This is a genomic window from Advenella sp. S44 (genome assembly GCF_002810445.1).
Taxonomy (GTDB): Bacteria; Pseudomonadota; Gammaproteobacteria; order Burkholderiales; family Burkholderiaceae_B; genus Advenella.
Genome location: NZ_NEXS01000011.1, coordinates 115038 through 230380, shown reverse-complemented (window position 1 = coordinate 230380; position 115343 = coordinate 115038). Strand labels below are relative to the sequence as shown.

Annotated in this window: 104 protein-coding genes and 2 pseudogenes (2 of these 106 cut by a window edge); 66 read left to right on the top strand and 40 right to left on the bottom strand. The window is 54.2% G+C overall.

What is annotated here, in order from left to right; genetic code table 11:
• The 6 genes from CAP48_RS18840 to CAP48_RS18815 form a co-directional block, all read left to right on the top strand.
• On the top strand, positions 1-292 hold the 3' end of the coding sequence (locus CAP48_RS18840) for a taurine ABC transporter ATP-binding protein (protein WP_100699408.1). 524 nt of this gene lie to the left of the window's left edge; only the last 292 of its 816 coding nucleotides appear in the window; its start codon lies beyond the left edge, outside the window; its stop codon occupies positions 290-292.
• The gene (locus CAP48_RS18835; protein ID WP_100699407.1) at positions 282-1109 is read left to right on the top strand and encodes an ABC transporter permease subunit; all 828 of its coding nucleotides are present in this window, start codon (positions 282-284) and stop codon (positions 1107-1109) included. The genes CAP48_RS18840 and CAP48_RS18835 overlap by 11 nt, the downstream gene beginning before the upstream one ends.
• Positions 1110-1329: 220 nt before the next feature.
• Positions 1330-2850, top strand: coding sequence for a PLP-dependent aminotransferase family protein (locus tag CAP48_RS18830; protein ID WP_100699406.1), 1521 nt, complete (start codon positions 1330-1332; stop codon positions 2848-2850).
• Positions 2851-2918: 68 nt separating this feature from the next.
• On the top strand, positions 2919-3719 hold the full coding sequence (locus tag CAP48_RS18825) for an IclR family transcriptional regulator (protein ID WP_100699405.1): 801 nt from the start codon (positions 2919-2921) through the stop codon (positions 3717-3719).
• A gap of 53 nt (positions 3720-3772) precedes the next feature.
• On the top strand, positions 3773-4753 hold the full coding sequence (locus CAP48_RS18820) for an AAA family ATPase (RefSeq protein ID WP_100699404.1): 981 nt from the start codon (positions 3773-3775) through the stop codon (positions 4751-4753).
• Entirely contained in the window at positions 4750-6459 is a 1710-nt protein-coding gene (locus tag CAP48_RS18815) for a cobalt chelatase (RefSeq protein ID WP_100699403.1), read from the top strand. Before CAP48_RS18820 ends, CAP48_RS18815 begins: the two co-directional genes overlap by 4 nt.
• On the opposite strand, the gene pta is transcribed toward CAP48_RS18815, so the two are convergent.
• Both pta and xsc read right to left on the bottom strand, forming a co-directional pair.
• Positions 6433-7479: a phosphate acetyltransferase gene (pta, locus tag CAP48_RS18810; protein ID WP_100699402.1), complete on the bottom strand. Its 1047-nt coding sequence runs from the start codon at positions 7477-7479 to the stop codon at positions 6433-6435. The genes CAP48_RS18815 and pta overlap by 27 nt on opposite strands.
• Positions 7480-7507: 28 nt before the next feature.
• A complete protein-coding gene (xsc, locus tag CAP48_RS18805) occupies positions 7508-9319 on the bottom strand; it encodes a sulfoacetaldehyde acetyltransferase (protein WP_242444562.1) in 1812 nt (603 codons plus the stop codon).
• 191 nt (positions 9320-9510) lie between these two features.
• Here xsc and CAP48_RS18800 point away from each other — a divergent pair, with 191 nt between their 5' ends.
• Together CAP48_RS18800 and CAP48_RS18795 are read left to right on the top strand one after the other, a co-directional pair.
• A complete protein-coding gene (locus CAP48_RS18800; protein WP_100699401.1) occupies positions 9511-11190 on the top strand; it encodes an amidohydrolase in 1680 nt (559 codons plus the stop codon).
• Positions 11187-12155 carry a GTP-binding protein gene (locus CAP48_RS18795; RefSeq protein WP_100699400.1) on the top strand — a complete coding sequence of 323 codons (969 nt, stop codon included), beginning with the start codon at positions 11187-11189 and terminating at the stop codon, positions 12153-12155. The genes CAP48_RS18800 and CAP48_RS18795 overlap by 4 nt, the downstream gene beginning before the upstream one ends.
• A 129-nt stretch (positions 12156-12284) precedes the next feature.
• Here the strand turns inward: CAP48_RS18795 and CAP48_RS18790 are convergent, their stop codons facing one another.
• Positions 12285-13259, bottom strand: a complete 975-nt coding sequence (locus tag CAP48_RS18790) for a tripartite tricarboxylate transporter substrate binding protein (RefSeq protein WP_100699399.1) — start codon at positions 13257-13259, stop codon at positions 12285-12287.
• Positions 13260-13402: 143 nt separating this feature from the next.
• Positions 13403-14221, bottom strand: coding sequence for an IclR family transcriptional regulator (locus CAP48_RS18785; RefSeq protein ID WP_100699398.1), 819 nt, complete (start codon positions 14219-14221; stop codon positions 13403-13405).
• A gap of 201 nt (positions 14222-14422) precedes the next feature.
• On the opposite strand from CAP48_RS18785, the gene CAP48_RS18780 reads away from it, so the two are divergent.
• From CAP48_RS18780 to CAP48_RS18760, 6 genes are all read left to right on the top strand, one after another.
• Positions 14423-16126, top strand: a complete 1704-nt coding sequence (locus CAP48_RS18780; protein WP_100699397.1) for a GMC family oxidoreductase — start codon at positions 14423-14425, stop codon at positions 16124-16126.
• Between the two features lie 92 nt (positions 16127-16218).
• On the top strand, positions 16219-17538 hold the full coding sequence (locus CAP48_RS18775) for an MFS transporter (RefSeq protein WP_100699396.1): 1320 nt from the start codon (positions 16219-16221) through the stop codon (positions 17536-17538).
• A 387-nt stretch (positions 17539-17925) separates the two neighbouring features.
• Positions 17926-19767 (top strand): phosphoenolpyruvate carboxykinase (GTP), encoded by a 1842-nt coding sequence (locus CAP48_RS18770; protein ID WP_100699395.1) that lies wholly within the window; start codon positions 17926-17928, stop codon positions 19765-19767.
• A gap of 26 nt (positions 19768-19793) precedes the next feature.
• Positions 19794-19916 (top strand): hypothetical protein, encoded by a 123-nt coding sequence (locus tag CAP48_RS20570; RefSeq protein WP_255411723.1) that lies wholly within the window; start codon positions 19794-19796, stop codon positions 19914-19916.
• Positions 19917-20144: 228 nt separating this feature from the next.
• Positions 20145-20597 carry a MarR family winged helix-turn-helix transcriptional regulator gene (locus tag CAP48_RS18765; protein ID WP_100699394.1) on the top strand — a complete coding sequence of 151 codons (453 nt, stop codon included), beginning with the start codon at positions 20145-20147 and terminating at the stop codon, positions 20595-20597.
• 141 nt (positions 20598-20738) lie between these two features.
• Positions 20739-22055 (top strand): MFS transporter, encoded by a 1317-nt coding sequence (locus CAP48_RS18760; RefSeq protein ID WP_100699393.1) that lies wholly within the window; start codon positions 20739-20741, stop codon positions 22053-22055.
• Here CAP48_RS18760 and CAP48_RS18755 read toward each other — a convergent pair.
• A complete protein-coding gene (locus tag CAP48_RS18755; RefSeq protein ID WP_100699392.1) occupies positions 22043-22546 on the bottom strand; it encodes a DUF2938 family protein in 504 nt (167 codons plus the stop codon). The genes CAP48_RS18760 and CAP48_RS18755 overlap by 13 nt on opposite strands.
• 161 nt (positions 22547-22707) lie before the next feature.
• On the bottom strand, positions 22708-23562 hold the full coding sequence (locus CAP48_RS18750) for an META domain-containing protein (RefSeq protein WP_100699391.1): 855 nt from the start codon (positions 23560-23562) through the stop codon (positions 22708-22710).
• Between the two features lie 426 nt (positions 23563-23988).
• Between CAP48_RS18750 and CAP48_RS18745 the strand changes: the two genes are divergently transcribed.
• On the top strand, positions 23989-24525 hold the full coding sequence (locus CAP48_RS18745) for a HugZ family protein (RefSeq protein ID WP_100699390.1): 537 nt from the start codon (positions 23989-23991) through the stop codon (positions 24523-24525).
• 103 nt (positions 24526-24628) lie between these two features.
• Here CAP48_RS18745 and CAP48_RS18740 read toward each other — a convergent pair whose 3' ends face one another.
• Complete coding sequence (locus CAP48_RS18740) at positions 24629-25081, bottom strand: acetyltransferase (RefSeq protein WP_100699389.1); 453 nt, start codon at positions 25079-25081, stop codon at positions 24629-24631.
• A gap of 131 nt (positions 25082-25212) precedes the next feature.
• A complete protein-coding gene (locus CAP48_RS18735) occupies positions 25213-26574 on the bottom strand; it encodes a sodium:alanine symporter family protein (RefSeq protein ID WP_100699388.1) in 1362 nt (453 codons plus the stop codon).
• 282 nt (positions 26575-26856) lie between these two features.
• Between CAP48_RS18735 and CAP48_RS18730 the strand changes: the two genes are divergently transcribed.
• Together CAP48_RS18730 and CAP48_RS18725 are read left to right on the top strand one after the other, a co-directional pair.
• Positions 26857-27852, top strand: a complete 996-nt coding sequence (locus tag CAP48_RS18730; protein ID WP_242444561.1) for a metal ABC transporter solute-binding protein, Zn/Mn family — start codon at positions 26857-26859, stop codon at positions 27850-27852.
• Positions 27853-27964: 112 nt separating this feature from the next.
• Positions 27965-28426 (top strand): single-stranded DNA-binding protein, encoded by a 462-nt coding sequence (locus tag CAP48_RS18725; protein ID WP_100699386.1) that lies wholly within the window; start codon positions 27965-27967, stop codon positions 28424-28426.
• A gap of 73 nt (positions 28427-28499) precedes the next feature.
• Here CAP48_RS18725 and CAP48_RS18720 read toward each other — a convergent pair whose 3' ends face one another.
• The 3 genes from CAP48_RS18720 to hmpA form a co-directional block, all read right to left on the bottom strand.
• Positions 28500-29918, bottom strand: a complete 1419-nt coding sequence (locus tag CAP48_RS18720; protein WP_100699385.1) for an amino acid permease — start codon at positions 29916-29918, stop codon at positions 28500-28502.
• 234 nt (positions 29919-30152) lie between these two features.
• On the bottom strand, positions 30153-30773 hold the full coding sequence (locus CAP48_RS18715; protein WP_100699384.1) for a trimeric intracellular cation channel family protein: 621 nt from the start codon (positions 30771-30773) through the stop codon (positions 30153-30155).
• Positions 30774-30950: 177 nt separating this feature from the next.
• On the bottom strand, positions 30951-32174 hold the full coding sequence (gene hmpA / locus CAP48_RS18710; RefSeq protein WP_100699527.1) for an NO-inducible flavohemoprotein: 1224 nt from the start codon (positions 32172-32174) through the stop codon (positions 30951-30953).
• A gap of 149 nt (positions 32175-32323) precedes the next feature.
• Here hmpA and CAP48_RS18705 point away from each other — a divergent pair, with 149 nt between their 5' ends.
• From CAP48_RS18705 to CAP48_RS18690, 4 genes are all read left to right on the top strand, one after another.
• A complete protein-coding gene (locus CAP48_RS18705; RefSeq protein ID WP_100699526.1) occupies positions 32324-32788 on the top strand; it encodes an Rrf2 family transcriptional regulator in 465 nt (154 codons plus the stop codon).
• A 190-nt stretch (positions 32789-32978) separates the two neighbouring features.
• The gene (locus tag CAP48_RS18700) at positions 32979-33950 is read left to right on the top strand and encodes a tripartite tricarboxylate transporter substrate-binding protein (RefSeq protein ID WP_100699383.1); all 972 of its coding nucleotides are present in this window, start codon (positions 32979-32981) and stop codon (positions 33948-33950) included.
• Positions 33951-33956: 6 nt separating this feature from the next.
• Positions 33957-35519 carry an alkaline phosphatase family protein gene (locus CAP48_RS18695; protein ID WP_100699382.1) on the top strand — a complete coding sequence of 521 codons (1563 nt, stop codon included), beginning with the start codon at positions 33957-33959 and terminating at the stop codon, positions 35517-35519.
• Between the two features lie 116 nt (positions 35520-35635).
• A complete protein-coding gene (locus tag CAP48_RS18690; RefSeq protein ID WP_100699381.1) occupies positions 35636-36229 on the top strand; it encodes a thermonuclease family protein in 594 nt (197 codons plus the stop codon).
• Between the two features lie 5 nt (positions 36230-36234).
• Here the strand turns inward: CAP48_RS18690 and CAP48_RS18685 are convergent, their stop codons facing one another.
• The gene (locus CAP48_RS18685; RefSeq protein WP_100699380.1) at positions 36235-37383 is read right to left on the bottom strand and encodes a glycosyltransferase family 4 protein; all 1149 of its coding nucleotides are present in this window, start codon (positions 37381-37383) and stop codon (positions 36235-36237) included.
• A 509-nt stretch (positions 37384-37892) separates the two neighbouring features.
• On the opposite strand from CAP48_RS18685, the gene CAP48_RS18680 reads away from it, so the two are divergent.
• Positions 37893-38582, top strand: coding sequence for a type 1 glutamine amidotransferase domain-containing protein (locus tag CAP48_RS18680; RefSeq protein WP_100699379.1), 690 nt, complete (start codon positions 37893-37895; stop codon positions 38580-38582).
• Between the two features lie 184 nt (positions 38583-38766).
• The gene (locus CAP48_RS18675) at positions 38767-40065 is read left to right on the top strand and encodes a M20/M25/M40 family metallo-hydrolase (RefSeq protein WP_100699378.1); all 1299 of its coding nucleotides are present in this window, start codon (positions 38767-38769) and stop codon (positions 40063-40065) included.
• A gap of 212 nt (positions 40066-40277) precedes the next feature.
• Here the strand turns inward: CAP48_RS18675 and CAP48_RS18670 are convergent, their stop codons facing one another.
• Positions 40278-40775 carry a methylated-DNA--[protein]-cysteine S-methyltransferase gene (locus tag CAP48_RS18670; RefSeq protein ID WP_100699525.1) on the bottom strand — a complete coding sequence of 166 codons (498 nt, stop codon included), beginning with the start codon at positions 40773-40775 and terminating at the stop codon, positions 40278-40280.
• Between the two features lie 300 nt (positions 40776-41075).
• Between CAP48_RS18670 and hmgA the strand changes: the two genes are divergently transcribed.
• From hmgA to CAP48_RS18650, 4 genes are all read left to right on the top strand, one after another.
• Positions 41076-42431: a homogentisate 1,2-dioxygenase gene (hmgA, locus tag CAP48_RS18665; protein WP_100699377.1), complete on the top strand. Its 1356-nt coding sequence runs from the start codon at positions 41076-41078 to the stop codon at positions 42429-42431.
• 109 nt (positions 42432-42540) lie between these two features.
• On the top strand, positions 42541-42975 hold the full coding sequence (phaP, locus tag CAP48_RS18660; RefSeq protein ID WP_100699376.1) for a phasin family protein: 435 nt from the start codon (positions 42541-42543) through the stop codon (positions 42973-42975).
• A 113-nt stretch (positions 42976-43088) separates the two neighbouring features.
• Positions 43089-44360 carry an MASE1 domain-containing protein gene (locus tag CAP48_RS18655; protein ID WP_100699375.1) on the top strand — a complete coding sequence of 424 codons (1272 nt, stop codon included), beginning with the start codon at positions 43089-43091 and terminating at the stop codon, positions 44358-44360.
• Between the two features lie 43 nt (positions 44361-44403).
• On the top strand, positions 44404-45738 hold the full coding sequence (locus tag CAP48_RS18650; RefSeq protein ID WP_100699374.1) for an HdeD family acid-resistance protein: 1335 nt from the start codon (positions 44404-44406) through the stop codon (positions 45736-45738).
• A gap of 15 nt (positions 45739-45753) precedes the next feature.
• Here the strand turns inward: CAP48_RS18650 and CAP48_RS18645 are convergent, their stop codons facing one another.
• The 7 genes from CAP48_RS18645 to CAP48_RS18615 form a co-directional block, all read right to left on the bottom strand.
• Complete coding sequence (locus CAP48_RS18645) at positions 45754-46740, bottom strand: DUF4105 domain-containing protein (RefSeq protein WP_100699373.1); 987 nt, start codon at positions 46738-46740, stop codon at positions 45754-45756.
• Between the two features lie 345 nt (positions 46741-47085).
• On the bottom strand, positions 47086-47574 hold the full coding sequence (locus CAP48_RS18640; RefSeq protein ID WP_100699372.1) for an EF-hand domain-containing protein: 489 nt from the start codon (positions 47572-47574) through the stop codon (positions 47086-47088).
• Positions 47575-47845: 271 nt separating this feature from the next.
• Positions 47846-49306 carry a sodium:alanine symporter family protein gene (locus tag CAP48_RS18635; RefSeq protein ID WP_100699371.1) on the bottom strand — a complete coding sequence of 487 codons (1461 nt, stop codon included), beginning with the start codon at positions 49304-49306 and terminating at the stop codon, positions 47846-47848.
• Between the two features lie 116 nt (positions 49307-49422).
• Positions 49423-50904, bottom strand: a complete 1482-nt coding sequence (locus CAP48_RS18630) for an aldehyde dehydrogenase (protein ID WP_100699370.1) — start codon at positions 50902-50904, stop codon at positions 49423-49425.
• A 12-nt stretch (positions 50905-50916) separates the two neighbouring features.
• A complete protein-coding gene (gene dapA, locus CAP48_RS18625; RefSeq protein WP_100699369.1) occupies positions 50917-51780 on the bottom strand; it encodes a 4-hydroxy-tetrahydrodipicolinate synthase in 864 nt (287 codons plus the stop codon).
• Positions 51781-51805: 25 nt separating this feature from the next.
• Positions 51806-53059 carry an FAD-binding oxidoreductase gene (locus tag CAP48_RS18620; protein ID WP_100699368.1) on the bottom strand — a complete coding sequence of 418 codons (1254 nt, stop codon included), beginning with the start codon at positions 53057-53059 and terminating at the stop codon, positions 51806-51808.
• A 55-nt stretch (positions 53060-53114) separates the two neighbouring features.
• Positions 53115-54068: a 4-hydroxyproline epimerase gene (locus tag CAP48_RS18615; protein ID WP_100699524.1), complete on the bottom strand. Its 954-nt coding sequence runs from the start codon at positions 54066-54068 to the stop codon at positions 53115-53117.
• Positions 54069-54298: 230 nt separating this feature from the next.
• Between CAP48_RS18615 and CAP48_RS18610 the strand changes: the two genes are divergently transcribed.
• On the top strand, positions 54299-55147 hold the full coding sequence (locus tag CAP48_RS18610; protein WP_100699367.1) for an AraC family transcriptional regulator: 849 nt from the start codon (positions 54299-54301) through the stop codon (positions 55145-55147).
• 21 nt (positions 55148-55168) lie between these two features.
• Here the strand turns inward: CAP48_RS18610 and queC are convergent, their stop codons facing one another.
• Positions 55169-55876, bottom strand: coding sequence for a 7-cyano-7-deazaguanine synthase QueC (queC, locus tag CAP48_RS18605; RefSeq protein WP_100699366.1), 708 nt, complete (start codon positions 55874-55876; stop codon positions 55169-55171).
• A gap of 152 nt (positions 55877-56028) precedes the next feature.
• Positions 56029-56934, bottom strand: coding sequence for a LysR family transcriptional regulator (locus tag CAP48_RS18600; protein ID WP_100699365.1), 906 nt, complete (start codon positions 56932-56934; stop codon positions 56029-56031).
• Between the two features lie 105 nt (positions 56935-57039).
• Here CAP48_RS18600 and CAP48_RS18595 point away from each other — a divergent pair, with 105 nt between their 5' ends.
• Together CAP48_RS18595 and ycaC are read left to right on the top strand one after the other, a co-directional pair.
• Positions 57040-57918 carry a pirin family protein gene (locus tag CAP48_RS18595; RefSeq protein ID WP_100699364.1) on the top strand — a complete coding sequence of 293 codons (879 nt, stop codon included), beginning with the start codon at positions 57040-57042 and terminating at the stop codon, positions 57916-57918.
• 87 nt (positions 57919-58005) lie between these two features.
• Positions 58006-58653: an isochorismate family cysteine hydrolase YcaC gene (gene ycaC, locus CAP48_RS18590; RefSeq protein WP_100699363.1), complete on the top strand. Its 648-nt coding sequence runs from the start codon at positions 58006-58008 to the stop codon at positions 58651-58653.
• 107 nt (positions 58654-58760) lie between these two features.
• On the opposite strand, the gene CAP48_RS18585 is transcribed toward ycaC, so the two are convergent.
• A complete protein-coding gene (locus CAP48_RS18585) occupies positions 58761-59147 on the bottom strand; it encodes a DUF2784 domain-containing protein (protein ID WP_100699362.1) in 387 nt (128 codons plus the stop codon).
• A 228-nt stretch (positions 59148-59375) separates the two neighbouring features.
• Positions 59376-60269, bottom strand: coding sequence for a LysR family transcriptional regulator (locus CAP48_RS18580; RefSeq protein ID WP_100699361.1), 894 nt, complete (start codon positions 60267-60269; stop codon positions 59376-59378).
• A gap of 135 nt (positions 60270-60404) precedes the next feature.
• Here CAP48_RS18580 and trpB point away from each other — a divergent pair, with 135 nt between their 5' ends.
• Both trpB and trpA read left to right on the top strand, forming a co-directional pair.
• Positions 60405-61616 (top strand): tryptophan synthase subunit beta, encoded by a 1212-nt coding sequence (trpB, locus tag CAP48_RS18575; protein WP_100699360.1) that lies wholly within the window; start codon positions 60405-60407, stop codon positions 61614-61616.
• The gene (trpA, locus tag CAP48_RS18570) at positions 61613-62422 is read left to right on the top strand and encodes a tryptophan synthase subunit alpha (protein WP_100699359.1); all 810 of its coding nucleotides are present in this window, start codon (positions 61613-61615) and stop codon (positions 62420-62422) included. The genes trpB and trpA overlap by 4 nt, the downstream gene beginning before the upstream one ends.
• A 256-nt stretch (positions 62423-62678) precedes the next feature.
• Here the strand turns inward: trpA and CAP48_RS18565 are convergent, their stop codons facing one another.
• From CAP48_RS18565 to CAP48_RS18555, 3 genes are all read right to left on the bottom strand, one after another.
• Positions 62679-63284, bottom strand: coding sequence for a cysteine dioxygenase (locus tag CAP48_RS18565; RefSeq protein WP_100699358.1), 606 nt, complete (start codon positions 63282-63284; stop codon positions 62679-62681).
• A gap of 115 nt (positions 63285-63399) precedes the next feature.
• Positions 63400-63999 carry an NAD(P)H:quinone oxidoreductase gene (gene wrbA, locus CAP48_RS18560; protein ID WP_100699357.1) on the bottom strand — a complete coding sequence of 200 codons (600 nt, stop codon included), beginning with the start codon at positions 63997-63999 and terminating at the stop codon, positions 63400-63402.
• 187 nt (positions 64000-64186) lie between these two features.
• Positions 64187-64786 (bottom strand): TetR/AcrR family transcriptional regulator, encoded by a 600-nt coding sequence (locus CAP48_RS18555; RefSeq protein WP_100699356.1) that lies wholly within the window; start codon positions 64784-64786, stop codon positions 64187-64189.
• A 132-nt stretch (positions 64787-64918) separates the two neighbouring features.
• Between CAP48_RS18555 and soxC the strand changes: the two genes are divergently transcribed.
• On the top strand, positions 64919-66262 hold the full coding sequence (gene soxC, locus CAP48_RS18550) for a sulfite dehydrogenase (protein ID WP_100699355.1): 1344 nt from the start codon (positions 64919-64921) through the stop codon (positions 66260-66262).
• Positions 66249-66824 (top strand): c-type cytochrome, encoded by a 576-nt coding sequence (locus tag CAP48_RS18545; RefSeq protein ID WP_100699354.1) that lies wholly within the window; start codon positions 66249-66251, stop codon positions 66822-66824. Before soxC ends, CAP48_RS18545 begins: the two co-directional genes overlap by 14 nt.
• Before the next feature lie 308 nt (positions 66825-67132).
• On the opposite strand, the gene CAP48_RS18540 is transcribed toward CAP48_RS18545, so the two are convergent.
• From CAP48_RS18540 to CAP48_RS18520, 5 genes and pseudogenes are all read right to left on the bottom strand, one after another.
• On the bottom strand, positions 67133-68197 hold the full coding sequence (locus CAP48_RS18540) for a type I restriction endonuclease (RefSeq protein WP_242444560.1): 1065 nt from the start codon (positions 68195-68197) through the stop codon (positions 67133-67135).
• Between the two features lie 58 nt (positions 68198-68255).
• Positions 68256-69333 (bottom strand): annotated as a pseudogene (locus tag CAP48_RS18535) (IS3 family transposase).
• A gap of 253 nt (positions 69334-69586) precedes the next feature.
• Positions 69587-70087, bottom strand: a complete 501-nt coding sequence (locus CAP48_RS18530) for a hypothetical protein (RefSeq protein ID WP_100699352.1) — start codon at positions 70085-70087, stop codon at positions 69587-69589.
• A 36-nt stretch (positions 70088-70123) separates the two neighbouring features.
• Positions 70124-70630 carry a hypothetical protein gene (locus CAP48_RS18525; RefSeq protein ID WP_100699351.1) on the bottom strand — a complete coding sequence of 169 codons (507 nt, stop codon included), beginning with the start codon at positions 70628-70630 and terminating at the stop codon, positions 70124-70126.
• 12 nt (positions 70631-70642) lie between these two features.
• A complete protein-coding gene (locus CAP48_RS18520) occupies positions 70643-72643 on the bottom strand; it encodes a type VI secretion system Vgr family protein (RefSeq protein ID WP_100699350.1) in 2001 nt (666 codons plus the stop codon).
• Positions 72644-73054: 411 nt separating this feature from the next.
• On the opposite strand from CAP48_RS18520, the gene CAP48_RS18515 reads away from it, so the two are divergent.
• The 9 genes from CAP48_RS18515 (at position 73055) to CAP48_RS18475 (ending at position 81884) form a co-directional block, all read left to right on the top strand.
• Entirely contained in the window at positions 73055-74332 is a 1278-nt protein-coding gene (locus CAP48_RS18515) for a 3-isopropylmalate dehydratase large subunit (protein WP_100699523.1), read from the top strand.
• On the top strand, positions 74329-74847 hold the full coding sequence (locus tag CAP48_RS18510) for a 3-isopropylmalate dehydratase (RefSeq protein WP_100699349.1): 519 nt from the start codon (positions 74329-74331) through the stop codon (positions 74845-74847). The genes CAP48_RS18515 and CAP48_RS18510 overlap by 4 nt, the downstream gene beginning before the upstream one ends.
• Positions 74848-75033: 186 nt before the next feature.
• Positions 75034-75897 (top strand): oxaloacetate decarboxylase, encoded by an 864-nt coding sequence (locus CAP48_RS18505; RefSeq protein WP_192871363.1) that lies wholly within the window; start codon positions 75034-75036, stop codon positions 75895-75897.
• A gap of 371 nt (positions 75898-76268) precedes the next feature.
• On the top strand, positions 76269-76772 hold the full coding sequence (locus CAP48_RS18500) for an MBG domain-containing protein (protein WP_100699348.1): 504 nt from the start codon (positions 76269-76271) through the stop codon (positions 76770-76772).
• A gap of 18 nt (positions 76773-76790) precedes the next feature.
• Positions 76791-77294 (top strand): hypothetical protein, encoded by a 504-nt coding sequence (locus CAP48_RS18495; protein ID WP_100699347.1) that lies wholly within the window; start codon positions 76791-76793, stop codon positions 77292-77294.
• Positions 77295-77300: 6 nt separating this feature from the next.
• A complete protein-coding gene (locus CAP48_RS18490) occupies positions 77301-77795 on the top strand; it encodes a hypothetical protein (protein ID WP_100699346.1) in 495 nt (164 codons plus the stop codon).
• A 4-nt stretch (positions 77796-77799) separates the two neighbouring features.
• On the top strand, positions 77800-80424 hold the full coding sequence (locus tag CAP48_RS18485) for a DUF2169 domain-containing protein (protein ID WP_100699345.1): 2625 nt from the start codon (positions 77800-77802) through the stop codon (positions 80422-80424).
• Complete coding sequence (locus CAP48_RS18480) at positions 80417-81475, top strand: pentapeptide repeat-containing protein (RefSeq protein WP_100699344.1); 1059 nt, start codon at positions 80417-80419, stop codon at positions 81473-81475. Before CAP48_RS18485 ends, CAP48_RS18480 begins: the two co-directional genes overlap by 8 nt.
• 10 nt (positions 81476-81485) lie before the next feature.
• Positions 81486-81884 carry a DUF4150 domain-containing protein gene (locus CAP48_RS18475; protein WP_100699343.1) on the top strand — a complete coding sequence of 133 codons (399 nt, stop codon included), beginning with the start codon at positions 81486-81488 and terminating at the stop codon, positions 81882-81884.
• Here the strand turns inward: CAP48_RS18475 and CAP48_RS18470 are convergent.
• From CAP48_RS18470 to CAP48_RS18460, 3 genes are all read right to left on the bottom strand, one after another.
• On the bottom strand, positions 81859-82371 hold the full coding sequence (locus CAP48_RS18470; protein WP_100699342.1) for a hypothetical protein: 513 nt from the start codon (positions 82369-82371) through the stop codon (positions 81859-81861). The two genes, CAP48_RS18475 and CAP48_RS18470, sit on opposite strands and share 26 nt — an antisense overlap.
• Before the next feature lie 293 nt (positions 82372-82664).
• Entirely contained in the window at positions 82665-83435 is a 771-nt protein-coding gene (locus CAP48_RS18465; RefSeq protein ID WP_100699341.1) for a GntR family transcriptional regulator, read from the bottom strand.
• A gap of 8 nt (positions 83436-83443) precedes the next feature.
• Positions 83444-84409: a tripartite tricarboxylate transporter substrate binding protein gene (locus CAP48_RS18460; protein WP_100699340.1), complete on the bottom strand. Its 966-nt coding sequence runs from the start codon at positions 84407-84409 to the stop codon at positions 83444-83446.
• A 435-nt stretch (positions 84410-84844) separates the two neighbouring features.
• Between CAP48_RS18460 and CAP48_RS18455 the strand changes: the two genes are divergently transcribed.
• From CAP48_RS18455 to CAP48_RS18430, 6 genes are all read left to right on the top strand, one after another.
• A complete protein-coding gene (locus tag CAP48_RS18455) occupies positions 84845-85609 on the top strand; it encodes an ABC transporter permease (RefSeq protein WP_100699521.1) in 765 nt (254 codons plus the stop codon).
• Positions 85602-86330, top strand: coding sequence for an ABC transporter ATP-binding protein (locus CAP48_RS18450; protein WP_100699339.1), 729 nt, complete (start codon positions 85602-85604; stop codon positions 86328-86330). The genes CAP48_RS18455 and CAP48_RS18450 overlap by 8 nt, the downstream gene beginning before the upstream one ends.
• 9 nt (positions 86331-86339) lie before the next feature.
• Positions 86340-87302 (top strand): ABC transporter substrate-binding protein, encoded by a 963-nt coding sequence (locus tag CAP48_RS18445; RefSeq protein WP_100699338.1) that lies wholly within the window; start codon positions 86340-86342, stop codon positions 87300-87302.
• Positions 87303-87353: 51 nt separating this feature from the next.
• Positions 87354-88355: an MsnO8 family LLM class oxidoreductase gene (locus CAP48_RS18440; RefSeq protein ID WP_100699337.1), complete on the top strand. Its 1002-nt coding sequence runs from the start codon at positions 87354-87356 to the stop codon at positions 88353-88355.
• A gap of 266 nt (positions 88356-88621) precedes the next feature.
• On the top strand, positions 88622-89491 hold the full coding sequence (locus CAP48_RS18435) for a TauD/TfdA family dioxygenase (protein ID WP_100699336.1): 870 nt from the start codon (positions 88622-88624) through the stop codon (positions 89489-89491).
• 93 nt (positions 89492-89584) lie between these two features.
• On the top strand, positions 89585-90952 hold the full coding sequence (locus CAP48_RS18430) for an Nramp family divalent metal transporter (RefSeq protein ID WP_100699335.1): 1368 nt from the start codon (positions 89585-89587) through the stop codon (positions 90950-90952).
• Between the two features lie 47 nt (positions 90953-90999).
• Here the strand turns inward: CAP48_RS18430 and CAP48_RS18425 are convergent, their stop codons facing one another.
• The 4 genes and pseudogenes from CAP48_RS18425 to CAP48_RS18410 all read right to left on the bottom strand — a co-directional run bounded on the left by CAP48_RS18425 (position 91000) and on the right by CAP48_RS18410 (position 93801).
• Complete coding sequence (locus CAP48_RS18425) at positions 91000-92013, bottom strand: LacI family DNA-binding transcriptional regulator (protein ID WP_100699334.1); 1014 nt, start codon at positions 92011-92013, stop codon at positions 91000-91002.
• 169 nt (positions 92014-92182) lie between these two features.
• A complete protein-coding gene (locus CAP48_RS18420; protein ID WP_100699333.1) occupies positions 92183-92482 on the bottom strand; it encodes a HigA family addiction module antitoxin in 300 nt (99 codons plus the stop codon).
• Between the two features lie 54 nt (positions 92483-92536).
• A pseudogene (locus tag CAP48_RS18415) lies at positions 92537-92718 on the bottom strand (type II toxin-antitoxin system RelE/ParE family toxin).
• 162 nt (positions 92719-92880) lie between these two features.
• A complete protein-coding gene (locus tag CAP48_RS18410; RefSeq protein WP_100699332.1) occupies positions 92881-93801 on the bottom strand; it encodes a LysR family transcriptional regulator in 921 nt (306 codons plus the stop codon).
• A gap of 114 nt (positions 93802-93915) precedes the next feature.
• On the opposite strand from CAP48_RS18410, the gene CAP48_RS18405 reads away from it, so the two are divergent.
• The 7 genes from CAP48_RS18405 (at position 93916) to CAP48_RS18375 (ending at position 100394) form a co-directional block, all read left to right on the top strand.
• On the top strand, positions 93916-95070 hold the full coding sequence (locus CAP48_RS18405) for an iron-containing alcohol dehydrogenase family protein (RefSeq protein WP_100699331.1): 1155 nt from the start codon (positions 93916-93918) through the stop codon (positions 95068-95070).
• A gap of 21 nt (positions 95071-95091) precedes the next feature.
• Positions 95092-95967 (top strand): TauD/TfdA family dioxygenase, encoded by an 876-nt coding sequence (locus CAP48_RS18400; RefSeq protein WP_100699330.1) that lies wholly within the window; start codon positions 95092-95094, stop codon positions 95965-95967.
• A gap of 62 nt (positions 95968-96029) precedes the next feature.
• Positions 96030-97007: a tripartite tricarboxylate transporter substrate binding protein gene (locus CAP48_RS18395; protein WP_100699329.1), complete on the top strand. Its 978-nt coding sequence runs from the start codon at positions 96030-96032 to the stop codon at positions 97005-97007.
• An 11-nt stretch (positions 97008-97018) separates the two neighbouring features.
• Positions 97019-98206 (top strand): alpha-hydroxy acid oxidase, encoded by a 1188-nt coding sequence (locus CAP48_RS18390; RefSeq protein WP_100699328.1) that lies wholly within the window; start codon positions 97019-97021, stop codon positions 98204-98206.
• On the top strand, positions 98203-98622 hold the full coding sequence (locus CAP48_RS18385; RefSeq protein ID WP_100699327.1) for a nuclear transport factor 2 family protein: 420 nt from the start codon (positions 98203-98205) through the stop codon (positions 98620-98622). The genes CAP48_RS18390 and CAP48_RS18385 overlap by 4 nt, the downstream gene beginning before the upstream one ends.
• 12 nt (positions 98623-98634) lie before the next feature.
• A complete protein-coding gene (locus CAP48_RS18380; protein WP_100699326.1) occupies positions 98635-99405 on the top strand; it encodes a fumarylacetoacetate hydrolase family protein in 771 nt (256 codons plus the stop codon).
• Complete coding sequence (locus CAP48_RS18375) at positions 99402-100394, top strand: NADPH:quinone reductase (protein ID WP_100699325.1); 993 nt, start codon at positions 99402-99404, stop codon at positions 100392-100394. The genes CAP48_RS18380 and CAP48_RS18375 overlap by 4 nt, the downstream gene beginning before the upstream one ends.
• Before the next feature lie 125 nt (positions 100395-100519).
• Here the strand turns inward: CAP48_RS18375 and CAP48_RS18370 are convergent, their stop codons facing one another.
• On the bottom strand, positions 100520-101485 hold the full coding sequence (locus tag CAP48_RS18370; protein ID WP_242444559.1) for an AraC family transcriptional regulator: 966 nt from the start codon (positions 101483-101485) through the stop codon (positions 100520-100522).
• Between the two features lie 155 nt (positions 101486-101640).
• Here CAP48_RS18370 and CAP48_RS18365 point away from each other — a divergent pair, with 155 nt between their 5' ends.
• The 10 genes from CAP48_RS18365 to CAP48_RS18320 form a co-directional block, all read left to right on the top strand.
• Positions 101641-104112 carry a decarboxylase gene (locus CAP48_RS18365; RefSeq protein ID WP_100699323.1) on the top strand — a complete coding sequence of 824 codons (2472 nt, stop codon included), beginning with the start codon at positions 101641-101643 and terminating at the stop codon, positions 104110-104112.
• Positions 104109-106616, top strand: a complete 2508-nt coding sequence (locus CAP48_RS18360; protein ID WP_100699520.1) for an aminotransferase class III-fold pyridoxal phosphate-dependent enzyme — start codon at positions 104109-104111, stop codon at positions 106614-106616. The genes CAP48_RS18365 and CAP48_RS18360 overlap by 4 nt, the downstream gene beginning before the upstream one ends.
• A gap of 128 nt (positions 106617-106744) precedes the next feature.
• Positions 106745-107914, top strand: a complete 1170-nt coding sequence (moeB, locus tag CAP48_RS18355) for a molybdopterin-synthase adenylyltransferase MoeB (RefSeq protein ID WP_100699322.1) — start codon at positions 106745-106747, stop codon at positions 107912-107914.
• Positions 107915-107939: 25 nt separating this feature from the next.
• A complete protein-coding gene (locus CAP48_RS18350) occupies positions 107940-108374 on the top strand; it encodes a Mov34/MPN/PAD-1 family protein (protein ID WP_100699321.1) in 435 nt (144 codons plus the stop codon).
• Between the two features lie 78 nt (positions 108375-108452).
• On the top strand, positions 108453-108725 hold the full coding sequence (locus tag CAP48_RS18345; protein WP_100699320.1) for a MoaD/ThiS family protein: 273 nt from the start codon (positions 108453-108455) through the stop codon (positions 108723-108725).
• Positions 108726-108792: 67 nt separating this feature from the next.
• Positions 108793-110616, top strand: coding sequence for a CoA transferase (locus tag CAP48_RS18340; protein WP_100699319.1), 1824 nt, complete (start codon positions 108793-108795; stop codon positions 110614-110616).
• Positions 110613-112262 (top strand): class I adenylate-forming enzyme family protein, encoded by a 1650-nt coding sequence (locus tag CAP48_RS18335; RefSeq protein ID WP_100699318.1) that lies wholly within the window; start codon positions 110613-110615, stop codon positions 112260-112262. Before CAP48_RS18340 ends, CAP48_RS18335 begins: the two co-directional genes overlap by 4 nt.
• Complete coding sequence (locus CAP48_RS18330) at positions 112262-113488, top strand: acyl-CoA dehydrogenase family protein (RefSeq protein WP_100699317.1); 1227 nt, start codon at positions 112262-112264, stop codon at positions 113486-113488. The genes CAP48_RS18335 and CAP48_RS18330 overlap by 1 nt, the downstream gene beginning before the upstream one ends.
• Positions 113481-114677: a CynX/NimT family MFS transporter gene (locus tag CAP48_RS18325; RefSeq protein ID WP_100699316.1), complete on the top strand. Its 1197-nt coding sequence runs from the start codon at positions 113481-113483 to the stop codon at positions 114675-114677. The genes CAP48_RS18330 and CAP48_RS18325 overlap by 8 nt, the downstream gene beginning before the upstream one ends.
• Positions 114664-115343, top strand: the 5' portion of a protein-coding gene (locus CAP48_RS18320) for a glucuronyl hydrolase (protein ID WP_100699315.1). It continues 421 nt past the right edge of the window; only the first 680 of its 1101 coding nucleotides appear in the window; it begins with the start codon at positions 114664-114666; its stop codon lies beyond the right edge, outside the window. Before CAP48_RS18325 ends, CAP48_RS18320 begins: the two co-directional genes overlap by 14 nt.

The window sequence follows — 115343 nt, the reverse complement described above, 5'->3', positions numbered from 1 at the left end:
GCGCGAAACCATCCAGGAATTATTACTCAAGGTGTGGGAGGTGACCCACAAAATGTTCTTCTTTATTACGCATAGCGTGGAAGAAGCGTTGTTTCTTGGCTCGCGGCTGATCGTGATGTCGCCAAGGCCCGGACGCATTACCAATACCTACGATTTGTCGTTCAACCGTGAATTTCTGGCAGGCAAAAGCGCCAGGGAAATCAAATCCAGCCCCGAGTTCATTCAAATGCGCGAGACAGTCCTCAATATTATTTACAGCGATGAGCGCGAAGGGGGCGAACATGCTCAATAAACTTTTCGGCAAGTCCGCAACTGTGCCCGGACAAGTCTATGGTGCACCCGGTGCCGGCGCCAGCGTTTTCATCAGTATTTCAACTGCAATCTCGCTGCTGTTGCTCTGGTCCATTGTGACTTATTTTGGCTGGGTAAAGCCCTTGTTTCTGCCATCCCCCGTCGCGGTTTACAACAAATTTCTGGTCGGCATGACAGATGGCATAGCGAACGCTACGCTAATTGAGCATACCGTAGCCAGCCTGACGCGGGTGTTTTCGGCTTTCTTTCTGGCGTTGCTCACTGCTGTGCCGGTGGGCATTATGATGGGCGTCAATCGCGTGGCGCGCGGGCTGTTTGATCCTGTGATCGAATTTTACCGGCCACTTCCACCATTGGCATACCTGCCGCTGGTCATTATTTGGTTCGGTATTGGCGAGTTCCCGAAAGTGTTCCTGATATATCTGGCAATCTTTGCGCCCATGGCGATTGCTGCCCGGGCCGGCGTCAAGTCGGTATCGATGGAACAGATCCATGCTGCTTATTCCATGGGCGGCAGTAACCGGCAGATCGTCTGCTACGTGATATTGAAATCGGCCTTGCCCGAAATCTTCACTGGGATGCGTATCGGTATTGGTGTGGGCTGGAGTACACTGGTTGCTGCCGAAATGGTCGCTGCAGACCGCGGACTTGGGTTCATGGTATTGAACGCCGCGCAATATCTGGCCAGTGACACCGTAATCATGGGGATCATCATTATCGGGTTCTTTGCATTTATCTTTGATGCCCTGATCCGCTATATAGAAAAAGCCATGGTCCCCTGGAAGGGCAAGGTATAGGCAAATTGTGTGATCGCCGCAGATTTAACGACATGGGTCGCCTGAGCATGGCGGCCATGTCCGTTTCAGGGATAATCGCAAGCTGTTATTTCGATTGAAATTGTCGCGAGACCGCAAGCCTACGCATCTGCCAGGCGCCGGATCGCCTACTTTGGCCTGTTACAAGATAGAAGCAATGAGTAATCACAGAAAACGTGTTAATCCAGAATCGGACAAGCTCATGGCGCCCAGCCGGGCTGCCTTGAGCGCGCTGCTTTGGGAAAAACTCTTTCGTGAAACCAGCGAGTCTCTGGGTCTGCAGGGCCGGATCAGGCAAATGCTGGTCGCCGCCATTACGCAGGGACACCTGACGCCAGACTCGCCGGTGCCGTCCAGCCGGTTTATGTCGGACACACTCAAGGTCGCGCGCAATACCGTTGTGTTTGCCTACCAGGAGCTGGTCAGCGAAGGGTATTTGATCACGCGCAACCGCAGCGGCCATTTCGTGGGGCAGGCAGCGCAACAACGCAATATGCTGGATATTACTGCCAGGGTCGGCAATGATGATGAAACCGATTTCTGGCACGAGCGCATTCACGCGCGTCCCAGCCAGCAACGCAATATCCGCAAGCCGGCCAATTGGCAAACCCAACCCTATCCCTTTGTATATGGCCAGTTCGATCCCGCCTTGTTTCCGACCTCGGAATGGCGCGAATGCTGCATGAAGGCGCTTTCGATCGTGGACATTCGCAGTTGGGCGCAGGATCTGATCATGATGGATGATCCGGAAATTATTGCAGCGATCCAGAACCAGGTTTTACCGCGACGGGGCTTTTCGGCAACGAAGGACGAGATCATGGTAACGGTGGGGGCCCAGCATGCGCTTTATCTGCTGGCGGACCTGTTGATCAGGCCGGGCAATAAAGTGGGTGTGGAAGAACCCGGCTATCCGGATGCCCGTAATATTTTTTCGAGTCGCACCCGTCATGTGGTGCCCGTGCCGGTTAACGAAGAGGGCGTGGATGTGCAGGCCATTACCGCTGACATGGATATGATTTTTGTCACGCCCAGTCACCAATGTCCGACCGGCGTGACGATGTCAATGGCGCGACGTCAGGCGCTGCTTGAAAAAGCGGGCGCCTGCAATACCGTGATTGTTGAAGACGATTTTGAATTCGAAAACAGCTTTGTTGATAAGCCCTTTCCTGCGCTTAAAAGTCTGGACCAGAATGGCCGCGTCATCTATGTCGGCAGCCTGTCCAAAACCTTTGCACCTGGATTGCGTCTTGGTTTTATCGTCGGCCCCAAGCCGCTGGTCGACGAATTACGTGCCCTCAAGCGGCTGATGTTGCGGCATGCCCCCTCGTTTTTGCAACGCGCTTTCGCCCTGTTCGTGTCGCTGGGGCATTACCAGTCTTTTCTGCGAAAGCAGTCACAAATCTACGGACAGCGCGAGCGCGCTCTGCGTGATGCGCTAAGGCAGTATCTGCCCGCGTTCCAGATTATTTCTTCGCCGGGCGGATCGTTTTGCTGGGTCAGGGCGCCGGAGCATATCGACACGACGGCATTGACGGCAGTGGCATTGCAAAACGGAATTGTCCTGGAGCCGGGAGAGGTGTTCTTTAGCCGGGTCTCGAAAAGCGCCAGGCGGTACATCCGTTTCGGCTATGGCTCCATTGACGAGCCCAAAATTGCCGCTGGCATCAGCACGCTGGCAGAACTAGTTACTCAGCATTTTCCGTCGGCCACACGAAAACATTGATAGATATTCCATTTATTGGTATAATTTATTTCAATAACTGAAATAAATGACGCGCATGAGGCGCAAGAATGGCAATTTCTATGGATATGATCGAATCTGAACGTGTCGAAGGCAATACTCCAACGCTGCGGCTGTTTGCTCTGTTAGAGGTTATTGCCGAAAAGGACAGCTACTTTTCGCTGCAAAGCCTGAGTGAAGAACTGGGTATTCCCAAGCCGACCTTGCATCGTATGTTACAGCAACTGGAAAGCGCCAGGCTGATTATTCGCGACGGTGATGGCAGGCAGTACAGCACGGGCCGCCGGCTGCACCAGATGGCAGAAAAACTGCTGCTCAATAACACCATTCACGGCTCCAGGCGCGCGGTGTTGCGACATCTGGTCGAGGAAATCGGCGAAAGCTGCAACATTACGGCCTGCTCTGGCAACGAGGTACTGTATCTGGACCGCGTGGAAACCGTTGCGCCGCTTCGGTTCTACCTGCATCCTGGATCGCGTGTGCCGCTGCACTGCTCGGCCAGCGGCAAACTGTTTCTTTCGCAAATGTCGTCTTCTCAGTGTCGCCGCTTGCTCGAAGCCGCGCCGCTGGAACAGTACACCCCGAATACCCTCACGCGCTATGACGCGATAGAGCAGGAAATTGAACTGGTGCGCCGGCAAGGATACGCCATGGACAACGAAGAGTTTTTGCCTGGTCTGATCTGTATTGCCGTGCTGGTTCCGGGAGAAAACGGCAAATCGAATGTGGGCATTGCCGCACAGTCCCCCATCATGCGCATCAACCGCGAAAAGGCGTTGGAATTTTTGCCGGTATTGCGTCGTGCAGCCGACTCGCTGGCAGAAATTGAAAAAGCCAACGCGGCTGCATAAATCATTCACGCGCAGTGGTCCGCCATTGCGCTCCGCCACGGAGGCTAAACCTCATGATCACCACGCAAGACTCACACCGCGCTGTTCGCGAGATTTCCGTCAGGCAAGTCTTCGGCCTTGATACCGACCTGACCGTGCCCGCATTTTGCGAGCCCACCGAACATGTGCCGCAGATTGACTCCGCCTATCATTTCAATCATGATGTCACGCTCGCTATCCTGGCCGGCTTCATACAGAACAGGCGCGTATTGATCCAGGGCCTGCACGGCACCGGCAAATCCACACATATCGAACAGGTCGCCGCCCGCTTGAACTGGCCTTGTGTGCGGGTCAACCTGGACGGTCATATCAGCCGCCTGGATCTGGTCGGCAAAGACGCTATTGTGTTGCGCGAGGGACGCCAGGTCACCGAGTTTCAGGAAGGTATCCTGCCTTGGGCGTTGCAGCAGCCCATGGCGCTGATTTTTGACGAATACGACGCGGGTCGACCCGACGTCATGTTTGTGATCCAGCGGATCCTGGAGCGCGACGGTCGTTTCATGTTACTGGACCAGAACCGCAGCATTGCCCCGCACGCCAGTTTCAGGCTGTTTGCGACGGCCAATACCCTGGGCCTGGGCAATCTGAATGGCCTGTATCATGGCACGCAATCGCTCAATCACGCGCAGCTGGATCGCTGGAATATTGTGGCCGCTCTCAACTACCTGCAACCCGAGGACGAAGTGCAGATTACTGCCGCCCGGGTGCCGCAGATGGACAACGCACAAGGGCGCCAGACAATTCGCAAAATGGTGGATCTGGCCAACCTGACGCGCAAGGGGTTCGAGGCAGGCGATATTTCCGTGCTTATGTCGCCGCGTACCGTGATTACCTGGGCAGAGAACCGGCAGATTTTTGGCGATACCGGCCTGGCATTTCGATTGTCATTCCTGAACAAATGTGATGACGCCGAGAAAGAGCTGATTGCCGAATATTATCAGCGCTGCTTCGAGCAGGAGCTACCCGAAGCATTTATGGGTACCATGCTCACGTGAACGATATTGCGCAAAGCATATTCCAGCAGCATACCGACGAGTTGTGCGGCGCTGCCGTGCGTGCCATCAGCGGACGCACCAATGCCCATTTCAGAAAGGGTCGGTTATATCTGGATGACGACCTGGTGCCTGTACTGGCGCCGCATTTGCGGCTGGAGGCCGACAACCAGAGCTTCAGGGATTTTCGAGCGGTGGCCGATGGCATGGCGTTGCGTCTGCTTGCCAGCGATCCGACAATCTATGAACAGGCGTGTCCGCAGGACGAGACTGCCCGTCTTCTTTATGATTTTTTCGAACAAGTACGCCTTGAGGCAACGGTCGCGCCAGACTGGCCTGGCGTACACGCCAATGTACAAGCACGCTTTCGCGCCTGGGCCGAGGCGTTTGAACATTCGGCCTTGATTGAAAGCAGTCTGGGCATTTTGCTCTTTACCGTCATGCTGACCGTGTGGTCAAGAGTGACCGGAGGCGTGCCCAGCGAAGCCCAGCAGGATCTGCAGGAAGCTACGCGCGCCGGTATGGCAGATGAAATAGGCGAAGAACTCTATGCCTTGCGCCGTTTGCGTAATGATCAGGCCGCCTACGCGGTAGTGGCGGCGCGGCTTGCGCAAAAAATCAGCGCAAATTTGACGGCGGAAATGGCGCTGGATCGGCGGCAGAAGGATTCCGACAAAAATAGCCGGTCGCTGTTTTCGCTGCTGCTCACGCCGGATGCGCAACTCGAAGAAGGTTTTGATGTTGCGCCGTCCGGGCAAAGTCGGATCTTCGATCAGCATCAGTCCAGCTATCGTGTGTTCACACGTCGCTACGATCGTGTCGAGCTGGCGTCCTCGCGCGTGAGACTGGCAGAACTGAAGCAGTTTCGCCAGCAAATGGACCAGGATCGTGCTTCGTTGTCCGTCGGGGTGGCTCAATTGGCCAGGCTGTTTCGCCGCATCTTCCGCAAGCCACAGGATGACGGCTGGATATTTGGCCAGGAAGAAGGCATTCTGGATGGTCGCGCGCTCGGCCAGCTGGTTGCCAGCCCGGCCGAAACACGTATTTTTCGCCAGGACCAGGTCATCGACCGGGTCGATCAGGCTGTTACCGTTTTGCTCGATTGCTCAGGCTCCATGCGCACGCACGCACGCCGCTTGTCTGTGCTGCTTGACACCTTATTGCGGGCGCTGGGAATGGCCGGCGTGCAAACCGAATTGCTGGGTTTTACAACCGGCGCCTGGAACGGCGGCCGCGCCATGAAAGACTGGCAGCGCCAGGGCAAGCCGGCCCATCCCGGCCGCCTTAATGAGATATGTCATTTGTTATTCAAGCAGGCCGATACGAGCTGGTCACGCGCGCGACTGGATATCGCAGCGTTGCTCAAGCATGACTTGTATCGGGAAGGAGTCGATGGCGAGGCCGTTCTTTGGGCCTCACAACGGCTACTTGAGCAACCGGACAGGCGGCGCACCCTGATTGTGATCTCTGATGGTTGCCCGATGGACAGCGCCACGCAGCATGTCAATGATGACTTTTATCTGGCCAGCCACCTGCAACAAGTGATCCGCCAGACAATCAGCCAGGGCATTGACGTTGTGGGACTGGGGGTCGGACTGGATCTGAGTGCGTATTATCCTAGAAGCCTGGCGGTGGATTTGCAGCAGGCGCTCACGCCCGCTGTCTTTTACGATATAGCGCGACTACTGGCTGGCGGACACCGGCGATAATTCAGCGGTGCCGGCTTGCTGCTGTTGTTGTGCCTGCACGCAAGTGACGGCAATCACGTTGTAAACGTCGTCGGCACTGCAGCCGCGGGACAGGTCATTGGCCGGTTTGTTCAAGCCTTGCAACAGAGGGCCGATCGCAATGGCGCCGCCCAATCTTTCTGCAAGTTTGTAGCCGATGTTACCTGCATTCAGATCAGGAAAGATCAATACATTTGCTCGTCCATGGATTTGCGATTCACTGAGTTTGCGCGAGGCGATGTCGGGAATAATGGCGGCATCCAGCTGTACTTCGCCATCGATCAGCAGATGGGGCTGGGCCTGCCTGACCAGGGTGGTGGCTTGCTGCACTTTGGTAACGTTAATATGCTGGGCGCTGCCCAGGGTCGAAAAAGATAACATGGCAATGCGGGCGTCTTCGCCCAGCAGCGCTTTTGCGCTTTTTGCCGAATCCAGGGCGATGCGGGCCAGTTGCGGCGCATCCGGATCAATGACCAGGCCGCAATCGGAAAAAATCATCCCGCCCTGAGTAGGGTGGTGATCATGTTCGAAAATCATCAGAAAAAAACTGGACACGATGCTGCCAGGCGAGGCTTTGGCGCCTACTACCTGAAGGGCTGTGCGAACGACATCTGCCGTGGTATGGATCGCCCCGGCGACTGAGCCGTCGGCATCACCGGTTTGCAACATGATATTGGCATAGCACAGCGGCTGCGTAATGGCCTGCTGCGCTTGTTGCAGTGTCATGCCTTTTTTTTCGCGCAAGCGGTGCAACTGCTGTGCATAGCGTTCGCTCGCCGGGCTGGTGGCCGGATCGATAATGGTAATGCCAGAGAGATCCAGGCCGTGTCCGGTTGCGGTCGCGGCCGCTTGCGCCGGATCGCCCACCAGGATGACTTGCGCAATACGGTCCCGCTGGGCCCGTATTGCCGCTTCAAGTACGCGCGGATCCTGAGCTTCGCAAAGCACGATGCGTTTTGGGGCGGCTTTCGCCGTTTCGACGATGCGTTGCAAAACGCCCATGATTTGCTCCTCAGGTTCTCGCAATGGCTTAGACGTAGTCTTTGTATTTGTCCAAGAACCGTACCGGTTTGGACAGCGCATCGCGACGGAATGGGTCCCCAAGTTCGCGGGTGCACATGATTTCAATGACGCAGGTTTTGCCTTCGTTCATCTGCATGTCCACAGCTTTTTTCAGGGTCGGCCCCACATCTTCCAATTTGTCTACGACAAAACCGGTAGCACCCATGGCTTTGGCAATTTCGGCAAAGCTTTGGTTATCCAGTTCACCGGCGACAAAGCGGCGGTTATAGAAATCCACCTGGTTTTTCTTCTCGGCACCCCATTGACGGTTATGGAAGACGACGGCGGTCACCGGAATATCATGGCGCACGCAAGTCATGATTTCGACCATGCTCATGCCCCAGGCGCCGTCGCCGGCATAGGCGATGGCAGGACGATCAGGTGCGGCCACTTTGGCGCCGATAATCGTTGGCAGGGCATAGCCGCAGTTGCCGAAACTCATGGGAGCAAAGAAGCTGCGTGGTTTCTCGAAACGCAGATAACTATTGGCCACAGAGTTGATATTGCCGATGTCTGTAGAGACCATGACATCTTCTGGCATCGCTTTTTCCAGCTCACGCAGCACCTGGCGCGGATGCAGATATTTGCCACCTTCTTTCTTGGCTTCTTCGATCATGTCCAGACTATATGCATCTTTCTCATGCGTCCATTCGTCCAGTTCTTTTTCCCATGCCGCTTTTTCGTCGGCAATGGTTTTGGCGCGTGCTTCTTTGGTCGAATCTGAAGCCAGTTGCTTGTCTTGCAGGCGCTCCAGCAAGGCGACGGCTGCTGCCTTGGCATCGCCGCAAATGCCAACTGAAATTTTCTTCACAAGGCCCAGCATTTTGTTATCGGCATCAATCTGGATGATCTTCGCTTCCTTGGGCCAGTAATCCATGCCATGTTGTGGAAGGGTACCGAATGGGCCCAGACGTGAACCCAGTGCCACCACGACATCGGCCTGTGCGATCAGCTTCATGGCTGCCTTGGACCCCTGGTAGCCTAGCGGGCCGGCCCACAGCGGATGGCTGGCGGGGAAAGAGTCATTATGCAGATAGCTATTGACCACTGGCGCGCCCAGCCGCTCGGCCAGGGCTTTGCACTCTTCTACAGCATCGGCCATGACAACGCCGCCGCCGGAAAGGATAACGGGGAATTTGGCGGTAGCCAGCAGTTCGGCCGCTTCGTTCAGGCTCTTTTCGCCGCCGGCGCCGCGATCCAGGCGCTGTGGCTGCGGAATTTCGGTTTCAATTTCACCGTAGAAATAGTCACGGGGAATGTTCAGCTGGGTCGGACCGATTTCAGACAAGGCGCGATCAAAACAGCGGGCTGTGTACTCAGCCATGCGTTTCGGATTATTGACGTGGCCCTGGTATTTGGTGAACTCCTGGAACATCGGCAACTGGTTGGCTTCCTGGAAGCCGCCCAGTCCCATGCCCATGGTGCCCGTTTCCGGTGTAATCATGACTACTGGAGAGTGTGCCCAGTAGGCGGCGGCAATTGCTGTCACACAGTTGCTGATGCCGGGACCGTTCTGGCCGATAACCACGCCATGACGGCCACTGACACGCGCATAGCCGTCTGCCATGTGCGCGCCGCCTTGCTCGTGAACCACGGGAATCAGCCGGATGCCTGCCGGCGCGAAAATATCCATAGCGTCCATGAAGGCAGAGCCCATGATGCCAAAGATATTGGTGACGCCATTGGCGACCATGGTTTCAACAAAGGCCTCTGATGGCGTCATTTTCTGTACGCCGGTAACAGCTTTCTGCTGGGCTTGCTGGGGTGTTGACGTGTTCATGATTAACGTATCCTCACTGTGTTCGTTTGAATATTAATATTCGGTATGAAAAATTCCGATTTTTGTTAATCATACGAGCCAAACCCAGGTCGGGTCAACCTAAATTTTAAAAAACGAGATAAATAATCTCGTAATATAGAATTTTTGTTGCCGCCTATTGTAATATGATGCGGATCAAAGGAGGAGCGAACATGTCGCAATCGATATCGGACCGTGCTGAGATACGCATCTATCGTGCACTTAGTATTATTACTATGAATCCTGCGCAACCGCACGCTACGCATGTGGCCGTCAAAGAGGGCCGCATATTGGGTGCGGGGGACCTGGCGTCACTGCAGGGCTGGGGTAACGCGGTCGTCGATGACCGGTTTGCGGACAAATTCATTATGCCGGGCCTGATCGAAGGCCATAGCCATTTGCTCGAAGGCGGTATGTGGAGTTTTGTCTACGTGGGGTTTTACGACAGGCGCGGTCCGGATGGTCGGCTGTGGAAGGGCCTCAAAACGCTTGATGCCGTTGTGCAGCGGCTGCAGGAGGCGGAAAAAGCCATGACAGATCCGTCCAAAACGCTGTGCGCCTGGGGTTTTGATCCCATCTATTTCCAGGGCGAACGCATCTCGACCCGTCATCTGGACCAGGTGTCTTCCAGCCGTCCGGTTGTGGTGCTGCATGCCAGCGTCCACTTGATGAACGTAAATACTGCGATGTTGCAAATGGCCGGGATCACGGCTGACTCGGGCGTGGATGGCGTCGAACGTGACGCCACAGGACAGCTGACGGGCCAGTTGCAGGAATTTGCGGCCATGTATCTGGTATTTCGCAAAATTGGCAACGTGTATTTTGACGAAGGGCAGACCACCCATGGCATCTGGAATTTCGCGCGAGTTGCGCAACTGGCAGGCGTGACCACGGCGACCGATCTGGTCAATGACTTGAGTGCTAAAACCCTGGCCAGTCTGGAAGACACCACCGGTAGCGACACTTTCCCTTTGCGCCTGGTGCCGGCCTATGCGCCCTTGCGCGATCCCGAGGGCAAGGGGCTGGACCGAGTCTTGCCCAGCATCGCCCGCAACACGGAAAAGCTCAGCTTTGGCATTGTCAAGCTGATCGTGGACGGTTCCATCCAGGGCTTTACCGCCAGGCTGCGTTGGCCGCATTATTACCAGCCGCCGGCAGGCGCCCAGGAAAACGGTATCTGGGTGATTCCTCCGCAACAGCTGCGCGAGCTGATCCAGACTTATCACGACGCCGGGCTGACCGTGCATATTCACACGAATGGCGACGAGGCGACCGATGTGGCGCTGGATGCCCTGGAAGCGGTGCTTGCTGCCAGTCCGCGCCGCGACCACAGGCATACCCTGCAACATTGCCAGATGGCCAGCACGGCGCAGTTTCGGCGCATGGCCAGTCTGGGTGTGTGCGCCAACCTGTTTGCCAACCACCTGTACTACTGGGGCGACGCTCATTACGAGATGACTATGGGTCCCGAGCGTGCCAACCGGTTGAATGCGGCGGCCACCGCACTTGCCTCAGGGGTGCCGATCTCTTTGCATTCGGATGCGCCGGTGACTCCCATCGCGCCATTGTTTACGGCCTGGTGTGCAGTCAACAGAATGACGGCCTCGGGTCGCATACTGGGCGAGGAAAACCGGATATCTGTGCAACAGGCACTGCACGCCATGACTCTGGGCGCCGCTTATACGCTCAAGCTGGATGATCAGATCGGCAGTATTGAGACGGGCAAGCAGGCTGATTTTGCCATTCTTGAAGAAGATCCGCTGGCGGTAGATCCGCTGCGGCTCAAGGACATCCGCATCTGGGGCACCGTGCTGGCCGGTACGGTATTCCCCTGCCCGGGGACCGAAGCATGACCGGGCCTATCGCACTGACCGTGCTTGGCGGCTTTCTCGGAGCCGGCAAGACGACGGTACTCAATCACTTGTTGCAGGCGCCTCACGGACTGCGGCTGATGGTGCTGGTCAATGATTTTGGTGCCGTCAATATCGACGCATCGCTGATTCAATCGATCAGTGGCGACGGTGTGATTTCCATGCGAAACGGCTGTGTGTGCTGCTCTATGGGCGGCGAGCTGATGAATGTCCTAATGGAAATTGAAAAGCGTGCGGACAGTCTTGATGGCTTGATTATCGAAGGAAGTGGTGTGAGCGATCCCAAAAAAATCGCACAGATCGGTGCTCTGGGGCAGGGGTTTGCCTTGCAGTCCATTATTACAGTTGTGGATGCGGGGGCGGTGCTGGACCAACGCGATGATCGACACATCGGCGATATGGTCAAAACGCAGATTGCCGGCGCTCATATTATTTTGCTTAACAAAACGGATCTGGTCGACGCCGTGCAACGCCAGCAGGTAATGGACTGGCTGCATCAGATCGCGCCCGCAACTGCGGTCTTTGCCGGTAGCAATGGCCGGTATGACTGGACACTGCTGCTTTCGCCCACAGAGCAGCGCACCTTGCCAATGCCTGTAATGGCGCAAGAGGCCAATGTTGCGACCGGGCTCTTTGGCGGCGCACCGGCAATGAGGCGGGTGGCATCTTCCTTTGAGTCTTTCTGTTTTGAAGAGACCGGTGCATTTGATGAGAAGCGGTTAATGAATATTTTCAGTCACATGCCGGCAGCGGTTCTGCGCGCCAAGGGGATCGTGCTGGTTGGACCGGAAAAAAGCCGTTGCGTGCTGCATTATGTGCGAGGCCATCCCGTGACGCTGCAAAATGCGGCACACGTGGTAACGACCGCCTCACTGGTATTTATAGGAACGCCTGAGTTGGATCAGGCATCGCTGAATACAGCGCTGCGGCAGGCGCAGCTTGTCTGATTTCTGAGAGACTGCGCCGGTTTCGGCTGTGCATATATATGGGGGGCGGCTTTGCAGTTTGCCGAGTCGCCTCATTCAATGACGCGAATGCGCCAGTTGCGTCTGACCACCAGGCCCTGCTGTGCCCAATCAGTTCGCCTTGAAGCCGGATTCTTTAATAATCGGCTCCCACACTTGTTTCTCCTTCTCCAGTAATGTTGTCATGCTGACTGCTGATTCGCCGGTCAGTTCCAGCCCCAGTTTTTCGAAATTCTTTTTCAGTTCGGGATTCTTTGCAACTGCAATAAAGGCTTTTTCCAGGCGAGCAATGGTTTCCGTCGGTGTGTCTTTGGGCACATACGCGCCGTACCAGATTTTCACATTTTCAAATCCTTTGACACCTTGTTCATGCAACGTCTTGACATCAGGCAGAAAGCTGACGGGCTGTGTGCCGGCCAGGCCCAGAAAGCGGATCTTACCGGCACGATACAACTCCATTTGGGCGCCGGCCGCATCCACGCCCAGCGGAACATGGCCGCCCATCTCGTCATTGACCAACTGCGGGCCGCCCGAATAGGAAGCAGGCTCAAGTTTGATGTTTTGGTGCTTTGCCAACTGCAATACACCAAAATGCGTCGGACCGCCCAAACCGGCCAGGCCAACGGTGCCCAGTGCCGCGTCCTTCTTGACGGCTGCCAAATATTCATCAATTGTCTTATAGGGCTGTACGCTTCCGGTGGATATCACAATCGGCACGTTCGCCAGATTTGCGACGGGCACCAGATCATCGGGCGAATAATTGAGTTTGGCGTAGGTGTACGGATAACTCGTGAACGGCATCGAGTGCGACAGCAGAACGGTGCGCCCGTCGGGTTTGGCGCGCGCAACTTCCGTTGCCGCCATCATGGTTGAGGCGCCCGGTTTGTTTTCGACATAAGCCTGGCCATGCCCGGCTTTCCTGTAGTCCTCGGCGACGGCGCGCGCCAGAGCATCAAGGATTCCGCCAGCCGGGTAGCCGACAACAATTTTGATGGTTTCGTTTTGAGCCCAGGCCTGTGAAGGCAGGGTCGTGACCAGCGCAAAAGCAGACAGAATCAGGGATTGCAAAATAGGACGGTTGTTCATAAGATCACCTTCAGATCGGTTATATAAGACTGTGGGCACGGCTTACGGTTGTGGAAAAATCGATGGAACAAGGAACAAGGAACAAGGAACAAGGAACAAGGAACAAGGAATAAGGAATAAGGAATAAGGAATAAGGAATAAAATCAGCGTCCATCGGACTCGGTATCTACATCCAGTCTCTCGGTAAGCTTGGTATTGCCTGCCAGCACCTGGCCCAGCGCCAGGGCGGTCGTTTTCATCATGCTGGAAAAGGTAAAAAGATCGGAAAATGAATGCGTGGCGGTGGGAGCGTGGCAGGCGACGGCGGCAATCACGCGCCCGCGGTCATCCTGGACCGGCACCGCGATGGCCACCATGCCTCTGACAAACTCTTCATTGTCAGTGCCAATTCTCTGTTGTGCGATCAGGTTCAACTCCAGGGCCAGACGCTGGCGATCTGTGATGGTTTTGGGCGTAATGGCCGGCAGCGGCAGGTCATCCAGCAGGCGCTTGCGATGGACATCGGGCATCATGGCCAGGAACAGTTTGCCGCTGGCCGTGCAGTGCAAAGGGACGTGGGCGCCAGTGCGCAAATGCAATTGCAGTCGCATGTCGGTCTCGGGCTCGACCCGCGCCAGGTAGTGGACCTGGTTATCGATGAGTGCGGTCAGATTGCAGGTCTCGCCGGTGGCAGCCACCAGTTTGCCAAGCAGCAGTCGGCACATGCGATCAAAGTGGGTGGAGCTCAGCACAGACAAAGCCAGTTGATGCGAACACGCGCCCAGCACGTATCCACGATCTTCGGGCAGGCGCGTGACATAGGCAGCCTCCTGCAGCTGTTGCAAAAGCCTCAGGACACTGGCCTTGGGCAGTGCTGTTCGCTGGGCAATCTGGGCAAGCGATAACGGATAACTGGCACGGGCCAGCAGCTCTATCACAGTCAGAATACGCAGATGTTTTGGATCTTGATTGGTCATGGTCATAGTTGTCTCTTTATTATTGATTGTCGAATAAAAGAATTGAAATATCCAATAATTTGAAACGATCCATTTTGGTTAATGAAATGAAAATGGCGTATATCGTTTCAAAATTGAAATGATTGGTGTATACCCCTAATAAATAACGGTCCGCCCAACGCACACTTGACACACTCAATAAATAAAAACTGACAGGCAGACAAAACGATGCAAGAGTGTGTGGATTATGTAGTAGTGGGTGGCGGCTCGGCCGGATGCGTCATGGCCAACCGGCTGAGCGAGAATGGCAGGTACTCGGTGTGCCTGCTCGAAGCGGGTCCGGCTGATCGCAATATGTGGATCCATATTCCTATCGGTTATGGCAAGACCATGTTCAATCCCCGATTGAACTGGGGCTTCTACACTGACCCCGACCACAATATGCTGGACCGGCGTATTTACTGGCCGCGTGGTAAAACGCTGGGCGGCAGCAGTTCCATCAACGGCCTCATTTACATACGGGGCCAGAAAGAAGATTACGATCATTGGGCGGAACTGGGAAACTCGGGATGGGACTGGGATGCGTGCCTGCCATACTTTCGCAAACTCGAGAATAACGATCTTGGCCCGGGCCCAACCCATGGCACGCAGGGCCCGCTGAATGCGACATCGATCCCGACCCGGCACGAACTGGTCGATGCGCTTATCGCTGCCGCCAACAGTCTTGGTATACCGTCGCGCAAGGATTTCAACACGGGCGATCAACGCGGGGCCGGGTACTACCAGTTGACGACTCGCAACGGGCGTCGTTGTTCTACTGCCGTTGCCTATTTGAATCCGGCAAGACGACGATCGAATTTGCGTATCGAGACCGAAGCGCAGGCTATGAAAATTCTGTTTCGTGGCAAAAAAGCGGCGGCAGTCCAGTATCGCCAGCACGGGAAAGTCAAGACGCTGAACGTGAACCGCGAAGTCATCCTATGCGCCGGCGCTCTGCAATCGCCTCAGTTATTGCAATTGTCTGGTGTGGGCAATGCCGAGCATCTGACGCCTTTGGGCATTCCCATGGTGCACGAACTCAAGGGCGTGGGTGAGAACCTTCAGGATCATCTGCAATTTCGACTGATCTACGAAGTGAGCAAACCCATTACGACCAATGATCTGCTGCGTAGCTGGAGCGGCAAGGCCAGGATGGGTCTGCAATGGGCATTGCTGCGGGGCGGCCCGCTAGCCATTGGAATCAATCAGGGCGCCCTGTTCTGTAACGCTTTGTCCAACACAGACACGCGCCCCGATGTGCAGTTCCACTTCGGGACGCTGTCGGCAGATATGGCAGGTGGCAAGGTCCATGATTTTTCCGGATGCACGTTTTCCGTGTGTCAGCTGCGGCCCGAGTCGCGTGGCTATTTGAGAGTCCGCTCGGCCGATCCGTTTGAGCCGCCAGCAATGCAACCCAATTATCTGGCCACCGATCTGGATCGCCGCACGGCCATCGCCGGTGTGCGGCTGACCCGAAAACTGGCCGACGCCCAGCCTATGCAGACCTTGATGAAAGGCGAAGTCAAGCCAGGCCGGGAAGTTCAGACAGATGAGGAGATTTTGCATTTTTGCAGAGAGAACGGCGCCACGATTTTTCACCCGTCGGGAACGGCAAAAATGGGTCCGGAAAATGATCCGATGGCAGTTGTTGATCACCGGCTGGCCGTTCGCGGCCTGCAGGGATTACGTGTGGTTGATGCATCGATTATGCCTACGCTTGTGTCGGGCAATACCAATGTGCCGGTTGTCATGATTGCCGAAAGGGCTGCCGCCTTTGTGCTTGAAGACGCGCTGGCTACCGGTCATGCCATTGGCGACGACGCACGGGTGTCGTGCACAAGGGATAAGGCTCCGGCTGAAAATCTTGCAGCCGCTCACTTGCAGGACCAATAGAAGCGACAGAGCGACGAAACGGAGTGCGATCGCAACTGAAATATGTCGGATCGAATCGCCGCTGTATCTAAATTAATACAAGGGAGACAACAATGAGTGACAAAAAAGGATTGCGCAGGGTCGTTGCAGCTTCGCTGGTGGGGGCAACGATTGAGTGGTACGATTTTTTTCTTTATGGGGTGATTGCCGGGCTGGTGTTCAATCAACTGTATTTCCCGGGTGAAGATCCCTATATCGGCACCATGCTGGCGTATGCCACCTTTGCTGTAGGCTTTCTGGCTCGTCCGTTAGGCGGAATCATATTCGGTCATCTTGGTGACAAGGTGGGCCGCAAAAGTGCATTGATCATGACCTTAATGATCATGGGCGTATCCACCGTGGCAATCGGCTTGATTCCTTCCTATGCCAGTATCGGGCTGTGGGCGCCGGCGCTGCTGTTGTTCTTTCGTATTCTGCAGGGAATCGGCCTGGGCGGCGAATGGGGCGGGGCGGTGCTCATGACTTACGAGTATGCACCGCCGGAGAAAAAAGGACTTTATGCGTCCCTGCCCCAAATCGGCCTGTCTCTGGGATTATGTCTGGCTTCTGGCGTGGTCGCCTTGCTCTCGTCGCTGCTGACCGACGAACAGTTCCTGAGCTGGGGCTGGAGGATCGCGTTTTTGTTGTCTACTTTGCTGGTTTTCGTTGGTATGTACATCCGCCTGGCCGTCAAGGAAAGTCCGGAATTTGAACGGATCAAGGCAGAGAATGCCGAAAGTAAAATTCCATTTGTGGACATGATCAAAAACTATCCGCTCAATATCCTCAAAGGGATGGGCGCGCGTTATATTGATGGCGTCTTTTTCAATATTTTCGGTGTGTTCATTATCAGCTACCTGACGCGGAACTTGAACATGTCGCGCACCGACGCGCTGACCGGCGTGATGGTTGCCGCAATCGTCATGTGTGCAGCCATTCCTTATTTTGGCGCCATGTCCGACCGGCTGGGACGCACTCGCACCTATTTCTGGGGATCCTTGATTACAGGTTTTTCGGCCATTCCTGCATTCTGGCTCATGACCAATTTTTCCGATAATGTATTCGTTGTCTGGCTTTCCATCGTGATTCCTTTCGGTATTCTGTACGCAATGGTGTATGGTCCCGAAGCGGCATTGTTCTGCGAGTTGTTTGATACACGGGTACGGTATACGGGTATTTCATTTGTGTATCAGTTTTCGGGCATCTTTGCCTCGGGTATTACGCCGCTGATTGCAACAGCGCTATTGCATCAGAATAATGGTCAGCCATGGCTGGTGGTGGCCTACACCGTTATCGTGGGGATAATTTCAGCCCTGAGCGCAGCATCCATCAAAACGGTCAAAACGGTTACTCAGCCGACAGCGGTACGATCCGCAGTTGCGCCTGCACGTTAAGCGGCTTTTCTGTGGCGGGCCCGCAAATCCGGCAACGTTGCCGATGCGCGGGCCTTGTCTTCATTGTGCGTTGCGCAATTAAAAGGCCCTCGTGAGCAATTTCAACTGCAATATCATTTTATGCGACTGCACAAAAAATGTTCCTCAAATGCCGCGAAGGAGTGCTGGGTATAGCTCGCAAGAACGTAAAACCGGCAACAAGTTGAAACGCCGGAACCAGAAAGCGTACACATTAGGGCCATGCGGTATTAGAATGATGCATCATTGTGGACTATTTTCATTTGCGCGCTATGGCGGGGCCGGTCCGGGCGCCATACGGCATTGTTTCAACAGGCGCCTTCGAACGAGGCGTTTTTGCATTTGACAGATTACGGAGATCCAAACCCTATGAATGCAGCTCGTCCTGAACCTTCAGTTCAAATCAATGCGCCCGAATGGGTGCAGCACGCCGGCCTGAAAGCCTGGGTGGAGCAGATCGCCATGCTTACCCAGCCCGACCACATTGAATGGTGCGACGGCTCCCAGGAAGAATATGACCGCCTGTGCGCGCTGATGGTCCAATCAGGCACGCTGCGCAAGTTGAACCCGCAGAAGCGGCCGAATTCTTATCTGGCCTGGTCCGATCCCGACGATGTAGCGCGCGTGGAAGATCGCACGTATATCTGTTCGGAAAACGAAGAAGACGCTGGCCCGACCAACAACTGGGAAGCCCCAGCGCAAATGCGCGAAACGCTCAACGGCCTGTTCGATGGCTGTATGCGTGGCCGTACCATGTATGTAATTCCGTTTTCCATGGGACCGCTGGGCTCTCCCATTGCCCACATTGGCGTTGAACTGTCCGATTCTCCTTATGTGGTAGTCAATATGCGGTCAATGACCCGGATGGGCCGCAAGGTGTACGATATACTGGGCAGCGACGGGGAATTTGTCCCTTGCGTGCATTCCGTAGGCAGCCCGCTGGAACCGGGGCAGGCCGACGTCCCCTGGCCGTGCAACACCACGAAATACATTGTGCATTATCCCGAAACACGGGAAATTTGGTCTTACGGTTCCGGCTATGGTGGCAATGCCTTGCTGGGCAAGAAATGCTTTGCCTTGCGCATTGCCTCCAATATGGGGCGTGACCAGGGCTGGATGGCCGAGCATATGCTGATCCTGGGCGTTACATCACCCGAGGGTAAAAAAATGCACGTCGCCGCGGCGTTTCCTTCAGCCTGCGGCAAAACCAACTTTTCCATGATGATTCCGCCGGCATCGCTTCCCGGATGGGAAATCACAACCGTGGGCGATGACATTGCGTGGATCAAGCCCGGCGAAGACGGGCGCCTTTATGCGATCAATCCGGAGGCGGGTTATTTCGGCGTCGCTCCGGGCACCAATGAGAAAACCAACTTCAATTGCATGGCTTCGCTGCGGGAAAATGTATTGTTTACCAATGTCGCGCTCACAGATGACGGCGACGTGTGGTGGGAAGGCATGGGACCGGCGCCGGCACATCTGATTGACTGGCAGGGCAAGGACTGGACTCCCGACAGCGGACGCAAGGCGGCTCACCCCAATGCCCGCTTCACGGTATCGGCAACGCAGAATCCTGTGATCGATTCCGAATGGGATAATCCGGCAGGGGTCGCTATTGACGCGTTCTTGTTTGGTGGTCGCCGTTCCGACACGGTGCCGCTGGTAACCGAAGCGCGCAACTGGGTTGAGGGCGTGTATATGGCTGCGACGATGGGCTCGGAAACCACTGCGGCTGCAGCGGGCGCGCAAGGCGTAGTCCGACGCGATCCTTTTGCCATGTTGCCGTTTTGCGGCTATAACATGAGCTCCTATTTTGAGCACTGGCTGAATCTGGGCCGCAGGCTTGAGAAAGCCGGTGCGACGCTGCCCCATATTTTCTGCGTAAACTGGTTCCAGACGGACGATAACGGCAAGTTTATCTGGCCCGGATTCGGAGAAAACATGCGCGTGCTCAAGTGGATGCTGGAACGCATCGACGGCAAAGCACAGGGAGAGGAAAACCTGTTCGGTGTTTCGCCGCGTTTTGAAGATATTACCTGGGACGGTTTGTCTTTTGACCAAGCGCAATTTAAGCGCATCACCTCCATTGAACAGGATCAGTGGCGCAGGGAGCTGGAACTGCACGCAGAGTTGTTCGATAAGCTTAAAAGTCGTTTGCCCGAAGAACTGACCCAGATCCGCGAGCGGCTTGACAGCCAGGTCAGCGCCTGACTGTTGCCGGCATGGCAGGCGCGCCCATGCAGGGCGCTCCTGCCGACTTGCCTATTGGCAACATTTGCATGACAGGCGTGCAGGGTACCGTGCCGCTGGAGCAGTATCAAGCAAGGCTGGCCGCAGGCGCTAGCCAGCACGGGATTTGACGAAAGATGGGTCAAGGCCGAAAATAACGAAACACCAGGCAGTGCTGAACATAACGAAAGAATGGCGCCACCGAACACAACGGAACACCGTCCCGCATTTATTTAATCAAATCCTGACCAGGGCCAACATAAGGAAACCTGCGGCAGGGCTGAACATAACGAAAGATATACCCGATAGAAAAGAAGGTTACCTTTGTAGTTTTCCTTGTTATCTGCTATCATAGTGGTATGGATAGAAAATCGTTGAGTCCCGAACAGGCGCGTGTATCAGAACTGGCGGCAGAATTGCGCATTCTGATTTCCTCCTTCACCCGCAAGCTGCGGGGGCAGGCTAGTGCCGGGGATTTCACCCCTTCGCAACGTTCCGTTCTGCTGCGACTGGAACGCGATGGGCCAACCACAGTGACCGCGCTGGCGCGGGCCGAAGGTGTCAGGCCGCAATCGATGGGTGCAACGGTGTCAAGCCTGGAAGCGGCCGGCCATATCAAGGGAAATCCTGATCCGGCTGATGGTCGCCAGACCATTTTGTCGCTGACGCCGCGCTTTCTTACGATGATCCAGGCAAGTCGCGCCGCTCGGGAAGACTGGCTGGTACAAGAAATTCACACTTGCTATAACGCCAAAGAGCAGGAATCGCTGGCAAAAGCGATAGAACTGCTCAAGCGGCTCGTCAATCACTGACCGCAACTGCGGCGGCACATATATACACGCAGCAATCTCGTCGACGACCTTGCGTCGCTTGTCGTTGCCCCTGCAGGGTCACGGCGGCGTACGCATTACGTCGATCTTCATAACCGTTATTTGGCTTAGCCGGGAGGAAGTGTGGGTACCATAAAAAGCGGCACGTTCCGGTCTCTCGCCATACCCAATTATCGAATATGGGCAGGCGGTGCGATTGTGTCCAACGTGGGCACCTGGATGCAGCGGACTGCACAGGATTGGCTGGTGCTCACTTATCTGACCCAACATAATGCGACGGCAGTGGGTATCGTCATGGCATTGCAGTTCGGCCCTCAAATATTCCTGCTGCCGGTCACCGGTCTGGCCGCCGATTATCTGGACAGACGCAAGCTGCTGATTGCCACGCAGGCAGCCATGGGAATACTGGCGCTGGGCCTGGGGCTGTTGACCCTGACCGGTCTGGCGCAATTATGGCATGTTTACGTTTTTGCGCTGCTGCTAGGCTGTGTGACCGCCTTTGATGGTCCGGCGCGCCAGACTTTCGTGTCCGAACTGGTCGGCGATACGGATCTGTCCAATGCCGTTGCCCTGAACTCGGCTTCGTTCAATGCTGCGCGCATGATCGGCCCGGCGGTGGCCGGTCTTCTCATCGCAGGGGTTGGCACCGGCTGGGTGTTTCTGATCAATGCCGTCACATATCTGGCAGTGATTGCTTCTTTATTTCGCTTAAACGTAAAGGGTCTTAACCGGACCAAGCGGTCGCCGCGCACGCCGGGCAGCCTGGTCCAGGGATTTCGTTATGTGTGGAACCGTCCCGACCTCAAGGCACTGTTTATGATGCTATTTCTGATCGGTACGTTTGGCCTGAACTTTCCCATTTACATCTCGACCATGTCCGTCACCGTCTTTCACGTGGGCGCCAATGAGTACGGCTTGTTGTCTTCTACTATGGCAATCGGTTCGGTATGCGGTGCGCTGATGGCGGCGCGTCGGGCGCGGCCCCGTATTGCATATGTGCTAACCGGCGCGGGCATTTTCGGGTTTGGCTGTGTGCTGGCGGCTGTCTCGCCGAACTACTGGATATTCGGCGTGGTCCTGGTCGTGCTGGGGGTCGCCGCGCAAACGTTCAACACAACGGTGAACAGCACCGTGCAGATGTCGACCGATGCGGCAATGCGCGGACGCGTGATGGCAATTTATATGGCAATTGCATTGGGTGGCACGCTTGTCGGTGCCCCCATTGTGGGATGGGTCGCCGACGCCTTCGGTCCCCGCTGGGGACTGGGCGTAGGCGCGGGGGCCGGCGTATTGGCTGTGCTGGTGGGATTGCGGTATATGTTCAAGTATCGTGCCCTGGCCGTAAAGCTGGTGCAATATCGTGTGCAATTTAGCCTGGACGGTCACCAGGTGCAACTACGCGCGCAGCGCCGGCGCCAGGCTCGCATTCAGGCCAGGTAGCCGTATAGCGCAATGGCACTCAGATACATGGCCAGGCTGAACACCACGTGGTTGATGAGGATGCGTAGACGCATGCGCATCGGATCGGGCGTTTTGCGCGCTGCCACGCCCAGGCCCATGCCCGGTTGCATCACAAACCAGGCGGCGCATGTGGCCAGAACCAATCCGATGAGCAGCGGCGCCAGCAACGTGGGGTAGACGGCGTTCTGAAAGAACCAGATTGCTACTACCATCAGCCCATACACGATGCCAACCGCGTAATGGGCAATCCAGCCGATGGCCAGTTCACCTCGCACAGGTATTGCATCTGCGATATTGTCATGATGGTAGCGACCGTGCTTCATGTGAGCAAACCAGCGACCGGCCAGCGCCCAGTTGGGACGGGCTGCATCGTATGCGCGCTTTGCCACAATCGCCCATAAATCCAGAATAACGGTGGCAGCGATGCCGATAACTGTGCCGTCAAAAAAAAGAGCTGCAATGCTTTGCATGAGAATTGCCGTTGCCTAATAAAAATGAAAAAATCGAAATAGGAGCGCATGGACCAACGCAGCCTGAGAACGTGTGCACCAATTTTATGCCATTCTTGAGGCGCTTATTGTAGAGGCACCGCTTCAGAAAGCCAGCCACAGCCACTCTTAAGCTTGCTCCGTTAGTATAAAGCCACTGCTTCAAAACCTGCCACAATATCCCCATTGGCGTTCAGCAAATCCAGATGTTCGGCGCGGATCTGATAACGGGCAACCGTGAGCAGCGTCTGGGTAAATTCGGTTTCCATGACCACTCCTGGCGGGCAGGCCATTCTGGTGCCGCCTATTTGTGTCAGTTTCAACTGTTCCCCGTTTTCTTCGAAGCCGCCCATCATACGGTTGCATCCACTATTGCCAGAGAGTCGGTTACCTTCGGCCGAGAACACGATATGTGCCTCACGCTGCTGACTCTGAGTCTGTATCGCCTTGCCATTCAAGCTGACCAGCTTCCAATAAGTATTGCGTAAGGGGCTGTCTGGTTTGGCCGTCGACTCTGCTGTGGGCGATTTCGCTGCAGAAGCGTCGGTGGAGACATCGGGAGAGGCTTCGGAATGAGCGTCGGAAGAAACGGCGGGTGCAGCCGCCTCTTGCGATGCACCTTGTGTCATCATGATCCTTACCGGTTTGTCGCCGGTCTGGTCAAGTGTGATAGGGGCGCTTCCGGAAAAAAGGGTACGGCCCTGCGCAGTGAGCAGGACACTGATGCGGTACGGCAGGCCAGGTTTGACCGCGTGGTCGTCGTAGACGATCGAAAAGTGAAATGGCGTCTGTCCTGCCGGGTTCAATGCAGCGTGACCCACTACCTGGCCCGGGGTGCCATCGGCCTGCATTTGTTGCAGGCGTGCTTCGAGTATCGCGTCTGCCGGTGCTGCAATGCGTTCGCGATAGGCTGCTGTTGCCTGAAGCGAGGCTGCTGTTGCATAAGAGCCTATTACACATGTCATGGCCAGCAAGGTGCGAAGCAGGGGATGGATCATGTTCAGTCCTGTAGATCAGTTTGGTTCACGTCATCATAACCGGGCAGCGTGCCATAACACAATCGGCAAGCGAAACACAGGCGTCCCTCCCTATTTTTAGGAGCGGGACAGGCGAGGGTTCGCACCGTACTTTCCTGGCATGCCGCAATGCCAGTCAGCTTCATGTTGCCGGACTGGTCTTTGGCGACGATCCAGTTTGTTCTGTCGCAACCGTTGGAAGACCCATCAGGGGGCCGAGACATCCATTAGGGTCGTATCCTCTGGTCAAAAACCATATAATAAACAGACCCTTGGCTGTCCAGTGTATGAGTGGCCACTGCCGCTGACGCTCTTGATTCTGGCTGGCGCGGTGATTCGGGCCTGGGTAGTCAACGCGGCGTGCGCCTTGCGGCAAAGCGTCTGTTAAACGAAATAATAGAGCCTTCTATGAAAAGCAACACCGATACCAACAGCAACACCGATATGCTTGCGCTGACTCCTGAGATTGACCGTCTGCACCACGAATGTCTCAGTCTGATCATGGCGACAACGAATGCGACGCAAGCGCCTTGCGCCAGTTATACGCCGTTTGCCTATCTGGATGGTAAATTCTATGTTCTGGTCTCGGGACTGGCGGTTCATGGCAAGAACCTCAAGACGTTGCCCGAGCTCGATATTCTTCTGATTGAGGACGAAAGCAAAACGCGGAATATCTATGCGCGTCTGCGATTAAATTACCGCGCTGCGGTTTCACCGGTAGAAAAGGGAACCGCCGAACATGCCCAGGCGCTTGCACTGCTAACCGAAAAGGCGGGAAAGACGGTCACTTTGCTGGACTCCATGAACGATTTTACGTGGTATTGCCTGACACCTTTACTCGGAACTCTGGTACAGGGATTCGGGAAAGCGTTTGTTTTTGATCCTGCAGATCTGTCTGGCGGGGCGGTGCAATTGAATGAGACCAATATTGAGCAATTCCGTTGAACAGGCGCCCCGGCCGGCGCAGTAGTGGAGAGTCCAAGGAGAGAAAATGGTAGCGAAGCGGCACGAAGCAGTCAGTTAAGCCGCGCTCGCCTACCGATGTCGGCTATATTAAATTTTTAGAGGAAACGAGCCGCATATGCAGCAGCGGATAAGGCCGGCCCTGACCATCGACCGGAGACCTTCCAAAACTCTCAAAGCCCGCGTGCCGATAAAAGCCGACTGCCTGGCCATTTTGCTCATTGACATCAAGCAGCCGAATGGACATCTCTGAGACTGCATGATTGAGAAGCGCTCTGCCGACACCGCGCCCACGCGCAGACGGAGCCACGAAGAGCATTTCAAGTTTTTCGTCAGCTACCCCGCTAAAACCAAGAATGGCATCACTTTCATCAGTGAACACCGTGACGGCCAGAGAGGGAAGCCAGTCATTGAGGATTTGTCCACGCAGCTCAAGTACATCTTGCGCCGATAGAAAATCATGAGTGGCTCTGACTGACGCTTCCCAGACTTTTGTGATATTTTCAAATTCAGATCGTAATGCAGGCCGCAGCTTCATTATTGAGATCCTCCTACAAGTACGCAATCATGTAAATGACAAAGCGTTGCCCCGTCGGGACAACGCTTTCTTGAGACCGCAATTTGTCGTGCAGCAGCCATGAGGGTGACCGCTGCATAGTCGCCATCAGGTTATGGCAACTCGCCCGCTTTGCGCTTGGCAACAAAGTCGCGGGTTTCCTTGACGATCACACCGGACAGCAACACCAGTGCGATCAGGTTGGGAACCGCCATCAAGCCGTTGAAGGTGTCGGCGGCCACCCAGACAAGGTCCAGGCTGGCGATCGTGCCGATCATGACACTGGCCACATAAATAATACGGTAGGGAAGCACAGCCCACTCGCCCAGCAGATAAGATGCACATTTCTCGCCGTAATAGCTCCAGCCCAGAATCGTGGAGTAGGCAAAGAATACCAGGCCAATAGTAACGATCCAGCCGCCGGGGCCTGGTAGCAGCATATTGAACGTATTGGTTGTGAGTGCGGCGCCCGTCTCGCCATTTGTATAAATGCCACCCATGACCAGCACGATCCCGGTTATGCTGCAGACAACGATCGTATCCAGAAATGTTCCAGTCATGGAGACCAGCGCCTGGCGCACCGGATGATCGGTCTTGGCTGCGGCAGCCGCAATCGGCGCGCTACCCATCCCGGCCTCGTTGGAGAATACGCCGCGCGCCACGCCGTATCGGATGACCGTGCCGATGGCGCCGCCTGCGACCGCTTCACCGCTGAATGCATCACGGAAAATAGTGGCAAGTGCCGGGCCCAGCAGATCCAGGTGCATGATGATAATGATCATGCCGCCGGCAACATAGAAGATCGCCATGAACGGTACAATGAAAGATGATGCAGTGGCAATGCTTTTGATGCCGCCCAGAATGACGATCGCGGTAAAGATGGTGAGCACGATGCCGGTGAGCATGGGATCAATCCCGAAACTGGCCTCGATGGAATGAGCGACCGAGTTGGACTGTACCGAACTGCCAATCCCAAAGGAGGCCAGGGTGCCAAAGAGCGCGAACAGAACGGCCAGCCACTTCCAGTTCAGGCCGCGTTCAATGTAATACATTGGGCCGCCGGACATCTGGCCGCGTTCATTGACGATCCGGTATTTGACGGCAAGCACGCCTTCGCCGAATTTGGTGGCCATGCCGAAAATAGCGGTAATCCACATCCAGAACACGGCGCCCGGTCCGCCCAGAACGACCGCAGTTGCGACACCGGCAATATTACCGGTGCCAATGGTTGCCGATAGCGCAGTCATCAGTGCGCCAAAATGCGAAATGTCTCCTTTATTCTCGGTGCCGTCGCGGTTTTTGCCATGTGGTGTGAAAGCCTGCTTCAGCGCGAAGGGCAGCATGGTAAATTGCAGAAACGCCAGACGCAGCGTCAGAAAGACACCGGTGCCCACCAGAAATACCAACATGACGGGTCCCCACACCCAACCGCCAACGGTATCAAAAAATGTTTTTAGTACGTCCAAATACTGCATCGTACTTAACTCCTTTATCGTTAATTGAACCTGCGAAAGCGTCTCCGGGCCTTCGCAGGCTCAAGAATACTCCATTCTTTATTTCCGGAAAAGGAAGGAAAGCCTTTTGATCCTTCAAAATCGCCAGCTCCATTGACGATTGGTTATGTTATGTTATAACATAACCAAGTTGCTATTCTTATCTGTTCGTCACGGTGCTGCCGGTAGCGTGACGCCTTTTCCCATTTGAGGTTTCACGTGAAGATCCCGTTCAAGCAGCTTTTTATTTCAAGTGCCATAAGCATGGCGTTCATAGGCGGCGCAAATGCTGCAACGCTAAATGTGGTAGCCAGCTTTTCCATTATTGAAGACTTCGTTCGCAATGTTGGAGGCGATCGCGTCTCGGTTACGTCCATTGTTCCGGTCAATGGCGATGCGCATAGCTACGAGCCCAAGCCTGCTGATGTGATTGCACTCAAGCGCGCCGATCTGGTCCTGGTCAATGGCCTGCAGTTTGACCCATTCATGCAGCGCCTGGCCAAGTCCAGCGAGACCAAGGCGCCGGTTGTGGAGGTGACCAAAGGCATTGAACCGCTGAAAAATACGCAAGAGGGAGACGGCCACGCAGAGAAGTCGGATCATGATGACCACGACCACGACCACGACCACGACCACGACCACGACCACGACCACGACCACGACCACGACCACGACCATGATCATGATCATGATCACGGACATGGCCACCACCACGGGCACGATCATGGCGAATATGATCCTCACGCCTGGCAATCGGTCCCCAACGCTATCACTTATGTGAAAAATATTGCAGATGCACTATGTCAGGTGGACAGCGGGGGATGTGATTCATACAAGGCAAATGCCGGTGCGTACACGCAAAAATTGCAGACGCTTCACGAGTCCATCAAGGCCGCGTTCGAGACCTTGCCGAAAGACAAGCGCACCCTTATTACTTCACATGACGCTTTTGGATACCTGGGCGCCACCTATGGTCTGACTTTGCTGGCGCCAGAGGGCACGTCTTCGGCGACGGAGGCCACCGCAGCAGATGTGGCAGCCATCATTCGTCAGATTCGCCAGGACAAAGGGTCTGCCGTATTCGTGGAAAACATCAGTAATCCTGCGCTGATCAAGCAAATCGCGTCGGAGGCCAATGTCGCAGTGGGCGGCAAGCTATATTCAGATGCCCTGTCCGGCCCGAATGAGCCTGCTTCCACTTATCTGAACATGATGCAGTACAACGCCGATACGATTACGAAGGCGATCCTGAAGAAATAATGGTACGGCGGGCATCGGCGTCAACGCGGACCAGTAACCGGTTGGCGCAGGCTGTGTTGGCATACCGGGGCGACATGCGACGCCCCGGGTTATTCGATGAAGGGAGAGAGCGATGCAACTGTATCTCAATGAAATGACCGTGCTTGGCGTTCTACTTGCTGATCCGTGCCTGCGCTATTTTCCCGACGGCACGGCCGTATTGCGCATCACGCTGGAAACGCGCAGCAGTCAGCGTGACCAATACTCAAACGATATATTTACATGCAGTGAACATCACGATGCGGTGTTGTATGGCGTGCAGGCAGAGCAGGTCGCCTGGTCAATGCGTCGAGGCGATTCCCTGTGGTTAAGAGGTCCCTTGCAGCGCCGCCGTTTTCGTGATGACTTAACCGGCCGCAGCGGGACGATCTGTGAGATTGAAGCGACGCAGATCAGGATCATTTCGGTCAAGGAAAGCCGGGGCCCGTACATGTCGGTGGTCCTGGCAGGCTGGCTTGCTGGCCACAACGTTCATTATGGCGCCACCTTCAATGGGTTGCCCAGCCCTGATTCAATGTCAGGCGGGTCGGCGTGAACCGCAAGGCAGTCCGTTGTCCGGCGCGCCTCTGTATGTGAGCGCGCCGGAGGCGCATACCAAGGGTTTGGCGCTAGCCTTCCAGCGCGCTTTGGGTAACACCCGGCTCAAACGTTTTTTCCTTGCGCCAATACCTGGAAAGCAAAAAGGCGAGCGCACACACGCCGAGGCTCACCAGGCCGAACCAGAAGGCTTTCTTCTGCTCGGGTAAAAATGCCATGGCGCCCAGGATGCTCAGCATGCCTGCGATGGCCAGATAACTGAGATAAGGGAAACACCACATGCGAACCCGAATTCGTTCAGGGCAATTTTTTTCCATCCGTTTGCGCAGCCTGATATGAGAGACGGCGATCAGGATATAGACGACCAATGCCACCGTACCATACGACTCAACAAGAAACGGGAAGATGCCGTCGGGTGAGTAATACGACACGACAATCGCGCTATAGCCGAACAGTGTGGAAAAGATAATGGCTCGTATCGGCACGCCGTTTTCTGATACGCGTGCCAGCGCCTGTGGTGCATCGCCATTGCGGGTGAGCGCAAATATCATGCGCGATGCGGCGTAAAGTCCTGAATTGAGGCATGATAGTACGGCCACAAGAATCACGGCGTTCATGATGTGCGGCGCGTACGGAATCTGCATGACCTGCAACGCGCTTACATATGGGGTTGAAATAGCCTCTGAGTTCCAGGGCACCAGGCAGACGACGAAAAATACCGAACCCACGTAGAAGAACAGCACCCGGCTGATGACCGAATTGGTTGCCTTGGCGACGGATTTGGCCGGATTTGCTGTTTCTGCAGCGGCAATGGTGACAATTTCAGCGCCAAAATAAAAACCCGTTGCTGCTACAGCGCCGGAAAGCACCGGCCCCCAGCCGTTAGGCATGAAACCGCCATGATTGAGCATTTCCCCCAAGCCGAGCGCCTGATGATTGGGCCACATACCCAGCAGGAACAGTCCGCTCAGAAAGAGAAAAACAACGATCGCAGCGACCTTGATGGATGAGAACCAAAATTCGAATTCGCCGTAGGATTTGACGGAAAAAAGATTCGTAATGGTCAGGACTGCCATGAGCGTGAGGCTGATTTCCCAGGAAGGGATATTGGGCAGCCAGAACTGGATAAGCTTGGCGCCGGCTATGGCTTCAATAGCCACCACAATCACCCAGAAATACCAGTACATCCATCCTGACATGAAGCCTGCAAACTCAGCCTTGCCCGGCTGTTCGCGAAAAGCGCTGCGGGCGTACTCGTAGAATGAGCCGACCACGGGCAGCGACGATGCCATCTCGCCGAGCATGCGCATCACCAGAATGATCAGAATGCCGGTAATTAAAAATGAAATCAGCGCGGCCGGACCTGCATTTTTCACCACAACAGAACTGCCAACAAATAGCCCTGCGCCAATCACACCGCCCAGTGCAATCATTGACATGTGCCGCGGCTTGAGCGAGTGCTGCAGCTGGTTTTTACTATCCATATCCATCTGTATTATCTCCTGTATACACGCTATTATTATTTTTGTGTTGGGAGACGAATGTACAGGTAATACAGCCGTATAAACAGAGCCAGATGGTCTTTTTCTATGAGTCCACGCGATGCGCTGGTCCATACAGATTTTGCGGAGGGTGGGAATAATGGCCGGGTAGTGTAATCAGGGCAAAAGCGCGCGATGCGCGGTGTGGCTGCTGTCGGCGGCGCGCGCGGGTTCTCTTACGAATCAGTGGTCATCGCGATTGTAGATAAACTTGGGCATATTCCATTGATATCGCAACGCCAGCATGCGCAGTGTCAGCCCGCTTATGAGTGCCACGCCCATCACCAGCTCATGATTGAGGCCGGCATGCAGACCGGCGACATACAGCATTCCGGTCACGATGGAAACGCTGGCATACAGCTCGCTGCGAAAAAGCAAGGGAATGTCATTGCACAGGATATCGCGCAGAACGCCGCCCACGCAACCGGTGATCATGCCTGACACGATCACAATGATCAAAGGCAGATCAAGCGCCAGCGCCACATTGCAACCGATGATAGTAAAGACGACCAGCCCGATGGCGTCCAGAAACAGAAAGAGCTTGTGCAGACGGTGCATGATGCGCGCCACTGCAATTGTGGCCAGGGCGGCCACTGTAGTAATGACAAGATAATGGGGATGCGCGATCCAGGTCAGCGGATGATGGTCCAGAAGGATGTCTCGGACCGATCCACCGCCCAGTGCCGTAATACACCCAAGCAGACAGACACCAACCCAGTCCATGCTGCGACGGCCCGCAGCCAGCGCGGCCGTCATGGACTCGGCAACAATGGCAATGACATAAAGTACGGACAGAATAATCATAAGTGTCGGATACGCGGCCGGCGCCAGTGGTGTCCGGATCTATTGATGACGTTGTCCGATTATATCCGTCGTGTGCCCGCACGCGACGCAATATGCCAAATGGGTATGTATTGCACTTGTCGTAATGCGCTGGCGGCACGGCTATGCCGGCACCAGCGCCGTCGAATCGCTCCCGACTTAAGCGGCGAGCAGCTCGTCAGCCGGTCCGAAAAACTCGTAATGGATACGATCGGCAGGTACGCCTTCGGCCGCCAGTCCGTTGACAAAGACCCGCAGAAACTCCTTTGGTCCGCAGATATAGTAATCGGCATCCTGCACCGGTGTGTTACGGGTTAGCCAGTCAAGCGAAATCATACCCGAAACATCATGGGTGTCTCCCGGCTGGTCGACCGCTTGCGGCTCACTGTAGAACGTTGACACTTTGGTGTGAGCCAGTTCTTTGGCCAGCGACTGCACGTGCTGGCCCATGGCGTGGGTCCGGCTGCTCATGGTGCTATGTACGTAGTGCACTTGCAATTGCGGGTGTTTATGATAGATGGTTTCAAGCATGCTGACCATAGGGGTCAGACCAACGCCGCCGGACAGCAGAACAATCGGTCGGTCAGGCGTATCTGGCAAATAGAAGTCGCCCGCTGGCGGCGTTATCTCAAGTGTGGTTCCTACCTGAACCTCGTCATGCATGAAGCGTGAACCGCCCTGGCTGTTTTCTTCGCGCTTAACCGAGATTCGATAGTACTCGCCATTAGGGGCACAAGAAATGGAATAGTTGCGCTTGATGCCGGCCTGTTCAGGTGCGTTAAAGCGGAAAGTAATATATTGGCCTGGCTTGTGGTGCATGACGGGCCCGCCGTCTACCGGACGCAAGATAAAAGAAGTAATGATGCTGCTTTCGCGAATTTTTTCGCTGACCACAAATTGGCGCCAGCCGGTCCAGCCCCCGGGCGCCTGCTCAATGGCGTCGCGCAGCGCACTTTCCCTGTTTTGCAGAATACCAGCCAGGAACCAGTAGGCTTGGCCCCATGCCTGAAGTATTTCATCTGTGGCTGCATCGCCCAGTACGTCTTCAATGGCGCCAAGCAGGGCCGTTGCTACGTAGGGATAGTGCTCGGGCAGGATGTGGAATCCGACATGCTTTTGGGCAATACGTTCGACCGCCGGCAGCAGGGCCCCCAGGTTGTCGATGTTGCTTGCGTACGCAACAATCGCACCGGCCAGCGCATTGATCTGTTGGCCATTGGCCTGGTTGGCGTGGTTAAACAGACTTCGGATATGTTCGTCGCGGAAAAGCCGGTCATACATTTTTGCGGTAATATCCGCGCCATGCGCCTGCAACGCAGGGACAGTGGCTTTTACCACGGTAATGGTATTGGGATCCAGAGAAGTAACAACGGGTTGAGGCATGTTGGGGTCCTGTGGTTGGGTGGGTGAGAATATTGCAATCATAATATTCATTTTAAATGCATGTTATTGCAAATATCTTTAATATGCAAGACAAATGAATGTTATATTGCATATTCCTAATTTCCGTAATGGCCCATCAAAAATTCCCTATGAGACTGACTCAATACACAGATTATGCGCTGCGGGTACTGATTTTCCTGGGTTCACGCAATGAAGGGCTTTCGTCCATTGCCGAAATCGCACGCGCCTACGACATTTCCCAGAATCACCTGATGAAGGTGGTGCAGCACCTGGGCCAGTTGGGCTATATCGACACGCTGCGCGGCCGCAAGGGCGGGATCAGGCTGGGGATGCGGACAGACAAAATCGTCATTGGGCAGCTTGTGCGTCACACTGAAGGCGATTTTGATCTGGTCGATTGTTCCTCCTGTACGATCACGGGTCCCTGCAGACTACCGTCGGTATTGCGGGAAGCGACCCAGGCGTTTCTGGCTGTATTGGATAAATATACGCTGAAAGACTTGCTGGGCAAGCGCAGCGAGCTGCGTGATTTGCTGGGGCTAGCTACCTCGGAACTGCCGTTAAGGCAGGTGTCTGTGCGGGGCCTGCACTGAGTTTTTTGTGTTTGTGTGTTGCGCTCTTTTGTCGGTTGTGATTTCTCACTGTGTTTGACTTGCCCCACCATACGCGTTTATCTGTTTTAATCCGCTAGAATAATGGCCATGATCCATGGCTTGGGGTTGCGGCCTCTTGTCGCTGCCGTGAATAGTTCAGGCGATAACGAAAACAGGGAGACACAGACAAATGGCAAATTTCAAACCATGGCTGCTCGCAGCCACACTGCTGCCGGCAGCCTTCGGAGTATGGGCGCAAGCGCCTGTATTTACGGAGCCGGTGACGTTGACAGTGGGCTATGTACCGGGTGGCGCAAGTGATAATGCGGCCAGAATTGTAGCCAGAGCGCTGGCAAAAGAGATCGGCGTTCCCGTGATTGTGGAAAATAAACCGGGCGCGGGCGGGCGGATTGCCGCGGCTGATCTGAAAAACAAGAAAAAGGGCGAGAATGTGCTGACACTGGGGAACCCCGCCGTCACGGTTATTGCCCCGATCGTGTTTCCCGATCTGAATTACAACGCGCAAACCGATTTGAAACCAGTGTCTCTTGTCACGGAGTATAGCTTTGCGCTCGGCGTGCCGGCATCAAGCAAGATCACGTCGGTCGACCAGTTTGTGCAATGGGCCAAAGCCAATCCGCAACAGCTTAATATCGGCGTTCCCGCAACAGGTAGCCTGCCGCATTTTTTCGGACTTATGCTGGCTGATAAACTTGACCTTAAGCCGGAAATTGTGGGCTATAAAGGCTCGTCACAATTGCTGACCGATCTGGCCGGTGGCAATATCCCAGTTGCAATCGATACGCTGGATACGTTCATTCAGATGGAAAAAAGCGGGAAAATCCGGGTGCTGGGCGTCTCCAGCGAAAAACGCGATGCGAACCTGCCCGATGTGGCGCCGTTTCATGAAGCCGGAATCAATATCCGAGCGACAGGCTGGAACGCGGTGTTTGCTCCGTCTTCGATGGATGACAAGGTCGTGACGTACCTGGGCGACGCCATCAGCAAAGCCATGGGCCAGGCGTCGGTTCAAAAAGAGATGCGTTCAGTCAATCTGGTTCCGGTGCAGGCTAATGCCGCCCAAACGAGCCAGGCTATAGAAGCGTTCAGGCAGCAATGGGAACCGGTCATTCGTGAATCGGGATTCAAGGTAGGCAAGTAAACAAATATGGCGAAAATCAAGAACGTGCTTTTTATCATGGCTGATCAGTTGCGGGCCGATCACTTGAGTTGTTATGGGCATCCCCATCTACAAACTACGCACATGGACCGGCTGGCCAGTCGTGGCGTGCTGTTCGAGCAGGCGTTTGTCAACTCGGGCGTTTGCGGACCGTCGCGCATGAGTTATTACACCGGTCGCTATCCTTCTACGCACGGCGCAACATGGAATCGCGTACCGTTGTCCATTAACGAGGTCACGTTGGGCGAGTATCTGAAAGCGCGCGATATTGATCTGGTGCTGGCAGGTAAGACCCATGTGATGCCGGATAATCACGCACTGGAACGGTTGCAAATAGATGGTCAGAGCGAGCTCGGTGTGCTTCTGAAGCAAGGCGGTTTCGTACAACTGGATCGCTATGACGGACATCATGAACCGGGAGCAGAAAGCGGCTACCCCGCTTATCTGAAAGCGCAAGGCTACGATAGCCAGGATCCATGGACCGATTATGTGATTGCAGTGCAAGACGATCAGGGCCAGGTGCAAAGCGGCTGGAATATGCGCAACGTCAATTTTCCTTCACGAGTAAAGGAAGCGCACTCCGAAACGGCCTACATGACCGACTGCGCCATGTCATATATGCAATCTGCCGGTGATAACCCCTGGGTTATGCATTTGAGCTATGTCAAACCACACTGGCCATATGTGGCGCCGGCTCCATATCATGCCATGTACACGCCGCAGCAGTGCCTGCCGGTCAAGCGCAATGAGACAGAAAAAGAAGGGGCTCACCCTGTCGTGCAAGCCTATCGCCAGCAGGAGGAAAGCCGAAGTTTTTCGAGCCAGGAGTGTGTCGAGCGCGTGCGTCCGGCTTATCAGGGCCTCATCAAGCAACTGGATGACCATTTGGGCAGGCTATTCGAATACATGGGATCGAAAGGGCTTATGGACAACACACTTGTCATCATTACTGCCGACCATGGCGATCTGCTGGGCGACCACTGGCTGGGTGAAAAAGAGCTGTTCTATGACGTAGTGCAACGGGTCCCGCTGATTATCTACGACCCGTCCGGGCAGGCAGACTCAACGCGTGGCAAAAGGGAGTCGCGACTCGTGCAAAGCGTAGACATAATGCCTACCATATTGGCTGCACTCGACATGGAAATACCATCGCACCGGATTGAAGGGCGACCACTGCAGTCTCTTATCCATAATGAGCCCGTAGCGTGGCGCGATTGCGTATTTTCAGAGCTCGATTACAGTTATCGAGAGGCCAGGCTCACGCTTGGCAAAGCCACCAATGAGTGCAGAGCATGGTCGGTGCGCACTGACCGCTGGCGTTATGTCTACTGGAGCACCGAGAGGCCACAGTTATTTGACTTACGGAATGATCCTGACGAATTCAATGACCTGGGCGAGCACCCAGAGTATGAGAAGATCAGGCAGCAGATGAAAGAACGATTGCTGCAATGGTTTGCCAGCCTTAAACGGCGCACCACCGTGACCGAAGAGGAAGTGGACAGGCAGACCAATAAATACAAGCAGGCCGGCGTGTTCTACGGACAATGGTAAAGCAACGGGCGTTGAGATCAATCGCGACCTGTTATGACAGCTGGCCAGCACATGGCGGCTAGCCGCAGTAACGCCGCCAGTCAGAACAGCGCAGCCGGCAAATCTATTGCAAAGATATGGTTCGTTCAGTAAACCGCTTGCAGATATTTCACAATGCATTTCCTTACGTATTGCGTTATCTGATCCTTCTGCTGTTAATCAGGCCGGTACCGGCGTATGCCGCTAACTGGCTTGAAGGCTGGGTTGTGGCCATTGCAGACGGCGATACCATCACCATTTTGGACAAAAGTAAAAAGCAGCACAAGATCCGGCTCGGTCAAATTGATGCGCCGGAATCCGGTATGGCATACGGCAGGGTCGCCAAACATTTTTTGTCGGACAGGGTGTATCGCAAGATAGTGAGAGTGCGGGTGCACGAAACAGATCGCTACGGCCGGCTCGTCGGCATCGTTTATCAGGATCGGAAAAATATCAATATGGTAATGGTAGCCCAAGGTTATGCATGGGCGTATCGCCACTACGTCACAGATATTGCCTATTGCAAGGCAGAAGATTCGGCCCGCCGCCTGGGTCGCGGCTTGTGGAAGGAAAAAGAACCTGTGGCGCCATGGCAGTGGCGTCGCATGAAATCAGCGCGTCCAGCCGCCAGGCAGCAAAACGCGGGTGTTTATACCGTACCGTCTTGCGGTGTGGCTGCCCCGTCGCGTTGACAACACTAACCGGTAGTCGCCGCCTGTGGGCGTGCGCGGCTGCGCAGGGCATTGCGATACACATTCTGGGTTGCGCTGACAAATCTGTCTTGGCCGAAGCGCTGCACACTCTTGGTGCGAGCAGCACATCCCATGTCGGTTAGATTGTATTGTCCTTCAATAATCTCCTGCAACAGTGCGGCCAGCACTTGCGGGTTCCGCGGCGGGATCACCCATCCATCCTTTTCTGCATCAATATTCTCAGGTAGGCCCCCCTGTCGGGTCACAATCACCGGTTTACCCATGGCCATCATTTCCCGGCATGCAAAGGATATCGTTTCAACCCGGTAGGACAAAACAAAGCCAACGTCAATGGCGCCGATAAACGACCTGACGTCCTCAAGATCGCCCACGAAGCTGATATGCCGCGTCATGCCCAATTGCCGCACTTCGTCCAGCAGTTTCTGCGGCGCGCGAGGGCCCGCGATTGCAATATGCAGGCGGTCCAGCTGATGTGAGTCCAGTCGGGCCAACGACCGAACCATGTCGATCCAGCCCTTGTATTCTGTTGTGCCGGCGTTGCTGCCAAATAAAACGCGGGTATCGCTGGCCGACCCCAGTATGGTCTGGCGCATCTGGCCGGAATCATTGCCATTGGGAGCGTTGAAGTAATCTGTATCAATGCCGTTGTGTATTGTCGTGATTCCGGCCTTATCGTAGGGACCGCCAGCCAGCCTCTCAGCGACAAAATCACAAACGGCAATACAGTGATCGGTGCCGAAACGGGCGCGCAGCCGTGAGCCCAGAGAATCTGTCGCATGGTCATTATGTTTGGTGAAGATGATGGCCGGCTTGCGACGCATCCCCAGCATGGCGAGCATGGCCAGACGGTGATCAGCGGTTCCGTTTACGTGGATAACATCGTATCGACCTTTCCTTAGGATATTGCGCAAACTGCCTGCGGCTTTGGGCAAATGCTGCAACTTACTGGGGTAATCCTGCGCATGCACGTGCACACCGGGCATTGCACTTGCCATTCGATGGAGCGCGCTTTGCGAAGGAACCGCGACGGCAATATCATGGTCTGCGTTGAGTGCGGCAATCAGTCGGCTAATGTACGAGGTATGGCCCCCGATGCCAGGGCTGGAATGGAAATTGGTATAAAGTATTTTCATTATTGGTTGGCGTTGGTTAATCTGGAAACGCTGCACTGCAGATGATTTCAATTGTAATTACGGCTGACTATCAGTAGCAGTAGAGGGTTGCAGTAAAGGATGGTGCACGGCACAAAGCATACTCCCGGCGCACAAGGCAACATAAAACCCGTAACAGGACGAAAGATTCATCGGAGATTACGGCGAGAAAATGTGTAATAAAAAGCGCAACTTGTATCATTCATTTCATCAGGGCTCTAAAAAGTTGCAAGCAGTAAACAGTAAGCAGTAAGAAGGAAAGGGCAGAGCGCAAAGCAACAAAGCGTAAAGCGCAAAGCAATAAGGGAATAAGGGAACAAGGGAATAAGGGAACAAGGGAATAAGGGAATAAGGGAATAAGGGAATAAGGGAATAGGGGAATAGGGGAATAGGGGAATAGGGGAATAGGGGAATAAAGTAGTCAATCAGGAAAGCGATAAAGTAGTAAAGCAGAAAATGAAAACAGGACAACAGGACAACAGGAGAACACGATGAAAATTCTGATAGTGCTGACTTCGCACGGTACGTTAGGCTCAACCGGCAAACCAACCGGATTCTGGTTGGAAGAGTTTGCCGCTCCGTATTACGCGTTTCTCGATAGCGATGCCGATATCACGCTGGCCTCTGTGCAAGGCGGACAACCACCGCTGGACCCTAAAAGCGATGAGCCGGACGCTCAGACCGAGGCTACGCAGCGCTTCAAGAAGGACCGGCAAGCGCAGACGGTATTGGCAACAACACATCGCCTGGCTGATGTGAAGACCGAGTCTTTCGATGCGGTCTTTTTTCCGGGTGGCCACGGACCTTTATGGGATCTGGCGGAAAATGAACATGTGATGACGTTGATAAAAGATTTTTATGAGAATGGGAAAACGGTATCTGCGGTGTGTCACGCGCCGGGCGTATTTCGGCATGTGAAGTCGGCAGAAGGACATTTTCTGGTCAAGGACAGAGACGTGACCGGATTCAGTAATGCGGAAGAAAGTGCCGTAGGATTGACTGACGTTGTGCCTTTTCTGGTGGAGGATATGCTGAAAGACCATGGCGCCCGCTATAGCAGCCGCGCTATTTGGCAACCCCATGTTGTGGTTGATGGTAAATTGATCACGGGACAAAATCCGGCATCTTCGGTCGGCGTGGCCGAAGCGGTACTCAAACAACTACAGGGGAGCCGGGAATAAGGCGCAAACCGTTGCCCGACCACGTTCGCTACGCTCATGGACATCAAGCATTCAGTGGTGGTGTGTTGCCATGTCGGTTGACGTCGCCCGGAAGAGATCCCAGACTAGTTGCCCGGTACTGGAAAATGCAGTAAAAACTAGGATTGATAAAAATCACACTCGAAATTATCGTTGAGGAGACGACATGAAATTCAGATCAAGACAATCGTGCGCGACAAGGTGGAAAATCGCCACCGGTGCAGTGCTTGCCCTGGCCGCTGGCGCCGTATTGGCGGCGCCTGTGGCTGCGGTGCATGATCTTGCCAAAAAGGAACAGCAGGCGTATTTGGACACATTGCGCGATCTGGTCCACATCGAGTCCGGCAGCAAGGACATCGAAGGCGTGAACAAGATTGCGCAGTTTGTTGCGGACCGGCTCAAACAATTGGGCGCGCAGACCGAAATCATCCAGCCCGAGGACGTTTATCGCATGGACGACACGCCGGAGAAGACCGGCCCGATTGTGCATGGGACCATCAAGGGAACGGGGAAATCGAAAATCATGTTGATTGCCCACATGGATACGGTGTACCAAAAAGGGGATTTGAAAGATCAGCCGTTTCGTGTTGATGGCGACAAGGCGTATGGCCTGGGCATTGCAGATGACAAGCAGGGTGTGGCCGCCATACTGCATGTTGTCGATATGCTCAAGAAGCTGAACTATGCACAATTTGGCACTCTGACGGTGGTGTTGAACTCTGATGAAGAAATCAGTTCCCCAGGCTCACGTGCGTTAATCACAAAATTTGCTGAAGACCAGGATGCGGTCTTTTCGTTCGAAGGCGGCGGCAAGGACGGGGGCGTGCGATTGGCGACCAGTGGTATTGGTGCTGCATATCTGAAGGTACATGGGAAATCTTCCCACGCGGGCGCCCGACCCGAGGGCGGCGTCAATTCATTGTATGAATTGGCGCACCAGGTATTGCAAATGAAAGACCTGTCCAAGCCCGAAGACGGGCTTAAGTTGAATTGGACGTTGGCCAACGTGGGCACCGTGCGCAATATGATCCCGCCTGAAGCGACGGCCCAGGCCGATGCGCGGGCACTGAAGGTTCAGGACTTTGATGCGCTGGAAAAAGCGATGCAGGAAAAAATCCAGAACAAGCTATTGCCCGACAGCAAGGTGGAACTCAAATTCGAAGTTCGGCGCCCGCCGCTGGAGGCCAGCGATCTGGCCCGAAAACTGGCCGGCCATGCACAAAGCATCTATAAGGACGAGCTGGACCTGGAGATGACTGTCGCAGATAAAGCCACAGGCGGCGGAACAGACGCGGCCTTTGCCGGTGTCAAAAGCCGAGGAGGTGTGGTGGAAGGGTTTGGATTGAGCGGGTTTGGCGCGCATTCGAACAATGCAGAATATGTTCAGATTCCCACCATTGTGCCGCGTCTGTATCTGGCGACGCGCATGATCATGGATATATCAGAAGGAAAGACGAAACCATAGTACCGGCAAATGATATGCCTTCAAGGCACGCTATGTCGCTGGCAACACGCACGATCACGGGCATCTCAGATGGAAAGATGAAACCATAGTGCCAGCAAATGAAATGCCTTGAAGGCGCGCAATGGCTACTGCTGCCGTTGTTGTCGCTCAGGAACGCCAGGGCTGATACGTTGTAGCATTATTCATCCTGCGATTGGCGTACCAGTAACTGGCTACTTGCGTCGTTTTGCTGGCAGGCTTTCCAGTTGCAGCAGCGCCCGTTTTGCATCGAGCCCGCCAGCGAAGCCGGTCAGCTTGCCAGTGCTGCCAACGACACGATGACATGGTGTCACAATGGACACGGGATTGCGTCCGACCGCTGCGCCGACGGCACGGCAGGCAGCAGGGTTGCCTGCCAGTTCTGCAAGTTGTTGGTAACTGCGAGTCTGCCCGAACGGGATAGACAGCAATAACATCCATACCTTTTTTTGAAAAGGGGTACCTTCCATATCCAGTTCCAGATCGAAGCAGTCTCGCGTGCCGGCAAAGTATTCGTTGAGCTGCTGCTGCGTTTTCTGCAATACGGGATGCATGTTGTCCTGCTGTAGTGTTCCCAGTCGCACACGGCCCGGCTTGTCGTTCTCCCATAATATGGCTGCCAGGGCAGCGCCTTTGGCGACCAGTGTCAACTGGCCAACGGGCGAGGGCATAGTGGTGTAAGAGTAGGTCATTGAGTTTTCTCCGGCAATAAAGACTGGCGCGATGACAAAGAACAGTATATCCATCGCGGAAATATCTGCGTGGCGGTATGAGCGCAACCAGACATTATCAAGGGCTGTTGTCAATATACTGCGATTCCGGTTCGATAACACTCTGCCTCTTGCGTTTGAACCCGGCTTTTACCTTGGCGGACGGCGGGTCGTGGTCAAAGCATTCTGGACCGATGATGGCTGCGCTATACTTTCGAGATCCATCAACATGACGGTTGCAATAAGCACGAGTGAAGTAACCCGCGTACAGGAGCATACAGAATGCCACAGAACAGTCAGATTGATCCTATCGCTGAATCGCCGGTTTCAGCCACGAGCAGCCACGGCCTGAGTTACCAGAGCGGATTCGGTAACGAATATGCCAGCCAGGCGATTGCCGGGGCGCTGCCACAAGGAAGGAACAGCCCGCAACATACTCCTTGCGGACTTTATACCGAATTGGTTTCTGGCACCGCATTTACCGCAGCGCGCCATGAGAATCGACGCAGTTGGTTGTATCGCCGCCAGCCTTCCGTGGTTACAGGACGTTATTCGCCTTTTGATCAGCCGCATTGGCAGACTGGAGCAGATCCGACTGTCGCCGTGCCGCCCGAGCCATTACGCTGGGCGCCCTGGACCAATGACAATCCCCAGGCAGACTTCGTCGATGGCGTGCGAACCATTGCCGCCAATGGCGGCGCCGACACGCAAAGCGGGGTGGCCATTCATACTTATATTGCGGATCAATCGATGAAGCGTCGCGCATTTGTTAATGCCGACGGTGAAATGTTGATTGTGCCGCAACAGGGCGCTTTATTGATCACAACCGAAATGGGCCTGTTGCGTGTGGAACCTGGCGAAATCGTCGTTATTCCACGTGGAATTGCGTTCAAGATTGAGCTGGAGCAGGACGCCGTTACGTGGGCTCGTGGTTATATCTGCGAGAATTACGGCGCGCATTTTCGTTTGCCGGAACTGGGCCCCATCGGCTCCAATGGTCTTGCCAACGCCCGGGATTTTCTGGCACCGGTCGCGGCGTTCGAAGACGCAGGGGACCAATACGAACTGATTCGGAAGTTTGGCGGGCGCTTCTGGCGCGCGCCATTGCACAGCTCTCCGTTCAATGTGGTAGCCTGGCATGGCAATCTTAGTCCGGTCAAGTATGATACGGCGAATTTCATGACGATCGGCTCCATCAGTTACGACCATCCTGATCCGTCCATATTCACTGTTCTGACTTCGCCCAGCGATACGCCGGGCACTGCCAATTGCGATTTCGTGATTTTTCCGCCGCGCTGGCTGGTGATGGAAGACACCTTCCGTCCTCCGTGGTTCCACCGAAATTTCATGAGCGAGTTTATGGGGCTCGTATATGGTCAATACGATGCCAAACCCGGCGGCTTCAAGCCGGGTGGCGCCAGTCTGCACAATTGCATGGTGCCTCACGGCCCGGACCAGGATTCCTATGACAAGGCAACCGCCGCTGAACTCAAGCCGCAAAAGCTGGACAATACACTGGCATTCATGTTTGAAAGCCGCTATCGCTTTGTTCCCACACAGTTTGCGATGCAGGCCCCCGAGCTTGACCAAAATTATATTGACTGCTGGACGGGGCTGAAAGATCGGTTTGCACCTTGACCAGGCAGCGGTGCAGCTGCGCCGTTCACGTCTTATTCCCGCGCACCGCCGTTTCGTGTTAATTTATTGAGAAGTTCATCGCTGTTCATGTATCACAAGGAGACGTGCCATGGCTAAAAGTACGAAAGACGATGCGAATCAAACCGCAGGCAATCCTTTTGCCGAACTGAGCAAAATGTACGAGCAGTTTCAGATTCCCGGGCTGGATTTGTCTGCCGTCGCAGATGCGCGCCGCAAGGATGTGGAGGCATTGGTGCAGGCCAACAAGGCGGTATATGATGGCATGCAGGCGCTTGCTGCGAAGCAGACAGAAATGTTCCGCCAGGCGATGGCCGATATTCAGGGAGCAGTGGGCACTGCCGGAACCAACCCCGCTGCACAGACTGAACTTGCACGCAAGGCCTACGAAAAAGCGTTGGTCGATATGCGTGAACTGGCCGAAATTGCGCGCCAGTCGCAGACGCAGGCAATGGCCAGCATCAGCGAACGGGCCACGCAAAATTTACAGGAAATTCGCGATATGGTCAAAAAGCAATCGGGATAACGGTGTCTTGACGCGGGTAAGCATGGGACGAGGAAAGAAGCGATAACCATAATCATCACGCCCGTGATATATTTCACTTATTGCAAAATGTGAACAAAATATATCGGGGATGCATGCCTTTGTTCTATCCAAAAATCCGTGTCGCAATTTCAGTGTTCGGATGGGCAGCGCTCTACTACGTCGCTGCCCATGTGTCCCTGCTGCTGGATGATCCCCTGTCCCATGTCGGATTCGTCTGGTTTCCGGCAGGCATAGGGGTTGCAGCCTTTCTTGTGAGCGATTATCGACGCTGGCCATGGCTGCTGGCAATGTTTTTCAGCGCCCAGATGATAGCCGACACCCATTTCGGTCACGAGATGCCTATCGCCCTGGTACTTGCTGTCATCAATTTGAGCTCTGATATGGCTATAGCCTGGGTGGTCAGCCGGTACGCACAACATAAAGACAGTCTGCAGATTGTCGTGCGCTGGATTGTCGCCACATTTGTCATTAGCGCAATTGCTGCCGTACTGAGCGCAGGGTGGCTGACGTTCTTCGATAATGCGCCTTTTGACCAATTGGTGTGGGTCTGGTGGGGAGCACACGTCTCGGGCGTACTGTATTTGACTGCCGTCGTGATGGGTTTGCGTGGTTACCAGCTCGGACGGAGAACCGCCGGCATCAAAGCTGCTCTGGTGGGGGCGATCGCGCTTATATTGATGGCAATCTGCGCCTGGTTCATTTTTGGCGCTCAGCAGGTGGACATGACGCGTAATCAGGTCCCATGGCGGGCCACGTTGATTTTTGCGCTTACCGGCATTCCGATCATTCTGGCTGTTGTCGCCGCCATTTGCTGCGGTAACCGCATCGGATCGCTCGCCCTGTTATCGCTTGGCGCCATTGTTATCTATCACTCTTCGCAAGGCACGGGGCCATTCTTCATCAGGTCCCTGCGGCCAGGCGAGTCTCTTCTGCTTGCGCAGTGCTATTTGGTGGCCACGGCGCTGTTGATTGTCTTTCTGAGAGTTTTTACGCAAACGGTCAAACGCTTCGACGGTGTTCAGCCTCACAGGCAGGAGATTTCCTTCATGTACAGACATGATGTAGCTACCGGCCGCATGGACTGGGACGGCCGTATTCACGAGGCGTTGCACACAGACCCGCAGACCATGAGCGACGCGCAGCGGGTTCTGGCGCTGGCGCATCCCGATGATCGTGCGACGCTTGCCCGGTTGCTTACCGCCGGAAGTGATAACCCCGAGAAACGCGATTTAACCGAATTCCGGATGAAATCGTCGGCAACAGACTGGATCCGGATCCGCGCGAGCTGGCCGGTCGTTGTCAGCGAGCCGACCAGCGCCATACTGGTGGGTACCTGGCTGGTAGGCCAAAGGACGGAATCGTGAATGGCGTCATCCGGCGGTTTCCTTTGTCGCATGGGAGAATGCGATGATACAGATCGCTTTGTTACTGTTCGGCGCCAATTTTGTACGCCGTAATGCGTATCTGTTGGGCGTTCTGGGGCTTTTATGGCTGGTCGCAGGGCTGGTAATTTTTATTGATGCGCTCGATGGTGTGCGGTATTTTCCGTTAGTGCTTTTTGGTGTCTTGCTGCTGATCGAAAGCGTGATTACGTTGAGCGTGGCGGCCAGTGGCATCGGAGCACAAAAAGCCGTGCTTTATTTCAAGGGCGGCGGGTTCTTTTTGATTTCCCTGCTGATCCTGGTCAATGACACTATCAGTAATATCCTGCTTGCTATTATCCTGGGTATGGCCTATTTCGTGATGGGCACATTACAAATGGCATCGGCATGGTTAGTCCGGTTTCCCAATTGGCGTACGGCATTTGGCTTTGGCCTGGCAAAGGTCGTTTTCGCAATTGTCATGTTCGGGCCTTATCCAAGCCATTATTCGGCAACAATTTCGGTTTTCATGGGAGTCATCCTTATCACTGGTGGCATTGTTACCCTGAACGTGTTTTTGAGAGCGCGGCAATTGAAGGACGGCACATCTGTCTTCGAGCTATTTATGCCGTCGGACGTATTGCCTAAGATACGCCGCATGCAGTTGGCCCTGCCTGAGAAGGACAGTGCACCAACCGCGCAGGTCCAGAGCGAACCGCTGACCGTGCATGTATGGACGCCGGAAGGATCGTCCAAAAACGCACCGGTTCGGCGCCCGGTCATCAATCGGTATATTGCCGCCGTCGATGTCAATGGCGTCATCTCGACCGGGCACGCTGCGCTGGAAATGCTGCCGCAGACGTATATCAGCCTTTACCCGGCCGCCGATATTGACCGTTCTCCGTCCGAGTTTTTCCGCATCCTGAAAGCGACTGGCGAGAACGACGTAGCCGGATTATTCCAGCCTGACTACGCCACGGAATCAAAGGCGTGGTGTCCGTCCAATTGGCAAGTGAAATTTCATGCATACAACCGCGACGGGTTACTGCATTTTTGGCAGGAGTACAGGCAGCACGAGGTCTACAACCTGACCTACCGAAATTGTTCCAGTTCCGTGAGCTACGCGCTGGAAGCTGCCCTGGACGGGGCCCTGCACGACAGGGCATCTCGTTCGTGGACAGAGGTATTGCGGGTAATGCTCATGCCCGAGTTATGGATTGCAGCTCAAATCAGAAAGCGTGCCACGACAATGGCATGGACGCCAGGACTAACATTGGACTACGCCCGTGCGTTGTGTGCCATTGTCCATCCCGTCAGTACACCCTGGTTTTCGCGTTTGCTGCGTGTGAGCAAGGCGTCGAATGTCTCGGTTTCGGGGTGAGCTGGCACGCCAGGTTCAAATACCGGGTACGTTCTGCCTGATGGCCTGTGAATACCGGCCAGGATCCGTGTTGGCTCGCGCGCGGTCCGTATAACGCGCGCGCCGGCGATATTGCTTTATGGTGTCAGCCCCCTGCAGGGCGCCAACTTTGTACAAATACTCAGGCAGATAGCCCGAGGCCAGCAGCCGATAGTCTAGCGGCAGCCCCGGTACAATGCGATCCAGCATCCGGAAAATCAGCGTGGTACAGTTGCCCGTGATAGTGTGATAAAAGCGCGGAGTGTGTACGAGGCGGTTGGCCTCGTCCAGGTACGCCAGCAGCAGAGATTGTCTTGCCGTCTGTTCCATGTGTACGCGATACAGATAACCGTCTTCCTGCCGGATGTTGCTTCGCACGAAAAGAACATCTCTTTCATCAGCAGCGACAATGCTTAGTTCATACATTTTGAAAAAACCGCCGAGCTCAGAGAAGGCATCACCAACCTTGCGGCGGATTTCAACTGAAAACACCAGATATTCGTTGTCGCTGAAACCGAAGGAAACCATTGCATGGGCGATGGCAGGACCGCCCCAATAGGAAAGCGCAAGGTCGACCGATTCGAGCTTGGCCAGATCATACTGCCGGGTTTCCCATTGTTCGGTGAACTGATCGGGCGTATGCCAGATGAAATTGCGCACATTCTGGATTGTCACGCTGTTGCCGTCAACGCAGCCGCGCGCCTGCCGAGCCACTTCAGGCATCCAGTGACGGTTATTGGAGGGACGAATATTGCGCCACCAGTACACCAGAGCCAGTGCTGCCAGCACGAAGGTGATGCCTGCTACCGTCTGCCATGCCCCGACTATGGGATTGAGCAGGGAAGTAAAAAAGAACGCGCTAACCAGCGCCCACAAGCCAATGAGCAGGCCGCCGCAAATTTTGTGGCGGACAAACTGAACCCATAGCGCCAATGTGCCCCACGCAAAAATGACAATCACAAGCAATGCGAGGGAGACTATCATCTGATAACGGCCCGTGCAAATAAAGAAGAATCATATTACAGTAAATCTGCCAGTCTTTGCAGAGACTCTCGCATGCCTGAGAGACCGGATTGCTAGTCCAATCGTGAGCAACTGCGCGACACGGAAAAGTTCGACACGGCGCTGCGCGACAAGATAGAGTGCAACAAGGTAAAGCGTTCAATCGGCCTGGATGCGCGGGTGCCAGCGACCGAATTGGGTTCGGGCCTGGCGGCATTCCGGCGCGCGCAAAAAAACCACACCGCCAGCAAGGACAGTGTGGTCAATTCTGCTAAACGTTTGGACCGTTGTGGTTACTGAATGACCACGCCGGCCGTGCTAATACGCTTATTTGAGTTGGCCGTCTTTGTTGGTGTCAGCAGCGTCAAAATCACTTGTTACTTGCGTGATCATTTCATCGTTGCTGATTTTGCCGTCCTTGTTGGTATCCACCGCAGCAAATTGCTCGGGTGTCAAAATAGAGCCGACCTCGTCCGGTGTCAGGGCGTTGTCGCCGTTTTTGTCAAGGTTCTTGAAGGCAGCGGCCATCGCCTGGTTATATTCTTCTTTGGAAACCGCGCCGTCTTTATTCAAATCCAGTTTCACCAGCTGATCTTGCGGGATTTCGCCGCCACCTGCCGGCATGGCGCCCTGCGGCATGGGCTGGCCGTTAGCTGAAGGCGCAGCCGGATCGGCAGGCTGTTCCATGGATTGGCCGGTACCCTGATTCGTCGTCTGGGCCGAGGCGCTGCTGGCGAGAAACATGGCAGAGCCAAGGCTGGCACTGACTGCAAAAAAAGCGGCGGCAGTTTTGCTTCTCAATAGTGTGTTACTCATAGATGAAACTCCTTTCTTTAACGGCGACAGGCAAAACAAATACCTGCATATGCCCGTTGCGACAGGTTTGTGGTGAACGACAGAATCCTGCAGCACCAGTGATTTTTTATACTAACACCATTCATTCGGCGATTTCATTTGGAATAATGAGGAGATGTAACGGTTTGAATCGCAGCGATGGGCTGGCGTGCGCATCGCCGCCTTGGCTTGGGGCACGGCTCCCGCAAGGGAGCGCCGGCCCTGTATTCTCTGGCTGCAACGGGTGGGCCGGCTACGCCCGGCGACTTTTATTGGCGTTTTCGCTGTACTCAATCCAGAAATCGGCGTTATCAACGCCCGCTATCCGGGGGTCGAATACCGGATCGACACCGGCTTTCTTCTGTCGATCATAGTCCTTCAATACCTTGATAGCCGGCTTGCTCAGCAGGACAATGGCCACGAAGTTCAGATAGCACATGCTGCCAAAGCCGATATCGCCCAGACCCCACATCAGGCTGACCGATTCTACGCTGCCCAGATAGACGACGACAAGAAACACAATCTTCAATAGCAGTTTCAATATGGGATAGCGTAATTTGCTGTCCAGATAGACCATGGTGGTTTCAGCGATATAGTAGTACGCCATCAGCGTTGTAAAGGCGAACAGGAAGATGGCAATGGCCACGAAGCCGCTTCCGTAGTTTGCAAATACGGTGGAAACGGCAGCCTGGGTATACGCCGTACCGGCCTCCAGCCCTGGAACGTGCTCCACCAGGGGAGACGCGGCATCTGGCGGGATGACGTTGTACATGCCGGTGATCAGGATCATCAGAGCGGTTGCTGTGCAGACAATCACCGTGTCGATATAGACCGAGAAACCCTGGACCAAGCCCTGTTTGGCGGGATGAGATACTTCAGCGGCAGCTGAACTGAAAGTGGCTTCCCCTGCGCCGGCTACGTTGGAAAAGACCGCGCGACGCACACCCCATGCAATGGCAGTGCCGACAATACCACCGAAAAGGGCATGTGTTCCGAAAGCACTGCTAATGATTAATGCCAGTAGCGCTGGTATTTTTTCGATGTTCGCACCAAGAATGAGGGCCATGAGAATAACATACGCGATTGCCATGATCGGCACGACTTTATCAGCGACCCGAGCGATGCGCTTGACGCCCCCGAAGATAATCAGGCCGAGCAGTACCGTGATGAAAATGCCCGTGAGGTATGCCGGAAGCCCGAATGCAGTGGTAAAGGATTCGGCAATGGTATTGGCCTGAATGCCGGGAACCAGAACGCCATAGGATAGGCAAATGACCGTCGCTGCAAGCACGGCGAATGATTTGAGCCCCAGTCCTTTTTCAATATAGTAGGGGGAGCCGCCGCGATACTGATCGTCTGCGCGCGTCTTGTACACCTGGGCCAGCGTGGATTCAATAAATGCACTGGCGCCGCCAAGCAATGCCATCACGATCATCCAGAATACGGCACCTGGCCCGCCTGCCGCGATTGCGGTAGCCACCCCGGCAATATTGCCCACGCCCACGCGCCCTGAAAGCGCCATGCAGAATGCCTGGAAGGAGGAGATGCCATCGGAAGACTCCTTGCGTTCGCGCAGCAGGCGAATCATTTCAAAAAAGTATCTGAACTGCACGGCACGAGTGATGACAGTAAAGTAAAGACCTACGCCCAGTGCAAGGTAAACCAGGGTGTTACCCCAGATATACCCCACGATGGTATTGACAAGTTGCTCCATGATTGACTTCTCCTTTGTTGTGACAGTGATTGTTCTGTCGGCTTTTTTGTGGTTAAACGGTTATGGCAAATGAAAACGGGGCGGATCAGCCATGGTGATTCGCCCCGTTTTTGTGATCAGTTCACATACCAGATGGTTTTGGTCTGCAGATATTGGTCCAGCGCCTCCAGCCCCTTATCTCGTCCCCCGAAACCCGACAGCTTGTAGCCGCCGAAAGGCGTCGCGATGCTACCTTCTGAAAAGCCGTTAACCGATACCGTGCCGGCCTTGATTGCCGTGGCAACGCGAAGGGCCCGGCTCAGGTTGCGGGTATAAAAGGAAGCGGCCAGCCCGTAGCGCGAGTTATTGGCAAGCGCAATCGCCTGATCGTCTGTGCTGAAATCGGTGACTGCCAATAATGGACCGAATACTTCTTCCTGGAAAATCGTCATTTCGGGCGTGATATTATCGAAAATGGTCGGTTCGACATACCAGCCGCTACCCATGTTTTCACGGATGTGACCGCCCTCAACCAGCGTGCCGCCCTGGGCCAGTGTTGTTTCCAGATAGGCTTTTACCTTATCGAAATGCGCCTGCTCTATCATCGGGCCGATGGATACATCCGCATCGCGCGGGTCGCCCATCTTCCAGTCGGCCAGGCCGGCCTTAAGTCTCTCCAGAAGCGGTGCTTTAATCGAGGCATGGACAATCAAGCGGGAACCGCAACTGCAGTTTTCACTCATATTCCAGAAGGCTGCCGCCAGGATGGACGGCACGGCCGCATCCAGGTCAGCATCTTCAAAAACAATCTGCGGGCTTTTGCCGCCGCACTCCAAGACGATTTCCTTCAGATTGCTTTGGGCCGAATATTGCAGAAAATAGCGACCCACCTCGGTGGAACCGGTAAAGGACACCATGTCGACATCGTCATGCCGCCCCAGTGCCTCGCCGACTTTTTCTCCTAGCCCGCACACCAGGGTGAGCGCCGCTTGTGGCACGCCAGCCTGGTGCGCAAGCTGCACCATGCGATAGGCACTAAGCGAGGTCAGCTCTGCTGGCTTGACCACAACTGAATTGCCAGCGGCCAGTGCCGGGGCTACTTTCCATGCAAACATCTGGGCCGGAAAATTCCATGGCAGAACAACCCCGACAACGCCCATCGGTTCCCTGACAATCAGACCCAATGCGTCTTTGCCGGTCGGCGCGACTTTGTCGAATAACTTGTCAATGGCTTCGGCATACCAGTAGAACGTCTCGATTGTGGCCGGCATGTCAGTATTGAGGCATTCGGTAATCGGCTTGCCGGCATCAATGCAATCGAGCGCCGCCAGTTCTTCCTGATTGGCTTCAAGCAGGGCAGCCCAGCGCAGCATGATCTGCTTTCGCTCTACCGGCGCGAGCGACGACCATTCTCCCGAGGCGAACGACTGGCGCGCCGCCGCAACTGCTGCGTTTATGTCGCTGGTATCGCCATCGGCAATATGTCCGATTACGGTGTTATCGATGGGACTGCGGTTCTCCAGTTTGCCGCCTGTGCTGTTATGGCTGGGAATCAGATGGCCTGCCCATAATTGCTTTCGGGCCGCCTGTTCAAATACGGTATCTTTGCTTACTGTCATGGCTTTCTCCGTTCACTTGAGCAGTGCAAGGAACTGCTGTTTTTCAAGGTCAGACAGATTGGCCAGCGGCAGACGGACGTGGCCGGCGTCGAATGAACCCCGCAGGCAGCCGATTTTCGCTTTCTGGTTGTAGTTCCCCGCTTCCATCGAATGAATGGCCGGATACATATCGCTCATAATTTGCCGCGCCTTTTCCCAGTCCTTGTCTGTTGCTGCCTTGAACAGTGCAATCTGCTCATCGGGAAAAACATTAGCCGCACCGGCAATCCAACTGCTTGCGCCCCAGAAAAAGTAATCGACGGGCTGGTCATCACAACCGCAAATCACCTGAAAATCGTCAAAGCCGGCCTGGATCATGCGCAGCGCCTGACTGAAGTTGCCGCTGCTTTCCTTAATGGCTTTGATGTTGGGATGGCGAGCCAGGTGCGCCACTGTATCGAATTCGATTTCGACCCCGACGCGTGCCGGAAAGTTGTACATGATAAGCGGCAGGTCAGTGGCCGAGGCGACATGCTCGAAATAGGCAATGATTCCTTCCTGGCTAGGCAGGCTATATGGTGGGACCGAGAGCATCAGGCCGTCGTAGCCCAGGCGCTGGGCCTCGTGCGCGCGGCGCACCGCGACGTCGGCAGACAGATCGCTGATACCTGCGATCAACGTGACTTTGCCTTTGCCGGCCTCGGCAATCGTTTGCAGAACCGTGGCACGCTCCTCTTCGGAAAAAGTGTAGTATTCGCCGGTAGTGCCGCAAGCGACAAGACCGGTCACTCCTTTTTCGATATAGGCCCGTGCCAGTTCGTCCAGGCGCGGCGCATCGATATTGTTATTTGCGTCAAACGGCGTAACCATGGGTATCAAAATGCCATTCAGATTCATTGTGTTGCTCCTTTAGGATGTAAGACTAAAAACGGTGTAAGCGATAGGGGCGCATGTCAACGCCGGTATCGGCATTGAAATACAGTGCCTGGATCAGTTCAGCAGTAAACGCGGCCTGGGTCAGGCCAAGGTGCTGATGGCCGAAAGCCAGCAGAACCGGGCCGTGCCTGTCGATGACAGGCAGTGAGTCGGCAATGGAGGGGCGAAAGCCCATCCAGGACACCGCATTGGCGGCATCCAGCCTCGCTGTCAACATCGGCTGGGCCAGTTGCAGCAACTGGCGGGAACGCTGCATGTTTGGCGGCGCTTGCAAGCCGGCAAATTCCACGGTGCCGGCCAGGCGCAGCCCGTTTTCCATGGGCGTCATGATGAAGCGCCGATCAATGCTGGAAACGGGAATAGATAATCGCGCGGTTTCGTTCGGCAACATCAGGTGATAGCCGCGTTCTGTATCCAGCGGGACATTGATTCCCGTGAGCTGGCGTGTCAGTGTCCGGGAAAAAGCGCCTGTGCAAACGACAACATGCCTTGCGCACCACTGGCCGGATGACGTTTGCAATAGCACCGTGTGACCGTCACGTCTCTCAGCCTGCAAGACCCTGCAGCCTTCGTGCAATTGACCGCCCATTTGCATGAATCTTGTACGCAGATGATTGATCATGGCATCCAGATTGATCACATGGCCCGTGTCGGGATAAAAAAGCGCACCGAGCTGGTTGTCGGCTAAAGCCGGCTCTCGTTCGCGAAGTGCCCGTGCATCGAGCCAGGCGTTGGAGATACCCATGGCATTCAGTCGTTTGCCATGCTGTTGCAAGCCCGGCACGCTGGCAGGGTTTTCTGCCACCAGCAGCGAACCTTGTATCCGGATCCACCGCGAAAGCTCCCACTGGTTCGCAAACGTCTGCCATGCGCTCAGACTGTGCTGGTTCAGGGCGAGTAATGCCCGGTGAATCTGTGCATAGCGGGCAGGACGCATATTGGCAAGCAGCCTGACAAGCCATGGCATGAGCCGTGCAAGATAACGCCAGTCCAGTCGCAGCGGGCCCATAGGGTCAACAAGCATGCGAGGCAGTTGCCGGATAATCCCCGGGTCCGCAATGGGAAAGACCTGTTCGATTGCAATATGGCCGGCGTTTCCGCCCGAAGCCCCGCTGCCGGCAGTGTCCGCTTCCATCAATACCACTGGGACACCTGCTCGTTGCAGATTGACAGCAATACTCAGCCCGATAATGCCGGCGCCAATCACGATCACCGGGCAGCAAGAGGGTTCCCGGGTCATGACTGATTGCGCCGGTGCTCGGGCCTGGCCGGGGTGTCTGGAACAATGATCTCGTTCATGCCGCAGGAATTCCCCATTTGAACGGGTCGCTGTCATCAAGAATCAGTTGGTTCTCGGCGCAGATATAGGCATTGCCGCGTATCACAGGCGTGATTCCGTCGCCGCTTGCGTCAGGATGATAAAACGCAGAAAAGTGGCTGCCGATCACACTGGCCTGACGCCAGACCTGTCCCGGGGCAAGCAGCTCGTCGGCCGCCAGACATGCCAGTTTCGCACTCGTGCCGGTACCACAAGGCGAACGATCATAGGCCTTGCCAGGACACAATACAAAACTCTGGCTATCGGCGTTGGCGGCCGAACCAAACAGTTCGATGTGGTCGATCTGTTCACCGTCTGCTCCGGTAATGCCCGACGTCGCGAGTGCCTGTCGAATAGCCCAGCTGATGCCGGTCAGCAGTTCAACATTATCTCTGCGGATATCCGCGAGCGCCTGATTGACGAGGAAAAACCAGTTTCCTCCCCAGGCAATATCGCCCGTGACCGGTCCGATGCCGGGCACCTGTACTGTGACGCCCTTGCGGTAGCGCCAGGAGCGCACATTGCGCACCGATACACTGCCGTCGTCGTGCAGAGTGCACTGCACATTGCCGACGGGTGTCTCTATCGTATGTTCACCCGGTTGTATGCGATCCAGATAGGCCAGAGAGGCGATCAGGCCGATCGTGCCATGACCGCACATGCCCAGATATCCGCTGTTGTTGAAAAAGATGACTCCAGCAGTCGCTTGCGGGTCTGCGGGCTCGCATAGCAACGCGCCCACCAGAATGTCGTTGCCGCGCGGCTCCAGCATGATGGCACGGCGCAGGCGGTCGTGCTTTCCCTTGAAAATGGCCAGTTTTTCTGCCACGGATCCTGTGCCAAGATCGGGGGCTCCTGCGTAAACCAAACGGGTGGGTTCTCCTTCGGTATGAGAGTCGATGACGTGCAATTTTTGATATCGGTTGTGCATAAAAACGTAGTGGCGAGTATGGAAAGTGTTGATGAGTGATCGATTGCTTATTAGCTTGATCGAATCGGCACAACGTGTCTTGACCGATTTCTCCACTTCTTCGTCGAAAACGGCACAGCCAGGTTTGCGCGCCGGTGGTAACATCGCCAATAGGCGCCATCGAAGGCGATCATCGGGATTTTCCCGTGTGATGCAGTTCAGTGCAGCGCGGGCGATATGAAATGACACGTATGGAAAACGGAATTTCTCTATCGAATCGGCCTTCAACCGGTTCAGAAAAGCAGGCAGATTCGCCGTTCATTGAGCAACTGATCAATGCGCTGGCGGTCAGTTTTCGGCCCGACAGTCTGGATACGCTTTTGAATCACTTATCGATTCTGGCTCCTATTCTGGATGCGTTGCCCAACGTCGTTTTCTTTATCAAAAACACGCGTGCCGAATATGTACTGGTCAACCAGACTTTGGCCAAGCGTTGTGGCCTTGATCGTGTCGAAGACGTGCTGGGACGGCCTTCGCGAGACGTATTCAATACCAGACAGGGGACTGAATACACAGAGCAGGACTATCAGGTTTTGAAAACGGGAATCTGCATCGCTGACAAACTTGAATTGCATTTTTACAGTTCAGGCGAGCTTGGCTGGTGTCTGACGCACAAAATGCCGATATACGGCGCATGCGGCAATGTGATTGCGATGGCGGGCGTGTCGGTTGATATCCAGTCAGATGAATTGAATCAGCCGGGCACTAACGAACGACTGGAGAAGGTGGAGTCTTATGTACGCACGCATTTCGATCAAGTGATCCGAATGGAATCATTGACCGAGATCTCGGGATTGTCGATGTCGCAGCTGGAGCGAAATTTCAAGAAAATATTTCATATGACACCGCTGCAGTTCATCCAGAAAACACGCCTGGAGCATGCACTGCGGCTGCTGGCGCAGGATATGACCATCACAGAGATTGCCGCCAGTTGCGGTTACGCGGACCACAGTGCATTCAGTCGTCAGTTCAAGCAGCTTACCGGCGTGTCGCCTTCACAGTTCAAGGAGCGGAAGGCGATCAATAGCGCGCCCGCCTAGTGCTCAGTTGGTGGGTTTGAATCAACGATTTTCGTGGGCGCGCTGGTACAGTTCATAGCCGTGGCGGCGCAGCTCGCAGGCCGGGCATCGATTGCAGCCGTAGCCCCAGGGGTGGCGGTGTTCCCGGTCTCCCAAATAGCATGTATGGGTGTGTTCCTCAATGAGTTGCACTAGCGGCTGCCCGCCGAGCAAACCGGCCATGCGCCAGGTGGCTTCTTTATCGATCCACATCAATGGTGTTTCGATAACCATTGGCCGGTCCAGACCAAGACTGAGCGAGACTTGCAGTGATTTGAGCGTATTGTCGCGGCAATCGGGATAGCCCGAGTAATCAGTCTCGCACATGCCGCCGACCAGCACTTGAAGGCCGCGGCGGTACGCCAGCGCAGCGGCAAAATTAAAGAACAGCAGATTGCGTCCGGGCACAAAGGTATTGGGCAGACCGCTTTGCTCAAATTCGATGGCTTTATCCTGGGTCAGGGCGGTATCGCTGATTTGCCCCAGTACTGAAAGATCAAGCATATGGTCATCGCCCAGCTTTGCGCCCCAGACTGGAAATTGCATCCGGATTTGTTCGATGACCTGTTCACGGCAGGCCAGTTCAACGGCGTGTCGTTGCCCATAGGCAAAGCCGATGGTTTCGACATATTCGTAGCGGTCAAGTGCCCATGCCAGGCAGGTGGTGGAATCCTGACCACCGGAAAAAAGGACGAGCGCCCTGTGATTCATAGTTGTAGATCCTAAGAGAGATTGCTTGATCGCTATCATATCAAGCCAGCGTAGCATCGGTGCCTATATAGCCCAGCGCGCCGTTGCTTTGCGTCCACGTCAGAGAGCGAATCAGGGATTATGACGAATGCGGTTGCTCTAGGTCAGCTGTCTTAATCCTCTTCGAGTGCTTCATATCGCTGCACAAGGTAATCAATCAAAGCGCGGACTGCTGGTATTTGTCCGCGCCGTGAAGAAAATACTGCATGAATAATTTCGCGTCGGGGTGCCCAGTCGGACAAAGGCCTGACCAGCGAGCCTTGTGAAAGCTGGTCGCAGACCAACAGTGTTGGCAGTTGCACGATACCGACGCCTGCCATGGCGGCAATCCGCAGCGCAACCATGTCAGTTGTGATCAGTCGAGGGAAGTGATGGATAACGGCCCGGGCACCGGATGGTCCGAACAACGTCCATGTGTACTGCTGTTGCGGCTGGCCCAGACCCAGGCTGGGCCAATCTGCCAGGTCGGCCGGTACGGTAGCGAGACCAAGGCGCTCGACGAGCGTCGGGCTTGCAACCAGGCACTGGCTGCGATCAGACAGGGTGCGCATTACCAGATTGCTGTCCTGTATCGAGGGCGGACGCACGCGCAGCGCAACGTCTATGGCTTCGGCGACCGGATCGACGCTGCGGTTTGTAGCCTCGATAAACACGTTTACGCGCGGATGCAGCGCCATAAAGTCGGCCAGCATGCAACCAACATGCGCCTGCAGCAGCGTAATCGGACAGCTAATGCGGATTGTCCCACTCGGTTCTGCCCGCGTCATGTCAATGACCGCCTGGGCTGCTTCAGCCTCGATAAGCATGGCCTTGCAGTGCTCGTAATACGAGCGACCGATATCGGTCACGCCAAACTGCCGGGTTGAACGCTGAATCAGCCGGGTGCCCAGTTTTTCTTCCAGTATTTTAAGCTTGCGACTGAGCGTAGACTTGGGGATACCCAATGCCCGACCGGCAGGTGCGAAACCCTTGTGATCGACAATTTGCACGAAGTAATAAAGATTATTAAGGTCTTGCATTCGGTTTGTCGTTCTATAAATGGAACACTGTTGCTAGTTTTTAGATCTATCGCAAAATTCGTTCCAAGTTTATGCTATCTATACTGTCACGACAAGGAGATGACGATGAAAAAAGTACTTGGAGTCTATAGCGCCCCGCGCCCTCACTGGGTTGGAGACGGGTTCCCTGTGAAATCCATGTTTTCGTACCAAAGTCACGGCAAGCACTTGAGTCCGTTTCTGTTGCTGGACCATGCCGGGCCGGCGGATTTTGCGCCGGCGCAGCAAAAACGGGGTGTCGGTCAACACCCGCACCGCGGGTTCGAGACGGTAACTATCGTTTACAAGGGCGAGGTGAGCCATCGCGATTCGACCGGTCAGGGCGGCACAATCGGCCCCGGTGATGTACAGTGGATGACGGCGGGCGCAGGCATCTTGCATGAGGAATTTCACTCTGAAGCGTTCACCGCTGACGGCGGCTCAATGGAAATGGTGCAGCTTTGGGTAAATTTGCCGGCCAAAGATAAAATGGCCTCGCCCGGTTACCAGGCGATACTCGATAGCGACATACCCGTGGTGGCTTTACCCAACGATGCCGGCTCGGTCCGCGTGATTGCCGGGGAGTACGCACACAAGAAAGGGCCGGCGCGCACTTTTACCCCGATGCATGTGTGGGATATGCGGCTGACGCAGGAAAGCATGACCGAGCTTGAGGTTCCCGAAGGCTGGAGCACGGCGCTAGTCGTGCTGCGTGGGACTGTCATGATCAATGGCGATGCGCTCGCACGGGAAGGTCAACTGGTGGTATTGGACAAATCCGATCGCCATTTGGCGCTAGAGGCAAACAGCGATGCCGTTGTGCTGTTGCTCAGTGGCCAGCCGATTGATGAGCCGATTGTCGGCTATGGTCCGTTTGTCATGAACAGCCAGGAGCAAATCGCCCAGGCCATCAGCGACTTCAATAGTGGCCGCTTTGGCCAGATGTCAGAAACAACAGCGCCATAGCGGCAGTGCTGTTTTTAACGCGATGGGCATCCCGCTCATCGCGTAACGAAGTGTGTTGCAGTATTTTTACATTCAGGAGATTAAGCGATGAGCACATCACCCACGAAATCAACAACACCATACAAGCGTCTGGACAAGGATCAGGCTGCAGTGCTGCTGGTTGATCACCAGACCGGCCTGCTTTCTCTGGTTCGGGATATTGATCCGGATAAATTCAAAAATAATGTGCTGGCTCTGGTCGATCTGGCTAATTATTTCAAGCTACCCACAATTCTTACGACCAGCTTCGAGGAGGGCCCCAATGGCCCGCTGGTGCCTGAGCTCAAGGAGGCCTTTCCTGACGCGCCCTATATCGCACGTCCTGGCCAGATCAACGCCTGGGACAACGAGGACTTCGTCAAGGCGATTGAGGCTACCGGCAAAAAGCAATTGATTATTGCAGGCGTGGTAACTGAAGTATGCGTTGCCTTTCCAGCCTTGTCAGCCATTGAGGCCGGCTATGACGTCTTTGTGGTGACGGACGCTTCAGGCACCTTCAATGAGATCACGCGCCATTGCGCATGGAATCGCATGTCGGCAGCCGGCGCGCAACTTATGACATGGTTCGGGCTGGCATCTGAGCTGCATCGCGACTGGCGCAATGACATAGAAGGACTGGGAACGCTGTTCTCCAACCATATTCCCGACTATAGGAATTTGATGACCAGTCATGCTACGCTCACTGGTCAAAAGTAAGCCGCGAAGCGGCCGACACTGGCCTGAACGCCCCAAATAAGCCAGTGTCGGCGATCGGCAGTTGCACATCTGATCCTGATTCAAACGCAGGGTACTGCCGGTGTTTTCTAGCTTGTTCTGTCGGGCGTTTTCCGCTTGCCGTAGCGTCTTAGCACCAGCAAGTAAATAACGACGTTCAGGATAATCAAACCGGCTGCCAGGAGCACTTGTACCTCACGAGTTAGCCCAGGTGGGTAAATCGCGAGCAGCAAATAATGCTCCAGGAAACTGCCGGCATAGGTTTGTTCTCCGGCCATATCCCGCAACATGCCCTCCAGTGGGGTCAGCGGGCAAATGGCCCCGACGCCGACAATGGTGGCCCCCCAGACAAGCGCAGGCACATGCAACCAGATTATGCGCAAGCGGTATAAAACCAGCAGCCCCCCGAATATGGCAAATAGAATAAAGGCAAAATGGATAACAAGAACCAGATCGGCGAGCACGCGGTAAATCATGGATTTCCTTTTCGCTATAGATAGACGCGGACGGCACGCTACATGGTTACGACCGAGCAGCCGCGTCTGCCAATCACAGGGATAAACGCAGCGCTCTGCTGCCGACTGCCAGCTCGGTATCGTATTGCGATTGCGGACCGGCCCAGACGGCAGACAGGAAAACACAGTGTATGCATATTTTATGGCAGTTGAACTAGTATCACAATTGTGTATCCATCACGTTGATGACTACGCTCCACAGCCCAGCTCTTTGCTTAGCCATTGTGCCAGTGCAGCGCAACGTTGATTGGACCGCGCTCGCGGCACGCAAAGACTCAGCCTTGCTGCCGTCTGGACAAAGCCCCAGGGCGCTTCCAGCCGGTGTGCGGCCAGGTCATCGGCCACCACCTGTTGTGGGGCAATAGCGACGCCCAGCCCGGCCGTGGCCGCTTCCAAAAGATAATAAAGATGCTCAAACGCCGTACCCAATTGCAGACTGTCTGCGGGCAACTGGTTTGCCTGCGCCCATTGCGCCCAAGCCTGTGGCCGGGAGGCCGGGTACATCAGGGGCTCCTGCAACAGTGAGCTGACCTCGGCGCTGGCCAGTGCCGTATAGTTTGCATATCTGGGGCTTATCACGGGGCCGATGTGTTCCGGACCAAGGTCGTAAACATGCAAATCATCAGCCCAGGGTGGGGTGGCAAAGCAAAGCGTCGCGTCAACATTGGGATTACGAGGATCCAGTTCCCCTTCCCCGGCAGTCAATTGCAATCGCAATTGCGGCAAATCCTGATTGAGTCTGTCCAGTCTGGGGATGAACCAGCGAGCCAGCAAGCTGCCCGGACAGGCCAGCACAAAGGGCAAATTACTGTTGCGATGACGAATCTCGGCGCAGGCGGCGCGCACCCGCTCGAAGGCTGCGCCACTGGCATCACGCAGCAGAACCCCCGAATCCGTGAGTTTTATGCCACGTCCGTCTTTTTCGATCAGCGCGACCCCAAGGGCGGATTCCAGCAGCCGGATTTGCCGGCTGATCGCCCCGTGCGTGACGTGTAGCTCAGCGCCTGCTTTGCTCACGCTAAGCAGGCGTGCCGCCGATTCGAACGCCTGCAGTGCATTAAGAGAAGGAATGTCTTTTCGCATAATATGTGAGTTTATTTGACGTATTGAAGCTATTTTATCGCTTTTTTTTCTGCAGCGGCTGGCTTATCCTTTGTGTATGTAAACAGGTTTTGCACCATGCAAGGGACAAGACACACGACAGGAGAATTGAGACCGATGGCTTCATTGACCACAGATACCGGCCCGACGGGAATGTTCGGCGACTTCGGCGGACAATACGTTGCCGAAACACTGATGCCGCTGATTCATGAACTGGCTGCCGAATACGAAAAGGCCAGGGTAGATGAAAACTTTCAGAAAGAGCTGGCTTATTTCCAGCGTGACTACGTGGGCAGGCCAAGTCCGCTCTACTATGCCGAGCGGCTGACCGAACACCTGGGCGGCGCGAAGATCTATCTCAAGCGGGAAGAGCTCAATCATACCGGCGCCCATAAAATCAATAACTGCATTGGCCAGATACTGCTGGCGCGACGCATGGGCAAGAAAAGAATTATCGCCGAAACCGGCGCCGGGATGCACGGAGTGGCAACTGCCACTGTTGCAGCCCGTTTCGGTTTGCAATGCGTCATTTACATGGGCAGTACTGATATTGACCGCCAGCAGGCTAACGTATTTCGTATGAAATTACTTGGCGCACAAGTGCTGCCGGTGACGGCGGGCACAGGCACGTTGAAGGATGCCATGAATGAAGCCTTGCGCGATTGGGTTACCCATGTCGACACGACGTATTACCTGATAGGCACGGTGGCCGGCCCGCATCCCTATCCGACACTGGTTCGCGATTTCCAGGCCGTGATCGGCAAGGAAACCCGCCAGCAGATGATGGCTCAGGAAGGGCGCCTGCCCGACTCGCTTATTGCCTGCGTAGGGGGCGGCTCCAATGCCATTGGGCTATTCCATGATTTCCTGGATGACGAAAAGGTGAAGATTATCGGCGTGGAAGCGGCCGGCCATGGTATGGAAAGCGGCAAGCATGCCGCGAGTCTGAACGGGGGCGTGCCCGGCGTGTTGCACGGCAATCGCACCTTCCTGCTGCAGGATGATGATGGACAGATCATTGATGCGCATTCGATATCTGCCGGTCTGGATTATCCGGGCATTGGTCCTGAGCATGCGTGGCTACACAGCATTGGCCGGGTGCAATATACCGCAATCACAGATCACGAAGCGCTTGACGCCTTGCATCAATGTTGTCGCCTGGAAGGGATTATTCCTGCGCTGGAAAGCGCCCATGCCCTGGCCGAGGCATTTAAGCAGGCGCCTTCTTTGCCCCAAGACCACCTGATGGTCGTCAACCTGTCCGGTCGCGGTGACAAGGATATGCAAACAGTAATGCAACATAGCCAAGAGAAGGAGCAACAAGCATGAGTCGCCTGCAACAGCGTTTTGCGCAATTGAAGAATGAAAATCGCGCGGCCCTGGTCACATTCCTGACCGCCGGTGATCCCGATTATGATACGGCAGCAGCCATTCTTGATGGGTTGCCACAAGCGGGCGCCGATATTATTGAGCTGGGCATGCCGTTTACCGATCCCATGGCCGACGGTCCTGCCATCCAGTTGGCCAGTCTGCGAGCCCTGGGCAACGGCCAGAATGTGGCCAGAACCCTGAAGATGATCGCGCAATTTCGGCAGAACGATAATGAAACGCCGATTGTGCTAATGGGGTACTTCAATCCGATTCATCGTTATGGCGTGGACCGGTTCATTGCAGATGCAGGTAAGGCCGGCGTGGACGGATTGATTGTGGTGGATCTGCCGGCCGAACACGATCATGATCTATGTCTTCCGGCGCAGGCTGCAGGCATCGACTTTGTTCGCCTGACCACACCCACCAGTGATGATGCCCGCCTGCAGCAGATCCTGGGTAATGCCGGCGGCTTTATCTATTACGTTTCTGTTGCCGGCACCACAGGCGCTGGCTCAGCGACCCTGGAGCATGTTGAGCAAGCCGTCACACGGATTCGCAGGCATACTGATCTGCCGGTCAGCATAGGTTTTGGGATACGCACACCGGAGCAGGCTGCCAACATCGCCCGAATCGCTGATGGCGTGGTGGTGGGGTCGGCGCTGGTGCAAAAGATTGCTGAAGCCAGCAGCGGCGACCAGGCCAGGGATGACGTACTGGGCCTTTGTAGTGAGTTGGCGCAGGCGGTGCGCAAGGCGCGCGGCTAATTGGCGCTCATTGCGTATGTAATACTGGAAAATGGCCGGCCAGCGAACGTTCGCTGGCCGGCCATCTGTCTATTGAGCCAGAAATAATCTGCGTTAGCTACTCATGCGATTCGACCATAAGCCGCCCGCGCAGTTTTTTCTTCGGTATTAGGCTGGCCGGAAAAATCACTGCATTGAATCGGACGGTATGGTGATTCCACTGGCGGTGCGGTCAGGACGCATTCAACGCTCTGCCAAAAAATACAAATCCGTAGTATCAGGCTCCGGCGTTAGCCGAGCGATCCCAGGCATTCGGTATGACGGCAGAAGAGTATCCGGAGATAAACGTTTTTGGCTGTCCCGTTGCCGGATCGAAAACATGACGACTGACCGCGCCGATATTGCCGCCATAAAGATGAATGCTTATGGAGGGCTTATCGTCGTAAGCGTTGGATACCTGATGGATATCGCCTTCGGCCGGTAGCAGGGCGTCGAGCATACCCGGCTCCAGTCGATCTGGATCACCTGCAGCAGCCAATGACCCATCCGGTCTGGCGCGGTAGCGCTGACTAATTTCTGATCCGCGCAACATGCCAATGAACCCCCACACCATATGGTCATGAACCGGGGTCTGCTGGCCCGGACCCCATACAAAGCTGACCAGAGAGAATCGCTCCAATGGATCACAGTGAAGGAGGAACTGTTGATAAAAAGTGGGGTGGGGAACAGTACAGAACGCTGGTAGCCAGTCATCGTGTGCAACCAGATCGGCCAATAAGGATTTGGCTCCTGTTGGCGGGTTTTGATGGTCAATCTGCTTGTCCATGAGTGTGGTCATGGCTGTAATAAATTCACTCAGGCGTCTCAGATTTGGTTTATCCATCGTTATTTGTCTCCTTCTGGTTGCAGTATCCTGTGCCTGCCCTGTTCAGACAAGCCAATGACGCATGCTCTTGCAAGGTCGGCAGGTGCATTGGACGCATGCCGGTACTTGGTCGTCATCCCTTCAGTTTGACAGCCACTTTTGCGACGTATTCGCCCTGGTGCGCAGCGATCCCGAGCTCCCGCGTGTCGGGCTGGCGTGATCCATCCCCGCCTGCAATGGTCGACGCGCCATAAGGCGTGCCGCCGGCACCCTGTGTGATGTCGGCCAGTGCTTGGTCTGTGTAGCCGATGGGCACCAGGATCATGCCGTGATGAGCCAGTGTTGTCCAGGTTGAAGTAATCGTCATTTCCTGGCCGCCACCGGTGCCGGTCGAAGTAAAGACACTTGCGACTTTTCCGACCAGGGCGCCTTTTGCCCACAGGCTGCCGGTCTGGTCCAGAAAGGTACGCATCTGGCCAGCCATATTGCCAAAGCGGGTTGGCGTACCGAAAATAATGGCATCGTATTGAGCAAGTTCCTGGACAGAGGCAACCTCTGTACCCTGGTCCACTTTGCCGCCGGCGTTGCGAAAGTCTTCTTCATTCATCGTTTCGGGAACGCGTTTGACGGTGACCTCGGTCCCCTGGACACGGCGGGCCCCGTCTGCAACGCTGTTTGCCATGGTCTCGATATGACCATACATGGAGTAGTAAAGTACGAGAATCTTGGTCATGCATAAGCTCCTTTCATTGGTAATGTCCGGCTCATGTGAGCGAACCGGCCAGGAATGGAATGCGATACGTCCAGTATAGTAAAAACGCACTTTCTATATGGGCGCAGATGGGCCGAGTCGAACAAACAATGTGCAGGAATCGTTATGATTGGAATGCGTCAGAGTTGATATCGCATCGTTTGGTGCGTTATGTTTGCAAGCCCTTTAACGCAATGTCATTGAAGGAAGCAATGGCCTGCGGGAGCTCTTGGGGGCGATCAGGATTGAGCCAGATATAGCTGTAATAGTACATCCCCAGCAATGCTTTGATCCGTACGCGCGAGTATGGCAGTAGCACGCCTGCTTGCGCACCCCGCTCAACCGTTTGTTTCCATAACGATTCGTACGTGCGATGCAGATGGACAACTTTTTGACGGCGTTCGCTGTCCAGGCTTTGTATTTCGCGAAAGCATACGGTGAGCTCGGGCAGGTTTGCCGCGATAACTTGCAGCAGATCCTGACCGAGGCGTTGCAAACAGCGTGTGGGATCCGCTTCATCTTTTAATGTTTGCTGACCCTTGTGCACCAACTCTGTCATATAGCGGGTGCAGATGTCGTTCAGCACATCGTCCTTGCTGCGAAAGTGATGATAGAACGCCCCACGACTGATTTCTAGCGCTTCGCACAGGGCTTGCATGCCGACGGCATGAAAGCCCTTGGCGGCAAAAAGCTGCGCGGCCGTTTTCAGGATACGTTCTTGCAGGGTTTGCCCGGATGGATCCGTAGCGACGGCTTCGGTGTAGCTCATGTTAAAGCGTCAGGTAATGTCAATCCGTCAATTTTAACAGCAAGCGAGGCTTGCCAAGGAATGTAGATGTCTATATGATGACAAAAACCGATCGGTCGGTCGGCTTTGGCGCTTAGCATGTGGAGAGACAATATGAACGACAATGAAGTATCTGCACCGGGACTCATTGAGCCGAGAGCGCAGCAACGAGAGCAGGCGATCGCAGATAAACGGTCCACCCGACGGAATTTTCTTTTGCATAGCAGTGCTATTGTTACGGTAGCAGCCACCGCTGGCGTTACGACAGAAGCGCTTGCAAATGATGCGGCCAAGGATGCGACTGCTGATGCTGCTGCCAATCTGCCACCGAATATTCCAAAATGGACGCGTTCTCTTGGCAGCCCGACAGCAAGCCCTTATGGCAAGCCATCGTCCTATGAAAATAAAACGATCAGAAATATGTATCCGGGCCTCAAAGAGCCCATGTCCGCCTACAGTACGTCGCCATTGCAAGAGCTGGATGGCGCCATCACACCCAACGGTCTGTTTTACGAAAGACACCATGCCGGTGTTCCGCAGATAGACCCGGCAGAGCATCGATTAATGCTGCACGGCCTTGTGAAGCACCCCCTGGTTTTCACGATGGACGAGATCAGGCAGTTCCCTTCAGTTTCGCCTATTTATTTTCTGGAATGCTCGGGCAACCCGTCGTTTCTGCCACCGTATGGAAAAACAGCAGCCGAGGTGGCCGGTTTGGTCAGTTGTGCCCAGTGGACGGGTGTCCCCTTAAAGACTTTGTTGGAGCATGCCGGCTTGAAAAAAGAAGCCAAATGGATCGTGGCAGAGGGCGCGGATGGAGCAGCCATGACCCGAAGTATTCCAATTGAGAAATGCCTTGACGATGTATTGCTCGCCTATAGCCAAAATGGAGAGCGTCTAAGGCCGGAGCAAGGGTATCCGATCAGGCTTTTCGTTCCCGGTTATGAAGGCAATATGAGTATCAAGTGGCTGCGCCGGCTACACGTGACCGATCAGCCAGGATACACCAGAGAGGAGACGGGAAAGTATACCGATCTGATGGCTGATGGGCGCGCACGCAAGTTTTCATTTGTGATGGATTGCAAATCCATTATTACCCAGCCATCTGGTACGCATAAGCTGACGCGTAAAGGGACTCATGAAATCCGCGGCATCGCCTGGAGCGGACACGGCAAGATCACAGCCGTTGATATTTCAACAGACGGTGGTAACACCTGGAAGCCGGCGACATTGCAGGAGCCAATTATCAGCAAAGCGCTTACGGCGTTCCGCTTTTTGTTTGACTGGAATGGCGATGAGCAGATCATCATGAGTCGGGCCGTTGACGAAACCGGCTACGTACAGCCATCTCTGGAGCAGTTGATTGAGGCGCGCGGCACGGTATCCTTTTATCACAACAATGCGATCCAGCCATGGAAAATCGCCACTACCGGAGAGCTAACCAATGGACGGACTTAAACAAACAATATTCGGTGCTTGTCTTATGGCAATGTCATCTGTCATTTACGCCCAGCAGGGCAATGATTTCAAGGGTTTGGGCTCCCCGGCCGGCCACGAGCAAGTCGCGGGCTGGAATATTGATGTCTTTCCGGACGGAACCGGGCTGCCGCAGGGGCAAGGATCGGTTGCGCTCGGGGAAAAGGTGTATAAAGCTCAATGCATGAGTTGCCATGGCGTCAATCTGGAGGGTGGTTTGGGGCCCAGATTGGTCGGCGGCGCTGGTACGCTGGCCAGCGATAAACCGATCAAAACTATCGGAAGTTACTGGCCATATGCAACGACAATATTCGATTACGTGCGACGTTCCATGCCGTTCCAAAACCCACAGTCACTCAGCAACGAAGACGTGTATAGCGTGACGGCCTATCTGTTAAGCAAAAATAACATTGTGCCTGCCGATGCAACAATGAATGCCAAGTCGTTGGCAGCAGTTAAGATGCCTAATCGTGATAATTTCTATATCGATGACCGACCAGATACCAAGAACGAACGGTGCATGGACGATTGTTTGAATAAATAATAGAGTTTTTGACAGGACCGAGGTAATACGATTTGGCTACGTCAGCGTGATAGTACTCGGCGTGGCCAAGTCGCGATCTACGATTCAGTTCGTGTACAAGGATGGCGGCCAGCTCTTTGCGTTCCCGCAAACGCCTGTCCGTTGTCTCGATAAAAGCCCCTCACATAAAACTATACGCAAATAACATAGGAAATGTAAGTAGATAAAGCCGAATATCCCCTATACGGTACGCTCGATACCGGCAGGGCGCGGTGACCATATGGGAATACGAGAACAAAGTACTGCGAGCGAATCTCCAAATAGAAAATTTACTCTACTGACTTGGGAGCTCGTTTGAAATTATCATCGTTTTTACAAAATTCGAGTGCTTGCCTTAGCAATCCAGCTAACCTATATAAATTTTCTGGTTTGTCCAGCACGATTTGATTTCCGCTTCCCAACTGAAGCCCAGCCCGTAGTACTTCGGCTTTTAACGCTTCTGTAATAGGCTCGATAAACTGCACAGTCGGGCGACGCCGATCACCCCAGAACCGAAATAACCATCTATTGGACTTTCCTTTATGCACAATGGAATAGTAAGTTTCCGTGTCTCGTGCTTGCAGGTCCTCGCCGACCAGAATGTCGCAACAAATTTTATACAAATGTTGTTCTTCCGCTGTCGTAATAATGTTCGCATTATTTGGGTCAGTAATGGATTCGTCACTTGCTAGTAACGCTGCTGCTGCGCTGTCATCCCTCAGCACCGTTTCTTGTTTATTCTCTGTTGTGGATAAGCTTGTGGCTACCATTGTGCTTACTGATTGGGCGACCGCTTGTTTAACTATCGGCTGCACACTTTCAAGAAAACGTCCAGTGAGAGTTCTTTGGATTTTGGATTGTGAAACTACGAATCGCACAAAATCCAAATTACAATCCTTCAGCGCGGTGGTAATTACGTCTTTAAATGAACTCAGGTAAATATTTTCTTCTGCAAGTGCGCGCAATGCTTGTGGTTCGAGTTCATCGTAGTGAAAGCGGCGCAATTGATTCGCAATGTCAGGGTTGCATTCTTCAAAGTTGATTGTCAGAAACGGATCGGCGTCCATAATGTTTTTATTGACCAAATCAGTGAAAAATCGCCATTCTTTGCCATTTGTAATGGCCGCAACAGTCACCTCAGGCGTCGCATTGTAATACCGCGAGAGCTGTGGGCAATGATTTGTCAGGTTCTGCGCGTAACCTTTTGCTTCGATGAATATGACCGGAATCCCCGCGCTGAATAAGGTATAGTCGACTCTTTCGGTGGCTTTTACACCGGGAAAGTCGGCTGCATATTCGGCTTGGACCCGCGTTGGATCATAGGGACTGAACCCCAATATATCGAGAAGTGGCAAAATCAGTGCTTGTTTGGTGTAAATACCCCATTTATAACACAGTCATCTCGTAGAGAATTTATGCCGCATTTCGGTACTCTAACGGCGTCATGTCATTCAGTGAGTCGTGTGGTCGTTCAGTGTTATATAACTCAATCCAGTTTTCGGTTATTTGCTTTACCTCATTCAGGTTGTTGAAAATATATAAATCCAGTACATCATCACGATACGTTCGGTTAAATCGCTCAATGTATGCGTTCTGGTAAGGGCAACCAGGTTTGATGTAATCAATCATAATGCCATGCACTTTTGCCCAGCTGGTGAAGACTTCTGAGGTAAATTCACTGCCCGTTATCAACGCGAATTTTCTCAGGGGTAACCGTGCCATTCAGCCAGTTGGTCCAGATAACGTATTACACGCAACGATGGCATACTGGTCGCGATATCAATGCCGAGTATTTCACGGTTAAAATCATCAATAACATTGAATGTCCGAAACCGGACTTTGTTGTGCAAGCTGTCGCTCATAAAGTCCATTGACCAGCACTTACCCAGCGCACTAGGCGCAACCAAAGGCTCAGGGTTGCGGTTAGGCAAGCGTCGCTTTCCTTTGCGCCGTAGGTTCAGTTTTAACTCAGTATAAACACGATACACTCGTTTGTGGTTCCAGCGGTGGCCTAGCTTGCGAAGACGTTTGAAGCACTTAGGAAAACCCCAGCGATGATGTTTTTCAATCAACGCATTGAGTGCATCAATGATTGCAGTGTCATCGGTTAACTTAGGTTCGTAATAATAAGCGGTACGGCTGATGCCAACCGCATTACAGCAGGTTACAACGCTCGCGTTATACTGCACCTGTAGCTCACGTGCCCAAACTTTTCGTTCTGCCACAGGTGCTAAAGCTTTTTTATAATATCTTCTTGCATCTGCGATTTTAGGCTCAAATCCGCATACATTTGTTTGAGCCGACGGTTTTCTTCTTCAAGCTCTTTTAAACGGCGCACATCGGATGCTTCCATACCGCCGTATTTTTCGCGCCACTTATAAAACGTTGAATTGCCGATGCCATACTTACGGCAGAGGTCTTTGATCGGCATACCAACTTCAGCTTCTTTCAAAATCGCCACAATTTGGCTTTCAGTCTTTCGTTTGCTCATCGTCAAACTCCTTTCGTTTAGCTTAAAAGAAATTCTACGAGTAATCTGTATTATTTTACGGGGTAGTTACAGTACGTCTCTTCTACTTCTGGGCTACTAAGCGTAATATCCGCATCGGAAGACCAGCTAATATTATTCTTGTGAAAATGTTCCGAAGATTCGTCCACGGTTTTTGTCAGCGTGCTGTTTTCATGAATAAAGTCAGCGTTTTTTTCATAGACGTCGTGGGCGTTCCCTTTAAATCTAGCCATTTTTATAGGCCCCACATATGTAATTGATAGAGCAGAGTACACGTCTTGTCTATTATTACACTCTCCTTAACCTTGTTTGTGCGCCATAGCATATGGATCTCGTGAACACGACGATGCTCTCTTCTGTGGGCTCCCTTCCGCGAAATTTTAATGGGTGAAGGGTTAACAAATAACCCTCCGGCCAGATTATAAGAAGTAGAGGTTTCCGTTTTCCAGCCAGCTATTGCCGTATTTGCTATATTTGCCTGAACGTTGACCGCTGCAAATCCAATTTGAGCGTATCCATGAGTTTCAGATGTTTGATAATCCAGTGTATGTTTTGGTACTTCAATATCGACTGCATTAGCTTTTCGATAGAACGTTTTTCCTGTGGCATCAATAGTGAGTCCATTGGTGTAGTTAAACGCCGTTTTGTCTTTTACATAGACCGTCTCTATGCCATCAATATCAGATGTCAGATCTTTCTCATATACATTTTCGAATTTCTTTACATACACAGTCATGATTCTTTTCTCTATAATTCGCAGGGCATATATTATTTATATAAGCCGTGTTATCTTATTCCGCCAGACCGCTTTTCCGATCTTGCCAATAAAAAGCCCAACTTTGGTATTTTTCATCTTTGCTTGCGTTTTATTTTCATGAATCCCATCCTTTGCAGTTATAGTAAAAAGAAGCTGAACTAGATTTACATTGCGCCAGTTGGATTTTCCATTGCTAACAATCACCCCCGCGATTGAATTCGTATCGACTGTGGATAGAAAAAAAACACCATACATATTAATATTCCCACCCAGATACGTCTTTGTATGTGCCCAACCTATCTCCCATTTTTTCAAATTGTGCTTACATTCAAACCACTGGGTAGTCGTTTCATCAAGCGTGTCCGCTTTGATCGTCAGTTTGCCATTAGTGACGGTCAGATCCATACCAGCCTGGAAGTTGCTATTAGATTCTTCTTTTACTGTCTTGGTTTCCTTCCCGTCTATGGTATAGGTAGCCGTATCTTTAAAGCGATCTGTGTAATTGCCTTTGTAGCGAGCCATAGCCAAGTGCTCCTATTGAGGATGACAAATGGATGGTTTATCCGGTGCATCCGGGCCGTCTGGTTCGTCCGGATCATCCAGTTTCGGGGCTGAAGCGTCATCTGCAGTCCACTCGCCGTTTACAACCATATTTACCGGCCCTTCTTCGATTATCAGGTTTGTTGCCCCCTTGATATAAAAAGTTGTTGCTCCGTCCATCGATACCGTGGTAGCTCCAACCCGCTGCAGTTCATACGCAGCTTGCTTTTCTTTTAACGTTCCGGAAGTGGTTATATCTCGCGTTTTGTATTGTTCCTTCGTCGCACCGTCTACCTTCTGCTCAAGTCCGCCCTTGTATTTTAATTTGGTATTTCCTTTGACAAAATCATGGCGCTCGCCCCCGGTAGATTTATATTCATTGTCGCCAATTGTGGTATGAGAACTACAACCAACGAAGGCTCGTAGTTCTTTTTCCACGACAAGCTCCATATCCCTTACGCTTCTAATAACCATATCCATCTGAGCTTTCAGCGTGATCAACTCCCCACCCAACGTATCATCAAAAAGCATCATATTCGTGGTGCTCATATCCCCGAACACCGACTGGCTCCTGAACCCGCTAATGGTCGCTTTCCCAGGCAATTCCACCGGCGGCATATTATTGGCGTTATAAACCCGTCCCAATACAATAGGCCGATCCGGGCATCCGCCGATAAAGTCGACGACAACCTCGTCCTTGATGCGAGGCAGTTGCAAGCCGCCAAAGCCGCCTCCAGCCCAGGGGCTGGATACGCGAACCCAGCAGGAGCTGTTTTCATTTTTCTTGCCGTAGCGATCCCAATGAAACTGCACTTTGATGCGGCCATATTTATCGGTCCAGATTTCCTCTCCCTCGGGGCCAACGACGCGCGCGGTTTGCGGTCCATGGGTTCGGGGAATTGGCGTGATACGTGGGGCACGATACTGGATAGAGGCGGGCAGGGCGATAAAGGATTCTTCGTAGAAGTCCTCGGAGTTGGTGCCGGTGGCGTAGCCCGCAACGCTCATGCGGTAATTGACCGACACGACCAGGTATTCTTTATTCTCTGCAGATCTGGGGTGGTTTTTCAGGTTGAAGGTATTGCCGGTGGCGATACCACGCGCGTTAGCGATGCCCCGTACCTGTTCCTGGATGCTTTGCAGCTCCTGCAACCGTACCCGCGAATATTGCTCGCCATGATCGGGCTCCTGAAAGCCGCCCTGCCATTCGAACATTTCCAGATTGCCGTTTTGCGACCCGCCAGCACGCTTGGAAACAGAATCCAGGCTCGCGCCAGGTTTGGTGAAATCGTAATCAGTCGTCGCATATCCATCAGGGGTGATCTGGGCGACCACTTCCCACATGGATATGTATTCTTCTTGCGGCTTGCCCAGGCGATCCGGGCCATAATAGGGAATCGAGTCGTATCCCGGCGTGGCCTTGTGCGAGGCAATGTCATCTGTCATGACCAGGGTATGCTGGCCGTTTTCATGCTTGAAGTAATAATAGATGCCTTCATGTTCCATAAGGCGGCTGATAAACGCAAAGTCCGTCTCCTGGTACTGGACGCAATACTCCCAGTTACGATACGAACCACTGAGCTTCATTTCAAACGGGTATCCGTATTCGCCCAGCACTTCCTTGATGACATCAGGCACGGTTTTTTGCTGGAAGATCTTGTTGTCGGAAGTCTGGGTCAGATACCAAAGCCAGGGTCGTACGGTCGCCTTGTAGATGTAATAGCGGGAAGTTGCGTTTTCGCGGCCGATCAGCTCAAACCGCGTGACCTGGCCATTCAAATAGCGAGATCCGGCGACTGTTTCAATTTCCAGTGTCAGTGGCTTGCCCAGCAGACTCTTGAGGTCCAGACTGTAATTGTCGGCAATCAGCTCGATGTCGAAATCAAATAATTGTGACAGACCTTCGGATCCACTCATCTGACGAAAGCCAAGGCTGCCTCCCAGTGGAGTGTGCGCAACAATGGAGCGAAATTGTATCGAATTTGGAATATCCACGAATATTTCCTTGGGTAAAAAGGATGCGTGCGTCGCCGGAAGGTTTGGAAAAGTGTTTATTTACAGTCGGTTAATGATTTATTGGAGTATTGTTTCACTAACATTACTTACCGAATGAATGTACGCAATCTGGATTTAAATTACAACTGGCGTATACACCATATAAGTAACAAAGTTTTAGTGTTTCTGTCATGCAGATGTAAATTGTTTCATTTGCTAATTATTAAGCGTAGCGGTTTTGGGTAAGGCGATTATGAGGTCTTGCGTGTTTATTCTCCTTTGCATAGGCGTCCTTTGATATCAAGAAGGCGCATGCCATCTATGAAGGAAGCTTTTTTATATAACTTGTATTGTTATAAGTACATCTTTATAATTAAGACAGACTTCGTATATTTCTCAGAAAGGTTTTTCATGACGGCGCAGACGCTTGCACAGAAACTGATCGCACGGGCCAGCCACCGCCCCGAAGTGGCGGTGGACGAGATAGTGACGTGCGCAGTGGACTTGGCCATGTTCCATGATTCCAGCGGCCCGCGCCGGCTCAAGCCCATGCTGGAAAAACTGGGCGCGAAAATCTGGGATAAATCCAAGGTGGTACTGGTCATGGATCATTACGTTCCCGAGGAGGATGACGATTCACGCCGAATCCTGAAGATTGCGCGTGACTGGGCATTTGATCAGCAGCTTCCCAATGTGTACGATTCTATCGGTATCTGCCACGTTGTGCTGCCGCAAAAAGGGCATCTTCGGCCCGGCATGTTTTGCGTGGGTGGCGATTCCCATTCGCCTACGGGGGGCGCGTTTGGCGCGTATATGTTCGGGATCGGCAGCACAGAGATGCTGGGTGTGGTCGTCACCGGCGAAATCTGGGTTCGGACACCATCCACCGTCGCCATGGACTGGTCGGGACGATTGTCTGTTGGTGTGACTGCCAAGGATATGATGTTGCATATGATCGGGCAGTTTGGCACTAATGGCGCCAATTACGGCGCCGTGGAGTTCACTGGCGCGGCGGTGTCGGCGCTTTCCATGCAGGAGCGTATGACCCTGTCCAATATGAGTGCAGAACTGGGCGCCCAGGTGGGCCTGATTGCGCCGGACCAGACCACTGTGGATTATCTCGCCTCGGTAGGCGTTGATGAACCCATCGATCTGGATTACTGGCGCACGGATGACAATGCGCAGCGTGAGATCCGATCATTTGATGCCGATTCGCTGTCGCCGATGGTGGCCGCGCCGCACAGCCCGGACAATGTACATTCAGTAGATGAAATGCATGGCACGCCGGTACAAGTGGCATACATAGGCGCGTGCACCGGCGCCAAACTGGATGATCTGCGTGCGGCGGCGTGTGTGCTCAAGGGGCAGCGCGTTGATTCCGGTGTTCGCCTGATGGTCGCGCCGGCAACCCTGCGCGATCAGCAGGATGCACAGGACGAGGGGATCATGGATATTCTGATTGATGCCGGGGCGCAAGTGTTTGCTACATCCTGTGGCGCCTGTTCAGGTTATGGCAATGCGCTAAAAGGCGCGACTAACGTCATTTCCAGTACAGCACGAAATTTCAAAGGTCGAATGGGTTCTGCCGAGACCCAGGTATATCTTGCTTCACCGTACACCGTCGCGGCATCGGCTCTGGCTGGGCGCATAGCAGATCCGCGCATTATGCTAGCGGAGGGCAGGCAATGAGCAGGCATCGCGTTTGGCGAGTCGGCGAAAATATCGATACTGATGCGCTTGCGCCTGGCGCCTATATGAAACTGGAACTGCCTGAGATGGCGGCACACTGTCTGGAGGCACGGTATCCCGGTCTTGCCGCATCCTTAGGTCCTGGCGATGTACTTGTGGCTGGACCGGGTTTTGGGATTGGCTCTTCACGGGAACAGGCTGTGGGCGTGTTGGTACAGTTGGGTATAAAGGCGGTTATCGCGCCGTCATTCAGCGGGCTGTACTTTCGCAATGCGTTCAATCTCGGGCTGCTGGCGGTTGTCTGTTCGCAGGCCGAATCCATCGCCGAGGGTAGCCATGTTGAAATTGATACGGGTCGGTCACTATTGCGAGTCTATGAAAGTCAGGGGGCAGAGACGGCAGAGACGACAGTGACACAGATATATGCCTGCCAGCCGATTCCTCCATTCCTTGTTGAGATGGCGGCAGCCGGCGGTCTGCTGGCTCAGCTTTCACGAAAATTGGCTCGTACATAGTGCGAATGTCGTGTCGATGGGGGCGCCCGTCTTGAGCGAAATGATGTTTGTGTTGGCGTTGCCCCCAGCACGCAAAGAATGCGCGCCGTTCTATTACCAGATCAGACATGCAACGGCCGATAGCCGTCAGTCGATAACTTTTTTCTGTCCCACGTACGTGGGACAGAGCTGAATACGAATACTTTAATGCAAATGAAATCACTCAAAACCCTTCTGAAATCGTCTTCCTGTCTTCTTGTGCCCGGCGTTTATGATTCGTTATCTGCGCTGATCGCAGAACAGTCCGGTTTTCAGGCGGTGTATCTTTCCGGCGCCTCGGTTGCCTACACCCGGTTGGGTCGTTCCGACGTCGGACTGACCACTTATACCGAAGTAGAGCAGACGCTCTCGCGGATTGCAGATCGCATCAGTTTGCCGATTATTGTGGACGGTGATACCGGTTTTGGCAATGCGATGAACGTCATGCGAACCGTAAGGGGTTTCGAGAAGGCCGGCGCGTCCATGATTCAGCTTGAAGACCAGACATTCCCGAAGCGCTGCGGCCATCTGGCAGGAAAATCGGTCATCCCGGTTTCCGAAATGTGCGGCAAGCTCAAAGCGGCGCTGGACGCGCGCCACAGCGAAGATACGTTAATTCTGGCCAGAACCGATGCCGTCGCAGTGGAAGGGCTGGACGCGGCGCTGGAACGAGCCGAAGCCTATCTGGAATGTGGTGCGGATGTCCTTTTCATTGAAGCGGTGCGCTCCGAGGAACAGATGAGCCAGACTTGCGCGCGGTTCAACGGGCGCGCGCCATTGCTGGCCAATATGGTGGAGGGCGGCATGACACCCATTCATGCGGCGAGCGATTTGAGCAAAATCGGATTCAGTATCGTGATTTTTCCCGGCGCTGCGGCGCGCGCGATCGCCCATGCACTTGAACGCTTTTATGGCCAGTTGTACCGCAATGGCTCGACCAGTGGGTCGGCGGGTGCGATGCTCAACTTTGATCAGCTTAACGATTTGATTGGTACACCGTCATTGCTCAAGCAGGCTGCGCGCTACGAATGAGGTGCAAACACTGCTCGCACGACAATGCCAGGACAATAATCATTCACTTACGAAGCTTGTGATCAGTTCATGTTTACTAACGGCACGGCAAGTCGTCTCTTTGGAGCCAGGTGTGACTATTTGTGAAATGGTAGAATTGTCAAACAAATATGTAATTTATATTTAACAAATGATACAAATATATGAGGAATCCGGTTATTTCAAACGTTTGGTTACTTTTATAGCGTATACGCCGATTGTAATATTTTTTCGGATTGCCTAAAGTCGCACGGGCACTTGCGCCAAATGCGCGGGTTGAGTTCGGCCACTAGTTCCTGAATGCATACAAACCGCTACGGGAGGCGTTGCTAAGTTCTGAGGAGATCAAACCCATGGCTTTATATAAACAGCGTTACCACGATGTTCACAAAGGGCCGGCGACGTATGAGATCACTGGAAAAGAGACAAAAATTGTTGATGGCCAATCCAAACAGGATTACAAAGGCGGCATGAAGCTGACTGTGGGCGCCGGACAGTTGGAAATACGCGCTGCTACCTTGCGCGACATCAGTTTAATGCACTCCGATATCGATTGGAACCATTGGTCTACGGCGGGCGTGGCAACGATTTCAAGTTACGGTGTCAATCTTAATGCCTACGGCCTATTTCATTTGGCCGCCGTGCTTTCTGCTGCGTCGGGCATGACGGTGACCAGTTGCGGTATTGCTTTATGGGGAAATTATCATTTGGTGCAGGTTCTGGTGACCCTGTCAGGCAAAAAGTTTTCCAATACGATAAAAGAAGAAAGGACGCTAAAACGGAATGTGCTCAGCGCAATCAAGTTTATCACCGTCAATAAACACAATATTAACGCTGCAAGATCCAACACGACCTGATCGGGTAAGGCAATACAGATGGCATTCTACAAGAGCAGTTTTACGAACAGATATCAGCAAGACGTGCAGGCTACGTTTGTGCAAAAAGAGAATCTGACGTCAAAAGCTTTCACGACGTTGAATTATGACAATGGTCTCTTGATCGATGCCAGCGGCCAGGTTTATAGCCGCAATAGCCAAACATTCAATTTCGATTGTGGCGATGTCACAACGACTTATGATCGATCCATGTCTATGGCCGCCCTCAATGTTGGAATGTCGGCATTGAACTTGCAATATAACGTGGCTACGTATACCCATTCGTTCTCTTATAAGACCGAGATAGCCGCGCTCTATGGGCTGGCCGGAGTCTTATTCCTGAACCCCTCTCCCTTGAAGGTCGTGCATGCGAACACGGGTTTTGCATGGTTCAAGGGTGGGATCACCACTTTCAACGCCATTCATAAGGAAAAAACGAAGGCGTTTGTGGAAGATGAAAGAAAGAACGACATTAATTTTTTCGCGTTAACGTTGAAGTGGTGAAAGAAAATGGCGCTTTTCATTAAAAATGCAACTGATCAATATGATAAAGATGCGACGTTTGACTATAAGCAGCCGTTGTCCAGAACGGTTGGCCAAGCCTCGGTCCACACTCACAGTAACGACATTCAATGGCTGACAGATACAAGCATTACCTGCAAATCGCCTAAAGTCACGGAGACGTACGAGACTATTGAAAAAATTTCCGGGCTGGACTTCTATATGTATCTATCGAAAATGTCCGCCGCTCCGTTTAGCCTCGGTATGCATGGCTACAGCATCAATATGTCGGGGTTGTATGCAAACACATCGGTCATCACAATTAACCTGGGGCGCAGATTTCTGTTGCCTTCACCTAATCGACATAATGTCGGCTTGTGGCAGGTAAAGGTGGAAACGATTAACACTGAAAATAACACCAGAGCGCGTTCACGAGCAAAGCAGAAAAAATCAATGAGCGCGGTGTACGCGGAATATATCAAAAGCAAGAAGACGCAAACGTAAATTCATGAAAACAATAAAACCAATGCGCGCCGGGGTGCTGACCAGGCCATACCAATGGAGGGGTCAGACCCGATTGTCCTGCGGCGTATATGTGCTGATTTCCGCAGACGGTAAAGGGCCATACTTGCAGTCGGATCAGAAAATCTGGGCCGAAGTGCTACCAACACTCGATAGTGGTGGGGTACTTGATCAGGTTATGCCAAAGGCGCACCCCGAATATCTTGTGAGTGGGTTTGCTTATACGGCGCATCAGACCGACAAAAAACAGTGCATGGTCAGGGTGGAAGTGGGAGATCTGCACAAAGAGCTACGTGTTTATGGAGACCGTTACTGGGTTGGCAACTCACTGACACAGGCCGAGTCGTTTGAGCAGATGCCGTTAGATTGGGCGCATGCCTTCGGAGGCCCCGCCTTTGAACAGAACCCGCAGGGAAAAGGCATCGATCCCATTCAAGTCAATGGAACCAGTACGGTGCCAGCCCCCAACGTGGAAGATCCGTTGCACGGGGTCAATAAGAAAAGTGATCGGCCTGCACCGGCGTCATTTGGGCCTATAGGGCCGAGCCATCCCATGAAAATGACCCTGCAAGGAAGTTACAGCGAGGAGTGGCAGAAGTACGATTTTCCCGGATTTTTGCCGGATATGGATCCGACTATCTTCAATAGTGCGGCAGATAACCAGCAGTGGCGCCATCAGGAAGAACTGCCGCTGGGAGAAACGTTCCGTGTGTGGAATATGCACCCGCAAGTCGAATGCTGGCAGAGCAGCATTCTGCCTCTTCGGGCAAGGTTCCTGCTGCTGGCGCGCGACCAGCAGCATCGTCAATATCTGCGGGAAGTGGACAATATGCGCGCTTCAACAGTCTGGCTGATTCCTGAACTTCAGTCATACATCCTCATGTTTCATGGTTCCGTCGAGATTCTGGATACAGAAGCGGATGACGTAGAAGTTGTCATGGCTGGCGTTGAATATCGCGACAGCCCGAGAAGTTTCGAGCATTACGAAAATGTGATGATGCAAAGGCTGGATCCGGAAAAGGTCATGCATCATCTTGAAAAAGACGAAGAACTGGTGCCGCAAGCCTTGTTGCGCGCGGATGACGAGACCGATTACTCGGTCGGTAAAGATAAACTGGGGGAGCGTCTGCGTCTATACATTAGTCATCAGGAGAAACAGGCTACGTCATGGTTCGACAACCAGGGGCTGGACTATAAAGCCGTGATACCTGACTTTGTCGGGCCGCCAGAAGCGCCGGATGTTTTTTTCAATAACCCGGATCGGCAAACCAAATTAGCAGAAGATGCACAAATCCAGGCTATGGCGCTGATGCGTGAGTCTTCCGATCCACAGATGGAGCACCTGGCTGATATGCTGGACGGGGCGTATGCCGGCACGGACGGCCCGCCGATCGATATTTCCGGCCCTCCCGACATGAGCATGATGCAGAATGCAAAGGCGCTGGCATCAAGCGGCACGCAGGAGTCGGCCCGACCTCAGACAGATGAGACGTTCGATGCGCTGACGTCCTCGGTGCGAAAATCCTATCTTTATTCTGTGCAATATCAAGCGGCAGCACCTGCGCTGGATACGGCGGCCAGCTCGCCATTGCGTGAAGAAGTGATGAGGCGGTATCGGCTGGACGGCAATCTTTCGGAAATGGATCTAACTGGCGCGGACCTGAGCGGCCTTGTTCTGGACGGTGCCGATTTTTCGGGCGCGTTTTTGGAAAGCGTCAATTTTGAGGGAGCGCGGTTGACCGATGTCAACTTTTCTGAAGCGGTGCTTGCCAGGACCAGGTTTAGTCATTGCGTGCTCAAGTCGCTGGATTTCACAAAGGCAAATTTGAGTGAATCCTTGTTCAGCCAAGCGACTGTTGAGCACTGCAAGTTTCGGGAAACGCAGTTTCTTAAAATGAAGGTAAGGGCCTCAAAAATTGTCGGATGCAGTTTTGCGAATCACATCAGTGACGAAATTGAATTTGATAATGCAATGTTGGTGGATTGCCGTTTCGACTCGTGCATCTGGTCCGAAATGAAAATGCGCAAGACGGAGTTCCAGCGCTGCACATTCAATAAATGGGCGGTTGTAGAATCAAATTTCGACGGCTCGCGGTTTGATGAAACTCGGTTGGTGGATGTGTCTTTTACGACGTCCGAACTTAACGATTGTATGTTCACCAGGAGCGATCTGAATAATCTGCTTATTGAAGACGATGTGAATATGACAGGTGCCCAGTTTATAGGAAGCAGATTGAAAGAATGTAATTTTATTGGTACCGAAATAACGGGAGCGCAGTTCAACTACAGCGATATATCAGAATCTGATTTCTCTCAGGCGATTCTGAGAGACTGTTGTTTTGACCATGCGATTGCTCGCGAGGCCATTTTTCACAAATCGGATTTGAGAGGTAGCAGTTTCAGAAATGCGAATTTGATCCAGGCTTCACTTGAAAAAGCCAATTTGATTGGGTGCTGTTTTGATGGCGCCGCCATGTTCAGGACGAACGTGTCGAAAGTGGATGTAGACCACTCGACCAGCACGAGCGGAGCCTATAAAGACCAGTTGGAGCTGTATCCTGTATTTCGCGATACTGAAGCTAGCGTGTTTAGGGTGTTCGACAATGGATAACGTCAAGCTTAATGGGTACCTTGAGCGCGGAGAGCCATGCACCAACGAAGTATTTTCCGGCTTGGTATTCAAAGACCTGGATATGTCTGGAATGATTTTTGATCATGTCGATTTTTCCAGGACGCAATTTATCAATTGTGATCTGCAGGACTGTACACTGGATGCATGCAAATTGACGGGTTCTATTATGGAGTCTGTTAATTTGAATGATTGTATTTTTACCAATTGTGAGATGTCGCGCGTTCACTTGGTTAGTTGCCAGATTGTTGATACGACGTTCAACGATAGCGTGATGAATGAGTCGGTTTGGGAAAATTGCCAGCTAACGCTTTCTATCGTGCGAACGTCCCCATTGCAAGGGGCTCGCATCGATTGCAAAGAGATTGTCAAATGTATTTTTCACGAAACCAACCTTGACCATTGCCGGTTTGGCCAAGCCGATCTGGACAATGTCGTGTTCCTGGAAAGCGATTTGCGACAGACTGAATTTGCGGGAGAGTTGTTCAGCCAGGTGGTGTTTATCGGCTGCGACTTGCGTGAAAAAGACTTTTCGGGCAAGACGTTTGTGGCATGCCAGTTTACCGAAGCACGTTTGGAGGATTCGAATTTTACCGGTGCTCGTGTCAGCGGTTCCATGTTTGCCCAATGCAATTTATTGCGCGCCAAACTTGATAACCTGGAAGGTGACGAGACGATTTTCACCGGTGCCAGCCTGGAGCACGTATCGGCTACCCATGCCAAATTGAACAAGACGATTTGGTCAGAGGCCAATGCCAGCAATGCCAATTTCCGTCATTCGGAGCTGGAATATGCGGTTTTTGAGAAGTCAGATTGCGAAAATGTCAGTTTCGAGCAATGCAAGCTTTCCTATTCCAATTTTGACTATGCCAATTTAGCTGGTACGAATTTCAAAGGTGCAAGTTCGGTGTATATGCATACGCATGGTGCGACGGGTACGCCAAAGCATTCCGGCAATGTGACTATCACAAACGACATGCCTTTACGTCGTGCCGAGCTTTATAGCGTACGGCATAAAAACCCTTTTTTCTAGGAGAATAACCATGTATAACACGACTTCACTGGGGGGCGGATTTCTGGGGTTCCCTGATTGCTGCAAAACGCCTCCTGCCGGCATGGCGCCCCTTCCGTATCCGAATTTCGGCACGCATCTGCTTGCGCCAAACCCATGCTTCCGAATCCTGTTTTGCGGTGCGCCCGTGCACAATAAAGGGACAACCAAGGTGATTTCTTTTGGTGATCAACCAGGCGTGGCAGGAGGTATTGCCTCACAAGTGTTTATGAGTAAAACGAGTCATCTGGCCAACTACTCTAAAACCTATAAACTCAAGAACAAACCCTCTGTTCGATTTACCGGGATCGAAAAAAGCAATCGCCGCAACGTGATTGTATTTGATGCAGCCCCCAGTGTGCAGTTCAAAGTGGAGACGCCAGCTGCTTGATGCTTTCTGACGGGATTTGATCCACAAGGATCACAGCAACTTGTTCCTCGGGAAGATATCGTATGGGTATTTTTCCTTGTCCGCACACCAGGGCATAGGTTTCACTTGTCATCGCTTCGAACGCGGTTACTTTGATCTCTGAAGATTCCGGACGCAGCTCGAAGGTATAGTAATTATCGATGTCACCGCCGCTGCCTACCATTTTGGTTGAGATAATTTCGGCATGACTGCTGATGCCCTGTGTGATAATCGACTGGCGGCGCTGCTTTTTCTGTTTCAGAAGTTTGGCGTTGCTGAAGAAATACGGGATAACCAATAATTGAAAGAATAATATAAAAGACAGATAGTAGACGGGCAGATTGATTGTGTAGATAAGTATCCCGATCGTGATGCCGGAAATGATCATCGCGATCTGTGCAAGCAAAACCAGATTCGCGCTAAAGTCGTATTTATCTAAGTCGGGGTCGTTTTCGTTTTGCGTTGTCATCTGTACGGTGGTTACGATATTTTCTTTGATTCAGCACAGACCGCATGCCCTGGTCATTCAGTGATTGCTATTTCGACATCTGATGCAAGTTAATCCAGCTTTTTACGAGCTTTGAACAAGCCAATGCGATGCGTGCATAGTAGTTTATCTGCTACGTTCTCACAAGTATCAATATTCGGATTGAAGCGGCACAGAAGAGGTTCGCCATTGTCGGGATAGATCGGCTTGGTATTGTGCATTGGCCCCGGGGTTGCTGCGAGTGCGATCTGTGCACGCACTTGGGCGCTTCAAACCTAACTATGTGTGTCGTTCACAATCCAGCCGTCGATTCCTTTGGAGCGCTTATTCGATAGCGCCATGCGATACTCGAAGCGTTCCGGGTTGTAGACAGCAATCAGATATTCGACCGGGCGTCCCAATGTATCGCGGGTTAAGCGTTTGATGCACAGCAGGGGTGATGAGATACCCACATCCAGCGCATCAGCATGATGCACGTCTGCTGCCGTTGCGGTAAATGATTGTTCTGCCGAACCAAGCTTGATGCCTAATCCTTTCAACAACGCCTGCAAGGGCTGCTGCGTCATATCGTCTTTGGTATAGCGCCGACCAATATCCTCGGGCACGTAGGTGATCAGATAGGAAAAAGGCTTGTCGTCGTGATAACGAACGCGTATCGCCTTTTGTACTTTGCTTTTGGCCGGCAATTCCAGCTGGTGTGCAGCCATCTGGCCGGCTGTCTCATATTCAAAACTCAGCAGGCGCACCTGGGTGCCGGTGCCCATTTTATTCAGATGATCTACCAGCTTGTTGATGTCTGCAGACAAGGGGTGCGTGGCGACGTTGCGGGCTATCGGAAAGGTCCCTGAACCCTGACGTCGCTCTACCAGGCCTTCGCTTTGCAATAGGTCCAGCGACCGACGAATGGTCAGGCGCGACACCTGGTATGTTTCTGCCAGTATGTTTTCGCCCGGCATCGCCTCTTGATGGTCATATTGACCGTTCTCGATCGCTTGTTTGAGCAAACGATAAATTTTGTAGTAGCGCGGCGTGGGATTATCAATCATATGGGCAGTCAGTCGGCAGTTACTCCGGTGAATTTTACGACGTCGGCGTAGCGTTTAATGTCTTCGGACACAAACCGCGCAAATTCCTCTGGCGTGCTGGTGACCACGACACCGCCTTCGGGTTCAATCATTTTCACAAAATTCTCGTGTTGCGCCCCTTTTACTGCAGCGTCGTTCAACTGCGCCAGGCGTTCTTTGGACATGCCGGCAGGACCAAACATGCCGAACCATGCCTTGGAAGAGAAGCCTTTGACGGTGTCTCCGATTGGCGGCGCAGAGGGAAACTGCTTCATGGGTTCGGGGCTGGTCACGCCGAGAATCTTGATGCGCTCTCCACCGGCTAGCGGCATGACGTTGACCGCACTGGCAAACATCAAGTCCACTTGTTCGCCCACGATATCCTGCATGGCGGGGGATGTGCCTTTGTACGGGACGTTCAGACCCTTGATGTCTGCTCCCATCTCAAAGCTGGCCGTCGCCATGTGCAGGGATGAACCCATGCCGCCAATCGCAAATGAATACTTGCCCGGCTCTTTCCTGGCCATTTCAATCAGCGATGAAATGTCTGACGCCGGGAAGTTTTTACGAGCAACCAGTACGCTGGGCACTTCGGCGAGCATGGTGATGGGTGTGAAATCTTTTTCCGGGTCGAATGGCAGCTTTTTGTAAAGCGTGGCATTGACCGTAAAACTGGTAAAGCTGATCAAAAGTGTATTGCCATCCTTGGGAGCACGGGCAACCGCATCGGCGGCGATATTTCCGCCGGCGCCTGGTCGGTTCTCGACAATGACGGTTTGTCCAAGTATGCCGCTCATCTGCTGGGCAATTCCCCGGGCCACACGGTCGGTGGTGCCGCCTGGTGTGGCTCCTACGACTAGTTTAAGTGGCGGTTTGTCTGCTGCGTAGGTGGGAAGGCCGGTGGTGCAGGCAAGAATAACGGCGAGCAGGCCAGCACGTAAATAGGATTGGTGCATGCAAAGTCTCCTCTGATTATGTGCATGTAAAGAATGTATTAAATCATATACATGTACTGATAACAATACAAGTGAAATATGAACTGCAGTAGCGCCGGAAGCTATATTTCACTTGTCGGGCAGCGAGCCATCACAAATGGAATGGTGCAGTCCTTTACGGTGTGGAGGGCTTTTTGTTACTTGTATGCTCCCTTGGTATGTTCCTTTATATCTGCCGGGGTTTGCGCAAGTTGCTAAGGCGGGCCACGGTTGCCATATGCATCACAAATGCAATGCCGGCTGCCGTTGTGATAAACTTCAAGGCTACTGAATGTGCCGTGCCTGCTCGCTTTTTTGCGCCCAAGCATGCGGCCGTTGCATCGTCGTCGTGCGAATGAAATCGGCCGTCACCATGTGGCCCACTCGCAGGTAAATGCGTGGCCGAAACAATACCTAATGCGTCTTTTCCATTCTTCTCTTGTATTCATATCCGTTCTGATCGCCTGGTTTGCCGTCTCCAATCTCGGGTTGGTAAGTGCGTTTCTGCTACCTTCCCCCCAACGGGTCTGGTCCACGTTCATCACGCTGCTTTCCAATGGTAAGCTCGCTCAGCATATCGGTGTATCGCTGGGGCGGGTGGGGGCGGGGTATGCGATCGCCGTATTGCTGGCTTTGGTGATCAGCCTGGCGATGATCAACTGGAAGGCGCTGGCTCGCCTGCTGGATCCGCCAATGGAGTTCGTGCGTCAGATTCCGCCCCTGGCGCTGATGCCGCTTTTAATGCTCTGGCTGGGTATTGGCGAAACACAAAAAATCGGCATTATTATTCTGGCGTGCTTTTTCCCCATCTTCCTCAGTTTCCGCGGCGGCTTTGCGCAGGTGGATCCCAAGCTGCTTGAAGTCGGCCGCGCCGCCGGTTTCAGCCGCATGCAGTTGATGCGCCGAATTGCCATCCCGGCCGCGTTGCCGGCGATGTTTGTTGGTTTGCGCGTAGGCCTGGGCTACGGGTGGCGCGCACTGGTCGGTGCAGAGCTAATTGCTTCAGCTGCTGGTCTGGGCTATATGATTCTTGATGCCCAGGACCTGGCACGAACCGATATCGTGCTGGTGGGCGTTCTGGTGATTGGCATCATCGGCCTGTTGGCCGACAGTGGGCTCAAGGCATTGGTGCGGTGGCGTTTCCCCTGGCTGCGCCAGGAAATGGAGCTGCCCCATGCCTGAGCTGCGTAATATTCGTCATGGCTATTGCCTGCCCGACGGCACGCGGCGGGAAGTGTTGCAGGGCATTGATCTGAAACTGGATAAGGGCGGATTTTACGTTCTGCTGGGCCGCTCCGGCTGCGGCAAGTCAACGCTGTTGCGTCTGATGGCCGGGTTGGAAACGCCCAATGCTGGTCAATTCGAACATACCGGCGAATCGGTGGGTGTGGTCTTTCAGGAACCGCGGCTGATGCCCTGGCTCACGGTGGCGCAAAACGCCGGTTTTCTCCTGCAATCAAAGCTGGCCCGTCCCGAAATAGACTTGCGGGTCGACCGGGCATTGAAAATGGTCGGTCTTCATGATGTTCGTGATGCCTGGCCGAACCAGTTGTCGGGCGGGATGGCGCAGCGCGTGGCCATTGCCCGTGCGTTGGTGGTGCAACCTGCGCTTTTGCTGATGGACGAGCCTTTTGGTGCGCTCGACGCATTTACGCGCAAGCAGATGCAGGATGACCTGATCAGGATCTGGCGCGAACTGGGGCAAACCATTGTGTTCGTTACGCATGATCTGGAGGAAGCCGTTCGTCTGGGCCAGACCATTCTTGTGATTGATCAGGGCCGCTTTACCCTGCGCCTGGATCTGGATGCCGCCTACCCGCGCACCGGGGCTGAGCCCGCGATCAATACGGCCCGCCAACATCTGCTTGACCGGCTGTTCGCCTGTCCCAATTCAAACTCTTAAGGAATTCTTATGAATAAACGCATTTTTGTGCTGGCTACGGCACTGGCCGCGAGCTTGCTAGCCTCTGGCGTCAGCTTTGCAGAAACGACAAAAGCCGCAGTCTCCTACGTGACGGCGCCTTTTAACGTTCCCTCAATTGTCATGCGCGAAAAGGGCTATCTGGACGAGGCCTTTGCTGCCCATGGCGTGAAACTGAGCCATCCGGAGATTACCTCTGGTGCGGCGCAGACCCAGGCGCTTGCCGCCGGCGAGCTGCAGATCGCCTCGGTACTGGGGGGAACCTCTGCGATCCTGGCCAACGCCAATGGCGCGGATGTTGTGATCATGGGCGCTTATGCCCGCGCGCCCAAAGCATACTTCGTCATGGCAGCGGCCAATGGCCCGACCGATATCAAGTCACTTAAGGGTAAAAAGGTGGCCGGGCCCAAGGGAACGGTGCTCAATCAACTACTGGTGGCCGCACTGGCGGCCGAAAAATTGACTTTGGATGATATTGAATATATCAATATGGATCTGCCAACCGCACGTGCAGCTTTGCTGGCTGGTCGTGTTGATGCAGTGACGCTGGCGGGCGCCAATGCCACGCAGGTTGAGGCCGCGGGTGGTCATATCATTGTCAACGGTGAAGGACTGATCGCACCCACAACGGTCATCGGCACCAGTCGCGCTTTTGCCAAGGCCAATCCTCAATTGCTCAAGGCCTATTTCCAGGCTCACCTGAAGGCGCTTGATTTTATGCGCGAACACCCGGACGACGCATTGGCCATCGCCGCCGAAGATCAGGACATCAGCCTTGACGAAGCGCGCAAGCAATATGCGCTTTATGATTTTGATCCCAAAATGACTGACGCAGATGTTGCCAATCTTGACGCCGACCAGGCATTCATGATTTCTGCAGGTATGCTGGAAGCATCCAGCAAGATTGATATTCGCAAGGATTTGATTCTGCCATCAGCTTTTGACATCAAATAATAAAAATGAGGCGGGTGGCAGCCGCTATCCGCCCCGCTTGCGGGTAAAAATATGAAACTTTCGCTGCTTGACCAGCTCCAGATCGGCACTGGGCGCGACAGCGCAACCGCGGTTGCCGATACGATCGCGCTCTCGCGTCATCTTGATGCGCTGGGATTTGCACGACATTGGATCGTCGAGCATCATGCTGTCCCATACGAGGCTTGCGTTGACCCGATGGTGCTGGCGCCGGCCCTGGCGGCAGCAACTTCTCGTATCCGGATAGGTATTGGGGGTGTGCTGCTGAACAATTACAGCCCTTATAAAATCGCAGAAAGCGCCCAGACCCTTGCTGCGCTGTATCCGGGGCGCTTCGATCTGGGTATGGGCCAGTCGGTGTCGGGACCCTTGCCCGACCTGGCGCTGCAACCGGATCGCAGTCGTCCGCTGTTGCACGATCAGGGTGACAAGATCCACGAACTGCTGGGCCATCTTTTTGCCGATTTGCCGGCAGATCACGCTTTTGCGAGTCTTAAGGTTATGCCCGATGTCGCACCTGTTCTGCCCTGGATCATGGCCGTTAGTCCAAACTCGGCGGCGCGCGCGGGGGCGCTGGGTTTGCCGCTTGCGCTCTCGGCCTTTCATAAACCGGAATTCGCAGTTGAGTCTGCAGCCAGTTATCGCCGCGCCTTTCGGGCGTCTGATCGCCTGGGCTTGCCACGATCGCCACAAATTTTTCTGGCGATCAGGCTGAGTACGGGTGTTGACCAGGATGAGGCCGAACGGCTGGCCATGCCCATGCGCTGGTGTTTTGATCAGCGTCGTCGACTGGAAACCATGCCCGACCGCTTGCCTACAGTGGATGAAGCGGTAGCGCTGGCCGGCGGCGTCTGGCCTGCAGAAACGGCCCAATGGCCGATGTATACGATCTGCCCCTTGGAGCATTTGCGTGATCGGTTGCTCATGATGGCGCAAGCCGTTGGCTGCGACGAGATCATGCTGCAAGATGTATTGCCTGACCCAGCCATGAGGCTCGCGCATTACACCGCAATCGCACAGGTGATGGCCGATTGAGTTCGCCTTTTTTGCGCAGAAGCGATAGCAGTTTAACTACGCTAAGACGCGTCTAAATACAAGGACGTAACAAACAGTATCAATTCCGGATTGCTGGTTAAGGGTTTTTGTCGCAGAATATGATTACGTAGTCATTTTTTGACAAAAGTGCTATCGCATGCCGTGTTGCTTCGGCGTTCGGCCGTCACCTTCGGAAATTGACCTGCCTGTCTGTAAGAACTAACAATAATTCACGAGCCTATTGCTGCTTTAGAGGAGGATTCATCATGAGTTTATCAATTGCACCCGTTCACCCCCATTTTGTTGGTGAAGTGAGTCACGTCGATCTTCGGAGTGCTGACAATCAAGCGTTGCAGGCGATCCGGGATGGAATGGACAAGTACGCAGTACTCGTTTTTCATGGTCAGCCGATGACGAACGATGAACAATTAACATTTGCTCAGCGTCTGGATGGCGAGCTGCACACTAAAACGTCGCTATCTGTGTTGGAGAAAAGCCGTTTCGGAACCAATGCCATTACGGATATTTCAAATGTAAATGACAAAGGCGAGGTGCTCAAAGCCGATGACCGCCGTCGTGTCAGTTCATTAAGCAATCGGCTTTGGCATACGGACGCGTCTTTTAATGACCCAGCCGGGCGTTATTCTATGTTGTCGGCCAAGGTAGTGCCTCCGGTCAGTGCGGATACGGAATTTGCGGATATGCGTGCTGCCTATGATTGTTTGGATGAAGAAACCAAAGAGAAAATCGAAGGTCTGGCTGTATTTCATTCCATCGTTTATTCGCGTCATGTGCTGGGCTTCGAGTTTGCAGAAGAAGAAAAGGCCAAGTTGCCCGGTGCCGTTCATCCTCTGGTTCGCGTCATTCCCCGTTCTGAAAGAAAATCGTTGTATTTGGCCTCACATGCCTCGCATATTGTTGACTGGCCTGTGCCCGAAGGTCGCGCCTTGCTGCGCGAGCTAACCGAACATGCAACCGCCCGTGAGTTTGTCTATCGGCATGCCTGGAAAGAAAATGATTTTGTAATATGGGACAACCGGGCGACGATGCATCGGGGTTTGCCCTTTGATGACAAAAAATACCCCAGAGAGTTACGCCGGACGACCACGCTGGACCTTGAAATGGTAACCGCCTGAACCACAGTGGCGATGCAGCAATAAGATACTTCGAAAACTAGTTGGCTGCATCACAGGCGAAATAATGACTTATAACAAGGAAGAGACAAAGCTATGACTGTAAATGCAACTGACATAAAAGCGTCAGGGAAGTCGGGTGTGCCGCCGTTTGCTGAAAATACGGCCTCCAATGCCGATCCGGCATCCGTGGGCGCGCCCATACCTTCAACATTCTGGGGTTATGTGAAGTCCTTTGGACCTGGTATTGTCCTTGTCCTTACCTGGTTAGGGGCGGGAGACCTGGTCGACAATGCGGTGGCAGGAGCCCATTATGGGTACACTCTGATGTGGGGGCTTGCGCTGGCATTGGTTGTGCGATATCTGCTTGTCAGCATTATCGCCAACTATCAACTGATGAATATACAGGGACATACCATCTTTGAAGGGTATACCAAGGTATGGAAGTATTATCCAATATTGCTGGCAATTGGCGGCGTCGTTCTTGGCCACTTTTATGAGTCTTATACCATCAAAGGGTCAGGAGAGGCCCTGTATTATCTGACCGGCCAATCGGGTTCCGTCATGCTCTGGAGTATTGTCGCTGTGATCGCGGCGGTGCTGATTACTGGTAAGGCGGTATACCGCTATCTGGAAAATGTAGAAAAAATTATTCTGGTGGTTCTGGCCGCGAGCCTCATAGGCGGTGCCATTGTGGCAAAACCAGATGTTAGCGCGATTGTCGCTGGTACTTTGGCGTTTGAGGTTCCTCAGACAGTGGGCTCTTATGGCGCTTTACTGATTGTTATATCCCTCATTGGTGCGGTAGGTGGTTCGCTGGCCAATTTGCTATATCCCACATTCATGAAAGAAAAAGGATATATCCGACCGGAGCATCGCAAAGTGCAACGGTATGATTTGCTATTCGGAATTTTTGTCATTATTGTGCTGGATCTTGCCGTCTGGGTAATGGGGGCAGAAGTATTGCACCCGCGCGGTATAACAATATCCAATTTCAATGACTTGGCGCATCTGCTCGGTCAGGTGGCTGGACGCCTTGGCGAATTAATTATTTATTTGGGGGTGTTGTGCGCCTGTTTCAGTTCGGTCATTGGCTATGCGCACGGGTTTCCGAAAATGGCAATGGAATGTGTGTATTGTGTTGCCCCTGAGCGCAAGGAAAAGTACAAGGCTGCACCCAGCAAAGATCCCCTGTTTCGCCTGACTTACTTTCTTGTTGCCATTTTGCCTTTGATGTGGGCAATTCCCGGTATGCCGGGTTTTATTCTGTTGACGATTTTTGTGAATGCAGCACAGGTTGTGCTGATGCCTCTCGTTTCCATTGGTTTGATAGTGTTGATCAACCGTAAAGATCTCATGGGTGATTTGGCGGGCAATAAATTCCATACCATCATGCTTGTATTTCTCACCGCACTGGCAATTTGGGGGTCGTACGTTACTTTCGCTTCAATGCTGGAAGCTTGAGTGCAGATGCGTATAGGGGTATTGCAGGATGAGGGCGGTGCGGCAGGCTATTGGCCGTTTTTGCTGGTGGTCTCTCGAATGACGAGTTCGTTGGAAAGCCTCACTGTCTCTGGCTTAAGTTCAGGGTTTTCGATCCGCAGCAGCAGACGGTCGACAACCAGAGCAGCCATGCTTGGCAGTGGCTGCCGGATCGTTGTGAGACCGATCGCTTCCCAGCCAGCCATTGGGATATCATCGTATCCCATCACCCAGAGATCTTCGGGAACGCGCTTGCCACACGCCCGGGCGCCATCGAGCGCACCGATTGCGATGATATCATTGGTACAAAAAACGGCGTCAACATCGGGCGCTAAACCCAACAGGGCTTGCATCGCCTGATAGCCATTTTCGTAGGTAAAAACAGTGAATTGAGAAGGAGGGTGAATAAGTCGAATGGGCCTGGTGGCATGCTTCAATTTCTCCATAAACCCTTTTTCTCGATCCAAAATTGTGCTGGCTTCGGAAAATCCGGTAAGCAGGCCGATATGCCGGCGCTTGCCTTTGACAAAATATTCCGCCGCTATCTGGCCGCCGTTGTAATTATCGCTGATCACGGCATCATAGGGCCGACCAGACAGGTTACGGTTCAGAAATACAACCGGCTTGCGATGGGCAATTATCTGGTGTTGTAGCCGGGAAGAGGCAACAGCTGTCGCGAAGATAACGCCGTCAACATCACTTTCAGCAATTGCGCTCGCCGTCGCATCGTCCAGCTCAGTGCTTGTTTCCCATATCGTGGTTTTTAAGCCATGACTCGCTAGCTGGTTGACGAGCAGATGCAAAAGAGACGGGTATAGCGGATTCGTCAGGTTGGCCACGACCACTGCGATGGTGCCACTGCGATTGGTCTTCATCTGACGTGCTGCAGCATTTGGCATATAGCCATGTTCTCGGATTACTTGCAGCACATGTTCGCGTGTTTTGGTCTTGATACTGGGGTGATTTCTGATCACACGTGATACTGTGCTTTGCGATACGCCTGCTAGAAGGGCGATATCCTGGCTGGTCAGGTTTTTTTTCATTTGGCGAAATAATATTGTTATGTCATGATAAGCGAATATTTGATTGACCCGTCATCTAGCGGCTCGCTTTGTGTAGTTCATATGAAATAACGTAGCAATGGCGCGTCATATGATATCTATCCATTGAGTAATATAGCAGACGAAAAACTACGACGAGAAATTGCAATTGCTATATTTGAGCGTGCTCCAGGGGTTTGATGTTAGCCAGTACTTCGGCTAGTGCGTCTTTTGTTCGTGCCTGATCGTAGTTCAATTGCAGGCCAGTCCAAAACTCATCAGACGTGCCAAAATAGCGTGACAAACGCAGGCCGGTGTCCACAGTCACAGCTCGATTGCCCGCGATAATCTCACCGATGCGCCTTTGTGATACGCCAATCTCTTTTGCCAGCCGATATTGGCTGATGTTCATCGGTCTCAAAAATTCTTCCAGCAAGATCTCGCCAGGCGTTGGGTATCGTACGGTACGCATAGTCACCTCCTGGTGCTAGTCCACAATTTCAACGTGCTCGATGTCATGCTCAGTTCAGACAAAGCAGATGCGCCATTGATCATTGATACGGATGCTGTATTGTCCTTGCCGACTCCCTTTTAGTCGTTCTTGCCGATTATTCGGTGGGTGCGCCGGTCTGGAATGTTAGCGGCCTTTTCAAGCACGGGCACCGTTTCAATATTGACGAAACGTGCAACTCGGATGCGGTCAAGCATGGTTCTGGTGTTCTTACAGGCAAAGGACTTGATCGTATAGTAACGTAAGGCGTTAGTAACGTAAACAGATAGTATCAAGATCGTGGATAAAGTCGATTCGCCGCTTCCAAGCATTGAAGTCAGCTGAGCGAAGAACAGACGCCACGACCCACGGATGTTCTCTCACATTCTTCCCGACGTGCTCGACCAGTTAACGTCCTGGAAATGTTTGCGTAAATGGTCGATAAATAGTCGCACCTTGTAGGGCAGGTAGCGCTTGCTTTGGATGACCGCATAAATATCCAGTCCTTCGCATTTATAGTCGGGGAGCACCACCTGGAGTCGGCCCTGGGAGATCAATTCTTCGACCATATAGCGCGGATGCATGGAGATGCCGTAGTGGCGCAGCGCCAGATGCAGTAAGGATTCGCCCAGATTCGAGTTGAAAGATCCGCCGACCTGCACTTTATGCAGCTTGCCCTGGGCATCGGTCAATTGCCAGGTGGAGGTGGGGTTTTTCAATGTATGAACCAGGCAGTTGTGGTTTTTTAAATCGGCCGGATGTTTGGGGTTTTTTGCCCGTTCAAGAAAATCGCTAGTGGCAACCAGCACTTGCGGCACCACGGCAATCTTGTAAGCGATCTGGCTGGTGTCACGCAAATGAGGAGCAATTCTGACAGACAGATCCATATTTTCTGCAATCAGGTCGCTTCTGCCGTCATCAAGCTGCATGGTGATTTGTACTTCCGTATAGGCTTCCAGGAACGCCTGGACGGCGGGCGCCAGGTGAACGGCACCGAATGAAGGCGGCGAACCCACGCGAATTCTCCCGGTCGGCAGTTGCACTGAGCTGCGTACCAGATCTTTGAGTTCGGTGAGTGCCCGCGACACGCTATCGGCATTGCGCAATAGAATTTCACCGCTTTCTGTCAGACTCACGCGTTTGGTGTTGCGCTGGAGCAATTGCGTTTCGAAGGATTGCTCCAGCCAGGCGATTTTCTTGGAAATAACCGAGCGGCTGGTGCCCAGCCTTTCGGCCGCTTTGGTAAAGCTCAGGCCTTTTGCTACTTCCACAAAGACCCCAATACATTCGACAGTGTTCATGGTCGATCACAACCTTTGTTCGTGATATGGAAACAGTCATTTTGCCATCTGTTCCTATGCACAGGCAATCGTGCTGCATAGAATGGCCATAATTCTTGACTACCGTTACGCATCATGAGTATCCCACAGATTGATTATCACCTGTTCGGCACGCACGTAAAGTTCGGCCCCGGCTGCGCCCGGGATTTGCGTAGTGAACTGGATGCGCTGGGCAGCAGGCGTGTGCTAGTGTTAATGCAACAGCGCATGGCGCACTCTGATAGCTGGGCTGCCTTGCGGCAAACGCTGGATGGTCTGCAAATGCAGATGCACAGTTCGGTGCCGAACCACAGCAGCGTTGCCTGGGTCGAGCAACTGGCTAGCGAGATGGCTCAATTTCAGCCGGACAGTATTGTCGCGCTGGGCGGCGGCAGTGTGTCAGATTCGGCCAAAGCGCTGGCCATGTTGCATGCCGAAGGAGGTCCGCTGGCCGACCATGTGACGCGCTTTACGCCGCCGGCCCGTGTCCACGTGCCGCTGCGCACGAAACCCAAGCTGCCGATTATTTCACTGCCCACCACCGCATCCGGCGCTGAGTTGACACCATCGTTCGGCGTAAGGCAAGACGAGCACAAGCTGCTTTTCTGGAACCGCCAGCTGGCCAGCCGTACGGTGCTGCTGGATCCGGATTTAAGCGGCGATATGCCTTTGACGCTATTGCGCTATACCGCCATGAATGGGTTGGCACACTGTTTTGAAGGCATGTATTCGCGCAGCCGATCTCTGATTTCCGATGGCATTGCACTGCAATCGATCGAATTGTTTGCCCAGGCGCTCACCGACAATACGCTCGATGAGAAGGAGCAACGCTGGCGTCTTCTGCTTGGCGGACATCTATCCGGCATCGTGCTATCGATGGCCAAAACTTGTCTTCATCATGCCATTTGTCATGTCATTGGCGCCCGGCATAACGCAGGACATGGGCAGATCAACACCATTATCCTGCCTCACGCGCTTCGGTTCAATGACAGCGTTGCCGGTACCAGCCTTGCTCCCGCACTGGTCATGCTGAATCGAGTATCGGGCACAAGCCATGCAAGTGTTTCCGACTGGATTTCAGCTGTGATTGAGCAACTGGGGTTGAGTGCATCCCTGGCAGATATTGGCCTTACCAACAATGACTTTTTGCCGATTGCGCAGCAAACCATGACAGAGCGCGGACTTGCGGTCAACCCCCGTCCCGTCAGCCACGCTGATGAGATCTTATCCATTCTAAGGCAAGCCGCCTGATACTTTGTAGAGGACTAATTTATGAGAATCGAACCAAAAGACGCCAGCCTGGGTGCGACGATTTACGGAATTGATTTATCAATGCCGCTAAGCGCCGATAATTACAAGGCAATTGAACAGGCGCTGGGGCGGTATGGTGTTATCAGTTTTCCCGAGCAGGAACTGACTGCCGGCCAATTGCGGGATTTTTCGGAGAACTTCGGCAAGCTGGAGGTCAATGTGGCCAATCTGTTCCATGACGAGCAGTATCCGGAAGTGATGATTCTGTCGAACATGAAAGAAAATGGCAAGCCGATCGGGCTAAGCGATGCCGGACAGGACTGGCATACCGATATGTCCTATAGCAAAACTATCGCGTTTAGCAATGTATTGTATGGCATCCGTATCCCCTTTCGTGACGGAAAATCGCTCGGTAACACGGCCTTTTGCAATATGCACGCGGCGTACGACGGTCTGACTGAAGAACTGAAAGAAGAGCTCGACGGCATGACCATTACACATGACTTTAATAAATTCTGGGACATGATGCGCCGGGAGAAGGGCAGTACACGCCCACCACTGACCGAGGAGCAGCGTAAGCGCAAGCCTCCCGTATCGCATCCTGTTTTTCTTACGCACCCGATTACCGGTCGCAAGGTGTTGTATGCCAACCCGGGTTATTCCATGCGTATCAATGAGTTATCCGAAGCACGCAGTGACGAGGTTTTGCAATTTCTATTCGAACACCAGGTACAGGAAAAATACTGCTACCGCCATCAATGGGCCCAGGGCGATGTGCTGATGTGGGACAACATGGGCACGATCCATAACGCGGTCGCAGACTATGGGCCGGATGAGCATCGTTTGATCAAGCGCTGTCAGGTTATGGCCGATAAATATTTTCCAGAGCAGTACTGACACTGAGCCGATCCGCGCAGGTGTCACTGCGCAAATAACACAAATCCAATTGGAGACTAACTATGAAGCTGATCAAAAATCTGGCCATCGCCGCTGCAGCGATGGCATGTTTTGTGACGGGCGCAGCTGCGGCTGCAGACTATCCTGACCGGCCGATCCGCATGGTGCTCGGATACTCTGCGGGCGGCCCGACCGATGTCGTTGCCCGTGTGGTTGCCAAGCACATGAGTGAAACGCTGGGCCAGCCTGTGGTCGTGGAAAACAAGCCCGGCGCCAGCGCACATATCGCAGCCAATGATATTATCAATTCAGCCCCTGACGGCTACAAGGTGCTGGTGACCTCGCTGACCTTGAATGTGAATCCGCTGCTGTATCCGGATCGTTACAACTATGAGCCGACCGAGGTTTTTGAGCCCGTTAGCAACTTTGTGACGCTTCCCATGGTTGTCGTCACGAATTATAAATCGCCGTATAAGGATATGCAGAGCCTGATTGCGGATGCCAAAGCGAACCCGGGCAAGCTGACTTTCGGGTCATCGGGCTTCGGCGGATCGGCCCATCTGACGGCTGAAATGCTTGCGGCGCAGGCGGGCCTGGACATGGTTCATGTACCCTTCAAAGGGAACGGCCCGGCGTTGCAGGAGATGATTGCCGGTCGTATTTCCTTTATGTTTTACCCAAGCGTTGGCATTGCCGATTATGTTGCGGACAAACGTCTGCGCATTCTCGCTGTGGGGACAAGGCAGGCGCATCCGGACTTTCCTGGCGTGCCGACCCTGGAAAGCATGGGACTGACCGGTTTTGAAGAAGCCGCTTCCTTTATTGGCATGTTGGCGCCGGCAGGCACGCCCAAGCCGATTGTGGCCAAGCTGAATCAGGCTGCCGTAGCGGCTCTCGACAAGCCGGAGGTGCAGGCACAGCTCAAGCAACTGGGTGCGCAAATCGTCGGCGATTCGCCCGAGGAATTTCGTCAGTTCCTGATTACTGACAAGGCACGCTGGCAGTCGGTGATCAAGAACGGCAATGTAAAGCCCGAATGAGGATAGAGACAATGAGCCGGTCCACCGTGAACGACTGTTATTGCATCGCGCGTCTGCGGGACATGGCCCGGGCCAGGCTGCCGCGCGGGGTGTTTGATTTTTATGACGGCGGCGCCGAGGACGAAATCACCCTCAATGACAATTGTGCTGCCTTTAGCCGGGTGCGATTGTTGCCTCGGGTGTTGCGCAACGTCTCCCAGGTGGATCTGGCAGCACAGTTATTCGGACGTCGCATGGGGTTACCCATGGCCATCGCGCCGACAGGCGCCGTGGGGTTTGGCTGGCGTGGCGGCGATATTGCCTTGGCACAGGCCGCAGCCAAGCACGACATACCGTATACGCTTTCAACATCGGCCACGGCGTCGATCGAGCAAATTGCCGACCAGGCGCCAGGCCGGTTATGGTTCCAGGCTTATATCCTTCAAGACAAGGAGCGTCTGAATGCCTTAATCGGTCGCGCCGCTGCAGCTGGCTATGAGGCGCTGGTCATCACGGTAGATCTGCCGGTGGGCGGCAAGCGGGAAAGAGACTTGCTCAACGGGCTGAGTTTTCCCATGAAGCTGGGGTACCGCAACATTGGACAATTTGTCAGAAAACCGTGGTGGTCGCTTAATATGTTGCTGCAAAAGCCGCCCGTGATGCCAAGCCTGCAGGGATTGGCATCACGGCAGGCGGACCGAACCAGGATGCAGGGCGTCGCCGGTATGAACTATGATCCGGCGTTTGATCTGGCAGCGTTACGTGCCCTGCGCGATCGCTGGCCTGGCAAGCTGATCGTCAAAGGGGTGGTCAATCCGCTGGATGTCTCGTCAATACTTGATGTCGGCGTGGATGCGCTGGTCGTTTCCAACCATGGCGGGCGGCAACTGGATACGGGCCTGGCCACGCTGGATGCCTTGCCCGGCATTGTGCAGGCCGTAAATCGTCGTGTGCCCGTGTTGCTCGACGGCGGTATCCGCCGGGGCAGTGATGTATTCAAGGCATTGGCCCTGGGCGCATCCGGTGTGCTGTCTGGTCGTGCGACTCTGTTTGGCGTACTGGGTGGGGGGTACGATGGAGTAGACCGCGCCTTAACGATACTGACTGATGAATTGAGACGAACGATGCAGCTTTGCGGCACGCCCAGCCTGGCTGATATCGACGCTTCGGTATTGGCGCAATCGCCTTTAAACCACGGCAACGGAGATCTGCTGATATGAATGTCGCGATGAAGCAGTGTGAGAACCAGGTGTTGCTTTTTTTCCGCCATCTGGATGAGCGCCGGTACGATGCGTTGGCGGCGCTGCTTGCGCCAGATGCAATATGGCGCCGTCAGGGCAAAGTATTGAAAGGGCCGCAGCAAGTGCAGCAGGCATTGCAGCAGCGGTCTGCGACCATGAGAATCGCCCATATTATTACGAATCTGGTATTCGATGAATGCGAAACGCAAAATTGCACCATCCGGGCCTATATGCTGGTTGTCCGGCATGAACCGGGCGAGCACGGGGCGGGGCCTTGTCCCTTGCGCGGGATTGAGTCCATCCGTAACGTTCTTGTTCAAATGAAACGAATCGACAATAGCTGGCTGATTGCGGAATTGACCGCCGAAGACACACTTTTTGCGGCGAACGCGTAAGGGGAAAAAACGATGAGATGGCTTAGATATAGTCTTGAGGGCAAACCCGGCTACGGGATATTGAGCGATGAGGACATCGTCACGGCGGTCAGGGGAGACCCGCTGAGCAATTATGAAACCACCGCTACAAGACTGAAACTGCAGGACGTGAGCATTGAAGTGCCTATTGTCCCGCCCACGTTCTACTGCGTGGGGCTCAATTACGTCAAGCATATCAGCACGGAAGGATTAACGATTCCAAAAAAACCGGATGTGGGCTACCGGGCAAACAACGCCCTGGTTGCGCACGGTCAGGATGTGATCATGCCGGCAGACGCCACGCGCGTCCATTACGAAGGCGAACTGGTGGTTGTGATTGGCAGCAAAGTGCGCAACATCGCCGTGGACGAAGTAAAAAGATGCATTCTGGGCTATACCATTGGCAATGACGTGAGCGAACGCAATTGGCAGGCGTCGGATCGCACTTTCTGGCGTGCAAAAAATTCGGACACTTTCAAGCCGATGGGGCCGTGGATCAGTACCGAGGCCGATCTGGCAGCCATGCAAACGGTCGTATCGGTCAACGGCGTGGAAAGCACCCGCTTTGACACAGCGGACATGCTTTTTGGCATTGAAGAATTTATCAGCACAATGAGCCGGTATCTGACGCTGTATCCTGGCGATATGGTGTGGATGGGCACCGACGGTCACTCTCCGAACCTGCAGCCCGGCGACCGTGTGGATGTGAGTCTGACCGGGCTGGGCACGCTGAGCAATCGGTTCGTGAAAGCGGCGCTGACATGATGCTGGCGGCGTGGTATACGGCAAACGGCCCTGCCGAGCAGGTGCTGCAGGTGGGCCAACAGCCTGTTCCAGAGGCAGGTGCCGGCCAGGTACGGGTGCGGCTTGCCTGTTCGGGCGTCAATCCATCAGATGTCAAGTCCAGGTCTGGTGCACGTGCGGTGCGCTGGAACTTGATTATTCCGCACAGTGATGGCGCGGGCACGATCGACCAGACCGGCGAGGGCGTGCAGGCCGGTAGAGTCGGCGAACGGGTCTGGCTATGGAACGCACAATACAACCGCCCGCATGGAACTGCTGCCCAGTATATAGTTCTGCCTGCGCAGCAGGCGGTCGTATTGCCCGACAATGTGTCGTTTGAAGCCGGGGCCTGCCTAGGCATTCCGGCATTGACCGCTTATCGTGCTGTGGAGCTTGCCCAGCTGGAAGCCGGGCAGACGGTATTGATTATTGGCGGTGCCTCTGGTGTAGGTTACTATGCTGCGCAAATAGCCCGGGCCCGGGGCGCTCGCGTGCTCACTACCGTTGGCTCGCAGACCAAGGCGGCATTTTTGCGGGAAAGGGGAATCGACGAGTCGATCCTGTATAAAGAAGAACCGGTTGCTGAACGCGTGCTGGCAATGACAGGCGAAAAGGGCGTCAATGCCATTATTGACATGGATTTGTCGACAACCATCGCGTTGGTGGAGCAGGGGGCGCTCGCGTCACATGGCAGGTTTGTCTGCTATGGTTCCAACGAGCGCGGCACAGTACCGCTCAATTATGGTGCGTGGCTGCCGCGATCATTGTCGCTGCACTTTTTTCTGGTGTATGAGTTGACGCAAGCGCAGCGAACGCGGGCAATCGATGGCATCCAGGCTCTGTTGCGTGATGGCCAGCTGCAACACAATATTGGTCCGGTCTATGATTTGACTCAGATTGTATCGGCTCACCAGACAGTAGAGGGCGGTACGTCGTTCGGGAATGTGATAGTGAATTGTGCCGGCAGATAGCCCGCAGGCTCAACTGACGTGTTAGACAAAGCCCAGGACGCCAACCCGCCAAGTCATTGACCGGCCGGGCCCGGCGCAAGCTGATACGGGCTTCAGAAGGGAGCCGGGAAACCCGTCGCAGCGAATCAAGCCCTTTTCTGAAAGACGGTTTTCGGGCTTTTGCCGTAGTAGCGCATAAAGGCAACTGAAAAATTGTTCGGATATTTGTAGCCTACTTGCCACGCCGTCTGCGCCACTTGCTGACCCGATTCGAGCAGCGTGTAGGCCTTGCGCATGCGCAATTCCAGCACGACACCCGACGGTGTATTGTTATATAGGTAACGGAAGCCTTCTTTGAGCTTGTTCTCGTTCATGCCGACCTGCGCTGCCAGGTATTGATTAGTCAATGGCAAGTGTAATTGGTGCGCAATCATGTCCCGGGCCCTTTCCAGACGTTGTACTTCCTCAGACGAAAAGGCGCTGTAGCCTTCTGTCTGTATGGGCGCCAATGCCTTAAACTGTTCTGACAGTAAGCTAAGCGCGTGAATATGGAGCTCCAGCTGGTGCGGGTTGGGTTGCTCGCCGGTAGCTGCCTTCATATACCGATTGATGGCAGCTGCGTGCGCCAGGGTTGCGCTGCTGCTGCCGTAAAAGGCCAGTCGCTGGAACGTGCTGTCACCGAGTATTTTGTCGACTCGCTCATCTCCCACGTATTTGCGCAGCGTGCTTGCACTGATAACGACCCTCAATTGGGATACCGGTTTGCTGCCTTCGTAACTGCGTTCGCCTCGTAATGCCTGAAAGGATGTGACGGTTGTATGGCCGGCTTTGAACAATACCTCAGGGGTATTGTCGCCGCGATAGACAGACTGTCCCTGCAGGCCCACCGTGACAACAATAACCCGGCCCTGATGCGGCCCCAGCGTTTCCTCCACGATCGGCCTGTCCGGATGATAATGCAGACGTCCGACCAGAATGCCCGATTCAAGCATGATGGACTCTGTATAGCAATTGCCCAATTCCTGGGGCAATTGCTGCCGGACATGGCTTTCATGTCGTTGCTGTGGTGCATGCAGCTCATTGGCCGTCAATCTGCACGTATATTTTTCCACACGATTCTCCATCTATCTTTTTTCATACGAATTGCTCCCGATTTCATAGCAATTAATGAAAATGATTCTCATTCCGGATGATACCATTTTTCCTCAGGATTGACGACGCGAAGCTGGATTTTTCAGATTGGCAAGGATCACAGGAGAGAGACGTTATGGGAAAGAAGCCAGTCGGCACGGTGCAAATCTGCCTGATCAGTCAGGACAGGCAGTTGCAGGAAGATGTCAGGCAGGTAGTGCATGAGATCAATAGTTGGCTGAACGAGAGTCCGAATGTTGCTGCGTCAGAGCTGCAGGGTGACTGCCGGCCGCTTCAGTGCCAGGCGCAACGCTACTTGCGACAGCAGCAAGGCAAGGGGGGGCCAAAACAACTGGTTTTGCACTGCTTTGCATCTTTGGAGGCGGCATCGATCGCGCAGAACGACGATACGATTGCGGCCGAATGCGTTTATCTGGATTCGCGCGGGCTTGGGTTGGCCGCTAACGAAGATCCGTTTGCGAAATTGTTGTCGGTACGGTCCGGCCTCAGGTTTTCTCCATCTTCTGCGGTGTTGTTCTGCGCCGAGTCGTGTCTGGCCAAATGGATGCTATTGCTGGGCGGGAACCGCTTGATACGCACTCCGCTTAGGCAGCGGGATCAGCGCTGCGCAGATCTGTTGCGTCTACTGCTGGATCATCTGGAGCACGCCTATTTCAACCGGCTTTTGGTACGCACCACGCAGCCACAAACGGAACCTGTGGCAGCGGCCAGAGCAGTCTTTGACTTGATGAGAGCGCGCTGGGGACAGGGCTGGGATTTTCATTTTTTTACCGGCTCCATGGTTGCCGGATTTATTGATTCCATGCATGATCTGGCCGAAGGCACGGACATCGGTTTATATAGCGGATGTAATGAACATGCGCTGGCCGTGGGCGCAATGGCCGGCTGGCAATTGTACGGACGGGCCTATGTGATTGCCGTCACATCGGGGATGCTGGATGAAGCCCGGGGGACACTGGACAACCTGCGGCGGACCGGCGCGCCGGGTATCGTTATCTGCGCCGAATCGCCCGAAACGGTATGGTATGCGTTCCAGGGCACACTGAACGCGGACAGCAACGGTCATGCCGTCATTGCGGCCAGAGGGTTGTGGTCTGACTTCCTGCGTGAGCCCGGCGATCTTCAAAGCGGTCTGGCAAATGCCTTTGACGCGCTGGACAATCGCCCCGGGCCCACTTTCGTTTTTGCTTCCCAGTCTGCGCTGGAATCGCGCACGCCGGTGGTCGTGCCGTTAAAACAGAGGACGCCCGCCCCGTCTGCGATCTCGTCGATAACTGAAGTCAGGCTTCGGGAACGATTGAACCACGCCGTTGCAGTTCTTAACCACGATCCGGCTCCCATCCTGTGGCAATGCGGAAGACTTAGTCCGACCCAGCGTCAGCGCGTACTATCTATTGCCAGGAAAACCGGCGTGGCACTGGCCGATAGCATTGTTGCACCGGGTTCTGTTCCAGCGTGGCAGGACGGTATGCCGGTTGCCAATTACCTTGGTCCGCTTTCTATGTATGGCTTTAGCCGGCGCATCTACGAATTTCTGGAACATCGCCGTTGTGTGCCATTTGAGGCGCAGACGCAATCGATTGCGTCCAACGGTGATGTCTCGGGCCTCGCGCACTGCGCGAATGCTCGATCGGCCCGTGAGACGACCGAGACGACGCCGTGGCTGTTTTTCCTTAAGGGCAAGGCCGACCAGTCTGCGACACCTTATTCCGAGGGTAAATTGCGGCGCAGCTTCAGGATCGCCCAGGTAAACCGCAATCCGGCCCATATTGCGCCCTTTGCCGATCTGGGGCTCCAAATGTGCCTGGATGATTTCCTGGACTACCTGGAACCGCGCATCGCGCCTGACCCCCTGATTCTTCGGCACCGTCAGTCGCATCTGCAACGGTTGCAGTGCGCAGCAGAAATCATGCCTAGCGACTGCATTGAAACACTGCCCATGACACCGAATTACTTCTTTCAGCGCCTGGGCCAATTGGTCACGGAACTGATTCGTGACGAAGGCTACCGCTACACCGGCGTTTATGACGTGGGGCGCTGCAGCCTGTCGGCGCTGCGCAATATTCCTCGCACCGATCCCGGATTCTCGGGCTGGTACGGACGCGCGCTGATGGGCGATGGCCTGATGGCGCTGCCCTATCTTGCTGTGCGGAACCAGCGCAATGTGCTTGCGTTTATTGGCGACGGCGCGCGGGCGCTGGTGCCCGATATTGAACAGCGCCTGGCCATGTGCGCAGCATCGTCGCCGCATGCCGCCGGACGCAACATCAGCCTGTTTTACTTGAACAATGGAGTTCTTTCGATGATTCAGACCTACCTGGACAAGCGCTATGCCCTTAACGGCAACCGCCAGGTCAATGTTCCGCAGCCAGGCGCCAGAGCGGGGCTGCATGAGGTGGCCGCGCAGCATTACGTGAGCTACCACAGCATCAAATCGTTTTGCCCGGAAACTCTGCGCACGGCGTTGATGGCGCGCGGACAGATCAATTTTTTCGACGTTATGTTGAGCCACAATTCGGACGGCGACGGACTTAGTCTGGTGTCAGAGGAAACCTGGAGCCGTCAGCCGGTGGAGCAATGGACATGAAGTTTGGATTCATTGCCCATCCCACATCGCCGGCTTTATTGAACCAGGTCAAGCTTATTGATCTGGCAGGCCGGATGCTCAAAGAACAAAGCCACGGCTACCATTCGCAGTTCTGGTCCCGGCACAATCTGGTTCCCTTTGCAGACTTTACTCGTATCACAAGTGCTTGCGGACAGCAATGCGACGGAACGATTCAGTTCATGCCCCTGACGGCAGAGCAAATGATGGCCCAGCCACGCAGGATCGCAGAGCGTGTGTTGGACGGGGTCAATGCCTTGCACCACGGTGGCGCTGAACTGGTCGGCCTGGGCGGGTTCACGGCCATTGTCGGCAACCGTGGTCTACAGACGCTCGAGCGCGCGCTTGTACCGGTGACTACCGGAAATTCCTTGACCGCCTTTGCCGCGTACCGCAATGTTGTTGATTGTATGGAGCGGCTGGGCGTATCTGCAGAAAGTGCACAAGTGGTCGTGGCCGGCTATCCGGGATCGATTGCCCAGGCGGTGGCGCGCTTATTGCTGGCCCATGGGTGTCGATTACACCTGGTGCATCGCGGTCCAACGTCGAACCTGCCCAGCGACCTGCCGCTGCAGAGTCCGGATCAGGTCCAGTACCATTCCCGGATGGACGTATGCTACGGCATTGCCCGATTTTTCGTGACCGCCACATCAAGTGGCGGGGTTATTGATCCGGCCCGATTGCAGCCGGGGTCAGTGGTCGTGGATACCGCCCTGCCCAAGGATGTCTTGCCCGGGGCTGGGCAGCGGGACGATATTCTGGTCATTGATGGCGGCCTGGTTTCGGCCACCTCCGACGTCAGTTTCGGAGCCATGGCGCTGGGCCTGGACCCCATGCGAAATTTAAACGGCTGCATGGCAGAAACCATCATTCTGGCCCTGGAGGGCAGGGCGCAGCCATTTTCCATCGGACGGGAATTGCCCGTTGAGCGGGTGCTAGAAATTGGCGAGGTGGCAAAGCGACACGGTTTTGTTCCCAACCCCATGGCAAGCGATTCGGAACCGGTGGCCGGTGCGCGCTTTGACGGTTTGCGCCAATATCATCACAATCCCGAAATCGGCCAGCCTGATCACCCTTTGCCAGCGCATGCTCTGCGCCAACAGGTATTGGACGATTTCGGCAAACACATCAATCCGGTGCTGCGCGAGTTTTACCAATTCAATCATGTGGAGCGCGTTTTCGTTAAGGGAGAGGGGTGCTGGCTGACAGACCTGGACGGTCGTCGCTATCTGGATTTTGTGGCCGGCTACGGTTGCCTCAATACCGGGCACAATCATCCCAAAGTGAGTGCGGCTCTGACCGAATACCTGCAACAGCAGTATCCGACGTTTGTTCAGTATGTGTCCGCGCCCCTGCACACCAGCCAGTTGGCCCGGCGCCTGACACAAATGGCGCCCGGCAAGATGCAGCATGTTTTTTTCAGCAATTCCGGGACCGAAGCCGTGGAAGCGGCAATGAAAATGGCACTGGCCGCCAGCGATCGCAAGGTGATTCTTTATTGCGGCAATGGCTACCACGGCAAGACCCTGGGCGCACTATCGATTACCGGGCGAAGCAAACATCGTAAGCCGTTTGAACCGCTACTGACCCATTGCGAGCAACTGCCTTTCGGTGATGCCCAGGCGCTGCGCGCCAGGCTGGCGCAAGGCGATGTTGCCGCTTTTGTCATGGAGCCGATACAGGGCGAGGGCGGCGTCATTATTCCGCCGGACGGCTATCTTGCGCAGGTCAGGGCCGCTTGCGACCAATACGATTGCCTCTGGGTGCTGGACGAAATACAGACCGGTCTGGGCCGTACCGGCAAGTTGTTCGCCTGCGATTGGGAAGGGGTGGCGCCGGACATCATGGCGTTATCCAAATCGCTTTCGGGGGGCGCCGTACCGATAGGGGCGACGCTGGCCACAGGCGATGTCTGGCGCAAGGCCTATGGCACGATGGATACGTTTGCCTTGCATACCTCTACTTTCGGGGGCGGCAATTTTGCCGCTGCCAGTGCGATGGCGGCACTGGATGTGCTGGAACAGGAACAGCTGACACAGAACGCTGCTCACGTTGGTCCTTATCTGCAACAACAATTGCAGGATATCGCCGATCAATACGGGTTCATCCGACAGGTTCGCGGCCGGGGCATGATGATTGCCATTGAGTTCTCTTATGACATGACTGGTGGCGCTCGCGCCTTGCTGCGGGAGATGGCTGCCCGGATCCCGGCACAGGCATTCATGACGTATCGGATGATGTCCGATAGCCTGCACATGCATCTGAGCCAGGCAATGAAAGAGCTGGAAGGCAGTATGGAAGATCTGTTTGTCTTGCGTTTCATGACACGCCTGTCGCAAGAGCACGGTGTGCTCACCTTCGTGACGGCAAATAATAATAGGGTCATGCGCATACAGCCTCCGCTGATATTGACCATGGAGGAAGCAGATCGCTTTGTTTGCGCGTTTGCTGCGGTGTGTGCGGATATGTCCACAGTTCAACATTGAGCGCCGATCGTACAAATGAATAGATTTTTCTCCTTTATGCATATGAATGGGCGGTATTAGGGCCTTGTTTTGCCGTCTGCAAAAGGTGAGAATAATAATTATTCGTATTTAAATAAAAGGAACGCGATATGAACATACCGGCCATTGTTGAGCCCGGCGAGCCGTTGAGTCGAGAGGAAATCGGTCGCTATAGTCGTCATCTTCTGATTCCGGATGTGGGCATGACGGGTCAGCGCCGGCTGAAAAACGCCCGGGTGCTGGTGATTGGCGCTGGAGGATTGGGCGCGCCCACGCTACTGTATCTTGCCGCCGCCGGTGTAGGCACTATCGGTATTATTGATTTTGACCGAGTTGATGTGTCCAACCTGCAGCGCCAGGTGATTCATTCTGTCGACACGGTGGGAGAGCTCAAGGTAGAGAGCGCGCGACAGGCCATTGCCCGGCTAAATCCCCTGGTGCATGTGGAAACCTATACCGATAGGCTGGAGCCCGACATGGCCGTAGCCCTTTTTTCCAGGTACGACCTGATTCTCGATGGCACCGATAATTTTGCCACACGCTACCTGGTCAATGATGCATGCATTCTGGCCGACCGGCCTTATGTTTGGGGGTCCATTTTCCGCTTTGAAGGACAGGCTTCGGTTTTCTGGGAGAACGCGCCAGGCGATGCGGGCCTGAACTATCGCGATTTGTACCCCGAGCCACCGCCGCCCGAGCTGGCCCCATCATGCGCAGAGGGCGGTGTGCTGGGGATTTTGTGCGCCGCCATTGCTTCCATTATGAGCACTGAAGCCGTAAAACTAATTACGGGCATCGGCGATCCGCTGCTGGGGCGTTTGCTGGCCTACGATGCACTTGCAATGACTTACCGTGAACTGCCGATCCGACGCCTGCCCGAGCGCAAGCCCATTACTGAGCTGGCCGATTATGAATTTTTTTGCGGCCTGACCCAAACCGCGACACCCGACCGAACCACTGACCAGATGACGGTCAAGGAATTGAAGGCACTGCGCGATGCGGGCAAGGCGCCAATTCTGATTGACGTGCGCGAACCGCATGAACGGGATATTGTCAGTATTCCCGATGCTGTGCCGCTGAGCAAGTCGCCGACCGTGGCGCAGGAAATTGTCGAGCGCTACGGGCAAGAGCAGCCGCTGGTCATTTCCTGCCGCTCGGGCGCCCGTTCCCAGGCGGTGCTGGAAGAGCTGTTGAAGATCGATCGCCGCAATGTCCGGAATCTGGAAGGCGGCGTACTGGCATGGGTGCGGGATATTGACCCATCGCTGCCAACGTATTGAATCGAAGACAGGTATTGAAAACACCATGGCCCTTATTATGAACAAGGCGGTTTACGCCCAAATCATGAAGCAGGCGCAGCAGGCGCATCCTGTCGAATGTTGCGGCATGCTGGTGGCGCCGGCTGGCCGCAGCCACGTTGCCAGGTGCATTCCGATGCGCAATGTGGCGGCATCGGAAGTGTACTTTTCCTTCGATTCGACGGAGCAGCTGCGGGTTCTGCGCGATCTTGACGAGCGTGGCGAACAATGTATCGGTATCTATCATTCTCATACGGCAACCCACGCCACGCCCAGTCGTGAAGATATCGAATTTGCCAACGACCCCGATATGCATTATCTGATCGTTTCGACCTGGCACGCAAGCACGGTGCCGTTTCGAAGTTTCCGCATCATCGCCGGCAGCGTATTTGAAGAATCGATCCACCTTGTTGCCGCGACACAGGCACAGGCCGTGGCATGAGCGCAACGCGCCTTCCCGCTTGCGCTCAGACACTTACTCATTAACTCATTAACTCATTAACTTGAACAAGGAATCACTATGTCGATATCTATTGCCGTTCCCACCATTTTGCGCCCATTGACCAACGGAGAGAAAAAAGTCCAGGCTCAGGGCGAGACGGTCGCGGACATCATCAAGCACCTGGATACGCAATTTCCAGGTGTTGGCGAGCGGCTGGTCAAGGATGGTCAGGTTCATCGCTTCGTGAATATTTATGTGAATGACAATGACATCCGTTTTTGCGAGGGGCTGGACACGAAGACAAAGCCGGGCGACAGCCTGACCGTATTGCCCGCCGTGGCCGGTGGCTGAACCGGGCTTGTTCCGCGTGTCGCATCCATTCATTGAAACCTATTTTTTGTAGATAGCAACAACCATCATGGCAGAAACAATTTTAGAAAACCTGGGCGTCAACTGGCGGCCGGGGACGGTCCCGCAGGATTGGACGGAACTGGGGGCCAGCGTGTCCCGGCAAGCGGCATTGCTTGGCATGCAAGAGGCCAACCTCGTCGATAATCCGGCAGATGCGTTGTGTAGTCTGCACCATCCCAAGGCAGGTGCGGTACATGTCGGCCTGGGAGACGATATTGGCTCGGGCAGCCCACATATCACCGAATCTACCCTGCAGGCAGTTTGTGGTCTCATGTCTGTCCATGGCAGGGCAAGCGGAGGCCCGCAGCCGCTGGGCTTGCCTTATCTGTCTGTGCTGACGGGCGCCGTGACCCTGCAAAGCGGTCTGGCAGGTTTGCTCGGGCAAATGAATGGAGGTGCATTCGAAAAAGTCGAGGTCTCTGCGCTCGCTTGCGGCCTGCTCAGTGTCAGCCAGTACCTGGCCGGTGCTAGCGCCCAGGAAGATCCGGAACAGATTGCGCCGGGCAGCACCGACCCGGTATTGCGTCCACCTTTTACGTCTGCCGATGGCGTTGTCTTTGAAATCGAGACATTGGACAGTGCGCCGTGGCGACGCTTCTGGGAAATACTGGGACTGGATCCCGAAACGGCAGGGCGCGCCTGGACCGCATTTTTGCTGCGCTATGCCAAGGCGATTGCCCCCATTCCTGGCGTGTGCCTGCAACTGTTGTCCGAAGTGCCTTATAGCCGTATCAGCGAGGCTGCCGGCAAGGCGGGGCTTGCCCTGGTTCCGGTTCGCACACTTGACCAAAGACGCAAAGACCCCGACTACGCGCGTGATGCGGTATCGCCCTGGAAAATATCGTGCGATAGTGGTTTGCCATATCTGCGGCATGGGGTGCGGCCCAATGAGTTGCCCTTGCAGGGAATTCGGGTGATCGAATCGTGCCGACGTATCCAGGGGCCTCTGGCTGGGCATATGCTGGCCATGCTTGGCGCCGAAGTGATTCGTCTGGAACCGCCAGGCGGGGATCCCTTGCGGGCGATGCCGCCGGTAGCCAATGGCTGCTCGGTCCGGTTCGACGCCCTGAACCATTTGAAACAGGTGCGGCAAGTGGATATCAAAAGCGAAGCCGGCCGCCGGCAAGTTTATGAATATGTCCGTGAGTCGGACGTGTTTCTGCACAACTGGGCGCCCGGCAAAGCGGCCCAGTTGCGACTGGATGCCCAAAATATGCATGCGATCAGACCTGATTTGGTTTACTCCTATGCGGGTGGCTGGGGCGATGCCAATATCGCAGCGCCGGGCACTGATTTCACGGTCCAGGCATGGTCGGGGGTGGCTTCGGCAATTGCTGCAAGCAATGGTATTCGGGGCGGATCGCTCTTTACCGTGCTCGACGTGCTGGGCGGGGTAGTCGCCTCTCTGGGCACGACAGCCGCATTACTGAGACGCGCCAGTACGGGCCTGGGCTGCAGCGTGGAAAGTTCCTTGCTGGGCGCGGCAGACTTGCTGATGCAATCGGCATCGCTGAGTCAGGCAAAGGGCGGGTTTTCCAAAGTGTTGCCAACGCGGGACGGCATGCTGGCGATTGAATGCACAACCGAGGGGCATAGACAGGCGCTGGACAGGATTCTTGGCATGACGTGTTCAGGGCAGGCCACTCAGGCGCAGCAAATCAGTCTGGCCAGCGATCTCAGTGATATCTGGGTCTCGCGGCTGCGGCTTGAGGGTATCCCATGCAGCCCCGTTGTGAGCAATCTGGCCGATATGGCTACCCATGGTCAACTGGCCAGACATCTTAACCATAAGTCCTATTCTTCCGTAAATTGTCCTTGGAGCTTTTCATGAATTCAGCCGGTATCATCGATCTTGTTCCCCATTCACTGCGTCGGCGCTGGGCGCAAGAGTCCCTTTATCCGGACAAACCGGTATTTGAGCTGTTTCGGGAAAAAGCACAGAACGCCCCCGATAAGCCGGCCGTCTTGTCCGAGGAGAGCACCGTCAGTTATGGTCAGTTGTACGAGCATGCATTGCGCCTGGCTACAGGGTTGCGCGGCGCCGGCGTCATGCCTGGCGACGTTGTGGCCTATCAACTGAGCAATCATTGGGTGTGTTGCGCCATTGATCTGGCGGCTGCCGCGCTGGGAGCCATTGTCGCACCGTTTCCGCCAGGGCGCGGGAAGCTGGATATCCAGTCTTTGCTGCGTCGCTGCGATGCCCGTGTGGTCATTGTGCCGGAAGTTTTTGCCGACACGGCGCTGTGCGAAATCATCGAGTCGCTGCGACCAACGCTATTGTCGTTGCGGGCGTTAGTGGTGCAGGGCAATGCCCGCGATGGCTGGGTCACGCTCGATTCATTACTGGCCAGTGCTCCGGCGGATCCTGCGCAGTTGCCCCAGGTTGATCCCGACTCTCCGGTGCGATTGCTGGTGTCTTCCGGTACGGAATCCGAACCCAAGCTGGTCGCCTATTCGCATAACGCGCTGGTGGGCGGGCGTGGCCGTTTTCTTGAGCGAATCAACCCGAAGAACAGTGAGTTCCGAGGCTTGTATCTGGTTCCGCTGGGCTCCTCGTTTGGCTCGACGGCGACCTTCGGGGTGTTGTGCTGCCTTGGCGGTTCTCTTGTTGTATTGCCTCGCTTCGATGTGCATAGCGCCATTGATGCCATTCGAAAATTTAAACCGACTTTCATTCTTGGTGTTCCTACCATGCTGCAGCGTATTGCAGCGGAGCCGGCGCTTGCAGCAGTGGACAAAAGCAGCCTCAAGGGGCTGATCGTGGGCGGCTCCGTGATTGACGAGACGACCGTCAGACGTTGCAGCAAAGCCTTTGACTGCGGTTTTATCAGTCTCTACGGATCGGCCGATGGCGTCAATTGCCATAATACGCTGAGCGATTCGATAGAAGTGGCGTTCAATAGTGTTGGAACCCCCAACCCTTCCGTTTGCGAAATACGGATCGTTGATGATAACGGTGTCGAACTTGCCCGCGGCCAGATTGGTGAAATTTACGCCCGGGGGCCCGTCAGCCCCATGCAATATGTCAATGCACCAGAGCTGGATCAGACATATCGCGACCAGGAAGGTTGGGTCAAAACAGGTGACCTGGGCTATATCAACCCGCAGGGGCATCTGGTGCTGGCCGGCCGCAAGAAGGACATCATTATCCGTGGCGGCGCCAATATCAGTCCGGTCCAGATAGAGGGGCTGGTGACTCGCCATCCGGATGTCGTAACGGTCGCTTGCGTGCCGGTTCCCGATTTCGATTTGGGCCAGCGGGTATGTCTATGCGTGACGCTGCGGCCCCAGGCTGATCGTTTCTCGCTTACCGAGATCACCAATTACTTGCGCGAACAGGGCCTGGAAATCAATAAACTACCCGAATATCTCAGGTTCTATCGAAGCCTGCCGCTGACGCCTGCCGGAAAAATCGATAAGCGTGCCTTGGCCGAGGATGCTGCGGCCATGGTCAATCCTCAAAGGCTGTCTGCATAATGAATGCCGTTACCGAACCCCTGGATAATCCGGTGACTTACCTTTGTCAGCGTGTAAAGCAATTTGTTGATACGCAAATCATTCCCAAAGAAACCGCCTTGCTTGCCGGCGACGACAATGCCAGGCAAATCGCTGCCGCGTTGTCTGCACAGGCACGCCAGGCAGGGCTGTTTGGCAGTTTTTATCCGAAGGGACATGGCGGTATTGTCAACCGATTGAGCGATTATCTGCCTATCGCCGAGCAGGAGGGCCGCTCCGAATTCGGGCCGGCCATTATGGGCGCGGATGCCACGCTTGATGCTCACATGCTGTTCTGGCATGGCAGCCCGGTCGTACGCGCGCGCTACTTTGATCCGTTGGTAAAGGGGCGTGCCGTCTGCAGTTACGCCATGAGCGAGCCGGACAGTATCGGCTCAATACCCGATACTATGCAGACGCGTGCAAGGTGGCAGGATAGCCACTGGGTGTTGACTGGCAAAAAATGGTTTGTGTGCCGCTCCCTGCACGCCGATTTCATTACCGTAGTGGCGCGTACGTCAGACAAACCGGTGGAACAGGGGCTCTCGATGCTGATTGTGCCTGCCGACGCACCCGGTTTCGAGGTGCTGCGCGAACTTCCTGTGCTGGGACGCATGCAGGGGCAGGGCGAGTTGTCCTTTACCAATGTTGTTGTCCCGTCGGATCATGTGCTGGGCGTGCCCGGGCAAGGCATCAAGCTGATGCAGCAAAGGCTCGGACTGGGCAGGATACTGCGAGCCAGTCAGTGGCTGGGTATGGCGCAGCGCAGTTTTGAGCTGATGTGCGAACGTATCCATTCGGAACGGGGCGTTCAGGCCCGATTAGTGGAAAAACAACTGGTTCGGGCCCGAGTATGCAATGTGTATCGGCATATTGCCACGGCCCGTGCGTTACTGCGAGACGCAGCCCGCAAATTCGATGACCGGCAGGCCAATTCCATAGAAGTCAATATTGCCAAACTGGCCGCTTCCGATGCCTTGAGCGTGGCGACCGATAATGCCATCCAGATCATGGGGGCAGAGGGATTGAGCGACGGGACACCCTTGTCCAGCCTGTATCGCAATGCCAGGACGACCCACATTCTAGACGGAACAGACGATGCGCTGGTCAGCTCCGTGGGGCGCGCGCTTCTTGCCAACAGTCGCAACCCTGAGCTATTTGACAGTGATTATCCCTCAGTCGTAAACAGAGCAAGCAATCATGGATGAAGCCCGATATCCCGTTCAGTCTGCGCTGGCGGTCGGCAGCCTGCTGACCCTGGCAATGGGGATGCCGATGATGATATTTTACGGTATCGGTGTGCTCGGCCCGCAATTGATCCAGGAACTGGGCATATCGCGCGGACAGCTTGCCTGGCTGACCACCGCTTCCTTCGGTGTGGCGGCCGTTGTTTCTCCGTGGTCAGGCCAGGCAGTACAGCGACTTGGCATGAGATCGGGACTGATGGGGTTGTTCGGGCTGGTCGCGCTGTCTTTTTTTCTCATGGCTGTGTTGCCTGGATTCGTCGGATTGATCCTGGCCATGTTGCTGTGTGGCGCCGCGCAATCTCTGGCGAATCCGGCAACCAATATGGCGATCGCAAAACTGGTGCCTGCCCCGAAAAAGCCAGCCATGGTTGGAATCAAACAGTCGGGCGTGCAAATTTCTGCGCTTGTGGCCGGTATCTTGCTGCCGTTTTTCGCGCAATGGTTAGGCTGGCGAGGGGCGCTGGCGTTATGGGTCCCACTGGCGCTGGTCATGTTTTTCCTGGTAAGTCGACGGTTGCCAGCGGGAATGGCCAGCGCTCAACCGCTTGCCGGCGGCCGGGCCCTTGCGCTGCCGCGTCCCAATGTGTTGCTGGGATTGCTGATGCTCGTGCAGTTATGCGCCGGCCTGACGTTATCGTCCTTCATCACTTTTTTTGGCGTCTATGCATCACAGCTGGGTATGTCGGCCCAAATGACAGGTGCTATGATCAGCGTCTTCGGCGTTATGGGCATCGTGTCGCGGATCGCGCTAACTCCCCTGGGCAGCCGACTGCGCGACGAGACGCAGTTGATGGTCATGCTTTTTATTCTTGCCTGCTTGGCCGTCTATGTCACGACACTAGCTACCCCAACCCGACACTTTCCTTTATGGATCGGCATAACCGGCATGGGGTTGACAGTGGCGGCCACCAATGCGATTGCCATGAGCATGCTGTTGCGCGACGAGCGGTTCGGCAAGACGGCTACCGCTGCCGGTATGTTGTCTGTGGGATTTTTCGGCGGGTTTGCGGTGGGACCTCTATTATTTGGCGTTTTATTATCCCAGCCCCAGGGGTTTGGAATCGCCTGGTTCTTACTGATAGGCACGACCCTGGCTGGCGCCGCCTTTTCCTTGATGCTTTACCGGATCCGATCCCATGGCAGCACATGACGTACATGATGCACATGACGCGCGGGTCGGCGAGGCGCCGCAAAACCCGTTAGTGCATGATATTTTCCGGCATATGGACCGTATTGCCCAGGCGTGTGATTCGCAGTTTCCGCTATACCGCAAGGCACGTGACCAGCCTTGGAAGTTATCTAGACGAGGGTCCTGGCTGGGCGGATTCTGGGCGGCGCTCTGGTGGAAACGGGCGGCCGTTGAGAGAACGGCAACGTCCATTGATACGGCCCGCCAATGGAGCCGCCGGCTTGAACCGGTTCTGCCGCAAGCCAGCATAAATAGAAGCTTTGTCTTTTGGTATGGGGCGGGCGTGGCCAATCAGTATGATAGCGATTCGGCGTGGCACGCGCTGTCCAGTGCGGCATGCGCGCGATTGCGTAATAGTTATGATCATCAGCAGAAAATGTATCCGCTCGGACAAGACATGGGAGGTGGCCCTGAAGGCGATCGTATTTTGAATGTCGATTCGCTCGCCTCCTTGCTGTTGCTGACCCATCTTCACGGAGATCCGCTAGACATGACCCTGGGCAGACAGCACTTGGATACGTGTGTGGCACAATTGGCTGACGCCGATGGCCGATGGGCCACTCAAGTGATGCCCGGTGTTGCGCACGAGAATCGTCATGCATCATTGATATGGTCAGCCCGCGGACA

Excerpts from the sequence above, each read along its gene's own strand:
- CAP48_RS18835 (WP_100699407.1), top strand. The coding sequence starts at position 282 with ATGCTCAATAAACTTTTCGGCAAGTCCGCAACTGTGCCCGGACAAGTC.
- CAP48_RS18830 (WP_100699406.1), top strand. The coding sequence starts at position 1,330 with ATGGCGCCCAGCCGGGCTGCCTTGAGCGCGCTGCTTTGGGAAAAACTC.
- CAP48_RS18825 (WP_100699405.1), top strand. The coding sequence starts at position 2,919 with ATGGCAATTTCTATGGATATGATCGAATCTGAACGTGTCGAAGGCAAT.
- CAP48_RS18820 (WP_100699404.1), top strand. The coding sequence starts at position 3,773 with ATGATCACCACGCAAGACTCACACCGCGCTGTTCGCGAGATTTCCGTC.
- pta (WP_100699402.1), bottom strand. The coding sequence starts at position 7,479 with ATGGGCGTTTTGCAACGCATCGTCGAAACGGCGAAAGCCGCCCCAAAA.
- xsc (WP_242444562.1), bottom strand. The coding sequence starts at position 9,319 with ATGAACACGTCAACACCCCAGCAAGCCCAGCAGAAAGCTGTTACCGGC.
- CAP48_RS18800 (WP_100699401.1), top strand. The coding sequence starts at position 9,511 with ATGTCGCAATCGATATCGGACCGTGCTGAGATACGCATCTATCGTGCA.
- CAP48_RS18795 (WP_100699400.1), top strand. The coding sequence starts at position 11,187 with ATGACCGGGCCTATCGCACTGACCGTGCTTGGCGGCTTTCTCGGAGCC.
- CAP48_RS18790 (WP_100699399.1), bottom strand. The coding sequence starts at position 13,259 with ATGAACAACCGTCCTATTTTGCAATCCCTGATTCTGTCTGCTTTTGCG.
- CAP48_RS18785 (WP_100699398.1), bottom strand. The coding sequence starts at position 14,221 with ATGACCATGACCAATCAAGATCCAAAACATCTGCGTATTCTGACTGTG.
- CAP48_RS18780 (WP_100699397.1), top strand. The coding sequence starts at position 14,423 with ATGCAAGAGTGTGTGGATTATGTAGTAGTGGGTGGCGGCTCGGCCGGA.
- CAP48_RS18775 (WP_100699396.1), top strand. The coding sequence starts at position 16,219 with ATGAGTGACAAAAAAGGATTGCGCAGGGTCGTTGCAGCTTCGCTGGTG.
- CAP48_RS18770 (WP_100699395.1), top strand. The coding sequence starts at position 17,926 with ATGAATGCAGCTCGTCCTGAACCTTCAGTTCAAATCAATGCGCCCGAA.
- CAP48_RS20570 (WP_255411723.1), top strand. The coding sequence starts at position 19,794 with ATGCAGGGCGCTCCTGCCGACTTGCCTATTGGCAACATTTGCATGACA.
- CAP48_RS18765 (WP_100699394.1), top strand. The coding sequence starts at position 20,145 with ATGGATAGAAAATCGTTGAGTCCCGAACAGGCGCGTGTATCAGAACTG.
- CAP48_RS18755 (WP_100699392.1), bottom strand. The coding sequence starts at position 22,546 with ATGCAAAGCATTGCAGCTCTTTTTTTTGACGGCACAGTTATCGGCATC.
- CAP48_RS18750 (WP_100699391.1), bottom strand. The coding sequence starts at position 23,562 with ATGATCCATCCCCTGCTTCGCACCTTGCTGGCCATGACATGTGTAATA.
- CAP48_RS18745 (WP_100699390.1), top strand. The coding sequence starts at position 23,989 with ATGAAAAGCAACACCGATACCAACAGCAACACCGATATGCTTGCGCTG.
- CAP48_RS18740 (WP_100699389.1), bottom strand. The coding sequence starts at position 25,081 with ATGAAGCTGCGGCCTGCATTACGATCTGAATTTGAAAATATCACAAAA.
- CAP48_RS18735 (WP_100699388.1), bottom strand. The coding sequence starts at position 26,574 with ATGCAGTATTTGGACGTACTAAAAACATTTTTTGATACCGTTGGCGGT.
- CAP48_RS18730 (WP_242444561.1), top strand. The coding sequence starts at position 26,857 with ATGGCGTTCATAGGCGGCGCAAATGCTGCAACGCTAAATGTGGTAGCC.
- CAP48_RS18725 (WP_100699386.1), top strand. The coding sequence starts at position 27,965 with ATGCAACTGTATCTCAATGAAATGACCGTGCTTGGCGTTCTACTTGCT.
- CAP48_RS18720 (WP_100699385.1), bottom strand. The coding sequence starts at position 29,918 with ATGGATATGGATAGTAAAAACCAGCTGCAGCACTCGCTCAAGCCGCGG.
- CAP48_RS18715 (WP_100699384.1), bottom strand. The coding sequence starts at position 30,773 with ATGATTATTCTGTCCGTACTTTATGTCATTGCCATTGTTGCCGAGTCC.
- hmpA (WP_100699527.1), bottom strand. The coding sequence starts at position 32,174 with ATGCCTCAACCCGTTGTTACTTCTCTGGATCCCAATACCATTACCGTG.
- CAP48_RS18705 (WP_100699526.1), top strand. The coding sequence starts at position 32,324 with ATGAGACTGACTCAATACACAGATTATGCGCTGCGGGTACTGATTTTC.
- CAP48_RS18700 (WP_100699383.1), top strand. The coding sequence starts at position 32,979 with ATGGCAAATTTCAAACCATGGCTGCTCGCAGCCACACTGCTGCCGGCA.
- CAP48_RS18695 (WP_100699382.1), top strand. The coding sequence starts at position 33,957 with ATGGCGAAAATCAAGAACGTGCTTTTTATCATGGCTGATCAGTTGCGG.
- CAP48_RS18690 (WP_100699381.1), top strand. The coding sequence starts at position 35,636 with ATGGTTCGTTCAGTAAACCGCTTGCAGATATTTCACAATGCATTTCCT.
- CAP48_RS18685 (WP_100699380.1), bottom strand. The coding sequence starts at position 37,383 with ATGAAAATACTTTATACCAATTTCCATTCCAGCCCTGGCATCGGGGGC.
- CAP48_RS18680 (WP_100699379.1), top strand. The coding sequence starts at position 37,893 with ATGAAAATTCTGATAGTGCTGACTTCGCACGGTACGTTAGGCTCAACC.
- CAP48_RS18675 (WP_100699378.1), top strand. The coding sequence starts at position 38,767 with ATGAAATTCAGATCAAGACAATCGTGCGCGACAAGGTGGAAAATCGCC.
- CAP48_RS18670 (WP_100699525.1), bottom strand. The coding sequence starts at position 40,775 with ATGACCTACTCTTACACCACTATGCCCTCGCCCGTTGGCCAGTTGACA.
- hmgA (WP_100699377.1), top strand. The coding sequence starts at position 41,076 with ATGCCACAGAACAGTCAGATTGATCCTATCGCTGAATCGCCGGTTTCA.
- phaP (WP_100699376.1), top strand. The coding sequence starts at position 42,541 with ATGGCTAAAAGTACGAAAGACGATGCGAATCAAACCGCAGGCAATCCT.
- CAP48_RS18655 (WP_100699375.1), top strand. The coding sequence starts at position 43,089 with ATGCCTTTGTTCTATCCAAAAATCCGTGTCGCAATTTCAGTGTTCGGA.
- CAP48_RS18650 (WP_100699374.1), top strand. The coding sequence starts at position 44,404 with ATGATACAGATCGCTTTGTTACTGTTCGGCGCCAATTTTGTACGCCGT.
- CAP48_RS18645 (WP_100699373.1), bottom strand. The coding sequence starts at position 46,740 with ATGATAGTCTCCCTCGCATTGCTTGTGATTGTCATTTTTGCGTGGGGC.
- CAP48_RS18640 (WP_100699372.1), bottom strand. The coding sequence starts at position 47,574 with ATGAGTAACACACTATTGAGAAGCAAAACTGCCGCCGCTTTTTTTGCA.
- CAP48_RS18635 (WP_100699371.1), bottom strand. The coding sequence starts at position 49,306 with ATGGAGCAACTTGTCAATACCATCGTGGGGTATATCTGGGGTAACACC.
- CAP48_RS18630 (WP_100699370.1), bottom strand. The coding sequence starts at position 50,904 with ATGACAGTAAGCAAAGATACCGTATTTGAACAGGCGGCCCGAAAGCAA.
- dapA (WP_100699369.1), bottom strand. The coding sequence starts at position 51,780 with ATGAATCTGAATGGCATTTTGATACCCATGGTTACGCCGTTTGACGCA.
- CAP48_RS18620 (WP_100699368.1), bottom strand. The coding sequence starts at position 53,059 with ATGACCCGGGAACCCTCTTGCTGCCCGGTGATCGTGATTGGCGCCGGC.
- CAP48_RS18615 (WP_100699524.1), bottom strand. The coding sequence starts at position 54,068 with ATGCACAACCGATATCAAAAATTGCACGTCATCGACTCTCATACCGAA.
- CAP48_RS18610 (WP_100699367.1), top strand. The coding sequence starts at position 54,299 with ATGGAAAACGGAATTTCTCTATCGAATCGGCCTTCAACCGGTTCAGAA.
- queC (WP_100699366.1), bottom strand. The coding sequence starts at position 55,876 with ATGAATCACAGGGCGCTCGTCCTTTTTTCCGGTGGTCAGGATTCCACC.
- CAP48_RS18600 (WP_100699365.1), bottom strand. The coding sequence starts at position 56,934 with ATGCAAGACCTTAATAATCTTTATTACTTCGTGCAAATTGTCGATCAC.
- CAP48_RS18595 (WP_100699364.1), top strand. The coding sequence starts at position 57,040 with ATGAAAAAAGTACTTGGAGTCTATAGCGCCCCGCGCCCTCACTGGGTT.
- ycaC (WP_100699363.1), top strand. The coding sequence starts at position 58,006 with ATGAGCACATCACCCACGAAATCAACAACACCATACAAGCGTCTGGAC.
- CAP48_RS18585 (WP_100699362.1), bottom strand. The coding sequence starts at position 59,147 with ATGATTTACCGCGTGCTCGCCGATCTGGTTCTTGTTATCCATTTTGCC.
- CAP48_RS18580 (WP_100699361.1), bottom strand. The coding sequence starts at position 60,269 with ATGCGAAAAGACATTCCTTCTCTTAATGCACTGCAGGCGTTCGAATCG.
- trpB (WP_100699360.1), top strand. The coding sequence starts at position 60,405 with ATGGCTTCATTGACCACAGATACCGGCCCGACGGGAATGTTCGGCGAC.
- trpA (WP_100699359.1), top strand. The coding sequence starts at position 61,613 with ATGAGTCGCCTGCAACAGCGTTTTGCGCAATTGAAGAATGAAAATCGC.
- CAP48_RS18565 (WP_100699358.1), bottom strand. The coding sequence starts at position 63,284 with ATGGATAAACCAAATCTGAGACGCCTGAGTGAATTTATTACAGCCATG.
- wrbA (WP_100699357.1), bottom strand. The coding sequence starts at position 63,999 with ATGACCAAGATTCTCGTACTTTACTACTCCATGTATGGTCATATCGAG.
- CAP48_RS18555 (WP_100699356.1), bottom strand. The coding sequence starts at position 64,786 with ATGAGCTACACCGAAGCCGTCGCTACGGATCCATCCGGGCAAACCCTG.
- soxC (WP_100699355.1), top strand. The coding sequence starts at position 64,919 with ATGAACGACAATGAAGTATCTGCACCGGGACTCATTGAGCCGAGAGCG.
- CAP48_RS18545 (WP_100699354.1), top strand. The coding sequence starts at position 66,249 with ATGGACGGACTTAAACAAACAATATTCGGTGCTTGTCTTATGGCAATG.
- CAP48_RS18530 (WP_100699352.1), bottom strand. The coding sequence starts at position 70,087 with ATGACTGTGTATGTAAAGAAATTCGAAAATGTATATGAGAAAGATCTG.
- CAP48_RS18525 (WP_100699351.1), bottom strand. The coding sequence starts at position 70,630 with ATGGCTCGCTACAAAGGCAATTACACAGATCGCTTTAAAGATACGGCT.
- CAP48_RS18515 (WP_100699523.1), top strand. The coding sequence starts at position 73,055 with ATGACGGCGCAGACGCTTGCACAGAAACTGATCGCACGGGCCAGCCAC.
- CAP48_RS18510 (WP_100699349.1), top strand. The coding sequence starts at position 74,329 with ATGAGCAGGCATCGCGTTTGGCGAGTCGGCGAAAATATCGATACTGAT.
- CAP48_RS18505 (WP_192871363.1), top strand. The coding sequence starts at position 75,034 with ATGCAAATGAAATCACTCAAAACCCTTCTGAAATCGTCTTCCTGTCTT.
- CAP48_RS18500 (WP_100699348.1), top strand. The coding sequence starts at position 76,269 with ATGGCTTTATATAAACAGCGTTACCACGATGTTCACAAAGGGCCGGCG.
- CAP48_RS18495 (WP_100699347.1), top strand. The coding sequence starts at position 76,791 with ATGGCATTCTACAAGAGCAGTTTTACGAACAGATATCAGCAAGACGTG.
- CAP48_RS18490 (WP_100699346.1), top strand. The coding sequence starts at position 77,301 with ATGGCGCTTTTCATTAAAAATGCAACTGATCAATATGATAAAGATGCG.
- CAP48_RS18485 (WP_100699345.1), top strand. The coding sequence starts at position 77,800 with ATGAAAACAATAAAACCAATGCGCGCCGGGGTGCTGACCAGGCCATAC.
- CAP48_RS18480 (WP_100699344.1), top strand. The coding sequence starts at position 80,417 with ATGGATAACGTCAAGCTTAATGGGTACCTTGAGCGCGGAGAGCCATGC.
- CAP48_RS18475 (WP_100699343.1), top strand. The coding sequence starts at position 81,486 with ATGTATAACACGACTTCACTGGGGGGCGGATTTCTGGGGTTCCCTGAT.
- CAP48_RS18470 (WP_100699342.1), bottom strand. The coding sequence starts at position 82,371 with ATGACAACGCAAAACGAAAACGACCCCGACTTAGATAAATACGACTTT.
- CAP48_RS18465 (WP_100699341.1), bottom strand. The coding sequence starts at position 83,435 with ATGATTGATAATCCCACGCCGCGCTACTACAAAATTTATCGTTTGCTC.
- CAP48_RS18460 (WP_100699340.1), bottom strand. The coding sequence starts at position 84,409 with ATGCACCAATCCTATTTACGTGCTGGCCTGCTCGCCGTTATTCTTGCC.
- CAP48_RS18455 (WP_100699521.1), top strand. The coding sequence starts at position 84,845 with ATGCGTCTTTTCCATTCTTCTCTTGTATTCATATCCGTTCTGATCGCC.
- CAP48_RS18450 (WP_100699339.1), top strand. The coding sequence starts at position 85,602 with ATGCCTGAGCTGCGTAATATTCGTCATGGCTATTGCCTGCCCGACGGC.
- CAP48_RS18445 (WP_100699338.1), top strand. The coding sequence starts at position 86,340 with ATGAATAAACGCATTTTTGTGCTGGCTACGGCACTGGCCGCGAGCTTG.
- CAP48_RS18440 (WP_100699337.1), top strand. The coding sequence starts at position 87,354 with ATGAAACTTTCGCTGCTTGACCAGCTCCAGATCGGCACTGGGCGCGAC.
- CAP48_RS18435 (WP_100699336.1), top strand. The coding sequence starts at position 88,622 with ATGAGTTTATCAATTGCACCCGTTCACCCCCATTTTGTTGGTGAAGTG.
- CAP48_RS18430 (WP_100699335.1), top strand. The coding sequence starts at position 89,585 with ATGACTGTAAATGCAACTGACATAAAAGCGTCAGGGAAGTCGGGTGTG.
- CAP48_RS18425 (WP_100699334.1), bottom strand. The coding sequence starts at position 92,013 with ATGAAAAAAAACCTGACCAGCCAGGATATCGCCCTTCTAGCAGGCGTA.
- CAP48_RS18420 (WP_100699333.1), bottom strand. The coding sequence starts at position 92,482 with ATGCGTACCGTACGATACCCAACGCCTGGCGAGATCTTGCTGGAAGAA.
- CAP48_RS18410 (WP_100699332.1), bottom strand. The coding sequence starts at position 93,801 with ATGAACACTGTCGAATGTATTGGGGTCTTTGTGGAAGTAGCAAAAGGC.
- CAP48_RS18405 (WP_100699331.1), top strand. The coding sequence starts at position 93,916 with ATGAGTATCCCACAGATTGATTATCACCTGTTCGGCACGCACGTAAAG.
- CAP48_RS18400 (WP_100699330.1), top strand. The coding sequence starts at position 95,092 with ATGAGAATCGAACCAAAAGACGCCAGCCTGGGTGCGACGATTTACGGA.
- CAP48_RS18395 (WP_100699329.1), top strand. The coding sequence starts at position 96,030 with ATGAAGCTGATCAAAAATCTGGCCATCGCCGCTGCAGCGATGGCATGT.
- CAP48_RS18390 (WP_100699328.1), top strand. The coding sequence starts at position 97,019 with ATGAGCCGGTCCACCGTGAACGACTGTTATTGCATCGCGCGTCTGCGG.
- CAP48_RS18385 (WP_100699327.1), top strand. The coding sequence starts at position 98,203 with ATGAATGTCGCGATGAAGCAGTGTGAGAACCAGGTGTTGCTTTTTTTC.
- CAP48_RS18380 (WP_100699326.1), top strand. The coding sequence starts at position 98,635 with ATGAGATGGCTTAGATATAGTCTTGAGGGCAAACCCGGCTACGGGATA.
- CAP48_RS18375 (WP_100699325.1), top strand. The coding sequence starts at position 99,402 with ATGATGCTGGCGGCGTGGTATACGGCAAACGGCCCTGCCGAGCAGGTG.
- CAP48_RS18365 (WP_100699323.1), top strand. The coding sequence starts at position 101,641 with ATGGGAAAGAAGCCAGTCGGCACGGTGCAAATCTGCCTGATCAGTCAG.
- CAP48_RS18360 (WP_100699520.1), top strand. The coding sequence starts at position 104,109 with ATGAAGTTTGGATTCATTGCCCATCCCACATCGCCGGCTTTATTGAAC.
- moeB (WP_100699322.1), top strand. The coding sequence starts at position 106,745 with ATGAACATACCGGCCATTGTTGAGCCCGGCGAGCCGTTGAGTCGAGAG.
- CAP48_RS18350 (WP_100699321.1), top strand. The coding sequence starts at position 107,940 with ATGGCCCTTATTATGAACAAGGCGGTTTACGCCCAAATCATGAAGCAG.
- CAP48_RS18345 (WP_100699320.1), top strand. The coding sequence starts at position 108,453 with ATGTCGATATCTATTGCCGTTCCCACCATTTTGCGCCCATTGACCAAC.
- CAP48_RS18340 (WP_100699319.1), top strand. The coding sequence starts at position 108,793 with ATGGCAGAAACAATTTTAGAAAACCTGGGCGTCAACTGGCGGCCGGGG.
- CAP48_RS18335 (WP_100699318.1), top strand. The coding sequence starts at position 110,613 with ATGAATTCAGCCGGTATCATCGATCTTGTTCCCCATTCACTGCGTCGG.
- CAP48_RS18330 (WP_100699317.1), top strand. The coding sequence starts at position 112,262 with ATGAATGCCGTTACCGAACCCCTGGATAATCCGGTGACTTACCTTTGT.
- CAP48_RS18325 (WP_100699316.1), top strand. The coding sequence starts at position 113,481 with ATGGATGAAGCCCGATATCCCGTTCAGTCTGCGCTGGCGGTCGGCAGC.